This is a genomic window from Gracilibacillus sp. Marseille-QA3620 (assembly GCF_054950035.1).
In genome coordinates, this window is the sequence record NZ_CM143102.1 from 3783499 (window position 1) to 3898841 (window position 115343).

Below are 115343 nucleotides of genomic sequence, written 5' to 3' on the forward strand. Positions count from 1 at the left end.
CACACAATATTTGCTTGACCAAGCCAATTCAAAGGGCACGAATTTGGATGCCTTGAAAATCAATTTGCCGGATAAACTGACAAAGGTAAATACGCCATACAGCGGACAATATGAGTACTATAGCGGCAAAGGCAATAACCTGGATAATTCCATGTCAACAGCCCTTGATTTGACAGGTAAATCATCCGCTCAATTATCCTTTAAAATCTGGTATCAAATTGAACAAGACTGGGATTACGGCTCCATTCAAGTAAAAGAAAGCGGCAGCAGCACTTGGGAGACCATTCCTGGCAACATCACCACTACAGCAAATCCGTATAACCAAAACCCAGGGAACGGAATCACTGGCACATCAAATGGATGGGTTGACGGAATTTTCGACCTCTCTGCCTATGCCGGTAAGAAAATTGACCTTCGTTTCAACTACTGGACAGATGTCGCAGCCATTGACGTCGGCTACTACGTAGACGATATCGTAATCACAGCTGATGGCACACAAATTTTAGCTGATAATGCAGATGGAGCGAATTCTTCCTTTACCTTTGCAGGATTCAAGAAAGATGAAGGTAAATTCGCAAGCGATCACTACTACCTAGTAGAATGGAGAAACCATAAAGGTGTCGACACTGGACTTGCGAACATTAAACGCGGCAAATCCCTTATGAAATATGACGGCGGCATGGTCGTATGGTATGTCGATGACAGCTATTCTGACAACTGGACAGGTAAACATCCAGGAGAAGGCTATCTAGGAGTCGTGGACGCTGACCAAGGAGCCATCAAATGGAGTGATAACTCAATCGCAGCAACACGCTACCAAATTCACGATGCTGCGTTCCGCTTAACCAAACCAGACAAAATGTTCATCGATTACACAAGCCTTACTGGCTTAACCATGACAGACAATGACACAAAAGCCTACCCTATCTTCGACGACAGCAAAAACTACCTTAATCCGCATCTTCCTGATGCTGGACGAAACGTCCCGACATACGGTCTCAAGATCGAGGTCGTCAACCAAAGCAAAGACCACTCCGTTGGTAAGATTGTCGTAAAGAAAAATTAATGAAAAAACACCCGGTGCTGATGATGGCACCGGGTGTTTTTCTGCTAGAATGGCTTTCTATATCATCTCAGCAGGCAATAGGTAAAATCAAAATGGCGTAATTCGAGAGGTTTTTGCAGGCAATCTTCAGGGTCAACTCCTGTTCTTAGGGTGCTGGATATCCCAAGGGCTAAGGCTTTGGCCACTCGAAATCCAACCATTCCCCAAGTGATTGCGCCCATAAAAAAACCGCCCCGCAAATCCTTTCATTAGGATTTACAGAGACGGTCTTAGCCAGCCATTAATCTTTTTTCAAGAACTCCTCAAGCGATTGTAAGGCTTGTTCTTCATCACTGCCATCTGCCGCCAGGGTAATGGTGCTGCCGCTGCTGATGGCCAGGCTCATTAAGCCCATAATACTCTTTACGTTAACTTTCTTATCTCCTTCTATGATGTAAATCTCGGAAGAAAAGCTGCTTGCCTTCTGTACAAACTGTGCTGCAGGTCGGGCTTGAAGGCCCGTTTTTAAATGGACTGTTACTTGTTTTTCAACCATGACATAATCCTCCCTATCGACAGTTATCTGTTTATTAGTGAAGCCTAATTACTTATTTTGAATCACCGGCTCTTAACTTTTCTGCGATTTCATCAATTTTGCGAAGTCGATGATTAATGCCTGATTTACTGATTTTAGCGCCTGAGACCATATCTCCGAGCTCTTTCAGGGTAACATCCTGATATTCGACACGAAGTCTGGCAATCTCACGTAATTTATCCGGAAGGACATCAAGTCCGACCGTGCTCTCTATATATCTTATATTCTCAACTTGGCGCAGCGACGCACCAATTGTTTTATTCAAGTTCGCGGTCTCGCAATTCACTAAGCGATTGACCGAATTTCTCATATCACGCACAATACGGATATCTTCAAATTTCAATAGGGCATTATGCCCGCCGATAATATTGAGGAACTCAGAGATTTTCTCTGCTTCCTTCAAATACGTAATGAACCCCTTTTTCCTCTCCAGCGTCTTGCTTTTCAATCCAAATGAATTCATTAATTCACATAGAGCGTCATTATGCTCTTTATATAAAGATGAGATTTCAAGGTGATAAGAAGATGTTTCCGGATTATTCACCGAACCTCCAGCAAGGAATGCTCCACGCAAGTACGAACGCTTGCAGCATTTCTTCTCAATGAGGCTTTCCGAAATATTGTGCACCATGGAAAATCCATCTTCAATGATATTTAAGTCCGTTAATACTTCCTTTGCTTTCTCGGCGAAACGGACAATATATACGTTATTTTTCTTTAGTTTCATCTTTTTCCGTACGAGCAGTTCAACCTGAAGATCATACATCTTCTTCAGCAATGTATAAATCCTTCTGGCTATCGCTGCATTTTCGGTTTGGACATCTACAACAAGATGGCGGTTTGAAAAGGATAAGGATCCGTTCATGCGAATCAGCGCGGATAGTTCTGCCCGAGCACAACACTCTTTAACCTCTAAGTTCGTCAGCTCTTTCTTCGTTTCCGACGCAAACGACATCCTTTTTCCACCTCTATCTTTTTACGACATGCTTATTAGCTATTGATACTACTGACTTTCAAATCTCTTTCATTTATTAAATCATATATAATCGATGCGACTGCGACTGTATCATGGCGTACTCGATTATGATGAATGGAAACAATATTTTCTTTTATGACACGAACACCCATCTTCTCCAGCCGATTGATGTCAAAAATAACAGGCTGTGCATACTCCTCTTTATACTTCAATTTCAAGTGAGGAGGAATCTCTTCCTTGTTAACAAGGATTGTATCTACGCACTGGGAACCGAGATGCTCATTGATTACCTTCAAATGGTCACTTGCCGTATAGTTCAGCGTCTCTCCGGCCTGAGTCATCAAATTGCAAATGTACACCTTTGCTGCATTTGAGTTTGCAATCTCCTCTGCAATTGAAGGGACGACAAGATTAGGGAGTATGCTTGTATACAAACTGCCTGGCCCCATCAAGATCATATCTGCATTGCGGATGGCCTGCAGCGTTTCCGCCGGCGGCTCAATCTCTTCCGGGCTGAGAAATACTCGCTTGATCCGCTTGCCTGAATACGGAATTTTGGACTCACCGGTCACAACCTCCCCATCATCAAGCTCTGCATGCAAAATGACACTTTGATTCGCAGAAGGCAATACCTGCCCTTTCACATTTAATACCTTGCTCATCTCTTGGATTGCATGAACAAAATCACCCGTAATGGAGGTCATCGCAGCAAGGATGAGATTGCCAAGGGCGTGCCCGCTCAAATGGTCCGCATTATCGAAGCGGTGCTGGAACATTTGCTCAATGAGCGGCTCGACTTCAGACATCGCAGCGAGAACATTCCGAATGTCCCCTGGAGCCGGGATATCAAGTTCATCGCGAAGACGGCCTGAACTGCCTCCATCATCCGCTACCGTAACAATTGCTGTAATATCAACCGGATAGGTCTTCAATCCGCGAAGCAGTACAGGTAATCCTGTACCGCCCCCGATGATTGCTATCCTAGGTTGTCTTAACTTGGACGTCATCTGTGTGTACCTTCCTTTTATTGATATCCCGATGCGTAACTCTCGTATCATATTCATTCTTGTAGCGGTTGCCAAGGAATTCAGCAAGGGTAACAGAGCGATGCTGGCCCCCTGTACATCCAACAGCAATGACGAGCTGCGCCTTGCCCTCGCGCTTATACTGCGGAATCATGAAATCAAGCAAATCTACCCACTTCTCAATAAACTTCTGTGTTTCATTCCATTTCAGGACATAGGAGGATACCTCATTGTCCAATCCTGTCATCGGGCGCATATGCTCAATGTAGAATGGATTTGGCAGGAAGCGAACATCAAACACAAGATCGGCATCAATCGGCAGCCCATGCTTAAACCCGAAGGACATCACATTGATTGTGAAGGATACCTGATGGTTGACCGCGAATTCCTTTGAAATCTTCTCCCGTAATTCGCGCGGCTTCAATTCAGAGGTGTTGTAAATACTTTGAGAACGTCCTTTTAACTCCTCAAGCAAATCCCGCTCAAGACGAATACCCTCAAGCGGCAGTCCTGATGGAGCAAGCGGATGTGTCCTTCTTGTTTCCTTGTATCTTCTGACAAGCACATCATCATCTGCATCGAGGAATAAAATCTCTGGAACAAAAGTCTTGGAGTCATTCAAATCATCAAGAGCCTTAAATAGGTGGTCAAAAAAGTCCCGGCCTCTCAAGTCCATGACGACAGCCACTTTGTTCATCTTCTTCCCTGAGTCCTCCATTAATTCCAGGAATTTCGGAAGCAGTGTCGGCGGCAGATTATCCACACAGAAGAAGCCAAGATCTTCAAAGCTCTGGATGGCAACTGTCTTACCTGCTCCGGACATTCCCGTTATAATGACTAATCGGTGGTCCACTATTTCATTCTCCACTTTCTTATCTTCCATTTCTACTCCCCGTTTCTCTCTAGCTTATAATCGATGAGCTCCGAATCCTCCGTATAACGGAAGGTCCCCATCAACACGCCCGTTCCCTCTATCAGGTGATTCATGATATGACGGTCTCCTTCAGCCATTGGCAAAGACGGAATATCAGAAAGGGCGTGCCACTCGAGCCTGCCTTCCTCTGTCTCCACCAATGCCTGTCCTTCAGCTTCTCTCGCACAGAAAGAGAAAAGCATCCATTCATTCACGATTTCTTCTCCTCGAACGATCACCATTGTAAAAATCCCCTTCAATACGGGATTGCTGATTCGTAAATTCGTTTCTTCATAATACTCCCGAACGACAGAGTCTCGAATGGATTCACCGGTCTCCATCTTACCGCCGGGGGCAACCCACCAATTTCTTCGCGGCTTCTGAAGCATTAAAGCCATGTCATCCTTTATATATAAACAATTGGTTACTCTTTGCATTCCATTCACCTCATGATTACCAACAGAAGCATATAATTATTTGGTCTATCCCCATTATACTATTTTCCCTACGCCTGAACAATGTGAGTAAAACGTACATAAACGCTCACCAAATTGAAATATTTTTCGACAAAAACAAAAAAGGGGCACAGGTCTAAAACCTGTGCCAAAAGTATATAAAAGGGGGTCAATTTCTATTTTAATTCTACCCCAATTTTGTTGCGCTTATATTACAGCAGCGTTAAGTAAAGATGACGATTTGTAAATTATTTCTTATTTTGCTTTTTCCTTCAATTTATCCATCAGCTCTTCCACATAATGCTGTGCAGACTGTGCAGCAATACTGCCATCGCCTGTAGCTGTTACGATTTGGCGCAATTGTTTTTCGCGAACATCGCCCGCTGCGAAAATTCCTGGAATCTTCGTTTCCATGCGGTCATTCGTTTCAATATAGCCATTTGCATTTGTAATGCCAAGGCTTTGGAATGGTTTTGTAAGTGGAAGCATACCAATATAGATAAACACACCATCAGCTGGAAGCTCTGTTTCAGCTCCATCAACTGTGGAAATCAATGTTACACTGCCTACCTTTCCATCCTTTTCATTGATGGATTTAAGGGTAGAATTCCAAATAAAATCTACCTTTTCATTCGCAAATGCACGATCTTGCAAAATCTTCTGGGCACGAAGCTCATCACGACGATGAACAATCGTTACTTTAGAGGCGAAGCGAGTCAGGTAAACACCCTCTTCAACTGCGGAATCCCCGCCTCCGATAACGAACAGCTCTTTGTTCTTAAAGAAAGCACCGTCACAAACTGCGCAATAAGACACACCGCGTCCGCCAAGCTCCTTCTCGCCTGGAACACCGATTTTCTTATACTCAGCACCTGTAGAGATAATGATGGTACGTGTTTTATATTGCTTAGATCCGGCATCAATGGTTTTGTATTCTTCCCCATCAATGATTTCCTTCACTTCACCGTATGCATATTCTGCACCAAATTTCTTCGCATGCTCAAACATTTTATTGGATAAATCCGGCCCAAGAATGGACTCATATCCAGGATAGTTCTCGACATCCTCTGTATTCGCCATCTGCCCGCCCGGAATTCCCCGTTCAAGCATTAACGTTGATAAATTGGCCCGTGAAGCATAGACAGCTGCTGTCATTCCAGCAGGCCCTGCACCAATGATGACCACATCATAAATTTTATCTTCAGCCATTATGACACACTCCTCACATCATTCTGTATCCCGTTTATATACGAAAGCTACGCTGTTTATTTTATCATGTATTAGCTTATATTAATCGTATAAAACTATACCAGTAGAGTCCATCGATATGCTTATTGCAGCAAACTGGCTACCTGATTCACATATTTCGACAAAGTCGAAACAGATATTCCATGAAGATTAGCGATTTCCTTCTGCGGAATCTTCTCCCCGCGAAGCTTATGCCACTCATACTCAATAGCCGCAGCCCAAGCCTTTGCATTCCTGAACTTCATGCCGTTTTCTTTCCCCTCCACAAAGACGGAAAACCACAGCAAATAAAGCCCTGACTCAATCAAACGCACCGGACGATGGCGCTCATATAACAGCTCAGCCACCTCGCCTCCAAAGAAGACCGTCGGATCAGCAAACTCAATGCTCTTCTTATAAAGCAGCTCCTCCTGCTGGAACTTCTCATTCTCCAAATACATCGGGTGGTGCTTAATCATCGGCAGCGCCTTCGAGCGGCTCGATAAAAACAAACCAAATAGACGCTCCTCCGGATAATCACTATCAAGCTTCTTCAAAATCGTCGGCGCATGCTCCTCAAAGCTCGTCTCGAACTCCTCTGCCAGCTCGCCCCACGGCTCAAGCCCCTCCTTATCAGGACTTAAAACCTCAACCTTCTTCCAAGCCTTGCGAGCAGTCTCGACCTTCCCAATCTGATAAGCAGACTTACTCAGCCAATAATAAAAGGTTCCATCACCCTCATAGCCCTTCTTCTGCAGCACACGAAGCCACTGATAAGCCTCCTCATAAAAGCCCGTCAACGCAAACGTCGCCCCAAGCTTCAACAAATGCTCATCCAAAAACGGCCTCACCTTCCGAAGCAGCTCATACACCTCACGCACTTTCTCATCCCGCATCTGATAATGGTAAAAAACCATCCCATTGCAAAGCGCGTGCAAATTCCCCGGATTCTTCTCAAGCACCCGGTCCAGCGTATCAAACGCCTCATCAGCCTTTCCAACATAAAAATACGCCAGAGCCAGATTATTATACGCTGACCAAAACTCCGGATACGTATCAATCATATCCTCAAGCCTCTCGACTGCCTTCACAAAATTACCCGCCTCCAGCAATTTCCGAGCCTCATCCTGGCGCATCATCAAATCATCCTGATACTCAAGCGTCTCCTCAGTTTCATCTGTCTCAAACGTAATCAAATCAAGCAAATCCTCAGCATCCTCGCTGAACTCGCCAAACTCATCCCGCTCCAAATACTCATTCGCATGCTTATAAGCCTCCTTAAACAAGCCCATATGCGCGAAATTATTAGCCAGCAAGTAATGGCACTCTGTCATAAACGGATCAAGATCCTGTAATATATTCAAAAGCAGCTGGTTCGAAAACTGATACTCACCCAGCTCCGTACAAATCACCGCAAGCTGACAAGCAATCATCGGCTCATCCGGCTCCAGCTGAAACGCACGATTCATGTATTTTTTCGCTTTATATAAATCCCTGCGCTGAAAAGCCTTAATTCCTTTCGTAAAATAAAACTCTCCAGTCGGGTTAAATGACACAACTTTAGCATTGTTTACCCAATTAGAATTTTTCCCCATCTAGTCCTCCAAAAGACTTATTGTTTAACCCATAAATTATACCATATTCGGAGAGTTATAGAAAGAGAGGCGGGCTGGGGAAGGGATTGAATAGTGATGGGCGGCGGGGGAGATGGGGCATGTTATTTTGGTGGTTTTTGGCTGTTATTTGTCCACCCTTTGCCCATCCTTCCTATGCCTTGCCTGGGACTAGGGTGGGCGGTGCCTGGCTTCTCCCATGCTTTGTCCACCTTTTGTCCACACTTCCTATACCTTGCATGGGGATAGGGTGGGTTTTCTCTGACGATTCCCACCTTTTGTCCACCTTTTCCCCACCCTTCCTATGCCTTGCATGGGAATAGGGTGGGGATTGCCTGGCTTCTCCCATGCTTTGTCCACCCTTTCCCCACCCTTCCTATGCCTTGCCTGGGACTAGGGTGGGCGGTGCCTGGCTTCTCCCATGCTTTGTCCACCCTTTCCCCACCCTTCCTATGTCTTGCATGGGATTAGGGTGGGGATTGCCTGGCTTCTCCCATGCTTTGTCCACCCTTTCCCCACCCTTCCTATGCCTTGCATGGGATTAGGGTGGGGATTGCCTGGCTTCTCCCATGCTTTGTCCACACTTTCCCCACCCTTTCTATGTCTTGCATGGGATTAGGGTGGGGATTGCCTGGCTTCTCCCATGCTTTGTCCACCCTTTCCCCACCCTTCCTGTGCCTTGCATGGGATTAGGGTGGGCTTTCTCTGACGATTCCCACCTTTTGTCCACCCTTTCCCCACCCTTCCTATGCCTTGCATGGGATTAGGATGGGCTTTCTCTGACGATTCCCACCCTTTGTCCACCCTTTCCCCACCCTTTCTATGCCTTGCATGGGAATAGGGTGGGCGGTGCCTGGCTTCTCCCACACTTTGTCCACACTTTCCCCACCCTTCCTGTGCCTTGCATGGGATTAGGGTGGGGATTGCCTGGCTTCTCCCATGCTTTGTCCACCCTTTCCCCACCCTTCCTGTGCCTTGCCTGGGAATAGAGTGGGCGGTGCCTGGCTTCTCCCATGCTTTGTCCACCCTTTGCCCACCCTTCCTATGTCTTACATGGGATTAGGGTGGGGATTGCCTGGCTTCTCCCACACTTTGTCCACACTTTCCCCACCCTTCCTATGCCTTGCCTGGGACTAGGGTGGGCGGTGCCTGGCTTCTCCCACACTTTGTCCACACTTTCCCCACCCTTCCCTATACCTTGCATGGGACATAGGTGGGAATCACCCGGTTCTCCACACATCTGCTCATAAAAAAGCAGGCAAAGCCTGCCCTCCTCCATCCAAAAAAAAGACTCCAAAGGCAATCAGCCTTTAAAGTCTTTGTTCTGGCTTTTATCTGCATGTCGTTCGCGCAGGTTTTTCTCAATTTCGGAGTATGGCAAACCTTGTTCACGCAGCAGGACGAGGACATGGAAGAAGAGATCAGATACTTCCCATTTCAGTTCATTAAGGTCGCGGTTTTTGGCGGCGATGATGACTTCCGCTGCTTCTTCACCGACTTTTTTCAGGATTTTGTCGACGCCTTCCTCGAATAGATAGGTTGTGTAGGAGCCTTCGGGACGCTCCATTTCTCGTGTGGCGATGATACATTCGAGTTCCTTCAAAAAGCTGGCTTCGGTTTCCGGCTCCGCAGATGCTTCTGTCTCTGTTGCTTCGAGCAGCTTTTCTGTGAAGCAGCTGACTGTACCGGTATGGCAGGCGGGACCATTCGGAATGACTTTGACAACGAGGGCATCCTTGTCACAGTCATAGAGAATCTCCTGTACCTTTTGAGTATTTCCGCTTGTTTCCCCTTTATGCCAGAGCTCTTGGCGGGAGCGGCTGTAGAACCAGGTTTCCTTTGTTTCGAGTGTTTTCGCCAAAGAATCCTCATTCATGTAGGCGAGTGTCAGTACTTCCTTTGTATTTGCATCTTGGACGATGGCTGGTACGAGTCCGTTTTCGTCAAATTTCACTTCGTTCATCTCACATGCACTCCTTGTTCTCGCAGTCTGCGTTTCACTTCTTGAACACTCGTTTCTTTGTAATGAAAAATCGATGCAGCAAGCGCGGCATCGGCTTTGCCTTCTGTGAAGACTGGGGCAAAGTCCTCCTTGCCTCCCGCTCCTCCTGAGGCGATGACAGGTACGGTGACCGCTTCACTGACAGTGCGTGTCAACTCGAGGTGGAACCCGCTTTTTTCTCCATCCTTATCCATGCTTGTGAGAAGGATTTCCCCAGCTCCCAGAGCAACAGCATGCTTGGCCCATTCGACCGCATCTAGTTCTGTCGGCTTACGTCCGCCATGCGTATAGACGCGGAAGCCTCCAAATTCAGGGTCGTATTTAGCATCAATCGCAAGAACGATGCATTGATTGCCAAAGTAAGCAGCCCCTTCTGCGATTAGCTGAGGACGCAGAACAGCTGCCGTGTTAACGGATACTTTATCTGCTCCGGAGCGGAGAATAATCCTCATATCATCAACCGTATTAATCCCGCCGCCAACTGTAAATGGAATGCTTAGGACAGAGGCTGCCTTTTCCACAACCTCCACCATCGTTTTCCGTCCCTCATGAGAGGCGGAGATGTCGAGGAATACGAGCTCGTCCGCTCCCTGGTCATCATACATTTGCGCTAGTTCAACCGGGTCGCCGGCATCCTGCAATCCGAGGAACTGGATTCCTTTGACGACACGGCCTTCTTTTACATCCAGGCAGGGAATGATACGCTTCGTTATCATGCTTTTCCCTCCGCTTCCAATAAGGCTTCCGAGAGTGTGAATCGATTTTCGTACAAGGCTTTGCCGATAATGACCCCTTCAATCCCGTCAGCTTGATGATCCTTCAATGATGCAATATCTTCAAGACGGCTCATTCCGCCTGAGGCAATCACCTTTTTACCGGTAATACGGGCCAATTCAGCCGTCGCACTCACATTTGGTCCACTCAGCATGCCATCATTGGCAATATCGGTAAAGATAAACCATTCTGCCCCCTTATCGGCAAAATACTTGCCTAAATCGAGCACGCTCCAATCACTCGTTTCAAGCCAACCATCTGTTGCGACCTTCCCGCTCTTGCCATCCAAGCCAATCGCGATTTGCCCGGGGTATTTACGAATCATTTCTTCTGCAAAAGCTGGTTCCCGGACAGCCACGCTTCCTAAAATCACGCGGGCGACACCATTCTCCAAATAATGCGCCACTTGCTTCTCACTGCGGATTCCGCCGCCGATTTGGATGGAGACTCCCGCTAATTCCTTCGCCGCCTTCAAAACAGATGCATCATTTACAAGCGAGCCTTCCTTTGCGCCATCAAGGTCGACCATATGAATCCATGAAGCACCCATTTTCGCAAAAGACTTTGCCATTTCAAACGGTGAATCCCCATATACAGTTTCTTGATCATAATCTCCCTGCAGCAGCCGAACACAACGGCCGCCCCTCATATCAATCGCAGGGTAGATGGTAAATGTCTTTATCATTGGACAAGCCTCTCCTTCTCTTCTACCAGCTTGATGTAATTTTGGAGCAGCGCTTTTCCCATCTGACCGCTTTTCTCTGGGTGAAATTGCATGCCCATCACATTCCCGAGACCAACAATGCCCGGCACCTCCACATCATAGGAGGCAGAGGCCAGCAGCTCGGAGGTTTTCTCGATCTCCGCATAATAGGAATGGACAAAATAGACATAGTCCTCTTCCAGCCTAGCAAGCAATGGGTGCTCCTGATGGAAATGGAGCTTATTCCAGCCCATATGAGGGACTTTATAGGAACGTCCTTCCCGGTCGATCCCAGCGAATTTCACAATATGCCCTTTCAAAAATCCGAGTCCTGTTGAATAGCCGTGCTCATCACTGCTCTCGAATAATAACTGCATGCCGAGACAGATTCCTAAAAGCGGCTTCCCGCTTGTCACGTATTCTTTCAAAAAGAGATCAAGCTTCTGCTCCCTCAGAGCAGCCATTGCATCAGGGAAGGCTCCGACTCCAGGCAGGACAAGCCCTTCACAGGAAGCGAGCACTTCCGGGTCTCCGCTGATGACCGTTTCGGCTCCAAGCCGCTTTAATGCGTTGTTCACGCTGAATAAATTCCCCATACCGTAATCAATAATGCCGATCAATGCACGCCTCCTCCTTTCCAGTTACAGCATTCCTTTTGTGGATGGAATTCCTTTCACCCTCGGATCAATCATTGTCGCTTCGTCCAATGCACGGCCGAGCGCCTTGAAAATGGCCTCCACAATATGATGGGAGTTGCGTCCATAATGTACGATAACGTGCAGATTCATTCTTGCCTCAATTGCAAGCTTCCAGAGGAATTCATGGACGAGCTCTGTGTCAAAATCGCCAATCATCGGTGCCGGAATATCTGCCCGGAATTCAAGATGCGGGCGATTACTTAAGTCAACGACGACTTGGGCCAACGCTTCATCCATCGGCACGAAGGCATTGCCGTATCGTTTGATTCCTTTTTTGTCCCCAAGCGCTTTCGTGAGAGCCTGCCCAAGACAAATACCGATATCCTCTGTCGTGTGGTGGCCATCGACCTCCACATCCCCGTCTGCATCAACCATTAAGTCAAAATGGCCGTGCTTGGCGAATAGGTCGAGCATATGGGATAAGAACGGAACTCCTGTTTCAAGCTGTGATTTTCCTTCCCCATCTATGCCAAATGCTAATTTTATATTCGTTTCATTTGTTCTTCTCTCGATAGTTGCTTCTCTTGTCATTGGTTCTTCCCTCCCAGCCTTGCTTCCACAGCTCGTGCATGAGCCTCTAATCCTTCTAATCTGGCAAAAGCCGCAATCTTGGCTGCATTCCGCTCCATATCTTCCTTGCTGTACATAATCAGGCTTGTTTTCTTTTGGAAATCATCCACATTCAGCGGGCTTGAGAACCTTGCTGTCCCATTGGTCGGAAGGACATGGTTCGGACCGGCAAAGTAATCACCGACAGGCTCTGAGCTGTATGAACCGATGAAGATAGCTCCGGCATGCTTAATGGCACTCGTCACATTCATCGCGTCCTCTGTCTGAATTTCCAAGTGCTCAGGCGATAATTCATTGATAGCCGCAACTGCCTCATCCATCGTATCAGCTACATAAATACCGCCGAACTCTTCCCAGGCGGCTGAGGCGATTTCTTTCCTTGGCAGGGTTTCCAGCTGGGCCTCCACCTCTGCCTTCACCTCTTCTGCCAATTCACGGCTCGTTGTTACAAGTACACTGCAGGCGCGCGTATCATGCTCTGCCTGGGATAGGAGATCGGCGGCCACATAACGGGCATCTGCCGTCCCGTCAGCCAGTACCGCAATCTCACTTGGGCCGGCAATCATATCGATATCGACATCGCCATATACCTCACGCTTGGCAAGAGCGACATAAATATTGCCCGGACCGGTAATCTTATCGACCCTTGCAATCGTTTCTGTCCCATAGGCGAGCGCCCCAATTGCTTGTGCTCCGCCAACCTTGAAGATGTCCGTCACACCAGCAATGGAGGCAGCTGCAAGAACGGAAGCAGGCAGCCTGCCGTCCTCACCTGGCGGGGATACCATCACGATTCGCTCCACCCCGGCGACTTGTGCAGGAATTGCATTCATAAGGACAGAGGATGGATAGGCCGCTGTACCGCCTGGGACATAAATCCCGACGGAATCAAGCGGCGTACGCTTTTGTCCAAGCATCGTGCCAGAAGCCGCAAAGTCAATCCAGGAATTTTGCTTTTGCTTTTCATGGTAGGCGCGGATATTAGCAGCCGCTTCCTCCATAATGGATAGCATCCCTTCTGGAAGCGCATCGAGTGCTTCCTCGATTTCTGCCTTTGTCACGGCTAGAGAGGAAACCGCGGCCTTATCAAATTTTTCCGTATAATAATAGAGGGCTTTGTCTCCTTCTGCTGCTACATCGCGGAGAATTTGGCGTACCGCCTCACGTTGTCCATCGGTTCCGCCGTCAACGCTTCTCTTGAGCGATAGTCCCTTTTGCAATGATTTGATTTCCATGTATGAGCCCTCCTTTTATGCTTTTACATTGAGTACGTTTCGAAGCCTTGCCACCATATCGGTAATCTCCCGTTCGCGCAGACGATAGCTGACAGGGTTGGCGATGAGACGTGATGTCACCTTCTTGATGGTCGCATATTCAACAAGCCCATTTTCTCGGAGCGTCTGGCCGGTTGAGACAATATCGACGATTCGGTCGGCAAGCCCAATCATTGGGGCAAGCTCGATGGACCCATTCAATTTAATGATCTCAACCTGCTCTCCCTGCTCGCGGAAATACTGAGAGGCGATATTTGGATACTTGCTTGCAATCTTTGGTGCGACCTTGCTCATCTCTGTATTCGGCAGGCCGGCAACAGCCAAATGGCAGGCGCTGATTTGCAAGTCAAGCAGCTCATACACATCGCGCTCCTCCTCCATCATGACATCCTTCCCGGCGATGCCGATGTCTGCGACGCCATATTCCACATAGGTTGGCACATCCATCGGCTTGGATAATATGAAGCGCAGAGGCTCATGCTCCAGCTCAATGATTAATTTGCGTGTATCCACGAATTCAGGCGGCAATTGATAATCCGCTCTACGCAGCAGTTCAACTGCCTCGTCAAAAATACGCCCTTTCGGCATTGCAACGGTTAATGGTTCTCTCATGACCCTGCCTCCCATCCATCGGAATCGAGCATATACACAATATTCGTGAAATTCTTCGTAAACGTATCGAGTTCAACAATCCCGGCAATGTTTTGCGTCACAACTGCATGGCCCTCTGCACGTAAGGCGGCAGCCTTTTCCATCGCTGCTGACTGCTGGGCTTCATGATAGATAATACATAAGGGCTGTTCCTCCGCATCAATTTCTCCGATCGCTTCAATAATCCGGTCGAGCCGCAGGCCAAATCCAGTGGCAGGTGCATCATGGCCGAAATTTCGGTAAAGCTCATTATATCGTCCGCCATTTCCAAGCGGGAAGCCAATATGGCTGCCGAGCACCTCGAATAGAATACCCGTATAATAATCCATATGACTGACAAGGGATAGATCATAGGAAAGGTGACCGTTTATTCCTGCCTTCTTCAGCATAGAAGCGAGCGTCTTCAACTCATCCAAGGCAGCAGTACCTACACCATGCTCCATCATCTCCAGTGCCTGATCAAGCACTTCTGCATTCCCCTTCAGTTCAGGAAGTTTTTTTAATATTTGGCGGCTGTTTTCCGGCAAATCGAGCTCCATCACATATTCCCGGTACCCGACATAATTCTTTTCAAATAGGAATCGGCGCATCATACTTGCCTGTTCCTCATTTCCCCCATAATGGAGAAGCATCTCCTGAACGAAAGCAATATGGCCGACTGTAATATGATAATGCGGGAGTCCCGCGGCCTGAAGGACCGATGTCAGAAGGGCGAGCACCTCCGCATCCGCTGATAAGGTTTTGTCCCCAATCATTTCAACACCGAATTGCTCAAACTCAGCAAGACGTCCCCCTTCTTTTTCCTGTGCACGGAATACATTCGCGCTATAGGCCATCCTTAATGGATTGCCCTCCTTCAATAAATGAGAGGACGCTACCCTGGCAATTGGGGAGGTCATATCCGGACGAAGCACAAGGCTGTGTCCCTCTTTATCAAGAAGCTTGAACAGCTGCTGGTCCTTGATGGCAGACACCTGTCCGACCGTTTCATAGAATTCAAGAGACGGGGTATCCAAGAAACGATATCCGTATAACTTCGTCTCCTTTGCCATCCGGCTTCGAACTGATTCTTTTAATCTAAATAAATCCGGCAATGTATCACGCATGCCGATTGGTTTCTCAAACATAAAAATATCTGGCATCCAAAACATTCCTTTATGATAATTTTATACTTTAGTTCGCTAATGTGATAACAAGATGAAGTTATCCAAAGTGTACCCTTCTTACCCCTTACCGTCAAGCAAAAGGGAACTCACTCTCTCTTTCATTCTAGTATGATTCGGCGAGCAGTTAAAATAAAAACCCTGCCCCAGAAGGACAAGGCTCCTTATGTATATCGGTTATCCCCACCACATGGCTAGAACCATAATAGACCAGAGATTGACTACGAGACCGATTGCCAGCAAAAGTATAATGATATAAACATGATTAGATGCCCGCAACTGGCCGCGTATTTTTTGAATGATCATAAACCCGGGCACAAATACATAGATGGCGAGGCTGATAACAGTGATAATAGTCAAATACATTGCTGGTCTATCCAACACCCCAAATAAATCCTCAAAAAAATAAGCCAAATCCTGCGCTGCCATTCCGAGCCAAAGATTCACGAGCATGAGAATGAGGAGAGAAATAAATACAGGCCTGCTCATCGCTCATGCCTCGCTGATTCAATCTGTCTAAAGTGATGCTTATCATGCTCGATTTGACCTTGAAAATAAACAGCCAAGGTGATGGGTGTATGCTTCAATAGGAATTCCCGCTCCCACCCTTCGTCATCTAGCAGTTGAATGGCAGCGATTAATTTTTGGCGGCCTTCTATAAATGCTGCAATCGTTTCTTCCTGGCTGCGTTGTCGGCTGATAGCCGCTGATTCCTGGTTCGTCTGATGGACATCCGGGCTCTCCGGGAATGGGCCGCCTTTTTGAAAAAAGGGAATTCGCTTTGTTCGCACGAAATCGTCCCAACGAATAAAATGCCCGGCCACTTCCCCAATCGTCCATTTCCTCTCCGCAATCGGTGTGCGCCATTTCTTGTCCGTTATATACTTCCATTGAGCGGCTTGATTAATGGAATCCCGATAGTGCTGGATGACTGTATCCTTACCTTCAATCAAATGTACTCACTCCTTCTTTTTATGTATTTCGACATTCTATTTGGAAACCCCTTTTCAGCCATTCGCCTGTTCCGCCCATACCCGATTGATTTCGCCCATAAAAAGATGCGTTCGCCCTTAAATGGGGGTGTTTCGCTCTTAAACCTTGGTAATTCGCCCTTAAAACGAAGATATACGGAAAATTCCATTCATAAAGAACCTCCGTCCATGCCCAGAAGACAAAAAACAGACAAGCTGACATGTTTTTTAGCATCGCATCTATTTATCTGAACCCACTTTGCCCAAAAACATACATACCTTAATTACGCCTTTTTGATTTTAGAGCCTATTCAGGAGGAATCCATTTTCCCCACCTAATTTGAATAGCAGCAAAAAAAGCGGAGAAACCCATCCGGGTTCCTCCGCCTGTCTCTGCAAAGCTTAGTCTTCTAAATCTTGTTCTACTTTAAGAATTTTTCCTGTATAGGCATCGACTTCTACATCATATTCGACGTTTCCGTCCTTGAATTCAAGCTCATATACTTGAGTTTGGTCATCATCATCATGGTCCAATTCCACTTTTGTAACTGTACCTTTTGCGACTGTTTTCGCACTCTTGATGGCTTCAGCTTTTGTGATGACCGCTTTCTTGGCTGCAGCTTCATTGGCTTTGTTTGTTTGGGCAGCATTCGCTTTTTCTTCCTTTACCGCTGCAGCTTGGACTGTTTCACGCTCAGTAATGGTTGCTTTTCCTGTCTTGGCATCAACCTCAACGTTTACTTCTTCTTTATTGCTTTGGATTTCAAATTCATAATGCGGGCGGTTGTCGTCATGATCATATTCCGCCTCTATGATTGTTCCGTTTACTTCCTTCAATGCGATGTCCTTTGCTTCCTGTTCGGTCATCAGCTTCGGGCTTGTCTTCTCCTGGTTGGCCGCAGAGCCTGTTGTCATAGATTGTGCAAGGGCAAATCCTCCAAATACCGCTGCTGAAATGGTTAGTCCGATGAATAATTTCTTCATGATTATCTCTCCTTCATTTCTTTAACTTACTTGTATTGTAGAACGTCCACATTAAGCGTAAATTAGAGAAAGATTAGAGTTTCATGAGAAAGGAGAAGAAAGATTAGAATGACATGAGGAGATCAGTCATCATACGTGATGGTGATGATTTCCCCAGTGAGCGCATGGATTTGCAGGGTTGCCTCATCCTCGTCATTTTCCATATCGACATTGTAATAACCGCCGTCATCCGTTGAGACAAATTCAATCTCATCTATCTCACCGTTAAACTTAGATTGCGCGATATCTCTGACTTGATTCTCTGTGAGCCGCTTGATCTCTGCTGGTTCAGCAGGCTTTTCCTCTGTCGGTACCTCCTCGTTTGTTTCCGATTGTTCCTCTTGCTTAGTTCCCTTTTTAACTACCTTCAAATCAGCGAAGGTACCGTTTATCTCATCGACGATGACCTGATAGACATCGTCATTTTTCGTGAAGATGACCTTGTATTGATCATTCTTTTTCGTCATCGATTGGACTTCTCCATTATAAAGAGAGGAGACTCGATTTTTGATTTCTGCTTCTCCAAAGGTCGTCTTCGTGATGATTTGATTATAAGCATACCCTGCAAAGAGGATAATGCAGATAAGGAGAAAAATAGGCAAGATCCAAAGGCGTTTCTTAGTCATGCTTTTCTACCTCCTTTGGCAGGGTAATGATAAAGGACGTTCCTTCCCCAAGCACACTTTCCACCGTTATCGTCCCGCCAAGAAGCCCGGCGAAATCCTTCGCAATAGCCAGTCCAAGCCCCGTTCCGCCTGTTTGGCGATTACGGTCTTTATTCACGCGGTAGAATCGGTCAAAAATATGGGGGATATCCTCTTCCTTAATCCCAGGCCCATAATCCCTGACTTGAATGGTGATGTCATTGCCCTTTTCAACGAAGACATCGATTTTCCCTTCGCTGTATTTACGGGCGTTATCAAGGAGGATGAACATCATCTGCCTTAGCTTGGATACATCTGTCGAGAAGGAGAATTCCTCGCCGTGAAGGGTAACCTCCCGCTTATAAGCCTTTTGAAAGCTGTCGATAATTTCCGTCAGGAGCGCAGTTGTAGTAACAGACTCCCATTTCAGCTGCAGCGTTTCATTGGCCTTTGCGAGTTCTAGCATCTGCTCTATCATCACCTTCATTTGCCCCGTTTGCGAGGTAATCGCCTCCAATGCCTCACGGTTAATATCTTCATTCTTAAATCCTCTGCGCTGCAGTAGCTTTGCGTAGGATTCAATGATTGTGAGCGGTGTTTTCAATTCATGAGAGGCATTTCCGACGAATTGCTGCTGCTTATTATAGCTGTCCTCTAGCTTATCCATAAGCGAATTATACGTATAGGTCATCTCAGCAATTTCTCCCTTCTTATTGTCCGGGAGCTCCAGCTTGTCATATCTGGAATCAGAGATATTCCGCCTCATCGTACTGGTCAGTCTTTGAATCGGGAGGACAATCAGCCGTACGAGCAGCTGACTTGCCAAATAGATGGGAATGATTGCAAGCAGGGTGATGAGGATTAAGATCCATTTCAAAATGGTCATATTCGCAGACACCTCTTGCAGGGGCTGGACGAGATGTACATTCACCACTGACTGATCTGGCCAGATCATCGGATAGCGAATGGCCATTACAAGCTCGCCCTCCCACTCTGAAACGGTATACTTCTCCCCTTCCTTTAGTGCATAATCCATCTTATCTGCAGTGGATGTTGCCTGAAGGCGCAAAAGGGCCTGGTTATCCTCATCCGTAATATAAATCATCCCGTTCTGCGGAATGTAGGAACGGAGGAGGGTATCAATATTCGCCGTACCGTCGAGCTCACTGATGGCTGCTAGTATTTCATCCCCCTCCATCTGCAGCCGGTGGTATTCCGTGTCATAGGCCAGGTATTTGTACAAATAGTAAATACCAGTGAAGCTGATTATGAAAATAAAGAGTGTGAGGACAGTGGATAATAGATTGATTCTTGTTTGTAATTTCATCCCTATTCCTCCTTCATCACATACCCGACGCTTCTGACCGTCCGAATGACCGAATTGCCTAATTTTTGACGAAGATAGCGGACATACACATCCACTACATTCGTATCTCCGTAATAATCAAATCCCCAAACGGCATCGAGAATCTGTTCTCGCGATTGAACGATATTCGTATTCCTCATAAAGTGGACGAGCAAATCAAATTCTCTCGGCGTCAGCTCAACCACCTTGCCATCCTGTGTGACCGTATGGCTGTCAATATTGACATGAATAGAGCCATAGCGGTACTCATTGATCACAGGCGCTACGGCAGCTGCTGCGGAATGATAGCGCAAGTTAACGCGAATCCGGGCGAGCAATTCTTCAAATTCAAATGGTTTTGTGACATAATCATTTGCACCGAGATTGAGTCCTTCCACCTTATCCTTCACATCACTCTTGGCTGTTAATAGAATAACAGGCACCAAGGATTTAGCCCGGATATATTTCAGCACCTCGAGGCCGTTCATTTCCGGCAGCATAATATCCAGCAGGACAAGGTCAAAGCTCCCTCTCTGAAAGGCTTCCAAGCCTTCCCTACCTGTATGAGCGATAGCCGTATCAAACTCCTCAAACTGGAGCTCAAGCTGTAAAAGCCTGGCGAGCTGGGGCTCGTCCTCTATAATCAATATATTGTTTTTCATTTGTCTGTTCACCTCTAGATAAAGGATGGATTCCTCCCTTTTAGTATAAAACAAAAAGAGACAAACCCCTAAAAAGGATCTGCCTCTCCCTGTCGTTTCTTCATTTCTTCAGCTGTATAAATCATCTTCATCGGGTTGCCGCCAACGAAGGCGCCGGCTGGAACATCACGATGGACGAGTGTTCCGGCTGAGACGATGGCGCCGTCACCAATCGTCACGCCGGGAAGAATCGTTGTGTTAGCGCCAATCATGACCTCATCACCAATCACAACCTCTCCAAGCCGGTATTCTTTAATCAAATATTCATGAGCGAGAATCGTTGAATTGTAGCCAATAATCGAGTTGCGTCCAATCTTAATCATTTCCGGATACATAATATCCGGCATCACCATGAAGGCAATGGATGTTTGATCGCCAATCTTCATACCCGTAAAGGAACGGTACAGCCAGTTCTTCAGGCGCATAAATGGCGTGTAGCGTGCAATCATAAGCACAAGGACATTACGGAATACCTTCCAGAAGGAAACCGTCTTATAAATATGCCATAACGAGTTGCCTTCACCCTTCAACGGATAGCGCCTTGTTCTTCTCATGCTTCCACAATCGCCAAGAGATCACGCATATTATCAAGAATATAGTCCGGGCCATATTGCTCGAGATAATCTCTTCCTTTAATCGTCCAAGCCACACCAGCCGTTTTCGTGCCGGCATTTTTGCCTGCAAGGATGTCATGGCTGTTGTCGCCAACCATAATCGTTTCCTCTGCAGATGAACCAATCAATTTCAAAGCGAGTTCAATCGGCTCTGGGTCCGGCTTCGTGTTCTTGACATCATCATAAGTAACAATCACATCAAAGAATTGGTCAAGCCTTCCCTTTACCAAGCCTGGCTCTACGGCTTTACGCATCTTCGTGGTGACGATGCCGACTTTATAATTACGTTCCTTTAGTTCTTGAATGGTATCAAATACACCCTCATACTCTCGGACAAGCGAATCATGATGGAGATGATTGTGCGCGCGGTAATGCTCAATCATTTCCTCAGCACGCTCAAGGTCTAATCTGCTAAATGTTTCGCGAAGAGAAGGACCGATGAATTCATACACGTCCTCACGAGTATATTGATTTGGATAATAATGCTCTAATGTATGAAGAAATGAAGCAATGATCAATTCGTTTGTATCAATTAATGTTCCATCTAAATCAAATAATAGGGTTGTGATTTTCTTGTCCACTAGGGTTTACCTTTCCTTTCTTTGCATCCACTCTTGCCCAAATTCGTGAAATGATCATGGCTAACAGGATCGCCGTTACAAGCCTGATGATGAGGAGCGGAATGACCGGAACTCCGAGCGGGATAAAAATCACCGTATCCTCTACAACGGCATGGCAGGCCACTAGGAAGATAAAGGCGATGGTGATATCTTTCCTGCTGACACCGTCTTCACGGACTGCCTCAAGCATGACACCTGCCCCGTACGCCAGGCCAATGACAAGACCTGCAACAAGTGTCATCGATGTATTTTCCTTCATGCCAAGCATTTTCGTCACCGGCTTCATCCAGGTCGAGAAGAGCTTCAGCCAATTCAAATCCTTCATAATTTGAATCACCAGCATGAGCGGGATAATGATTAACGCAAGCTTCAGCGTGCCTGTTGTTGCCGCTGCCAGCCCGTTCCATAGAATGGCCCCAATACCGGTGATGGTCTCTTCACCGCCGACCGCTCCGCCATATTGGATGACTTCGCTGCCCCCTTGCCAAACAAGGTTGATGACAACTGCAGAGATGAGGGCAAGACCAATCCTAGTCGCCAAGACTACCCACAGTTTAACACCAACCTTTAAGGCAACACTCGTTTCTATAAAGAGGTTATGACAAAAGGACAGCATCACTGCGATGATGAACACTTCCTTCACCGTCAATGAGTCAAGGGCCAGAATGCCGCCGATTCCGGCATACAGGTTCAAAAAGTTCCCAAGAACAAGCGGAATAGCCGCATCACCTGGCAGACCAATCAAGCCCATCGCCGGGCTGATTAAATCAATCAGCCACGGCAAGACAGGCGTATACTGCAAAATAGAGACAAATAACGTAATCGGGAAGATAACCTTCCCAAGCATCCAAGTTGTCTTTAGACCAGACTGCAGCCCTTTAACCCATGTACTTTTCGTCAAAAACACTCCTCCCCCTTTTCCCCTTATCGCTTACATATCGAGATATTTCTTCTGTGAATGGCCAAGCTTTCGTCTAACAATGATTAAAATGATGCCAGTGAAAATAAGCACCAGGGATAACAGCTGTGCCATGCGCAATGTATCAAACAGCATCAAACTATCCGTACGTAAGCCTTCAACGAAGAACCTTCCGATGGAATACCAAATGACATAGGTCAGGAAGAGCTCGCCTTGGCGGAGATTCACCCTGCGCAATCCAATCAGAATGGCAAACCCAACAATATTCCACACAGATTCATACAGGAAGGTTGGATGATGATAGGCTCCATTTATGTACATTTGATTAATGATAAAATCTGGAAGGAATAAATTCTCCAGGAAACTGCGGCTCACTTCATTACCATATGCCTCTTGGTTGATGAAATTACCCCAGCGCCCAATTGCCTGTCCAAGAATAATAGATGGAGCAGCAATATCAGCGAGCTTCCAGAAGGATAAATTCTTCATCTTAGCAAACACAATTGTCGTGATGACAGCTCCAATAAGAGCCCCATGAATGGCAATCCCGCCATTCCATATCTTCACGATATCGCCTAAGTGATCCTTATAATAAGACCATTCAAAAATAACATAATAAATCCTTGCACTGATAATGGATATTGGTACCGCATAAATCAGCAAATCAATAAAAACATCTTTATCAAGTCCTCGGCGTTCGGATTCCCGCATCGCAAGCCACAACCCGAGAAAGACACCAAGACCAATAATGACTCCATACCAGTAAATCGATACAGATCCAATCTGAATCGCTACCCGATCAATTGTCCCAATCGTCCCCATTTTGTTTGTCCACCTCTTTATTCATGTTTATCATGTTCAATGGCTTCGTTCAGCTTTTCTGTGAATTGCTGAGCCGTGTTCACACCCATTCGCTTCAGACGGAAATTCATAGCAGCCACCTCAATAATGACCGCGATATTCCGGCCTGGGCGGACTGGGATATTCATGCGCGTAATATTTGTATCGATTATGCGCACTTTTTCTTCCTCAAGACCTAGCCTATCATAATTCTTTTGCTGGTCCCAAAGCTCAAGATTGATAACAAGTGAAATCTTTTTATGGCTGCGAACGGCCCCTGCACCAAATAAGGTCATCACATTGATGATGCCCACTCCCCTGATTTCAAGCAAATGCTCAATTAATTCAGGTGATGTTCCGACTAAGGTATCATCGTCCTCCTGCCGGATTTCAACACAGTCATCGGCAACGAGACGATGCCCCCTCTTTACAAGCTCAAGGGCTGTTTCACTTTTACCTACACCGCTTTTTCCTGTTATCATAACGCCAACGCCATAAATATCAACAAGCACTCCATGGACAGCAGTTGTCGGTGCTAATTTACTTTCAAGGAAATTCGTTAAGCGGCTTGAGAAGCGTGTTGTTTTCGTCGTACTGCGAAGAACTGGGACGGATACCTTCTCTGATGCGAGAATTAGTTCTTCTGGAATATCAATGCCTCTCGTGACAATAATACATGGTGTAATATCACTGCATAGACTCTCCATCCGGCTTAAACGCTCTTCAGGAGTGAGTCTGGAGAAAAATGTCAATTCAGTCATACCGAGGATTTGAATACGGTCAGCCGGGTAATAATCAAAATATCCGGCGATTTCAAGTCCAGGCCTTGATAAATCACTTACTGTAATTGGTCTATTGATGCCTTCTTCGCCACTGATCAGTTCAAGATTAAACTCATCAATGAGATCTACTGTTTTTACTTTGGGCAAAAAAACTCCCTCCCTGAACATTATTCGGAAATCGTGTTTCCATTTTATCATTATTTCCTATTAAACCATACACTAACAGAGATTTAATTCTGTTTTTCTGGCGTAGGATACGGTAGGATAAGGATAGAAATATTCATAAAAGGAGAGCTGAGAGAATGACCATACTAATCAAGAATGCCACTATCTATCTTGAAGATTCCATCCTGCAAGACGGATATATACTAATTGATGGTGAAATCATAAAAGAGATAGGGCCAGCACACCAAGCTCCCGAACAAGCCGATGAGGTATTAACGATTGCGCAAAACGAAGTCGTGGTTCCCGGGTTTATTGATATGCATATTCATGGTGCTGGTGGAAGCGATGTCATGGATGGTACGACGGATGCCCTCAACTGCATGGCGAATACCCTCCCTAAAGAAGGTACGACATCCTTTTTAGCCACGACTATGACTCAATCTCCTGAAAATATCGAACAGGCTTTGCAAACAGTTCAACAATACAGCAAGTCTGAGAACATTTCTGGAAAAGCCGACGTCATCGGCGTTCATTTAGAAGGTCCCTTCGTCAATCCTTCAAAGGCTGGTGCCCAACCAGTTCAATATATCATTAACCCTGACCCCGAATTGTTCAAGAAATGGTCCGAGATCTCCGGACACACCATTAAACAAGTTACACTCGCCCCAGAGGAGCCAGGCGGCAAAGAATTGGTTGAACTATTGACTGCAGCAGATATCATCCCATCCATCGGCCACACAGGTGCAACCTATGAGCAGGCAATGGAGGCAGCGTCCGAGGGGCTAAGCCAAGCTACTCATCTATTCAATCAGATGACCGGCCTGCATCATCGCGATATCGGTGCAGCAGGAGCTTCTCTCATGAATGAAGATATTTATGCAGAAATAATCGTCGATGGAATCCATGTATCCCCTGAAATGGTGAACCTTGCACTTAAGCTGAAAGGAGTGGACCGAACCATCCTTATTACGGATGCGATGCGTGCCAAAGGACTTTCAGACGGCACTTATGATCTTGGCGGACAAGATGTGTTCGTTAAAGGCAAGGAAGCACGATTGGCTGACGGAGCCCTTGCAGGAAGCATCCTTAAAATGAATGATGCCTTAAAGAACATGATGGAATTCACCGGCTGCTCATTAAGAGATGCCGTTCAAATGGCCGCCGTCAATCCTGCCAAGCAATTGAATATATATGACAAGAAGGGCAGCATTGCTGCTGGGAAAGAAGCAGATATCGTCATTCTCGATGAAGACTGCCAGGTACGCGCAACCATTTGCCGAGGAAAAATTGCCTATAGAGGAGAATCAAAGTAATGTCACAAATCAACATGAAGATTATCGTAGTAGAAAATTATGATGAAATGAGCAAGAAAGCCGCTGAAATTCTCATTAAGAAGGTTCAAGAAAAACCGAATGCCGTTCTCGGGTTAGCTACGGGCAGTACACCGGTTGGGCTATACAAGGAATTAATCGAAGACCATCAGCAAAATGGGACAAGCTACAAGGATATCCATACAGTCAATCTGGATGAATACATCGGGCTTCCACAAGAGGATAAAAACAGTTATTTCACCTTTATGTATGAGCATCTTTTCAAATACCTTGAGATTCCGAAGGAGCATACACACATCCCAAGCGGAGATACGGAGGATCATGCAAAGGAATGTAAACGATACGAGGAAATTATTGAGTCACTTGGACAAGTTGACCTTCAAATACTCGGAATTGGATCTAACGGACATATCGGCTTCAATGAACCAGGGACTCCTTTCACAGGAGACACACATATCATTGATTTAAAGGAAAGCACGCGCCAAGCAAATGCCCGTTTCTTCGAATCCATTGATGAGGTGCCAACGCAAGCCATCACCATGGGAATCGGCACAATCATGAAGAGCAAGGAAATTCTGCTTCTAGCCTCCGGCAAAGCAAAAGCAGAAGCAATCCATGGCATGATTCATGGAGAGATGACAGAAGAGCTGCCTGCGACCATCCTTCAATCCCATCCGCATGTAACCCTTATCGTTGATAAAGACGCTTATTCCTTATGTAAATAAGACAACCCACTAGACAAACCTGCCAAGCTTTTCAGGTTTGTCTTTTTTCTTTTTTATGGTCCCGTTTGTAGGCTTGTCTCATATAGTAAGGATAAAAGAAAGAGGGGGTTATAAGCTTGAAGATTGTTCTTGATGCAGGACATGGTTATTCCACTCTAGGCAAGCGGACGCCGGATGGGATGAAGGAATATGAATTTAATCGGGCAGTTGCTCTCTATGTACGTGATTTTCTTTCAGGTTATACGAATCTAGAGGTGCTGTTCACGCATAATGATGAGCAGGATGTCCCGTTAGAAGTACGGACAGCAAAAGCCAATGAGCTTGGTGCTGATTGCTTCCTATCCATCCATGCTAATGCAGCAGGAAACGGCGGCTGGCACGAGGCTGAGGGAATAGAGACCTTTATACACTCATCCAAGCCAAGGGATGCCCAAATCCTAGCCGCAGAGATCCAAGAGAAGCTCATTACCGCTACCGGACGCAAAAATCGAGGAGTAAAGACAGCCAATTTCCACGTACTTCGGGAAACGCGAATGACAGCTGTTCTGGTCGAATGTGGTTTCATGACACATAAGATTGAAAGCAGGCTGCTCAAGAAGGAGGATTATCGAACGCAATGCGCCCAGTCAATCGCCCAGTCAATTGTGTCCCATTATGGTCTCACGAAGAATAGACAAGCTGCCACTCAGAAGCAGAAGCTGTACAAGGTGCAGGTCGGAGCCTTCTCCAGTAAGCATCGAGCAGAACAGCTTGCCTCAGAGCTCCAAAGGCTCGGATATGACACCTTTATCGTTCAATAAGAAAGGCCTGAAGCAGTTTGCCCGCTTCAGGCCTTTCTTTCTTAATCCGTCACGCTTTCCATGATGGTATTCACGAAGGATAAAATCACCGAAACAAGGAAGGTCAACCAAAATCCATCGATTTGAAAAGCACTGCCCATCATGGCATCGACAATGCTGAGCACAATCGTATTGATAAAGAGCAAGAAAATGCCCAATGTCACAATCGTAATCGGCAGCGTCAAGACGGTAACAATCGGTTTGACAATGACATTACAAATGGACAAGACGATTGCCGCGATAATCGCTGTTCCAAATCCGGAAACATGCACACCTTCAAATACTTGCATCAATAAAACGAAAACCGCTGCATTGACGAGTATTTTCAAAACCCATTTCATTTGCGATCCTCCTCCACGCGCTCCCTCGGCATAATGTAACTAAGTATTGTATAAGGGATGATTAACAGAAAACTGGTCGGAATTAAACCGATAACGAATAGTACACGCAGAATAATCGGCTTAATGCCGAAATACCGGCTAATCCCGCCTAATACTCCCAATAAAACCTTATCGGAGTAATTGGTTCTCATAAGCTTCTTCTTCATATAGTTGTTCTCACAACTCCTTTAAATCATACGCATAACTTTTTAAAGCGTATGCTTTACTTTAATGCTTCCTGCCTTGGATTCGGCAAACACATGCATGGAATGCTGTTCTTCCACCGTTGATTGGAAGCGAAGCATCTTTTGAACAATGTCATTCTTCTCTTCAATAACTTGAATACCCTTCAAGTCAAGATTGAAACTGCCAAGATTCGACTTTAACTCACCGTCACAGCTAATGCCTTGCGGGATTTGCAAATTAATGCTTCCTGCCTGCGCCTTAGCACGAAGGGTTTCTCCGTATTGGCCTGTTTGCTTGCACTGAATACTCCCATTAATGGTTTGAACATCGGCAGTGCGGAATGCGCCATCCACCTGAATAGATCCATTCATCGTATCGATTTCCAGCTCACCTGCATCAAAGGAATTCAGCTTAATAGAACCGTTAACCGTCTCAAATTCAGCCTCACGTGTATGGAAGTCACGGAAGGAGATGGTTCCGTTCGCTGTCTTCGTCTTAATCTCATCAACCTTAAGATTTTCTCCATTGATGCTTCCGTTGAACAAGCGGACCCGAAGCTCCTGATATTGACTGTTCGGCACCTTAATAACCGCTTTTAATTTAATGGCACGGTCTTGAAGCATGAACTTCAGCTTGCCATTCTCAATCTTATTCACGATTTGGTTTTGAAGCTTCTCCCTCGCTTCTGTTGTTGTTTCAGCTCGATATACCTTCGCCTTGCATTCAATATCCACCACATTCTGATCCCACGGAATGATAGACACCTCTCCATTAGCTACATCAATATCAATGATTTGGAAAGGCTTTGCTTCCTGGTGGTATAAGTGGTCAATCTCTATGCTGGATCCGAAATTCCAGTCAAAATCGATATCTTTAATTTTCTTCACGACATCATCTACAACGCCCAAGATACGGTCCATCGTTGAGACAGACTTCTTCGTTTGCTGCTCTTGTCTCTTCTCACCTTCAGGCTGCGCAGTCGTTGCAAGCTCTCTCGATTCTTGCTGGCTTTCTTCTTGGATGAGCTTTTCTTTCTTGTCTAATTGTTCGAGCAGAAGCAATGCCTCATCCGCATTTAAAAGGCCTTCCTTCACCATTTCCAGAATTCGTTTTTTTTCATCATTCATATCAGTCATCTCCCTTATAACATGGTTTAAACCTATGCAAAAATTTATGACGTTATGTGTATGCGTAAACTGTTCCTTCTAACATGTACGATTAACAACAAGAAAGGTTTCCACAAATGCCTATTTTCAAGGAAAAGAGAGGCACGGGCAGCAATCACCTGACGATTCGTCCCATAATTGATACCCGCGCCTTTCCTTTACGCAATCATCCGTATTCTTATCATGGTGCATGGTGACCATTAGCCGGCCAACAAAGTCTGGTTACTGACCTGCCTTCTGCGTCAGCCTTTCCTCCATCCGCTTGCGGTCGCGTTCAAGAATAGGCTTCAAATATTGACCCGTATAGGATTCTGGAGTCTCTGCAATATGCTCAGGCGTGCCGGATGCAAGAATGGTTCCGCCCTTTTCGCCGCCCTCAGGACCAAGGTCAATCAAGTAATCAGCTGCCTTGATGACATCCAAGTTATGCTCAATAACCAGCACAGTATCCCCATTATCAACGAGTCTCTGCAATACTTTCAGCAGATGGGAAATATCCTCCACATGCAGCCCTGTCGTCGGCTCATCCAGAATATAGAGCGAACGTCCGTTTGAGCGCCTATGAAGCTCACTTGCTAATTTCACCCGCTGGGCTTCTCCCCCAGATAAGGTTGTAGCCGGCTGCCCGAGCTTAATATATCCGAGTCCCACATCATGGATGGTTTGAATCTTCCGCTTGATCTTCGGAAGGTTTTCAAAGAATTGAAGGGCCTCATCGACCGTCATATCCAGGATATCAGAAATACTCTTCCCTTTATAGGTGACCTCTAATGTTTCACGGTTGTACCGTTTGCCATGACAAACCTCACAAGGTACATAAACATCCGGCAGGAAATGCATCTCTATTTTGATAATACCGTCCCCACGGCAGGCCTCACAACGTCCGCCCTTTACATTAAAGCTGAAGCGGCCCTTTTGATAGCCTCGCACCTTCGCCTCATTCGTGGAGGCAAATACATCACGAATATCATCAAACACCCCTGTATAGGTAGCCGGGTTAGAGCGCGGTGTCCGGCCGATTGGAGATTGGTCGATATCAATAACCTTCTCAAGCGCCTCAATCCCTCTTATCTCCTTATGAAGGCCTGGCTTCGCCTTGGCTCGGTGCAGCTTATGCGCCAATGCCTTATGAAGAATTCCATTCACAAGCGTACTTTTACCTGAGCCTGATACACCGGTTACCGCGACAAATGTTCCAAGCGGGAAGGAGACATTGATATTGCGAAGATTATTCTCGCGTGCTCCGCGTATCTCAATCTTCTGCCCATTTCCTTGCCTGCGTTCATGCGGAAGCGGAATGAACTTCTCTCCTGATAGATATTGCCCGGTTAAGGAATTCGGATTCTTCATGACCTCCTCCGGGGTACCTGCAGCAACAATTTGCCCACCATGTGAGCCGGCACCAGGACCAACATCAATTAAGTAATCAGCTGCAAGCATCGTATCCTCATCATGCTCGACAACGATAAGCGTGTTCCCGATATCCCGCATGCTGCGCAGCGCCTCAATCAATCGATCATTGTCACGCTGATGAAGCCCGATAGACGGTTCGTCCAGAATATAAAGAACACCCGTCAAGCGGGATCCGATCTGAGTAGCCAGGCGGATTCGCTGGGCTTCTCCGCCGGAAAGCGTGCCGGCTGCCCTGCTCAGTGTTAAATATTCAAGCCCCACATTATTGAGGAACCCAAGCCGCTCTTTGATTTCTCGGAAAATAGATCGGCCGATGCTCATATCCTTATCTGACAGCTTTAAGCCATCGAAGAATTTATAAGCATCCTGAATGGAAAGCTCAGTCACCTGGCCGATATGACGTCCGTCTACCAGAACAGCCATGCTTTCTTTCTTCAAGCGGTATCCTTTACACGTCGGGCATTTCTGCTCGGCCATATATTTCTCCATCTGGTCACGGATATAATCTGAAGTCGTTTCCCTATAGCGGCGCTCCACATTATTCAGCACCCCTTCAAACTCCACATCATTCTCACGAATTTGGCCGAAATCATTCTCATAGCGGAAATGAATTTTCTCTCCGTCTGAACCATACAGAATCTTATCTAATTGATCCTCTCTTAGCTGAGAAACCGGCACATCCATATCAATGCCATAATGGTCAGCAATACACTCAAGCAGCTTCGGATAATATTGTGAGCTCGTTGGCTGCCAAGGAGCAATCGCATGCTGGCGCAGCGTCAATTCCGGATCTGGAATGACCGCATCTCGGTCAACCTTCAGCTTATATCCAAGTCCATCGCAGGTCGGGCAAGCACCGAATGGACTATTAAAGGAGAAAATACGCGGCTCCAGCTCACCAATGGAGAAACCGCAATATGGACAGGAATGATGTTCGCTGAAGAGAAGCTCCTCTTGGCCGATGACATCAATCATGACTTTCCCATGTCCGATGGCAAGCGCTGACTCAAGGGAATCAGATAGTCGTGATGCTATGCCCTCCTTCACGACTATCCGGTCAATGACCACTTCGATAGAGTGGGTTTTATTCTTATTAAGCTCAATATTATCGTCCAAATCATACATTTCATTATCTATGCGGACCCTTACATACCCTTGCTTCTTAATATCCTCAAGAAGCTTGGCATGAGTCCCTTTTCTGCCTGTCACCGCAGGAGCAAGCACCTGAATTTTCGTCCGCTCCGGATACTCTAATATTCGGTCCACCATCTGCTCAATGGTTTGGGAGGTAATTTCAATTCCATGCTTCGGACAGATTGGTTTTCCGACCCGGGCATACAAAAGCCTCATATAATCATAAATTTCCGTTACAGTCGCCACCGTTGAACGAGGGTTGCGGCTCGTCGTTTTCTGGTCAATGGAGATAGAAGGGGACAGCCCTTCAATGCTGTCCACATCCGGTTTATCCATTTGACCAAGGAATTGCCGCGCATAAGCGGACAAAGACTCCACATAGCGCCGCTGACCTTCCGCATAAATCGTATCAAAGGCGAGCGATGATTTACCGGAGCCGGAGAGTCCTGTCAAAACAACCAATTGGTCACGCGGAATCGTCACATCGATATCCTTCAGATTATTCTCCCTTGCTCCTTTAACAATGATTTTATCTAATGCCATCCTTTGTTCATCCTTCCACTTTCAGCTCTAATATCAAGTCCCTAAGCTCAGCCGCACGCTCAAAGTCCAGGGCGCGGGCTGCATCCTTCATCTCTTTCTCCATACGGGCGATAACCTGCTGGCGATCTTTCTTAGACAGGTTCTCATATTGTTTTGCCGTACGCTCCTCTTCCCCTGCTTCTGCTGCCTGCGTGGCACGTATAACATCCCGAATATCCTTCTGGATTGTCTTCGGTGTAATGCCATGCTCAATATTATAGGCTTCCTGAATCGCCCTTCTCCGCTTCGTCTCTGAGATGGCAATCTCCATGGAATTCGTCATCCGGTCCGCATACATGATGACATGACCGTTTGCATTACGCGCCGCCCGCCCAATCGTTTGGATAAGCGAACGCTCAGAACGCAGGAATCCTTCCTTATCCGCATCCAATATCGCAACAAGGGAGACTTCCGGTATATCAAGTCCCTCCCTGAGCAGATTGATGCCGATAAGCACATCATATTTACCGAGGCGGAGATCGCGGATGATCTCAATCCGTTCGAGTGTTTTAATCTCCGAATGAAGGTACTGAACCTTCACGCCTAGCTCCTTCAAATAATCGGTCAAGTCCTCAGACATCTTCTTCGTCAATGTTGTCACAAGTACCCGCTCATTCTTCGCAATGCGGTCATTAATCTCACCAAGCAGATCATCAATCTGTCCTTCAATCGGACGGACATCAACATTCGGGTCCAGAAGACCAGTTGGACGGATTATCTGCTCGATCACACCTGGTGAATGCTCCTCCTCATATGGTCCAGGGGTAGCAGATACATAAACGATCTGATTGATATGCTCTTCAAATTCCTTGAAATGCAGAGGGCGGTTATCCATAGCAGAAGGCAGACGGAACCCATGGTTCACAAGTACTTCTTTTCTAGCCCGGTCCCCATTGAACATTCCTCTGATTTGCGGAATTGTCACATGGGATTCATCAATGACCATCAGGAAATCGTCCGGGAAGTAATCGAGCAAGGTATATGGTGTCGAGCCTGCAGGACGCAGGGTCAAATGACGCGAGTAGTTCTCAATACCGGAGCAAAAGCCCATTTCACGCATCATCTCCAGGTCATACCTTGTTCTCTGTTCCAGCCGCTGAGCCTCAAGAAGCTTCCCTTCCTCACGGAAATGGGCAAGCTGCTCCTCGAGTTCCTTCTCAATATTTTCAATAGCGATGCGCATCTTCTCCTCACGTGTAACGAAGTGGGATGCCGGGAATATAGCGACATGCTCACGTTCGCCAAGAATCTCTCCGGTAAGGGCATCCACCTCGCGAATCCGTTCGATTTCATCACCGAAGAATTCAATGCGTATGCAGTGTTCATCCTTGGAGGCTGGGAAAATTTCTACCACATCTCCCCTTACCCGGAATGTTCCACGGTGGAAGTTCAAATCATTTCGTTCATATTGGATATCAACCAGCCTGCGCAGCAGCTGATTCCGTTCAAGCTCCATGCCGCTTCTTATGGAGACGACCATCTCCCTGTATTCCTCCGGAGAACCGAGTCCATAGATGCAGGAAACACTGGCAATAATGATGACATCATTCCGTTCAAAAAGAGCCGAGGTCGCCGAGTGGCGCAGCTTATCAATCTCATCATTAATGCTCGCATCCTTCTCAATGAAGGTATCTGTCTGCGGGACATAGGCCTCTGGCTGATAATAATCATAGTAGCTGACAAAATATTCGACAGCATTATTCGGGAAAAACTCCTTAAACTCGCTGTATAACTGTCCAGCGAGTGTCTTATTATGGGCAATAATTAAGGTCGGTTTATTAACCTCTTTAATGACATTGGAGACCGTAAATGTCTTCCCGGTTCCCGTTGCACCAAGGAGGGTTTGATGCTTCACTCCGTCATTAATGCCCTTGACAAGTTTCTTGATTGCCTCCGGTTGATCTCCCTCTGGTGAATACTTGGAAACCAGCTCAAATTCTCTCTTCACTCCATATGCCCCCTTCATTGAACTTGGCGAGGCTGCGTCCGCCACAACAATCTATTAGTATGAATAGTTTACCACAATAGCCTAGTTAGAAACCACCGGAAAGCGAACAAGCATTCGTATTTATATAACAGCGTATCCATCATTCTTCATTTATGCCCAATAATGCAAGAAAAGAGTCTTCCAGAAGGAAAGACTCTTACGATTATTCACGCACTTTTAGCGGCACGATTCCGTTCAATCATCCGTTTTGAATACCAGAAACCAGCGGTAAGTGAGAACGCATCTACAATAATCAGAGGCCAGGAAGATGTAAACCCCCGATAAGCTGATGCGGCAATCAAGGCTACCGTCAACAGCAACCCAACAACATAGCTGTATGTAACCCTTGAAAACAGCACAACCAATAGACCGGGTGCCAGCAAGGCTGCTAATATCTTCATCAAAGCACTCCTTTCGTTCGTGCACAATCACTCCTTCTATTATACAATGTTTTCCCACACCTACAAATAAATTACATTTCTACTCAATCAATTTCGCATGCACAACCATTCTTGCATCATCAAACTCATAGCTGCAGGTTGATAGAGTTATTACTTTATCTGTCCGCTCCACCTGGCAGCCTGTATGATAGAGAGATTTCGCGGAAATCCTTTCGAGGAATTGTCCAAATTCACCCTCTGAACGGAAATCCGTTTCTATATAATTATCATCCGCACCTGTCACATAAGCCGAGAATACTTCCCATTTACTGATACCGTCCTTATTGCTGTACGTCACATACGGATTCTCCTTGCAAAAAGCTTCCTTCTTATAGGAAGTCAAATCACGGAACATGGTTCCATTCCTCATATTATGACCATAAAGCACCGTATGGCTCCCTAATGGCGCAGGACAATTCCGATAATCCATAAAGATGGTTCCAGCAGAGGATTCCTCCTTATAAACGGAATGTGTTAAGTAATATTCATTATCATCTGCCTGCGCAACAGGATAATGAATCGAGGTTCCTTCAATGGATATCCAGCCGACAATGTCCTCATTAACTTCTTGAAGGTGTTCGAGTGTAAATTCCTGTTCTCCAGCATCGCTCTCCTTTGCTACCGATTGATCATAAATATCGGCCATTGCGCCTTGTGTGTTTTTCAGCTGATACAGCTCAATCAGATAGTCACAAAGAATATATCCTGAGAATAAAAAAGCAGCTAGTAAAATACTCTTTATAATGAAAATAAGTAGAGTTCTCTTTGGCTTCTTCATGAATTTACACTCCTTTAAGTTATATTAATATAATAAAATTATCATACTTACTTACCACTTTGTCCAAAAGCTTATCAATGAATTTAAACGCAGCTTCTTCTTAAACGGCTCTGTTCATTTAAAAAATGTTGATTTTTGTTGCAGGGAGCATCCTCAAGTGCTCTATGCATCTGCGGGCTCACCCCTGTCGCTAGTCCTGAAGGAGTCAACCGCCTGAAACGTTAACTGGCGGTATTCTACTATTAACATGATCCTTAATAGTTCCTTTCAATATAGAAGCTCTCACCCTCTTTTTCTATCCATTTCTGTCCAGCACGTTTATCTGCCATCCAAACGGGTATTATAATCGGCAGCGCATTCTCGCATTTCACCTATCATCTTTATATGATTTTCATACTTAAAGAGGATTGGTAACTCATTAACTCACTTTTCTAATTAATCTGTTTATTAGTTGACATGGTAATCTTTGTAACGATAAACTGATGTACTGTGTGTTTCAACATAGAGGGGGATAAGTATGGAAAAGAAGCCGTATATTACGGAAGCGATTATCGGAAATTCAAGTATGCTCGTCTCATTAACAAAGGACGGGCAGGCTCAACGTATCACATGGCCGAATATTGACTTTCCTCAGCATTTAAATTTGTTTTACACAGGCATCCGTGGAATAGAAGGATCCATCAAGACGTTTTTCCTGCACGATAATGTATGGAAGCATCAGCAGGCCTACATTAGCGGCACTAATATATTAGAAACGGTTTCAACCCTCGGAGAAGTTGGCTTGAGTATCAGGCAGCTTGACTTTGTTGTCCCCGATCAGGATGTGTACATCCGCCACTTCACATTCCGAAATATCTCTGATTATCCGCAAAATCTTGACTTTGTTGTCTATAGCGATTTCATGATTGATGAGAAACGCCGTTATCAAACGGTTATGTTTGATGAGGCGACCGACAGCTTTGTCCACTACCACCGCGAATATGGATTCGCGATTGGTTCAGACACGCCTGTGAAGAAATATCAGTGCGGAGCTACCTTTAAGGAAACCAATGATGGTTATCTCCCTGGAAAACGCATTGCTAATCGCTCTTCTGCCGGAATTGAATACGGTCCCATTCATATCCCGGCTAACGGGGAGCATTCCATCACGCTTTACATCGCAGCCGGCATGGGAGGCAAAGAAGCCTTAAAGAATTTAAGACAAGCGAAGCACTCTACCTTTGATGAGCTGTACAATCAAACGGTCGAGTATTGGCATCAGTACTTGAAGGAAGCAAATCCAGTTGAGTTTAAAGATGAACGAGGCAAACATTTGTATGAGCGTTCCCTCTTAATGTTCCATCTCATGAATAATAGGAACGGGGGATTCATTGCGGCTCCAGAGGTGGATGAGGAGTATGCCTACTCTGGCGGCTATGCTTATTGCTGGGGAAGAGATGCTGCCTATACGGCAACAGCCTATGCCAGAGCCGGCTACCATGAGCGCGTGCGCCACTTTTTCCGCTTTGCCTGCTCCTTACAGGAGGACAACGGCTCTTGGGAGCACCGCCATTATTTAGATGGCTATTTGGCACCGTCCTGGGGGCTGCAAATTGATGAAACTGGCTCCATCCTTTGGGGGATGCACCAATTCTATTCTCTTACAAAGGATGATTCCTTTATCGAGGAAATGTGGCCGACCGTTGAAAAGGGAGCGGATTTCTTAACTAGATTCATTGATCCTGTCACTCACCTTCCGCTCCCAAGCATGGATATCTGGGAGAAACGGGAGGCTGAGCATTTCTATTCTGCGGCTGCAGTTTATGGCGGGCTGATGGGCGCAGCTGAATTTGCTGCTAAGCAAGGCTTTGCCGATAAAGCACAGCTTTATGTTAAGACAGCCGAGGCCATGAAGAAAACAATCCTGCAAATCGGCTATAATGCGACGAGCGGCTCCTTCTTTCGCGCCTTCCATCTGCGCCTAGATGAGCCAGCTTATCAGAATAAAAAAGCACAGGGCAAGGATGTTGCGATGGAATATGATCGCAAGGGATATCCAGTGTACCGGCAAATCCGTGATGATGTAATCGATATCTGCTTACTCGGCCTTCAGGTTCCCTTCAATATGATTGAGGCTGATGATCCGAAAATGAAGCAGACAGCCGCAACAATTGACAGGCTTTGCCGCTCCAAGATTATCGGAGGAATTGAACGATTCCCTGGAGACATTTATATAAGTGGTGACCCTTGGATTATCGCAACTCTATGGCTGGCCATTTATTATGCACGAATCAATCAGCAGCTTGAGGCGAAGAAGCTTTATAATTGGGTCGTGGACCATGCAACCGAACTTGGCTTGCTAGCTGAACAGATTGATAAGGTAACTGGACGTCCTGCCTGGGTTCTTCCGCTCACCTGGTCCCATGCCATGTTCATTCTTACTGTACTTGAGTTTAAGGAGAGAGGAATTGAAGTATAAAGCCGCATTCTCCGCTTGCCCCTTAAGAGACAGATTTACGCCTGCCTCTTAAGGGGCTTTTTTGTATATGGCTAAATTAATTGATCGCTCATGATAAACGATGTGCAAGGCCCAGCCCGCGACAAGCATGTAAATCCGAATCTCCTCACCTGAATAAAGCAGCTAAATTGATATATTAAAATTAAAAAAATATGACAAGTCACTATATTTGTAATGTTACTTAATTTTTGATAACATCACAATTAAGTAACATTATAGTTAGGAGGTACATCCTTGGAATACGTTGATCCCATAAAGGATATCCGCAAGATTGCTGCCATAAAAAGAATTCTTAAAAAACAGTCCTTGCGTGATTTGCTGTTATTTGTTTTTGGAATAAATACCGGTCTCCGTGTCAGCGAGCTGCTCTCGTTACGGGTGGGTGATATTTGGGAAGATGGGAAATTCAAGGAGTTCCTTTATATTAAGGACGCAAAGACTTCAGAGGAAAGGGCTTTTTACCTTAACCAAAATGTGAGGGATGCCGCAAAGCATTATTTAGATACCTTTGATTTCTCTCCAGATGATTACTTATTTAAATCGAAGAAAAATCAGCAGCCAATTTCCAGACAGCAGGCATACCGGATCATTAACTGTGCGGCGAAGGAAGCGGGTATACCCGGGAAGATTGGAACCCATACGCTGCGGAAGACATTTGGTTATCACGCCTATCGGAAAGGGATTGCCATATCGATTCTCATGAATATTTATCATCACCATAGTCCTGGTGAAACATTACGGTATTTAGGAATCGACAAAAATGAAAAGCTGCCGGTTAAAGTGGATGTAAATCTATAAGGCTAGAACAGACGCTTCATTCTTAAGAAAGAAAAAACCCCCACATAAATTTGTGGAGGTCTCCATCATAAGCGTTCTTTGACATAGTCATCAGTCACAGTCACTTGCAGCGTTTGGTTGTTTTTCATGAATTTAAAGATACCGGTGTTGAAATCAGTGCCGATTTCTTTGAAGAAAATCCCTTCAAATTCACTTTCTTTTGTATGCTCGAAGCTTATCCGATACTGATCGCCTTCTTTTTCGAGGTAGGCGCGCACACCTTTTTCATAAAGGCCGTCTGGGTCATCCTTTAATGCCCGGGCGACGGATACAATATGAAGGTCAACAAATGGAATGTCTCGCAGCAAAGTATTTATAATCGAACCTTTAGCAATCTGTTCCCAGCGGCTTTGCGCTGTTTGACCAAGGATGATCTGTGAAATTTGTTTTTCACGCGCAACATCCGCTATCACCTTTGCGAATGGCCGTTTCTCATTATCTTTCAAAATAAATTCCTCAGCTTCCAATTCCTCGGCGAGCTGACGCCATCTCTCGATACTTTCGGATTTCTCAGCGTCTAGTTCATCAAAAGGACTTGGGTCCACTGTCAAGATGTACAGAGGACAATCCAGCATATTGGCAATTTTACTGCCGCGCTGAATTAAGCGATCACCGTTGGGGCCGTAATAGACACATACAAGGATGCTTTCGTCCATTCGGCTTTTGCATTTTTTCATTAAAAGTTCACCTCTAAATAGATGGTAGGTCATTAGACTATAACGAATATAGCCCATGCAGGTTTTTCAGTCAATTATTATTACATAAAAGAGTTGCAATATTTCAAATATAACAAGGTTTAACGAAATAATTGCAGCTTTTGTATATCTGCACCATTACTCTATGATGAAGGGAGCGGGAGGACATGATTAATTGGATGATTTTATTACCGTTTATCTTTGCGGTTCTAATACCTTTCCTCCATCGTTTATTCAACAAAAAGCTTCATATCGGCTGGTTTGTTCTTTTTCTTCCAGCTATTATCCTCATCTTCTTATTACAGTATATCCCAATTACTACATCTGGCAACACATTAACCAGCGAAATCAAATGGCTGCCAGCGTTTGGGCTTAATTTCACGACCTATGTCGATGGATTATCCCTTCTATTCGGTTTACTGATCACAGGTATCGGCTCGCTCGTTATTCTGTATTCAATTTTCTACCTGTCCAGGCAGCGTGAGGAGCTTCATAACTTTTATGTCTATCTCATGTTGTTTATGGGAGCCATGCTAGGAGTCGTTTTCTCGGACAATGTTATCGTTTTGTACGTGTTCTGGGAGCTGACGAGCATTTCTTCTTTCCTGTTAATTGCCTATTGGTACCAGCGGCGAAAATCGAGAGACGGGGCACAAAAGTCCATGCTGATCACCATTTCCGGCGGTTTATCTATGCTGGCCGGGCTTTTGCTCCTTTCCCTCATCACGGATACATACAGCATCCGTGAAATGATTTCCAAAGCTGGCTCTTTACCTGAGCATACCCTGTTTTTGCCAGCGATGATCTTAATCTTATTGGGAGCTTTCACGAAATCAGCTCAGTTCCCATTTAGTTTCTGGCTGCCTGATGCGATGGAAGCACCGACACCCATCAGTGCTTATCTGCATTCAGCAACAATGGTTAAAGCTGGTATCTATTTAGTTGCGAGGTTGACACCCGTGTTCGGCGGTCAGGCCGTTTGGTTCTGGACCGTATCCTTAATTGGTATCGTGACCTTATTATACGGATCCTGGAATGCGGTGCGGCAGAGGGATTTGAAGGCTCTGCTCGCTTATTCGACCATCAGTCAGCTCGGCTTGATCATGAGTCTTCTCGGACTCGGGTCTGCTGCCATTTATTTTGGCTACGGCGATGAATCGAAGGTATATGCGATAGCCATTATGGCCGCTGTCTTCCATTTAGTTAATCATTCCACCTTCAAAGGAAGTCTGTTCATGGTGGTCGGAATTATTGACCATGAGACAGGTACCCGGAATCTGCAAAGATTGGGCGGGTTAATGAGCCTCATGCCGATTTCCTTTACGATTACGATGATTGGCAGTTTCTCAATGGCAGGTTTACCTCCATTCAATGGATTTTTGAGTAAAGAAATGTTCTTTACCGGTGTGGTGAATGCATCAGGGATGGATATTTTCGGGATGGGAACATTCGGCGTAATCTTCCCGGTTGTCGCTTGGGCAGCAAGTGTCCTGACGTTCGTCTACTGTATGATCATGGTCTTTAAGACGTTCGCGGGAGAACACAAACCGGAAATGCTGTCAAAAGCCACGCATGAACCGCCTATCGGCATGCTGATTCCGCCAGCTTTATTGGCGATGTTCGTCGTGCTAATCTTCTTTTTCCCTAACGTATTGGCCAAATACATTTTGGACCCTGCATTCATAGCCATCCTGCCGGACTATGCGGCAGCAGGTGGATTGGGTAAAGAGATTTCTGCATGGCATGGTTTTAACATTGAGTTATGGATGACGATTGGAGTCGTACTATTCGGCTTCTTGCTATACAAGCTGCTCCCGAAATGGATCAAGATATTCAGCTGGTACCCGCAAGGTCTAACATTTAACAGCCTATACAACGAGTCACTGCAGTTTATGGAATCACTATCCGCCAAGATAACGAAGAAGTATATGACTGGCTATACACGCGATTACCTCGCTTATATTTTTTCATTCTTCATCTTTATCGTTGGCGGTTCCCTATGGCTGTTCAATGGCTTTGCCTTTGATATGTCCAAAGATTCACCGGTGAGTATTTATGAGGCCGTGATGGTCATTGGCATGGTCATAGCCGCTTTGATTGCGCTCTTTTCCCAGCACAGGCTGACATCCATTATCGCTGTTGGAGCCCTGGGGTATCTTGTGTCCATTCTATTCGTTATTTTCCAGGCGCCGGATTTAGCGCTGACACAATTGGTTGTTGAAACGGTAACGGTCGCTTTATTCCTGCTATGCTTCTATCATTTGCCAGAGCTTCGCAAGGAAATCAGCAAAGTCCGCTTCAAAATAACGAATATGCTGATTTCAGTCGGAGTCGGTTTGACCGTCACCCTTCTGGCCCTTTCCGCCAATGGAACTCGTTTGTTCGACACCATCTCTGGATACTTTGAGGATTCCTATGCGCTTGCCGGGGCGAAAAACATTGTGAACGCGACGTTGGTCGACTTCAGGGGGCTTGATACGATGGTCGAAGTGGCCGTCCTCTGTATTGCTGGATTGGCTGTATTTACATTAATTAAGGTCAATGTTACAGGGAGGGATAGAAAATGAAGCCTAATGATATTTTATTATCGGCTGTCACAAAAGTCGCTGTTCTGATCATCCTCACCTTTTCCATTGATTTGTTCTTCTCTGGGCACCACAATCCTGGAGGAGGATTCATTGGGGGCTTAGGAATTTCCAGTGCTCTTGTACTTATGTATTTGACACTTGGAACGGAAACCGTCAATAAACTTATTCCTGTAGACTTTAAAACAGTGGCCGCAATTGGTGTACTGATTGCTGTTCTTACAGGTGCCGGTTCCTTTCTGTTCGACGCTCCCTTTCTTTCTCAAACATTCGGTTATTTTGAGCTTCCTATCCTGGGCAAAACCGAATTAGCCACCGCGCTCATCTTTGATACTGGTGTCGCTTTAGCAGTCATTGGTTCAGCCGTGACAATCATCCTGAGTATAAGCGAGGATCGATAACAATGGAAACAGTCATGTCTATACTTGTAGGAGTCTTCTTCGCAATCGGAACATACATGGTCTTATCTAAAAGCCTGCTAAGAATCATACTCGGCACGTCCGTAATCGGCCATGCCGTCAACCTTCTGATTCTGACAATGGGAGGGTTGAAGACTGGAGGTCCCCCGCTGCTGGGTCTGAATAATACCTCCTTTACGGATGGACTGCCGCAGGCACTTATCCTGACCGCAATTGTCATTAACTTTGCTATTACGGGTCTTTTCCTGGTGGTTGCCTATCGTAGTTACCGGGTCTTGGAAACGGATGATATGGATCAATTAAGGGGAAATGAAGATGAATAATCTAGTCGTTCTGCCAATCATTATTCCGCTTATCGCGGGATTGATCTTGGTCATATTCAGAAAAAAATTATATATGCAAAGATTCATTGCCCTATTCGCCATTCTAGCTACCTTCACCGTTGCTGTGATGATGGCTTTAAAAATAAAGGAAGACGGGATACAGGTTCTGCAGGCAGGGGGATGGACTGCTCCCTATGGAATCAGCCTTGTCGCCGATATGTTTGCGGTCATCCTGTTAATCATAACGGCATTCGTGTCCTTCTGTTGTCTATTTTATGCCTTCTACACAATCGGGAGATTACGAGAGGAAAACTTCTTCTATCCATTGTTCCTGTTCATGATCAGCGGAGTAAACGGATCCTTTTTGACCGGTGACATCTTCAATCTGTTCGTTTTCTTTGAATTGATGCTAATCTCCTCCTATGCGCTGATTACACTCGGCGGAGAGAAAAAGCAGCTCAGGGAATCGATTAAATATATTTTGATTAATGTCATGTCATCCTTCTTCTTCCTTGTGGCTGTTGCCTACCTATACGCTGTAACAGGCACGCTGAATATGGCACATCTATCTGTCCGTGTAGCAGAAGCAGGCCAAAGCGGACTGATGACGACCGTTGCCATTCTACTGCTCATGGTCTTCAGCTTGAAGGCCGGGCTCCTGTTGTTTTACTGGCTGCCTGGTTCCTATAGCGTTCCTCCTACAGCAGTGGCAGCAATCTTTGCAGCTTTACTCACCAAGGTCGGAATTTATGCCATTTTCCGTATATTTACATTGATCTTTTATCATCAACCGGAAATTACCCACCTGCTGATTGGCATTCTTGGGGCGGCGACGATGCTGCTCGGAGTCATCGGCGCGGTCTCCAGATGGGATATAGAAGGGATTCTGACTTACAATGTAATCATCTCGGTTGGCTTAATCATGGCCGGGCTGGCTGCTTTTACAACAGGCAGTATCACGGGATCGGTTTTTTATCTGGTGCATGACATTAATGTAAAAGCGTTGATTTTCCTAATTGGGGGGACCATTATTTATCTCACCGGCACCGCTAATTTAAAGGAAATCAGCGGTTTGATCCGGACACACCCCTTTCTTGGCTGGATGTTCTTTATCGCATCCTTGGCACTCGCCGGCATTCCGCCGTTCAGCGGTTTCCTCGGAAAGCTGCTGATCACAAAGGGCACCTTTGAGGCCGGAGAATATTGGCTTGGGGCAATTGGATTAATATCAAGCTTGTTGGTACTTTATTCTGTCATGAAAATCTTCATGAACGCCTTCTGGGGTGAAACAAACCTAAGTGAAGACATGGAGAAAGGGACAACAAGGGGAATTATTGTACCGATTACACTTTTAACGGCTGTAACGATCTTTCTCGGATTGGGAGGAGAATCAATCTCAGCCTATATCCAATTGGCCGCTGAAGGCTTAATGAACCCTGACTTATATATCGATGCCGTTTTAGGAGAATAATAGCCAACCGATAAAATAAAACTTTTAAAGTTAAATGTTGATAGTAAAGAATCGTTGATCAACGTTACAGGCGCTTGACTTCGGCAGGAGCAGCAGAAAGTAATCGACTGTAACGAAAATCAATATGTAAGATTAACCTAGCCATAAAAAAGGGGTGGTCCGTTGTGCCCGTTCAAGTTTTACTGAATATATTCATTGGTTTCTTATGGATGCTTTTGCAGGATAAATGGAGTTTCCCTTCGTTCTTTGCCGGGTATCTAGTGGGAATTGTCATTTTGTTTTTCATGCGTCGTTTCTTCAGTACATCCTTCTATTTAGGTACATTTTTCTCCATATTGAAGCTGCTGTATGTATTCCTAAGAGAGCTCGTATCTTCTACCGTGCTTGTCCTTAGACAGGTTACACGCAGAAAAATAGACGTTCAGCCAGGAGTGTTTGCCGTCAAAACAGATTTGAGCGGGGAATGGGAGATACCGCTATTGGCTCTATTATTATCGCTGACGCCAGGCTCGGTCGTGCTTGAGATTTCCCCAGACAATAAGACATTCTTCATTCACGCCATGGATATGGAGGAATCAAAAAAATCAATCATCCAGGCAAAAACGAGCTTTGAAAAGGCGATTAAGGAGGTTACACGATAATGTTTGAAATCGTTTTGACTTTAGCACTGTTCATTCTGACATTATCCATTCTGATTTCCATCTATCGCCTATTTAAAGGCCCATCCATGCCAGACCGGGTTATGGCACTGGATTCAATCGGGATTCACTTAATTTCAGGTGTGGCTATTTTGTCCGTACTATTCAGATCGCACGCTTTCTTGGACATCATATTACTGCTTGGTATCCTTTCTTTCATTGGGACCATTGCATTTGCTAGATTCATAGAAAGGGGTGTTGTCATTGAACGCGGAAATGATCAGTGAGTGGATTGCAGGCGGCTTTATCCTTTTAGGGACAGTCTTAACTCTTCTAAGCGGTGTCGGACTGATTAGGCTTCCAGATGTCTATACACGCTCCCATGCCGCTTCGAAAAGCACAACACTCGGAGTGCTGTTCATTCTTCTAGGAGCATTCATGTTTTTTTGGATCGACGAAGGTTACTTTAGTATCCGGCTGCTTCTTGGAATATTCTTTGTATTTTTGACCGCTCCAGTTGCAGGCCATATCATCTGCCGGGCAGCCTATCGCTCAAACGTAAAGCTTGCCGACCGGACTGTACGCGATGACTTAAAAAAATATATGAAGACTGAATAAGGACATAAAAATAGCCCCATAAAAGGCAAACACAATCTGCCTTTCATGGGGCGTTTTTTATCCGGCTGAATAAGAGCCGTCCGACTTATAAAGTGTACCCCTTGTAAAGGACATTTTGAAAAAGCCTAGGCAACTTGTTGAAGCTGCTGTCTGTATTTTGCAGGCGGCAGCTTTTTTAAATTCCATTGCCCTCGATAATGATTGTAGTAAATCATATAACGCTTAATTTCTTGTTTTACTTGTTCCAATGTTTCGCATTCCTTGATGTTTGATTCATCTTTCAAATGACCAAAAAAGGATTCCTGTGGGGCATTGTCCCAACAGTTTCCTCGCCGTGACATCGATTGGCCTAGTCCCATTTTCTTCACTAATGCCTGGAATGTTGGATTCGTATAATGAAACCCTTGATCTGAATGGATAAAGGCATCTTCTGCTAAATGATGATGGATTCGTTTCAACTTTCGTATGGTATTTAAGGCAATATCAAGGTGAAGGGAATCAGATACTTCATAGGCGAGAATTTCATTGGTCTCCGCGTCCTTGACCGTTGATAAATAGGCACGTTTTCCTTTCTTGTAAGATAGGTACGTGATATCGGTTAACAGGACCTTTCCTGCCACTCCTTGTTTAAAGTTGCGTTGTAAGGTATTCGGACATGTGCGATGTTCCTTTGTTGCCTTGACCATCCGTCGATAGGGATTCGCTTTTCGAATGGGACAAATGATCCCGAATTTCTTCATGATGCGGCGAATGCGTTTCAGGTTGTAAGTGATTTGATACTGGTTTTGAAGCGTCATTTTAATTTGACGTGCTCCCTTTTTACGTCTGCGGTAATGATAAGCCTTAAGAATCCATTCTTTTACTCTTTCATCCGCCTCATCTTTAGCCGTGCGCTTTTGGGCTGATTTTTCTAGAAAGTAGTTATAGTAACCTGAACGAGATACCCCCATGATGTCGCATAAATAGCTCACCATGCGCTTCAAGTTGTATTTCTCCATCGTATGCTTGATTAGTTCGAACTTCCATTTTGAGGTGATTTTTATTTCTTCTTCAACATCTGCCTTTCGAGTAGATCGAGCTTTTTTAATAGTTCATTCTCTGCCTCAAGTAAACGATTTTTCGCTTCTAACCGTCTAATCTTCTCCTCTAGCGTTAATTCTCGATTTGAAGGTCTTCCAGAATTGGTTATACGTGTATCCTGTAAACCGCCTACACCTGCTTTGCGATAGGCTGCCCGCCAACGTTTTCCGGCAGTTCTGACACGGTCAATACCGATTAAATCAACATTCAAACCAGCCTCTTCGAATATTTCTCGCGGGAATTTACCTTTCTCATTTTCCGCAATAAAATGACGTTTGAATTCATCTGTATAAGTAATGGCTTTATCACTCACTGCTTTCACATAGGTATTTTTCTTTAATAGTTCTTGTTCTTTTTGGGTCAATAATCTTTTAGTCATTTCAATCCGCTCCGACATCTTTTTTCTCATTATAAACAAAGTACCCCATCAGATGGACTTTTTTCAAAGTGTCTATCTGATAGGGTACATTTTATTATTTAAGCGGTTATCCTTTTTTTTGAATCGGTCTACTTCCCCTTATGGATGCTAACTGTCCTCTTTCCCCAGCTTACTGCAAAAATAAATATTATATACTTCCATAATGGTATGTTCATAGAAACGGAGAAAAGACCCAAATTAGCTGTCTTTTTCTCTCTCTTCTCTCACCATATTGATGCCCACGGGATATATGCCCTTTTTTCACGCCTATTCTAGTTCTAATGACTTGTTCCTTCTAACATATTTCACCTTTCTGGCACATTATGTAGTTCATTAGAATTGTTTCGGCCAATAACCTGTAATCAATGAAACGCAATTAACATGTAATATAGGATAAAAGGCTATAGGTATTTGAATATAAAGGATGTTATTATTATAATATGAATTAGAACTAATTACTTTCTAAATATACTGTTCAGGAAGGAATTTGCAAGATGATTGGTGATCGTGTCAAAAGATTAAGAACGGAAAAGAAATTATCCATGACTGAGCTTGCAGAGAAAGCAGGCGTCGCAAAATCTTATTTGAGTTCATTGGAAAGAAACATACAGACGAATCCTTCCATTCAATTCCTTGAAAAGATTGCATCCGTCCTTAATGTTCCATTGGATGTTCTCTTACACGATACTCCAAAAGACTATCCGCTGGACCAGGATTGGGCGAATCTCGTCAAAGAAGCAATGGAATCAGGTGTTTCTAAGGATCAATTCCGGGAATTCATTGAATTCAATAAATGGAAGCTAAGTAATACCGATAAATAAGACAATAATCGTCAGAAAAAAAACAGTCACTCGCCAATTCAATGGTGAGTGTTTTTTTATGTCGAAGCTTTGATAGTCTCAGGCATTTGATTCGTTTTTAGAAACTCTCTTATTTCCTCCTTACTTAATCCGAGTTCGCGGGCAGCTAACATCAAGTCTACCCATTCCCCATCTAACTCCAATTTATACATTAGTAACATCGCCTATCCCTTCCCTCCTAAAATACATTTGGTATCTCAGGCAGTTCAGCCATCGTGGCAGTTTACACTACTTTAGACCTGAAACTTTGCGTTCTCATTTTTCCATGAGTTTGCCCTTTCAATAATTAGGTACTAATCCAAGTATAAACGGGATGTACCATTTTATTTGCCGTTATTTGTAACTCTCAAACTTGTATCATCAGTCTTTTTTCCTTCAAATTTCTACAAAACATAAGCATTTCCCGTATAAATCTCCCTTAAGTTAAGTTTAAAATGTCAAACTTTCATTCTTATTAGCTAAACTTTTTGATTTATTTTTCGCAGTGGCACGAAAAATACTAAACAATTGTTTTCCCGCATCGAATTATTCACCTCCCTCTCTGTATATCTTTTTCAAATCTGTATGATCATCTCCTTTCATTTTTAATAATCAAAAAATACTTAAAATTATGTTAAGATAATTGTTAGACAGGAAGGAGGCAGCAAGATGGAATATGACCATATAGGACCTAAGGAAAGCTCTTTGCTAGAAATAACTCAGAAAGATCCAACCAAATGGGCTGAAAAAGGAGCTGACTATGTACTCATTTCCTTAAAAACAAGCTCTGCAGGTTTATCAAATTCAGAAGCTCAAGCAAGATTAAAAATATTTGGGGATAACAAAATGAAAACAAAAAGAACCTTCAATCCCCTTAAATGCTTTCTAGAGAAGCTTGTCGGATTATTAGCCATTATGCTTTGGGTGGCTAGTATTCTTGCGTTTATTTCCGGCACACCCTTGCTCAGCTATGTAATATGGGCCATCATTTTGATTAACGCCATCTTTTCATTCGTTCAAGAAAACCGGGCAGACAAAGCCTTACAGGCATTATCAGAAATGATGCCGAATCGGGTGAAGGTCTATCGGGATGGTGAAGTACGAACGATGGACGCCGACCAATTAGTGCCTGGTGATATCCTGAATCTCTCCGCTGGGGATAAAGTGCCAGCTGACTGCCGAATTATTTCATCTAATCGTTTGATGGTAAATAACTCCATGCTGACAGGTGAATCATTGCCGGTAAACCGGAGCGAGAACATAGAAACCCGTCATATTGACACCGTCAGCGAATGCAGAAATTTAGTATTCGCCGGAACTTCCATTACAGGCGGAGAAGCGAAGGCTGTCGTTTATGGGACAGGCAAACAAACCCAAATCGGGATGATTACCGAAACGACTACCCAAATCAAGCGTGAGAAAAGCACATTGGAGATTCAGATCCAGCGCATCACGAAAATCCTAGCGATATTTGCTGTTACCATCGGAATCTTAGCCTTTTGTGTATCCGTCTTCCTGACAGATATTGAAGTCAATGAGGCTTTAATCTTTGCGATTGGGATGATTGTGGCAAATGTGCCGGAAGGCTTGATGCCAACCGTCAGCCTCTCCTTGGCGTTGAGCGTCCAGCGGATGGCTAAGAAAAATGCATTGGTCAGAAAGCAATCGGCTGTTGAAACCCTTAGTACAACAACGGTCATTTGCACAGATAAGACCGGGACTCTTACACAGAATGCCATTGTCGCGAAGAAGATATGGACACCAGACGGATTAATTGAAATCAGTGGCAACGGGTATGAGAAGGCCGGCAAGCTAAGCGGAGTAAGCGATCGAAATCAGCCAGGACTTAAGCGCTTTTTCACCTCTGCAATTATTTGTTCAGAGACCGTCCTAAAAACAGCCGAGAAAGATTCGAATGAATGGGAATACATAGGCAATCCAACGGAGGCGGCCATTTTAATTGCGGCAGAGAAATATGGCGTAAACGTGGAAGATACGAAAAAACACTTCACCAGGGAAAGCCTTCAGCCCTTCAGCTCCGAAAATAAATATATGACCGTCTTAGCAAAAAATGACTCAGCTGAGACATTCCCTGCCGGTAAATTGATCAACTTTACAAAAGGCGACCCATTAAAGATTACAGGCAAATGCGCCTATATTTATCGAAATGGACAAGCTGTGAGGATGACAGATGCAGACCGCAAAGAGGTTCATGCTGTAAATGATAAAATGGCAAGCGAGGGTTACCGTATCTTGGCCGTTTCTTGTTCAGGACCTGAAGAAGATACACTTATGCTTCTTGGTCTAGCCATTATGTACGACCCGCCGAAAGAAGGCGTGCTTGAAGCGGTGCGTGATTGCTACCGTGCAGGTGTCAAAATCACAGTCGTTACCGGCGATTACAGCAAGACCGCTCTTTCCATTGCGAAGCAGACAGGCATTGTGAAGGATAAGCATGTCATCATTATGGGAGAGGAATTGCGGAGATTAAGCGAGGCAGAGCTGGCTAAGAAAATCGATACGGATGATCCCGTCATTTTTGCACGGACAACACCTCAGGATAAATTGAAAATTGTCACGGCTTATCAAAGTCTCGGACATGTTGTAGCAGCGACTGGCGATGGTATAAATGATGTATTAGCCTTAAAAAAAGCGGATATCGGTATTTCCATGGGCAAAAACGGCTCCGATGCAGCGATTGAATCTTCTGATGTCGTTTTATTAGATGACCACTTTGCAACAATTGTGGAGGCCATTAAAGAAGGCCGGGCTATATATGAGAATATCCGGAAATTCATTGGCTATATATTAGCCTCAAACGTACCGGAGATTATTCCATTCCTTGTAATGGGATTATTCAATGTCCCTCTTGCCCTGCCGGTTCTATTAGTTCTGGCCATTGACCTTGGAACAGATATCCTGCCAGCCATTTCACTTGGTAAAGAATTACCGGATGATGATATTCTCGACCAGCCGCCAAGGAAGAAAAACAGCAATATTCTCGACCGCCCATCATTACTCAGGGCTTATGGCTTCCTTGGAATGATTGAGGCAGCCTGCCTATTCATCGCCTTTTTCTTTGCTTGGGGGTATTTCGGCTATACATTCGAGGAGATTCGTTCCTTTACCAATATCATCACAACGAATACGGCACCGGCTGATGTTATGCATGCCTATAGCTATGCCATCACGCTCGGGTTCGGGGCAGTAATCGCCTGCCAGATTGGGAACCTCCTAGAATCAAGATCAATGAGGAAGCCATTCTATGAATCCTTCCATAAGCCGAATTCCTTGATGATTTGGGGAGTCGTCCTTGAGGTTATTTTATTTTTATTAATTTCATATACGCCATTCTTCCAATACGTCTTTGAAACAGCTGCATTGGAATGGCAACACATCATTCTTCTTCCCATCTTTACCGTTCTCTTCATTCTATGTGAGGAAATTCGTAAATGGCTGGTTAGAAGGACAGCCATTAGCTGATATAGACAGATTGCCTTATGATAAGGCAATCTGTTTTTTTATGCTTCTTTTCCAGAGCGAAGGGCAAATAACTCTTGCTCAGCCTGTATGCTTGAAAGCGGCAAGGTATGAGACTGCCTTATCTTCCTCGCCTCATGCGCTTGTTCACTCGCTTTCTTTAGTCCATTCAGCATTAGCTGAGCCGCAAGAATGGTCAGTGTGAAAAAGGCAATTGGGACGAGGGCAATCCAAGGATCGAAGGCAAGTGAGCGGAAATACGTCCCCACCAAACCTGACCATTCGTAATACATCGACTTTGGTGGACCACCTCCGCTAAAATCGATAAAGGTACCTCCAAAAAAGAGGTCAAGAACCCCTAAATGAGCAAGAACAATTAATACTTGAATGAATTGCTGAATCGATAGCTGCAGTAAATTTTCCTTTAAATGCGGCAGGATATGAACCCTCATCTTATGCCAACCGCCTCCGCCAAGCACTTGGGCGGCTTCCATAAAGTCCTCTCCATATAATCGCTTAATCTCATTCGCCTGAAAGATGGCCAATGTTGGGACAGCATATATCGTTAGAATGAACACCTCAAAAAGGGCCCGCTTCCAAAACGGATTAGCAAATCCATCCATCTGCATGACCAATACATTATGCAGCAAAAAGGCGGCCACAAGCGTGAGTGGAATTAAAGTGAAACTAGAGAATACCTTTTCAAAGAGGCCAATCCACCTTCTCGCATATACACCAAGAAGAGAGCCAATCAAAAGACCAACCACAATACGCAAAACAGCAATGAAAAGAGCAATTCCAATCGTTATCTTTGCCCCTTCAATCATCATATGGAGCAAATCATAGCCTTCTAGGTCTGACCCAAGCGGAAAAACCGTCAGCGGCGGATATGGCGGTGCATCTAGGATATTTCCATTCTCATCTGATATAAATGTTTCCTGGCGGATTTCTCCATCATTCAATAGGGTATTGCCAATGCTCAAAAGTATTAACACACTTAAGAATAAGAAGCCTGTCATAAAGGATTTATTTCTAACGACATATTTAAACACCCTCATCCCTCCTCTTCTCAGGGACAAGCAGCTGAGCCATATCATACACAATCAAAACCGGCACAGCGAGCAGAATCGTACCGATAGCAAAGAACTCCGGTGTAAGATAGCGATAGATAAACCCAATAATTCCATTGATGCTAAATAAATATTCAATGATAATCAAGTTCGAAATCATAAACCATAAAACGGTTTTAGAATAATTGATTAAGCTGAATAGGACATTGCGCAAGATGTGATGGTTGAATATATACAGCTCAGTGAATCCCTTTGACGAGGCATATTCAGCATACATCTTCTTCTTTTCCACCAAAAATTGCTGAAGCAGAAATCTCGTCAGCAGCAAGGTTAGCGGAAGCGATAAACATACAAGCGGCAGCATCATACTCTGCCAGGTTCCATAACTCGCTACATCCATAATGAGAATACCGGTACCTTTATATATGAGGACAATCATCCATTGAGAGAACGCAATATAGAATAAATCTGGAAGTGCTTGAAGAAGGGACAAAACCCATTCAATTTTAGACAGATGCCTTCTTCCGAGGAAGAGCGTTATATAGGTGAGCAGAAAAGAAATGAATAGAGAGCCCAAAAGACTGACAGCCATTAGGCTTAACGTAGTCCTATAGGGACCTAGTATTTCTGGAAAGACCATTCTGCCGGTGCCCCCATAGTCCATATCCTGCGGAGAAAGCAGGGCCATAAATACTAACTTGATGCTTTCGACATAATCTGTGAAATGAAAACCAATATCCCTAAATAAGGCAGGCAGGCCGCTTATCAAAATGACCCCCATGACCATTAACCCTATACCTGCAAATGAATGAAGCAGCTGTTTAGCCATTCTTACCCCAAATGAACCACCCCTTTATACACTAATCATAATTTTCAAATTATTTTTTGTCCATAAAGAAAATAGTCATAGAAAAAAAAACCTTAACATGCATATCATGCGATTGGGCAAAAAAAAGCAGGCAAATCCGAAAACGGATGTTGTCTGCAGTCTGAGAGCACACTAAGTACATTGCCTTAAAAGGATTGATTTTCTCTAATCTATTTTATTAATAATTCATGAACTTCGCTTGCTATTTCTTTAAAATCCTTAAAATCTCTAGGTGCGTCAGTCACTCCAGCACATTGTTTAGCGAATTCATCCCATTCCGCCTCATCAAGTCGATAATATTTCTCCATAATATCAATATAAACAAATAAAGCTTGTTCAACCATGGTTTCAGGTTTCTCATATTCACTTAGCGGTTCTGTTCCCAATCTTTCACAAATCAACCTTTGTAATCTTTCTACATATTTTAAATGTTCGGGATTTACATCAACTTTCTTATAGTTATCCATAATTCACTTCCATCCATTATTCCATATTGCTATTCAATAACAATTATATCTTGATAATATCCATAAGCAATATCCTAAATAAATTATGATTTTTTCAGATTATCCACCTATATTCTTCTTTTCTAAACAAAGAGGCATCTCCTCGTCGAGATGCCTCTTTGTTTAGATTATACTGGCTGTTTGATTCGATTCATTAGAATATCAGCGAACTTCTCACACTTTTCCCAATCGCCCTCCTGCGGGGAAAGTTCCACCTTGAGTGTTGCGGCAAGATTGGTGTGGACATAAAGCATGTCCCTGAATTCATCGACCGCTCCGCAGAAGTTCGGATAGAAGCTGTCGCCTGTTCCGAACACACCTGTCGTCAGATGGCTGGCCTCCTCCCGCTCTATCCATTGATATAACGACATCATCTCAAGGGGAATCTCTCCGTCTCCCCACGTATAGGTGCCAATGATAATCGCCTCATATTCATGCAGCTGGCTTAGTGGAAAACGATTAATCGTAAACAAATCTGTATGAATGCGCCGAGAAAAGTGAGTCCGCAATTCAAGTGCAAGCTCCTCTGTGTTCCCTGTTTTCGACGTATAGATAATAGCAGCCTTCATTAGAGCTCATCAAATCCATTTGACTGAGTAACCTTCGTATAGGTACGTGATTTCTGCTCAAAGAAATCAGACTTCGTTTCATTAATCATCTCATCGCTGAATACATGAATCCATGGCATTGGGTTATTGCGTTCCGGATAAAGATTTTTAAGTCCCAGCTGGCGGAAGCGCTTGTTAGCCAAGTACTCCACATAGTTCTCGAACTCATCCAGGTCAATGCCCTCAATATCCTTCAGAATGAAACGGGACCACTCCTTCTCAAGCTCAACCGCCTCTCCAATCGTGCGGTAAATATATTCAATATTCTCATCTGTATTCAACTCCGGATTTTCCGTCAGCAAAATACGGATGAATTGGGAGATGAAATAAGCATGCTGCATTTCATCACGCTGGATATAGCTGATCATCGTACTCGTCTTCAGCATTCTTTGGTGGCGTGCTAGATGATAGAAGAAAGCAAAACCAGCGTAGAAATAAACTCCCTCCAGATTAATTGAGTTGACCGCAAGCTTAAACAGATGCAGCGGTGTCGGCTCATTGCGGAACTGCTCATACGCATCCAAAATCAGCTTATTACGCTTTTGTACAATTGGGTCATCTTTCGCTTCATTGAAGCGTTTGTTTTGCTCCTGCAGCGGCACAAGCGAGCTGAGGATATAGGAGTACGATTCATTATGAACCGCCTCCTGCTGGGAAATGACCGCGAAGATAGCCTTGAAGCTCGAGTCTGTGACATAGTCCATGACCTGACTCATCGTCGGTGTCTGCAAGCTGTCAAGGGAAGCCAACTGGGTATTAATACGGAGAAACACATCCTTCTCCGTCTCACTCAAGGAATCCCATTGCTTAATATCATCCTGCATATTAATCTCCTGTGCCTTCCAGAAGTTAGAGAGCAGGGTTTGATACAGGTCATACATTTGCGGATAGGCAATATCATTCCAGTTCAATAGACCGGATGTTTTTCCATTAATGATGCCAGTTGATTTATTCGGATATTCCGGGTTTAATAGTTTAATTTTATTCAGCGTTTCGTTCACCATCAGTCTCTCTCCTTTTAGCTATGGCAGGATTCACATTCTTCTATTTCTGCCTGTGACGTGCTTCTTACATAATAAGTGGTTTTCAAGCCGTTCTTCCAAGCCTCCAGATGGAGGTTCAATAGCTCCTTCGCCTTAATATCATGCTTCACATACAGGTTAAAGCTGATGCCCTGGTCGATATGACGCCCGCGAGCGGCATTCTGCCTGATGCTCCACACCTGGCTTAATTGATGTCTGCTCTTCTTGTAATACTCATAGGTTCGGTGATTAATATCAGGAGCTGTCACCTTGAATTTAAAGTTCTTCTTCTCCTCTGCATACTCAACCGCATAGATTGGGTCGATTCCATCTGTTGACCCGCCGATTTTGGCTGTTGAGGAGTTTGGAGCTACCGCCATGAGCCAGCCATTGCGCATTCCTTTATCTCGGATGTCTGCCTGAAGCTCACTCCAGCGCTGTGTCGCATATCCTTTTCGTTCGAAATAACGGCCGGTCTCCCATTCCGAACCGCTGAACCTACTGTATGCTCCCTTCTCCTCCGCTAGTTCCATAGAGGATTGAATGGTGTAATACGCAATATCCTCATACAGACGGTCAGCAAAGTCGACAGCCTCCTCTGATTCCCAATAAATGCCCTCTAAGGCTAATAGATGATGCCACCCGAATGTACCAAGCCCTATCGCCCGGTACTTCTTATTCGTTTTCTCTGCCTGTCCGACACTGATAGTATTCAAGTCAATGACATTATCCAGCATCCGGACCTGAATACGAATCAAGCGCTCCAGTACATTGGCTGGAACCGCCTTTGCCAGGTTGATAGAGGATAGATTACAAACAACGAAATCACCAGGCTTACGGACGATGACCAAATTCCCTTCCTCATCCTCATATTCCTTCACAATCATTGTTGCCGACATATTTTGCGCAATTTCTGTACATAGATTGCTGCAATAAATAGATGTACGGCCTTTCCCGTTCACATGCTTGTTCGGATTCTGGCGATTAACTTCATCACGGTAGAAAATATACGGTGTGCCTGTCTCCAGCTGGGAGATCATCACGCGTGCCATAATATCCATTGCACGATACGTTCTGCGCGGAAGGAGCGGATGATTAACGGCTTCCATATACTTCTCCGTAAAGTATTTCTCATCGTTCTCATCATAGAAGTCCTCAAGGCCAAGCAGATTGCCGTTCTCGTCCTTCCAGCCCATGATGCTCTTTACCTCATGCGGGCAGAATGTGTGCCATTCCCCGATGCTGCGCCCGTTCTCGTCCACCTTTTCAAGCTGCTCCATGAATAAATCGGGAATACATACCCCTGTGAATATGTCATGAGCTTTGCGGCGCTCATCCCCATTATTCGTTTTCAAATCAAGGAACCCATTCATGATGTCTTTATGGAATACATCCAAGTAAACAGCAATTGCGCCCTGCCTTTGCCCGAGCTGGTCGACACTGACCGCCGTATCATTGATTAGGCGAATCCATGGCACGACCCCGGAGGAGTTGCCCTTGAATTTCTTAATATCAGAGCCTAGCGCCCGAAGCTTGCCGTAATAGATGCCGACACCGCCGCCATCCTTTGACAGACGGGCTGTATCCCAGTTGTTCAAATAAATGCCGTCTAAAGAATCCTCAACTGTGTCAATGAAGCAGGAGGACAGCTGGCCAAAGCTCTTGCCGGCATTCGCAAGCGTTGGTGTCGCAACGGTCATGTACAAATGACTGAGTGCCCAATAAGCTTCTTTGACAAGGCTCATTCGAACGTCAGGCTTTTCATTTTTCATCAATTGCAGGGCAATCACCAAGAAACGCTCCTGCGGCAATTCATAGAGACGGCGCTCATGATCTCTTGCTAAATAACGGTCCGCAAGCAAGAACAAGCCTATGTAGTTGAAGATATAATCCCTTTCAGGCATGATTTCCGCTGCTGCCTCGTCCAATTCACTTCTCGAATAGGCCTGAGTAAGCTCCGCTGAATAAATGCCCTTCTCGACAAGCGTCTGAACCAACTCAGAGAAGGAGCCGTATTTAAGGTCCTCCTTATACCCGCGGTTCTCCGCTGCCTCCGCATACAGCTTTTGCAAATAAAGCCGGGCTGCGAGGAACGTCCAGTCAGGTGCATCCATCGCAATCTTATTGAGCGCATAATGAAGAGCTGTCTCAATTGCCTCAGACTCCTTGCCGCGGGCCATCATCTCCATCAGCTCATCGATATTCAGCTTATACTCCTGGGCGGTCTCTTCAATCAATCTTTCCGTCTTCCTTAACCGTTCCATAATCAATGCATCCATCTCCCTTTATCTATGAAATTATCTCCGAAGGCAAAAAAATAACCCGCTCTATGAGTAGAGCGGGTGAAAAGATAACAAGGAACAGCACATATATCGAATATGAGCCCTCAAATGCCATCATTTCCTTCCTCACTCCCCGGAGAAAATTGAAATTCAAAAAATAAGACAGGTCTCCTGACTTGTGCGTCACCCTCACCAAACCCTTCCCGTATCATCACCTCCAAAAGGAGACAACCCGATACAGTGGACTATGTTTAGTTCGTCAGCACTTACAGTTGCGGGGGCAGTATCGAACTCTCATCGATTTCCCTATTAAGCGTCTATACGCATCTTATTCCCTAGCTAATACTATATATTGATTTCATCGTTAAATAATCGACCATATATGGTGTTTCTATCATATCGAATATCGGTCCCTATTACAAGGAATTAATTTTTCCTACCCAAGAAAAAAGACACCCACTGTACACGAAAAAGTACAGGGAGCGTCCTTATTATCGGTTAATATTGTCTCATCTTAATAAAGCTTCTCAATTGCTTGGCAGCACTGACCATATGGCGGAGCGAGGCAACCGTTTCCTCCTCCCTCCTTGTCTTCAGCCCGCAATCAGGATTAACCCAGAATTGACTTAGTTCAAGCACCTCGAGGCTATCCTGCATAATTTCAAGCATTTCCTCTGTAGATGGAATACGCGGGCTATGAATATCATACACCCCTAATCCGATTCCCTTTTCATAGGGCGTATGCTGTAAAGATTGAATGAATTCGCCATGGCTTCTTGATGTCTCAATGGAGATTACATCAACATCGAGCGCTTCAATCGGCTTCACAAAATCATGGAAATCACAGTAGCACATATGTGTATGGATTTGCGTTTCATCTTGGACACCTGATGTTGCAAGGCGGAAGGATGGGATTGCCCATGTCAGGTATTCCTGCCAATCCGCCCTTCGAAGGGGCAGTCCTTCTCTTAAAGCCGGTTCGTCCACCTGAATAATAGTAATTCCGGCTTGCTCAAGGCAGTCGATTTCCTTACGAAGGGCAAGGGCAAGCTGATTAGCAACATCCTTGCGCGGGATATCATCTCGGACAAAGGACCAGTTTAAGATAGTCACAGGACCAGTCAGCATTCCCTTCACCGGCTTCTCGGTCATCGCTTGCGCAGCAGCCGTCTCCTTCAAGGTCATCGGCTCAAGCCACTTCACGTCTCCATAAATGATAGGCGGCTTCACGCAGCGAGACCCATAAGAGACCACCCATGCCTTTTCACTCAAGGCAAAGCCATCAAGCTTCTCTCCGAAATATTCAATCATATCTGTCCGTTCAAACTCTCCGTGCACAAGCACATCAAGTTCTAAATCCTCTTGTATGCGAATCCACCGCTCGGTCTCACGTGCAATAAACGCTTCATAGGATTCATCGGAAATAATCTTATCTCGCCAAGCCTTACGCGTTTCCTTCACTTCCTTTGACTGCGGGAAGCTGCCAATGGTTGTCGTCGGGAAAATCGGCAGGTTAAGCTTCTGCGCTTGAATATCTCGGCGAACAGGATAGGGTGAAGATCGTTTAAAGTCCTCTGATTCAAGAGTCACCCCTGTGACAGCCGGCTGCACCGCTCTCCTATTTCCGCCAAGAACTATCCCTGGCTTCTCAAAGTACGTAACAAGCTGATCAATTTCCTTGATTTTCTCATCAGCAAATGCGAGCAGCCCTTTAATATTCCCGTCCATTTTCTGCTCCGTCGAAGCGGATACCGGTACATGCTGCAAACTGCAGGAAGGCTGGACCCATACTTCCGCAGCTTTGAATACTCCAAGGATGGACTGGATCAATTCGGCCTTCTCCACCAAATCAGCCTTCCATATATTGCGCCCATCCACAATACCGATGGCAAGCACCTTTTCAGCGGGGAACCCAAATTGCTTCATGGAGGTCATATTTTGCAGATAGCCGGAAACAAAATCAAGACCAATTCCATCTACAGGGAGATGAATCAACTCCTCATAGACTGATAAACCTTCAAAGTATGTTTGCAGCATAATGTTTCCCGCTGTTTTTTCAGCAGCCAGCTTCTCATAAATCGATTTCACGAAGGCTACTTCCTCTTCATCCAATGTCAGCACCAAGGCTGGCTCCTCAAGCTGCACCCATTCAGCACCCTCCTTAATCAGCTCTGCAATCACCTGGCTGTACAGCGGAATAAGCTGTTCTGCCAATGCCTCCCAATCATCATAGCCCTTTGCAAGTTTGATGAAGGTATACGGCCCAATCATCGTCGGTTTCGTCACAACGCCAAGCTCATCTCTCGCCTCCTTGAACCAATCAAGTAGACGATTGTTCGTTATGTAAAGTTCCTGGCCATCATATTCAGGAACAATATAGTGATAATTTGTGTTGAACCATTTCGTCATTTCACAAGCAACGGCCCCTTTTTCTCCCCTTGCCATGGCATAATAAAGGGAGAGATTCGATAATCTGCTTACATCAGAATAACGGGCTGGAATCATCCCAAACATAAACGCCGTATCGAGCATCCGGTCATACAGCGTGAAATCTCCAACAGTCATGACATCGATTCCAAGCTCCATCTGCCTCTTCAGCCTGGATAAGCGTATTTGCTTCAGCTGATCAAGAAACGTTTCCTCTGATACCTCTCCCCTCCAAAAAGCCTCTAAGCATCTCTTCCATTCCCGATCCTCACCAATATACGGATAACCGATGACTGTGCGTGTCCATTTCATCCTACGAGCTCCTCCCCTTGTATCGTTTTTCAGAAAACATCAAAAGCCCTCTCCCTCCTGGAAGATGGCTGTTAATTGTTCGCAGCATAAAGAAAGGCAAGCATGCCCTAATCCCTATGATTCGTACAGTGTCCGAAACAATCCGGCACGCTTCACCTCCTATTTCCACGTAGGTATTGGTGTGTACTGGAATTGGCAGGTCTCCTGGCTCATCATCAACGCACTTTAATCGCACCTTCCCGCTCAAGTGGCAGTGGTTTTTTGCGATATACTCCGATTTACAGTTGCGGGACAGCGACGGACTTTCACCGTACTTCCCTTTTAAGCCAAACTATTCGTTTGGCACCAATTCTTACACGCTATTCGATTGTGAAATAACAATATAAAGAGACTATACCATAAAAAGGAATTGATTGTTATCTATTTTTTGAATAATCAAAAATAAAGCGTGATACCAAACAGAAGGATTATTGCTCCTATGAAAGGATTCATTTATTATGACACCATATTTATTTTCAGAAAAAGTGCTTATACTAATGTACAAAGCACCTTCACCTGAGCTTAGAGGAGCGTAATCGATTGAATCAAACAATACCGAATCAACATATAAAGCCAGCCCTCATTATGGCCGCTCTGCTTTTATCGGCCTTTACAGGGTTATTGAACGAAACAGCCTTAAATATGGCTTACACAGAAATCATGGCTGATTTCCAAATCTCAACAGCCACCGCACAGTGGCTCACAACAGGATTCTTGCTCGTTATGGGGATTCTTGTCCCTCTATCAGCCTATTTAAATCAAACATATACGACAAGGCAGCTATACATAACCGCCCTCTCCTTGCTTTCACTCGGGACGTTTGTTGCCGCTCTGGCACCAGCCTTCAGTCTGCTTTTGCTTGCTCGTATCATTCAAGCAAGCGGACTCGGAATCTTAATGCCGCTCATGATTAATATTCTCCTATTGATTTTCCCCCCTAAAAGACGTGGGACTGTCATGGGCATTATGAGCCTGGTCATCCTTTGTGGTCCAGCATTCGGGCCGAGCTTTTCCGGGTTTATTACTGAATATTTCACCTGGCATTATATTTTCTGGACAACCTTGCCGATCTTTCTCCTCCTGCTCGCATTCGGCTGGAAGGTCGTGCAAAACGTCACAGTACCAAGGAAACTGAAATTTGATATCCCGTCCTTCCTGCTTTCAAGCCTAGGATTCGGCGGGATCGTCTTCGGCTTCAGCATAGCCGGCGAGGGCAGCGGAGAATTTGTCAGTACAGAGGTCATCCTGCCTATCTTGATTGGTTTCACTGCCCTTATCATCTTCTCCAAACGTCAATTCAAGATTGAGCAGCCTCTCTTGAACCTGCGCGTATTGAAATATCCTATGTATGTATTCGGCCTTTTCGCAGTCTTCGTCGGCCATATGATTATCATGTCTCAGGCCATCCTGCTGCCGATGTTTCTCAAAACAGGACTAGCAATAACGGGATTGATTGCCGGGCTCATCTTACTTCCAGCTGAAGCTTGTAATGGTATCATGTCTGTCGTCATCGGCCGTCTCATGGATAAATATGGACCAAAATGGCTCGTTATTCCGGGATTTGCGCTGCTCATTGTGACAACATTTTTATTTTCAGGTATTTCCCGTGATATCTCGATTGCCGCTTTCATCCTGCTCCATATTGGCTTAATCATCGGTGTCACCATGATCAGCAGTCCATCGCAGACGAACGGCCTAAATCAGCTGCCGCGCAAATATTATCCCGATGGAACCGCCATCGTAAATACCCTCATGCAAATAGCCGGCGCACTCGGCACCGCCGTTTCTGTCAGCCTGCTCACAAAAGGCCAGCACAACTACATGATAAGCGGTGAAGCCGCGGGTGAGAACATCGTCGCCGAAGCCTTGATTGCCGGTGTGCAATATGCCTTCAGTTTCCTTGTCGTCATCACCATTATAGGCTTCGTTGCCTCCCTCTTCATTAAAAGAGTGAACGTTTAGGCCAGGCGGATTGCCTGGCTTTTTGTTTGCTTTCTGACAGATTTCCAGCTGAAAGGAGATGATTTCCTGCAAAAACACCCCGAACTTGTCCATTTTGACTCTTTCTGCTGTAATTGGCCTTCTTTTTCTTTCGCGCGTTTTAAGGGCGAAATCATTTCATTTATGGGCGAAATCTAAGCTTTATGAGCGATAATCCGATAGTATGGGCGAAAATTATTCGGTATGGGCGATAATCATGCGGGATGAGCGATAAACCGAGTGCATAGGCGAAACCATACGCCCTTCGAACTACCCACGAACCAAAACAGCGTCATCAGGGCTGCCTCCTGACAAATCCCCCCTAGCAAAAAGCTCCCTGCTTAAGCAAGCAGAGAGCCTTCCTCATTCTTCAATGAAATCAAACCCGGCGATGACTGATGGTTTCAACCCCAAGTCTGTGCAGCCATTCTTCGATTTTGTACGCACTTGACCCCGCATGTTGTCCATCAATTGCGATACCCTTTAGCACGGTCGCCTCTGGACAGAGCTTCACAATATCCTGTTCACTATGGCCTAAGCCGCTGCCGCCATGAGTACAAAATGGAATGATCCGCTTACCGGAAAAGTCTGTTTCTTCAAGGAATGTGAACATGGCCATCGGCATGGTTCCCATCCAGATAGGGTACCCGATGAACACCACATTATATTGATCCATATTCTCAGGAACAGATGCTAAAAGCGGACGCGCATGGCGGTCATATTCTCTAGTCGCTTCCTCCACACACTCCTCGTAATCATAAGAATAAGAAAAGGCCGGCCGCAGATGAAAGGTATCCGCCCCTGTCTCCTTCGCAATAGTATGAGCAACGGTTTCCGTATTCCCGCTTCGAGTGAAATAAACAATCAATGCTTTCATCATATGTCCATCTCCATTCTCAAATATGTGGTTACGAATTACTGTTCATCAGGCAAAGCCTCATTCAAGCAGCGAATCGCATTCAATGTCCGCGGATAACCGAGATAAGGAAGCAGCTGCACAATGACATCAAATAGCATTTCTTTATCATTGCCGACATTGGCATTTCCTTGAATATGTCCCTTCACCTGCGGCTCACATCCGCCGAGTGAAAGGATCATCGAGAAAGTAAGCAATTCCCTCATTGGCAAATCCAAGCCTTGGCGGGTGTAATAATCTCCAAAGCAATTATCCGATAAAAAGCGCTGAATAGGCAGCTGATTATCCGGGCAATTCCGGTACATCGTTTCAATCGCTTCATCCCCGAAGATTTCCTTCTGCAAGGCAAACCCTTTCTCATAGCGCGTCTCCCTCGTGACCTTTGCCTGCCGCTTCAATGGCAGTTCAATGCCGCGCTTGATTAAGATTTCATTCGTAGAGTCGATGAAATCCACTACTTTAGCAAATCCGCAATAAGGTACCGACTGATAGACAAGCTCCTTTACCTCAATCGGCTTTACGCCGACATTCAAGGCTGCCTCCAGCATGGTCTTGTATTCACTTAAGGTTTGCTGAGCAATCAAGGAAGCAAGGATAACCAGCATTCTTGTCTTTTCATCCAGCTTCCCATGCTCCATCACCTCATCAAAGGCAAAGTTCTCAAAGATCTCTAGCAGCTCAGGGTCGGTGACCTTCCAGGTTGATTGACGTTCCGGAAAGAGCTTTTCATGATTCTTATGCGCAGTTTCACTTATACTCATTGCTTCAGCCTCCAATGACAATCCATGTTTTCATTTCTTCCTGTATAGCAGCATCGATGTCCCAGCTTGTTCAGGACTCCAATACATGCTCAAAATTGAACAAAACTTTATGTCCATAAGTTCATAACTTAACATTTAATCCAACTCAACGAGATTATACTATTATGTAAATAATAAATTTTCCCGAATGTTTCCCTTCAAATTCTTATACTTACCCTTTATCTATGCTTCAAAAACTGCCTCTCTCCACTTTTTTCTTTCCTATAAAAGCATCTATCATTTTACTGTACGGCGAATTCACCCATATGCTATACTTTTGCCAAAATAATAATTAAAGGGAGGTGGCCGCGTTGGGAACGTGTTTGTAATACCTCATGATTCATTCGGCCTTACCGGCCATCAAACCTTAGTTACAGCAAGGTTTTACGTACTTTGGCACCATACTGCCAAATATTTTCAAACTATTAAATAGATTCAGAATATAAACCTGGAGGTGAATCCCTCATTTGAGGGAAGTAATTGGATATAATTACGTTCACAAATTTGATACTTTTGATCATCTTACTCATTATGACCGCTTTTTTTGTCGGGGCTGAATTTGCCGTCGTCAAACTCCGCATGTCTAGGATCGACCAATTAATCGCTGAAGGAAATAAAAAAGCCCTTACAGCCAAGAAAGTGGCCAGCGACCTCGATTATTACCTGTCTGCCTGTCAGCTCGGCATCACCGTTACCGCCCTTGGGCTTGGTGCGCTTGGGAAGCCGGCTGTTGAAAGAATATTGTACCCATTATTTGATGTCTTAAATGTTTCAGAGGCTCTATCCTCTGCCCTCTCCTATGCAATTGCCTTTATACTCGTCACCTTCCTCCATGTTGTCATTGGGGAAATGGCGCCGAAGACATTGGCCATTCAATATGCTGAACGAATGAGCCTTCTTCTTTCCCCGCCTCTTTACTGGTTTGGGAAAATCATGAGCCCCTTCATATGGGCATTGAACGGAACATCTCGTCTTTTCCTGCGATTATTTGGGGTAAAGCCTGCCGGACATGATGAAGCCTATTCAGAGGAAGAGCTGAAGATAATCATGGCCCAGAGCTTCCAGGGCGGGGAAATTGATAAGACAGAACTCTCCTATATGGAGAATATCTTCTCCTTTGATGAACGTGTCGCAAAGGATATTATGGTTCCGCGTACAGAGATGGTTACACTTGATAAAGGCATGGACTATCCCACAATCATTTCTATTTTGGATGAGAATAATTACACCCGCTATCCTGTTGTTGAGGACGGGGATAAAGATAAAGTTGTTGGAATCCTGAACGTCAAGAAGATGCTCACTCAGATTGTTGCGAAACGGGATTCTAAGCCGGAGGATTTCGTCCGGGAATTACCATTCGTACTTGAGACAACACGGATTCAGGATGCTCTTTTGACGATGCAAAGGGAACAGGTTCATATGGTCCTTGTCATTGATGAATATGGCGGTACTTCAGGAATCCTTTCATTGGAGGATGTGCTCGAGGAAATCGTTGGAGAGATTCGGGATGAATTTGACGAAGAAGAGACAGCAGATATACAGGCCATTGGAGAGCATCGCTATCTCATGAACGGCCGCGTCCTATTAGACGAGATTGAAGATCGATTTGGACTGACATTTGAAGAAAGTGATGATGTGGATACAATCGCTGGCTGGATTCATCTTCAAAGCATCGAAGAAGTCCATGAAGGTGATGAAGTGAAACATGGGGAATACGTGTGGTCGGTTGAAAAAATGGACAACCACTCTATCAAACAAGTAACCCTGCGGAAGCTTTAATAGAATACGATCTTAATTCATTTGGAGGTGAATCCTTCTTAAACAGAAGGAACTAATTGGACGGATTAATTGCTTTAAACTTATTTTTGGTCGTTGTATTTATTGGATTGACGGCTTTCTTCGTCGGAGCAGAATTTGCTATTTTGAAGGTGCGGATGTCGAGAATTGACCAGCTGATTGCCGAGGGAAATAAAAAGGCGGTCTTGGCAAAGAAGGTGACCGGAAACCTAGATTACTATTTATCTGCCTGCCAGCTTGGGATTACGATTACAGCATTGGTACTCGGAGCATTAGGAGAACCGACCGTTGAGAAATTGCTCCACCCGGTCTTCGAGAGATTTGAGGTTGCAGATGCATTAGCAACTGTGCTTTCCTATGCGATTGCCCTGGCGATTGTCACATTCTTGCATGTTGTCTTTGGCGAATTGGCACCGAAGACACTCGCCATTCAATATTCTGAACGAGTCACCTTAATGCTCGTTGCTCCGCTTTATTGGTTTGGAAAAATCACCAATCCGATTATTCGGTTCTTAAACGGCTCATCACGTGTATTCCTCAGATGGTTTGGCGTGAAGCCTGCTGGTCATGAGACGGTCTATTCAGAGGAAGAGCTTCAGCTGATTGTCACCCAAAGCTATAAGGGCGGTGAGATCAACGAAACCGAGCTCTCGTACCTTCAAAATATCTTCTCATTCGAGGACCGTGTATTAAAGGATATCATGATACCAAAATCGGAAATGGTCTACCTGACGAAACAGATGACTGTGGATGATATCATCACTGTCCTTAATCAACAGGAATATACCCGGTACCCAGTGATGGAGGCTGCAGGTTCAGACCATATCATTGGCTTCATTAATACGAAGGAAATGCTCACCAATATCGCAGCCGGACGCAATCAAGCTGTCACACATTTCATTCATGAGATTCCGTCATTTCCAGAAACTGCATCAATCAAGAGCGTGCTATTGGAGATGCAAAAGAACCGGATGCATATGATTATCGTGACTAACGAGACAGGACAGATTACCGGTCTCGTGACAATGGAGGATATATTAGAAAACATCGTTGGCGAGATTCGCGAAGAGTCTTCCAGCAGTGATTAATGAACAAACGGAAGGTTCGAAGTCTTTGTGGACTTCGAACCTTTTTATTATATATCCTTCTTAACCGGTATCCAAATTTCACTATAATAATCATCCGAGGAAGGATCTCCATCGCACATATACACTTCCATCTCCGGCCCTCCTGCATGCTCATAGCCAGTAGACGGGAACCATTCAGAGAAAATGCGCTCCCATCCCTTTGGCATAGCACCCTTCACCGGAAAGATAGCCCAGACTGCCGCTGGAATCACCCGCTCCTCCCATCCCGCAGGAATAGGTGTATCCCGCTTCTCAGCAGCAATCATATAAGATAAATTCTCTTGCAGCTGATCGAAATCAAGGCAGATACCTAAAAGACCAAGCGGACCCGAATGCATCGCAAGCTCTGCGGCCAATCCATTCCTATTCGCCTCAATCCAAAAGGCTGCAATATCCTGATGGTTCTGACCTCCCTCTGCCGATGTCCGAATGCTCTTTCCTACGACCGTAAAGGCCGCTCTTTCCTCCATCCTGTACTCCATTTCCACATCACCCTTTATCTGAATTTGAAAGGAGAGTCTTGGATAAGCCTTTAAGAATCGGCTGTCTTTCCTGACTGCTGACGGCGTGATACCATGGATGCGCTGAAAGGCTTTTGTGAATGACTCTGGACTGTCATAGCCATACTTCATTGCCACATCAATGACCTTTGCCTTTGTATGAATAAGCTCCTGTGCAGCAACGGTGAGCCGCCGATTGCGGATATACTCACTGACTGTATAGCCTGTCAGCATGCTGAACAGCCGCTGGAAGTGGAATTTCGACATACAAGCAGCAGCCGCAATCTCCTCTATCCGCAGCTCATCTGTCAGATGATTCTCGATATAATGAATGCCATCAATCATTCGTTGCAGGCCCTCCATATGAGCTCCTCCTCTCATTGCTCAGTCTACCAACCTGGCAGCGGGTAATCCTGTTCATCTGTGCTCACTTCAGATAGATTCTATTTGTAAATATTCTTCACAGATGCTGACAATCCTTTTTGCCTATTGAAACATCCGCTTACAATCATCCTCTCAATCGTCGAAACTGCCGCATCAAAGCCTTTATTCCTGGATTTCATTTCAAGTCGAAAATGGCCGATATACCTAAATCCACAAATCTGATATGACCCAAAAATATATAAGAATAGTTTTATCAGGCTCCTTTCGGGGAATTGAGTATAAATCATAGTCTCTCTTATATAGAAAAACTTCTAAACTATTATCAGCAAGAATCCATACAAAGGGCTGAAGGATATGAGGAAAAAGGTCAAGTTTTTATTATATATCGATATAGTAATATTAGTACTTGTCCCTGGATACAAAGGGTATTTATATGCCTTTGAACCTGAGGCAAATACAGCTAATGTTACTAGCATTAAAGAGATAAGGAGAATGGAGGACACTGATTCATATACATTCGCTGTCCTCGGTAACATCAAGAATTCTATTGATATTTTTGATAAACGAATGGTCAATACCATCAACGAGGATTCGGATATTAACTTTGTTATCTCAACCGGTAATGCGGTTTTGGACGGTTCAGAGGATAAATACCGGATCTTGAATAAAAGCTTTGAGAAGATTCAAGTACCGACCATTACCGGATTCGGACAGACCGAAATGACAGACCGCGGGGCCCTCCGCTTTTACCGGCAATTCGGTCCCTTTTATTTCTCCTACCAGCTCGGTGAATCGTATTTTATTTTCCTGGATACAACCGGGCAAACATCAGAGGAACTGCAAAAGGAATGGCTTAAGACGGAACTGGAACAAGCCTCTGGCTGCCGCCATATATTCGTGTTTCTCAACAAAGCTCCGTATGTCATTCATGATTCATCAGATGATACGGACCAATACATACAAAGCGACAGCTTCCGGCATTTCTTAACGAGTATATTTGCCGAGTATAAGGTGGATGCCGTATTTGCCTCAGGGCCTTCCATCTATGACGAACGGGAAATAGACGGGGTGGGCTATTATGTCAGCGGCGGGGCTGGCGGGCCGCTCCTCTCCAAGGAGAAGAATAGCTTCTATCATTATATGAAAATCACCGTCAGCGGCGAGGAAGTTCAATACGGCATTGTTAAGCAAGGGGGCCAGAGCTCCCCAATCCTGAACACCATGGAGAATGTTTGGATCTTCATCCATTCACTTTTCTACACAAATCGGACAAACTTCACCATCATGGTCAGTATACTCGTACTTTTAGCCATCGTCCTTTACATCCAAGCAACGAAAGAGGTGAATTATTACCGGGATTTCACGCATCCCAATCAGCAGGGACCAAGGAACAAAAAGCTCACGATTGCCATGTTTACCAATACCTATTTGCCTTTCATCGGCGGCGTACCGAATTCCATCCACCGTCTGGCGAAGGGATTGAGAGAGCAAGGCCATGAGGTGTATATTTTTGCGCCAAAATACCCTGGACTAAATCAGCAGGAGGATGACCCATATACGATTCGCTGCGAGCTCATGTGGTACCGTAAAACAAAGGTGTTCAACTTCCCGATTGTCAATATCTATTCGACCAAGATCGAGGAAGCATTCGCGGCGCATCCATTTGATATCGTTCATGTGCATCACCCGTTCTGGATGGGGAAAAAGGGCATGCAATTGGCGAGGAAATATCAAATACCAGTTGTTTTCACTTATCATACACGGTTTGATAGCTACTACCGCTTCCTGCCGGTCCTAAAACTATATTTCAAAAATGTACTTTCGCATAAAATGGTGAAGCATTTCGCGCAAAACTGCAATGCCATCGTGGCGCCGACCACGACAGCAAAAGAATATTTGTCCAATATTGGTGTAAGCCGCCATATCGCCGTCTTGCCAACAGCCATTGATTTTGATGACTATCAGCACAGCACTGTTGACAGCGTGATGAGCCTGCGACAATCCTTCGTACAGGAAGGAGAGCTATTGCTCTGCTCCGTATCGAGGCTTGCCCAGGAGAAGAACATCTTCTTCCTAATTGATGCCATTCACTATATTAAACACCATACCGATGTACCTTTCAGCTGTATCATCGTTGGAGACGGCCCTGAAAAGGAGCATCTAAAGCAGCGAATTCAAGAGGATGGCCTAGAGGAAAACGTGGTGCTCATCGGCTCAGTGGCCCCTGAGGAAGTCAATCAGTACTATCAAGCCTCTGACCTCTTCCTCTTCAGCTCAAAATCAGAAACACAGGGGATGGTCATTCTGGAGGCTATGGCCGGTCATTGTCCAGTTGTCGCAGTCGCCTCAAGCGGCATTGATGATGTCGTGGTCAATGGGGAGAATGGCTACAAAACCATCGAGAGAATAGAGGAATGGGCAAAGAAAGTGATCTATCTAATGGAGCATCCAAAAGAGCGAGAGGAAATGTCCTCACGAGCCTATCATTTTGCCAAACGATATTCCATTCCCAATATGGCGAAGGAGGCCGTCTCTGCCTATCATGAGGCACAAAAGGATTATGAGATGAGGCATACTGCTGTCGTACAAGAAGAATCATCAAGGGACGTGATTTCAAATGATTGAGTTTAAGTGTTATGGAGATAAATTATTTCACTGGCTGGCCACCAACTATATTGACCTTGTATACCGAACAAGCCAGGTCCGCTATACAGGGAAGTCCATGATTACCTGCGAAGAAGAAAGGTTTGTTCTAGGATTTTGGCATGGGGACAGCTATTGCATCATTCCTGCGCTGAAAGGAACAAATATCTTTGTGATTACAACAAGCAATAGAAGAGGCGACTATATCGCCAATCTCTGTGAATATTTCGGATATACCCCGCTCCGAGTTCCCGATGAATCTGTTGGGGGAGGCTTTCTTTTTAAAATACGCAAAAAAATCAATGGAGCTGATGGAGGTCATCTCGCTTTGGCATTTGACGGCCCGCTTGGTCCCTATCATGTGCCAAAGGATTTTTCCTATATCCTTGCCCGTGTTTCCAAACGACGCATCGTCCCCGTCTCCATTGAGGTAAAGAGAAAAATCCGACTGACAAGGCGCTGGGATAAGTACATGGTTCCACTCCCATTCAATCAAATCAGCGTGCACTTTCACGAGCCGATTCCTGTATTGAGCAAGGAGCTTGATCCCATTAAGCAAAGGACAGTTGAAGTCATGGAGAGCCGTTCATAAAATTTCTTCATAAGAGGGCAGAACAATGGATAAGAATAAATGGGTTATGTACCTTGTTAATTCCGTCACTTTCATAGGCTTCCTGGCTATTGGCATCTTTATCGCTGTTTTATATCATCGGGGAATTTTTTCTTCTACAGTGAGCTTTCAGCACTACATTGATGGCTATGGTCCGTTTGCTCCGCTAGTTTTCATGCTCATTCAAATTGTTCAAGTTGTCTTTCCATTTTTGCCAGGCGGAATCAGCACGGTTGCCGGAGTCGTTATCTTCGGAGCTTGGAGGGGATTTCTGTACAATTATTTCAGTATCTGCCTTGGCTCCATTCTCGTCTTCATCCTTTCAAGGAAGTACGGCAGTGATTTTGTGAAAAATATCATTAAAGAGAAGAACTATAATAAGTACAGCCAATGGATCAATAAAGGCAGGCGTTTCGAGCGTTTCTTCGCAAGCGCCATCTTCTTTCCCGGCTTCCCGGATGATGTGCTCTGTTATATGGCTGGTTTGACGAAGATGAGGCTAGGGAGGTTCATCGCAATCATCCTTCTCGGGAAACCTCTTTCCATTGCGGTCTATAGCATGGGAATTGCTGCTATTATACAATTTCTACAAAGATTATTTTAAAAAAGGATGCAGCCATCATCTTGGCTGCATCCTTTTTATCATTATTGTACACCTTCCATTGGAAGGAGCTTTCGACTCTCCACGGCCAGAATTCCCAGCTCATGGTGATCACCCTCATACAGAGCATTTTGTACAAGTCGTATTTGGTCATTAATATCATAAATCTCAAGCTTGCAATGTGCACGATTCGATTGCAGGGCTTCATAAAGCTCTGTCCTCGAATAAACCATCCGTCCATTCACCTTCGTCAGAAGCTCCCCCGGACGAAGCCCCATCCGCTCAGCCGGTGATTCAGGCAATATTCCAAGAATCATCAGCCCATTTTTGGAAGAGGTAAAGAAGGAGGAACGATTCTCCTCCCTGCTCTTATAAACAGAGAAGATAATCGTATGTCCAATGATTGCAGCCGCCACCGCAGCGAGACTTACATAAGGAATCCAATAGCCAGCCGCACTTATGGCCAGAACAATCAGCCCAAGAACTGTCATGCTTCTTCCTAATGGCTGCACAATATTGGCGAGCAGCGTACTCTTTGCTTTAAAGGAAAAACCGATAAAGAACGGAACAACAAGCGGCGCCCACTCAGTCTCACCAAAGGAGAATACAGGCCAGAAATCACCTGGTACATCAAGTAAACCGTTCGGGATAAAAAGAAGCACTGGCACAAGCCAAATCCGTTTGGACTTCTGTGCCCCAACAAGCATCCCCCTTTTTCCCTTCTCATACAGAGGCGACGCATGCAGAGCCCCTCTCTTGCGAATCAGCCAGCCTTCTGCCAGCAGCAATAGGCCGACCAGAACAGCAATGGATGGGTAAATGGCTTGATCAAAGGCAAAATAGCCCTCATCCCAAATTCCATTAAACCCATATATGCCAAGCCCGAAAATAATCAAAAAGGACAAACCAACCGTATAAACCGGCGATAACAGACGGACAAATAAGAATATACTAAATATTACACTCAAAGAACCTGCCAGCAGCACAAACTCAAATGGTACATTCAATCCAAGCAATCCCGTCATGACAGACAACACAAATCCCGTTAACAGGCTTGGGACGATGTACTCCTTCATCTCAATCATGGGATCCTCTACCCGGATATGAAACAGCTTGCGCTCCTGCTTAACTCGCTTGGAGCCAAGCATATATGTAACTATCAACCCAATATACAGAACCGGATTCAGAAACAACAACCCAATTCCCTTAAGTAATTCAATCACCCAAGTTTCCCACAATTTGTATCACCAACCCTTACATACCTTATCTTCTATTCTATCAAATCACCCCCTCCTTTCCTATTCTTTCTTTTAGAACAGGCTCTCCTTTTGCTTCGACAGAAAGACAGCCGTGAGCAAGCTCGCAAAATCAAAACAGCGTAATTAGAGCTTGTTTTCGAAGAGAATCTATCTAAAAACGAAAGATTTCATTCCAAAAAGACCGTCAGCTTGTCTATTTTCAGCTTTCTAGGATAGATTGGCCTTCTGTTTTCCTGAGGTTTTTCATATTTTTGCCGTTTATGGGCGATTTCTTAAGCTTTATGGGCGAAACTAAACCGTTTAAGGGCGATATCCCATCGTTTATGGGCGAACGCAGATAGTTAAGGGCGAAATCTCGTGGGTATGGGCGAAACCTCGTGGGTATGGGCGCCCCCCTGCGTTAGGGCAATAATATGAGCGTATGGGCGCTAATCCCTGAGTTGAGCTCCTCCTCCCTACCTCCTTCCCAGCCCACACGAAAAGACAGCGCCCCCTATGCGCTGTCCTCCTCCTATTGCTGTTCAAGCCATCTCAACCCAGCCTGCAGCTGTAAATCATTTTTGTCTTCATTCATCAGCTGGATGATTTCCTCTTGCAGGCTGCTGACGGTTCCCTTATCGGCTATCCCGGTTGCACGCATTTGATGCATTCGCTGGAAGGCTTCAACTGCCTTCACGGTTTTCGCACTGTAATAGCCGTCCGTCCGCCCCGGTTCATATCCGGCGCCTTCAAGCATTTTTTGCAGGATTGTAACTTGTTTATTGTTCATGTCCTTCTCAAGAGGCTTTTCAATGGCCAATGGCTCTAAGCTGAAGTAATCCTTCTGACTGACCTCGATTGTAGGCTGGATGCCTTTTTTGTGAATCCATGTTCCGCTTGGCGTAAGCCATTTATAGAAGGTGAGCTTGATTGTACTTCCATCCCCTAAGTCAACAGGCTTTTGCACCGTGCCCTTTCCAAAGGTTTTCTCGCCAATCAGCGGGTATCCCTCTGATTCATTCATCGCTGCCGCAAAAATTTCTGCAGCAGAGGCGCTGCCCTCATCGATCAATACAGCAATCGGGTAAGACTTTCGCTTGTCTGTATAGGAGAAATATTGATTTTTCTTGCCATTTCGTTCTTCAATCTGGATATATGGCTTCTTTTCGGTAATGAACGGCTTCAGGATTTCCTCGACACTTGTCAGTAGACCTCCCGGATTTCCCCGTACATCAATGAGCAATCCATCCATCTGACTGTCTTCAAGTGAAGAGAGCTCTTTAATGAAGTCTGCAGCTGTATGCTCACTGAAGGAGGTAATCTGAAGATAGCCTATCGATTTACCATTTAGCTTCTTCATAGAGCGATGAACGGTCTCGAGCGGAATTTCTGCACGCTTGACCGAGAAGCGGATGGGATGACTATTGCCCTCACGCATGATTTCTACCTCTACTTCTGTCCCGACCTTGCCCCTGATTAAGGAAACAACATCATAAAGCTCAAGCCCCTCTGTTTTCTGCTCGTCCACACGAATGATCACATCTCCCGGCTTAATACCGGCCTTTTCTGCTGGAGAGTGCTTAAATGGCGAGACAATCACGAATTTGCCATCCAGAAAATGAATCTCAGCCCCGATTCCTTGAAAACTGGAATCCAATGTTTTCTGGAACTGAGAGGTTGTTTCTGCATCCATATAGACAGAATACGGGTCCTTCAACTCACCCAGCATGCCTTTGATTGCCCCTTCCGTCAGCTCCTTCTCGTCCACCTGCTCCACATAATTCTCGGCAATAATATCAAATGCTTGATGAACCTTTTCAAATTGACTCCAATCCTTCATTTCTTGTTCCTTTGCACGGCTTCCTTCGCTCTCCTGCCTATATTCATATCTCCACCAAGAGCCGGCAGTGGTGCAAATCAACAGAACCACTGCAGTCACAAAGGGCCAGAACCATTTATTCTCCAATCGCTGCCGCCTGCCTTTCAGCCAAAAACAAAATAAGCATGACACATGTAAATGTGCCATGCTTATTCCTATGCGGTGCCTGTCCTGCTTATGCTGAATAAATCAGCGGTCAATAGCTGAGCTGCCGCCTGGGGCGATTGGACCTGGGTCAAAGGCTAATAGGGTTCCGCCTGCCGTTGCTGTCACCAATGTTAGAACAACAATAAAAATGCCTGCTAATTTTTTCAATGCTTCATCCTCCTAATTTGTTTTTTATATTTGTGTAAATTCTCTGTGCTCAATAATTGAAGATAAAAGTAATTGGAATTAGAGGTGAATACATCCCGGGCTACATTCAGCATGCTGTCATCATTCATTGCCAGTCCGTAATAGAATAATTGATAGGATGTTAAGTATCCCCTCTTTTTCTTTAAGCCTTCAAGAATGTCAACGGCTTCATCGACTCGGCCTTGGACAATCAGCCGGTGGGCCCTTTCTGCCTCATCTGTTGGTTCCGTATGTATATCAATACCCCAAAAGGAATGCAGAAAATCAAGTGTGTTAACCGTATACTGGGTTCTATCCATAGCCCGATTGCCAGATAACTGCAATAAGGCGTTACGGGATTGCTCGACCCAATATTTCGCTACCTCGAAATTCTCAAACATATAGGTTTGACCGAGTATATGAAAGAAATTAGCATACACAATCGGGAAATAGAACTGCAGCTCGCTGCGCTTAATGACCTCTAAGCATTTTGAGCGGCATTGTTCAATTTCATTCATGTATAAGTAGGTGGTTGCTTCCATTTCCATGAGTCGAATTTTGTAAGCTTCCCGCAAATATTCATTATCCATCAGCTCCACCATCGGGGCTACGACTGTAAGAACCTTGTGAAACGGCTCGAATAGACCTATTTCCTGGATTCCGTATAAATGGACAATAAGCGAGAATATGAGCGACTCGCTATTTGTATTCTTGACCTTGAAGATTTCGTCAATCAAGTCCGTGCCAGACAATTCCCCCTTTTGGTTCTTGAGGAGGATTTGATAAATAGTAATCCATGTCTGCATGTCCTTGCTTCCCCGTTCCCTCTCAATTTCCATGAGAGTCTCGAGCTCTTCTATATCACCTTGCATTAAATAATATTCCATGAGAATGTTTGATTTTATGGAGTCTAAGTAATTGAAGTAGTAATCCTGCAGGAAATATTTTTGTTTCTCGTAATCATTGCGGTAGAGCTCATTCAATGAGGATAAAATTGAGTTAGAATTGATTCGGGACGCATCAAAGAGGTTCATTTTTCCTAAAAGAAATTGGTTGAATTGACGATCGTCCTTGATCATATAATCTTTAAAAACCACACTCTCCAAACGACATCCCACCCAGTAATAATAGACTATTTGATACAAATTTTAACAGTTTATTGAACGCTTGTGTACACAATTCGACCATCAAATTTACCCATCGTTCGACAACATTCGTAGTTTATCTGAAAATTTATACCATAACTCATAAAAGAAAAGGCACAGTCCTCTGTCGAACTGCGCCTTGTGTGTATTACATTCCGCTTAAATAACTTAGTGGGTTCACGGCGTTCGAATGGGATGCGGTCCAGCCGCCTACATACAATTCAAAGTGTAAATGCTGGCCAAAGGAATTACCTGTATTCCCCATTAATCCAATCTGCTGTCCCTTTTGGACAGATTGTCCGGCGGAAACATTCATCGAACGCAAGTGAGCGTATACAGTGGTATAGACTTGTCCATCTATATAGTGGGAGATATAGATGACATTACCGTAAGAGCTTGAGAAGTTTGCACGAGAGACAACTCCAGCTGCTGATGCGACAACCGGTACTGTACCCGACTTCGCAATATCAATCCCATTGTGGTTTCGTCCCCACCGAGCGCCATAATGGGAAGATACATACCCGGCTGCTGGACGCATGAACTTGCCTGATGTCACAGCAGGTGCAGCAGATACCGCACCGCCAGAAGAACTTGATGAACTGTTGCTTGCTTTAGAGGCTGCAGCAGCCGCTGCCTGGCGTTTTTCCTCAGCTGCGATGGCTTTCTTCACAGCTGACTCTTGATTAGCCAAGAGCTCCTTCTCTTCCTCAAGAGAAAGCTTCTCTTCTTCAAGCTGAGCCTGCTCTGATTTCAGCGCAGCCATCAGCTGATTCTTTTCAACCTTCTTCCCGTCAAGCTTTTCCTTCATCTTAACGAGCTCTTTCTTCATGTCATTTAAGCTGGCAAGCTTCTTTTCTACCTCTGCCTTCTGCTCCTCTAGACGAGCTTTATCAGCTTCCTGCTCAGCAATGATTTCTTTATCTGCATTCATGATTGTCGTTACTGCACCAATTCTCTCTACAAACTCCCCAAAACTGTTTGCACCTAGGAGAACCTCTAGATAGCTTGAGCTCAAACCATTTTGCTGATAAGAACGCGCACGCTCCTTCAAAATCTCATTCCGATTTGCGATTCTTTCCTCTGTTTCTTTAATGTCTCCTTTCAGACTATCAATCTTATTTTCAGTGGATTTGATTTCTTGATCCTTTTGAGCAATCTTTTCTTCTGTCTCAGCGATTGATTTTTCTACCTTTTTCAACTCTGCTTCTAATGAGGCACGTTGACCTTCGATATCAGAGATTTGCTTATCTGTTTCGGAAATATTCGATTCAACCGAGGACTTCTTCTTCTCAATTGTATTCTTTTTCTCCTGCAGTGAACCAATGGATTCAGCTTGTACACTACCCCCGGCAGTCGTTCCTGCCATACACAGCGCAAACGCGGTGATTGCGACTATGGTTTTCTTCACGTGACTTTCCCCTTTCCCTTCCAACAATAGCGATTTCTTTTTTATGTATGTATGGCCCCTTTTTAGAAAAGGGGCCCCTTGTTTGTTAAGCTTTCAAGAATTTACGGATGGACATTAAGCTTCCCCATATACCGATCAAGGCTCCAAACAGGACGAGCAGACCTGATACTTGAAGAATGAATGGGTTATAGGACAGCATCTGCATGAAATCAATCGTCATGGACGGACTGAGGTGATCATACAAATACTTGTATCCAAATGCGATGAGGGCAATCGGGATAATCGATCCGAGTACGCCCAGCCATAACCCTTCAAGGAAGAACGGCCAGCGGATAAACCCGTTAGTCGCACCGACGAGACGCATAATCTCAATTTCGCGGCGTCTAGCGAAAATAGTTACTTTAATCGTATTCGAGATAAGGAACATCGCTGTGAATAACAAAGCAACAATCAGGACAATTCCTACGTTTCTTGAAACGCTGACGATATTAAACAGCTTCTCTACATAATTCTGTCCATATACTACTTTTTCGACGACATTCATTTTTTCAGCCTCTTGTGCAACGACCACGACATCCTGAGGTGTTTTTGTCTTGACGACATAAACATCATTTAATGGATTATCTTGTTCAAACAGCTCGAAGGCTTTCCCATCATCACCCATGCTGTTAATGATACTTGTCAATTCTTCTTCTTTAGGAGATAAAGTGACACTATCAACCTGGTTCAGGCTTTCTAAGCTGGATTTCAGTGCAGTTGACTGTTCTTCTGTTGCTGTACGGTCAATATGCACGCGAACTTCTACATCACTCTCTACATTGGTAGCAAAGTTATTCAAGTTCATCATCAGAACGACAAACACTCCGACCAATGATAGGGTTACAGTAACGGCACTGACGGATGCGAATGTCATCCAGCCGTTACGGCCTAGACTTTTAAAGCTTTCCTTCACATGGCGGAAGAAGGTTCTATAATTCATAACCGTATTCTCCCTTCTGTTCATCCCGCACGATCAAGCCGCCTTCAATGGCAATGACTCGATGCTGAAGCGTATTAACAATCTCTTTGTTGTGAGTCGCCATGATAACCGTTGTACCGAGGCTGTTGATTTCTTCGAATATCTTCATGATTTCCCAAGAAGTTTCCGGGTCCAGGTTCCCTGTCGGTTCATCTGCGATCACAAGCTTCGGTGAACGCACGATGGAACGGGCAATGGCAACCCTTTGCTGCTCTCCGCCGGATAGCTCGGTCGGTAGCATTCTTACTTTATGTTTAAGGCCGACGAGCTCAAGCACGTCCATGACCTTCGTCTTGATGACTTGTGGTCTTTCCTCTGTTACTTCAAGCGCAAAGGCAATATTCTCAAAAACGGTCAAATTATTCAAGAGCTTGAAGTCTTGGAAGATTACGCCGATATCCCTGCGCAAAAGCGGTACTTTTCGATCCTTGATATTGGCAATATTCCGTCCGTTAATCGTGATGGTCCCGCTTGTCGGCTTTTCTTCTCTATACATCATCTTAATAAATGTCGATTTACCTGCGCCGCTTGGTCCTACTACATAGACAAACTCTCCCGATTGTATCTTTACATTCAGGCCTTTTACTGCTGAAACGCCATTCGGGTATGTCTTTTGAACATTAATCATTTCTATCATGTCGTTTTCACCTTTTTTCCACCTTCATGTTGTACTTAAATCTATATGTGTTTATCGACGTTTGTCGTTTTTTGATAAATTTATCCGTCTTTTGTCATGTTATATTATAACATCACAAAATGTCAGAAATACCACTGTTATATTACATTTATATTTCATCTACATTAACCTTTTTTGTCAAAAGAAGGTTAATTCCACTTCTACATCTCCTATGCCTTTTTGACCGCTCCGATAATAGTCCATAAGCTCCTTTTATTCCGGTTAAAACAGTAACAAAAAACCGGTTAGACTACTATCATCTCCCCGGTTTCTTCTTGTCACTCTCTATCTATACAAGCATATTGCCTGTCATTCTACTTGAATCCTTTGACCAGACCCTATCTTAACAACTATTCTCTCAAATAGCAAAGAAAAGATTCACTCAGTCTTTCTTGAAGCCTTCACCAAGCACCTCAGCCGCTTCCATAACGACGACAAACGCATGCCTGTCAATCGACTGCACCACCTGACGCAGCTTCGTGAATTCTGATTGATCAATCACGCACATGAGGACAGGACGATCACTTTCTGTATAGCCGCCTTGAGCTGTCAGCCTTGTAACACCACGATCCACTTCCTCCAAGATGGCCTTTCTAACCTCTGCCTCACAGCTCGTAATGATCATAACAGTTTTTGATCGCTGTATGCCGACTTGAACAAGATCGATTGTTTTGCTTGTGACGAACAAGCCAATCAAGGCATATAAGCCCTGCTCGATATCAAATACAAGCGCAGCCGCAAGTACAATTAAGCCGTCAATCATGGCTACACACATCCCAAGTGAGATCCCCGTGTATTTATGAATAATTTGCGCCGCCAAATCCGTACCGCCAGTTGAAGCCTTTCCTAGGAAGACAATTCCAAGACCAAGCCCGACGCCAATCCCTCCGAAAAGAGCGCCAAGCAGCGGATCTGTTGTTGCCGGCGACCACCCGTTTGTTAAGAAAACGACAAACGGGAAGAAGATGGTTCCAACAGCCGTTTTAATGCCGAAGTGCGTTCCAAGAAGCAGCACACCCGCGATAAAGAGCGGAATATTGAAGGCCCATTGCACAAAGGCTGGTTCCCATCCGAACAAATTATACGTAATCGTACTAATCCCGCTCACGCCGCCGGATGCCACTTTCGTCGGCAAGAGGAAGATATTAAAGGAAATAGCGACAATCGCAGACCCGATAAGTACATATACATAATCCATTATGGCATTTAAAAGAGGATGCTTGATCCTGCTGTTTCTTTTCTTTTTCACAATTCTTCTTGCCCTCCATACGTCCAATTCTTCAAAGCATATCCATTTTATATGAAAACAGGAATGGAAACAATGAAAGCCTAGAAAGATACAAAAGTCAGACAATAAAAAAAGCCCAGGGAGTTACCCTAGACCTCTTAAACATCAAATAGCGACATCTCTCTTCCGGAAGACAAAAAACGTGATTGCAATAAAAATGACATAATAGACGGCAAGCAAGCCGAGCGAAAAGCCAAGCGCTGCTCCTTCATAGCCGTAACCAAGCAAGAAGAGATTGCGCAGGTCTATATGCGGGAACAGAATAAACTTCATCCAGCTATAACGGTCAACTAGATTCAAGATAAGGAAGTTTAATGTAGATGAAGCAAACAGGATAAATACGGATACACCTACTGCGATGGATGTCGTCTTGAAAAGCGTGCTCAGCATAAACGCAATAGTGGTGATCATCAAGAAACCTGGCAGCCAGTAAAGGAGCATATCCACTAAATAGCTGCCTACCTCAATCATATCTCCAGAAAAGGATGGGTCTGGAATCTTCGCCGTGAAGGACCCATTCCCAAAGAATAACAAACCGACCAAATATCCTGATATAAGCAAGGTAACCAATAATACACCTGCAAAGATAAGTGAAGTGATATATTTTGACAGAAGAATCTTCCAGCGCTTATACGGCCGTATCAGCAGCTGCTTGATGGTTCCATCCGAGAATTCCGATGCTACCATCCCGCTGCAGACAATGACCGAACACAGCGTGATGAAGGAGACAAGCCCCAATGCCCAATCAGCCATGAAATCCCAGACGGCATTCGTCATATTCGAATCACTGTCAGCAAGTACAGTTGCCGCGTAGGCCCTATCATCCTCAGATGCATTTGGATCGGCGATCGTTTGTTTCGCTTCCTTCACATCCGCTTCGATCATTGAATTAAAGAAATTCGCGGCAAAGCCAGCACCGATAATCCCTACAACCATGATTCCGATGAAAATATAAGTCGATACTTTAGAGAATAGTTTCATCCATTCATTGCGTATAAGCTTGATCATACGCCCACCTCCTGCTTCGTAATCTCAAAGAAGCGGTCCTCCAAGGATTTTTTGACGACACTCATCTCATAAACATCGACATTCGCCTGTACGAAGGCACGGACAATTTCAGCTGACTGTTCCTTCGTTGTCCTAATCGTGATCATTTGTACGTCCTGCTTTAGGATGGCCGCCTCTGGATATGCCTCACGAACAACCTTGGCTGCAGCAAGAACATCCTTCACGGCAAAGACAATCTCCCTGAACTCCTCTTCCTCGCCCTGCATCTGATTATTCTCGATATGTATAAGCTTACCCTTCTCAATGACAGCGAACCGGTCACACATAAGCTGCATTTCAGCAAGTAAATGGGAGGAAACAAGAACCCCAATCCCTTCATCAGCCAGCTCGCGCAAATACATGCGGAACTCTTTAATCCCTTGTGGGTCAAGACCATTGGTCGGCTCATCAAGAATCAAGAGCGCCGGCTTATGCAGAATAGCCTGTGCCACCCCAAGACGCTGGCGCATCCCGAGTGAGTATGTCTTAACCTTCTTCTCAATCGCATGGTCCAGCTTCACGAGCTCCGCTACCTCATCCAGTCTCTCGGGAGGAATCGGATTTGCCGCCATACGCGCATAATGAATCAAATTCTTCCGCCCGCTCATGTACTTATAAAACTCTGGATTCTCCACAATCGCTCCAAGATTGCTCATGGCTCCCTCAAAGTCCTGATCGAGATCATGACCGTTAATGAGAACCCTGCCATCCGTACGGTTGATCAAGCTTGCAATCATTCGGATGATTGTTGTTTTCCCCGCCCCATTCGGGCCTAATAATCCGAAAATCTCCCCGCGTTTCACTTCAAAGCTCACATCATCTACAATCGCCGTCTGCCTGATCCTTTTTGTTAGTGATTTCACTTCCAATACGTTTTCTGCCACTTGCTCACTTCCTTTTCATAATCCTATATATCTACTATAGCGTAAAAATATGGTAATTTGTATGATTTTTGTTTATATTATTTTGATATATAAATATGGAAAGATATTCATCAATTCTTAAAGATTCGTTACAAATCTAGACAAATCCGTCAATTCCGGCATAAAACTGTTAGAATACATATGTTTAATTTTAGAAAAGGAGGCCTTAATAATTTCAAAAAATGATATTTTAAAAAATTAATAGAGGAGAAATCATGTTGACAGCAAAGAAATTCACAACCTTTATGATCATTGCCATGCTCCTCCTTTCAACCTTACCGGCAGTTTCATTCGCTTCGGACTCAGAGGTTATAGAGGAAGCAACTACAGCAGTACTGATTTCCAAAGACGGGGAAGCCATTGATTTATATGAGAGCACAGAAAGTGACAGCCCTGTGTTGACTCAGCTGGAGAATGAAGCAGATGTCACCCTTCTCGAGAAATTTGATGAGTATCTTCATGTCCAGACGATTTCAGCTGACGGAAGCGAAATCTGGGAAGGTTATGTGAAAGTAGAAGATCTATCAAGCGAGGAGGATACGGCGAATACTGAAGCAGCAAGTGATACGGAAACACCAGTAGAGGACGAGCAAGCTGAAGTAATCGTGGATGAAACGGAGGCAGCCGAGCAGGAACAAGCTACTCTGCCAAATGAAACGGAGGCAGCTGAACAGGAGCAAGCCGTTCTAACGGACGAACCAACAGCCCCCATAAGCGAGCCAGCCCCAAAGCTGACAGGAGAAGCATTAAGCGGTATTGCCATTCAATCCCCGACCAAAACCTATGCTTCGCCATCAACAAGCTCACAGGTCGTTAAAAGCTACTCTGCTGGCACCACGCTGAAATTCTATGACTATTCTACCTCCTGGTACGAGGCAAAGGTAAAAGTCAATGACATATGGCAAATCGTCTATATTCAAAAGAGTGCTGTCGAAACCATTACGACAAATCCTGTACAAGTCGAGGCTGTCGCCAAACTAAACCCGACAGTTATGTATGAAAAGCCTTCAACTAATGCAAAGACAGTCAAATCATACAAGGAAGGCTATATTTTAAAGCTTTATACGTACACAAGCAGCTGGTACAAAGCAACAGTAAAGATCGATGGAGACTATCAAACAGCCTATCTTCCAAAGACATCGGTTGAGCTGCCAAACCCAGCAAGCAAAGCTGAGCAAGGCATCGCCCTCAAAAGCCCGACAAATGTCTATGCTTATGCGGGTACTAGCGCTAAAGCCTTGAAGACTTATTCAGCCGGCTCCATCTTAAAGGTATACAGCTATACAAACTCTTGGTACCGTGTCACCATATATATTGACGGTGAAAAACAAACCGGCTACATACTGAAAAGCCACATTGAACAAGTATCGGAAGAAAACACTGAGCAAACAGGCCTTGCCCAAACAAGTCCTACTAAAGTGTATAAAGCACCGACAACAACAGCCAGCTCTTGGAGAACCTATGCGAAAAATACCATCCTTAAATATCGCGTATTCAGTGAGAACTGGTATATTGTCAAAGTGAAAGCTGATGGCAGTTATCAAACAGGCTATATTAAACGAAGTGATATAAGCAAGAAGATAACAACCAGCTATGGATTGACCTTAGACCAAGCGGTGAACTATCAGATGAAGATGCGGCCAATGACGGATTCACCCTTGTATTCTTCCTTCCTGCAAGGCGGCAACCCAAAGGCCTGGGTAAGCGCCACTGCTGAACAGGTAAAGAAATATTTAGATCCATCCAGCTTTTCTCCCGGCAGCACCGAATACTATCAGTTTTTGATCTTATCCGCACCAGCCGGAACAAATGCCACTGAATTAAATGCCAATATTCTTAGTGGGAAAGGCGCTCTAACTGGAAAGGCCTCAAGCTTCATTCAAGCAGCATCTACCTACAATATTAATGAAGTATACCTAATCAGCCACGCTCTCCTGGAAACTGGAAATGGGACAAGTACCCTTGCCAAAGGAATCAGCTATAATGGGACTACTGTCTATAATATGTATGGAATAGGAGCCTATGATTCTGATCCAATCAATGGCGGAGCTAAGTATGCCTATGAACAAGGATGGACAACAGTTGAGAAAGCCATAATTGGGGGAGCCGCTTTTGTCGCTAAGTCTTATATCAATGCTGGACAGGATACTCTGTATAAAATGCGTTGGAATCCTAATCATATGGCCTTATACGGATATGCCTCTCATCAATATGCTACTGATATTGGATGGGCTGTAAAGCAGACGGCTCGAATGTCACAAATCTATAGCCGATTGACTCAATATACATTATTATATGATGTCCCTGCCTACAAAGAGTCATGATTCTAAAAGCCCTAGCAAAACAGCTAGGGTTTTTAGTCTCTTTCTGACAGATCGCTACCATATAAATCCATTTATCTGTATCCATCATTAATCCATGCATAAACTTTTATGAATATTTAATAAGACACTGTTAACAATCTCCAGAAACCCTCTATTCTAAAGGTTTATTTAATCATTGGCTAGATTTTTTTCTTGCATATTCTATACTGCGTGATTCATACTAGTCGTATCATCATATCAGTCAGGTGGGTGAACATGATTAACGTTCGGAAATTATTTAAACGAAAGAAAAAGCGTCGAAACCAATACCTTAATATTAAACAATCAGGGGATACCCTATACATATCAGGACACTTAAATACCCAAACGGATACGGTTTCCGAGCTTTGGTTGAAATGCCGGGAAACAGAAGAATGGTTTTCCGCGGGGGAGATTAAACCTTCTGCTAAATTCCAATTTAAGATTTCTCTAGGAGAGTTGATTGCTAAACTTCCTAATGTCGAATCTTTTTATGATTGGTATTTAACCATTCTAGTACCGGCCAAATCCATTAGTGAGAAACGATTTGAAAAATTAAGCCAATCAGAATCAACTGAAATGGTTCAATGTAATGGAGAAGAAGCCTTTCAATACAAGATTAGGCTTGGCCGTTTTGAAACAACCGATATCCCAAGCCCCTTCTTGCCCTACCATTTTCAAGATCGGAAGGTCATTCCGTTTGTTACAGAGAAAGGTAATCTCTCTCTCAGTGTAGATAAAGAATTGAATCCGTCCGTTCGCCTACAGATTGACGGAGTTAGACGTACCGGCAAAGAATTGGAAGTGTACGGAAAAATCTTTACAAGACATTCAGTCATTCAGCACGGGGATTTGCTATTAAGCAACCGCGCGACTGATGAGGAATGTCAGACAGCCGCTACATTCGAATTAAATCAAGAGGAAACGCGACAAAAATACGGATTGAATCGCTATAGCTATCATGCTATTGTCCCGCTCGGAAAAGAAGGTCATCTCTTAGAGGAAGGCATTTATGATGTCTTTTTGAAGCTCCAACTGAATGATACACCAGAGCCCTACATGGTGAAATTGCATCGGCCGACCTTCCGAGCACGCTACTTTGCACAGGATATTTCCAAATATATTGGGGATAAGGGGATATCCGTCAATCCTTATTACACATTTAAAGCATCGAATCTTGCCCTAGAGATTCTCAGCTACTCTGCGGAAAACTTGAAATATCTTGAGCGTATGATGAAATGGGCATGGCTCCACCGTCTTGTAAACCGTTCAAAAAATGTATGGTTGGTCGGAGAGCGGCCATATAAAGCACAGGATACTGGATATCACTTTTTTAAATATGTACGTGAACAGCACCCTGAACTTCCTGTTTACTACGTAATTGACCAGGAATCACCCGAATTAAAGAACGTAGAGCCACTCGGGAATGTGGTCTATTTCAAGTCGAAAGAACATATCAAATTAAGCTTGATTGCTAAACGGATTATCTCCTCTCATCATGCTGACTATCTATATCCAATTCGGACACAGCGCTTTAAACGGAAGGTACATGCACTAAAAATCTTCCTGCAGCACGGTGTTATGGGAACCAAAAATATGATTGCTAACTATGGGAAGGATGCACCCGGCTTCTACACCGACATTTTTCTTGTAAGCTCAGATTTCGAGAAGGCAATGATTGTGAATGACTTCGGTTATAATCCTGACCAAGTCTATATCACCGGTTTATCCCGATTTGATGAATTATTAGCTGATAATGTCGAGAAGAAACGCCAATTGCTGATCATTCCGACATGGCGTGATTGGATTCTTACGGAGGAGCATTTCCTTGAAAGTGAATACTATCACCGATACAAGGATCTAATCCAAAGTGAAACATTGCGCAAGCTTAGTGAGACCTATAATTTTGAGGTTATTTTCTGTCTGCACCCTAATATGCAGCTTTATACAGACCATTTCCGCGATTCTCCTTATCAAGTCATTTCACAGGGAGAGGTTGATGTTCAGACATTAATCAAGGAAAGCGCCATGATGCTGACGGATTACTCTAGTGTGGGATTCGACTTCAGCTTCTTGCAAAAACCGATTGTTTACTATCAATTTGATCGCAGTCGTTTTATAGGAAAACGTCCATCTCATTTGGAATTAGATGAGGATTTGCCAGGCGACATTACCAATGATCTTGATGAACTTTTGGCATTGATTGAAGAGTATGCATCACATGACTTCGAAATGAAGGATGCTTACAAACAACGAGCCCGCAAGTTCTTAAAGTATTCGGACCGGTCATCCTCTGAGAGAATCTTTAAACTTGCGAGTGACAAATCACTTAAACCAAAGTTATCGTATCGATTACAGAAACAGCCGATAGCGAAAGGTATTGGGAAGAAATTCAGAAAGAGCAAATACTATTTCCCGACTATGAAAGCTGCTTACAAATTGATGCGAACCTTCCTGCCTGTCGATAAGAATTTAATTGTTTTCGAGAGCGGTGTAGGCAAGCAATATGCGGATAGTCCACGGAAAATATACGAAAAGATTCTAGAGGAAAAGCTTCCATACAAGAAAGTATGGATCGTAAACAAAGGCGTCCATTTTAGAGATCCGGATACACTTAAGGTGAAACGTTTAAGCCCTTCTTACTACTATTACTTAGCTAAAGCAGGGTATTGGGTAAACAACCAAAACTTCCCGTCCTATATTAATAAGAGAAAAGAAACAACGTATTTACAAACCTGGCATGGAACACCGCTCAAGAAAATGCTCTTTGATATTGAGCAGGTTCAGGGCCGCCAAGAAGGATATGTTGAACGTGTCAGCGGTGCAATTAAGAACTGGGACTATCTTATCTCCCCAAGTGCCTATGCAACCAAGGCCTTTAGAAGCGCCTTCCATTACGAGGGGGATGTCCTTGAAGTAGGCTACCCGCGCAACGACTTATTCTATCAAGATGGGTTAACCGAGATAGCAGGAAGAGTGAGAGAAAAACTGCAACTACCGACAGACAAAAAGGTCATTCTTTATGCTCCTACCTTCAGGGACAACCAAACAAACGGCGCCAATAAGTTTACATTTGAGATTCCGTTTGATTTGGAAGCGATGAAGGAAAAGCTAGGAGATGAATACATCTTATTGCTTAGACTTCATGTCGTAATTAGCAATAAATTTAAGGTACCTGAAGAGTTAAGCGATTTTGTTTATAATGTTTCCAGCTACTCTGATATCCAAGAGTTATTGACCATTTCAGATGTCCTTGTCACGGACTATTCCTCTGTTATGTTTGATTATGCAAACCTTAAACGGCCAATTCTTTTCTATGTATATGACTTTGAAGAATACCGCGATAATACCCGCGGCTTCTACATGGACTTCGAACAAGAAGCTCCAGGGCCATTGCTTCAGACAAGTGATGAGCTGATAAATGCATTGCATGACATTGATCAAGTTCAGCATGACTATGAAGGAAAATACCAACAGTTCTATGATCGCTATTGCTATCTAGAGGATGGACATGCTACAGATCGTGTTGTGGAAAAGGTTTTCCCTAAAAAACAATCATAAAGAAAAAGGGGCTGTCCCATAAGTCCCTAATAAACGAAACAGGTGGAGAAAACTGAATGGTTTTCTCCACCTGTTTTTGGTTGTGTGTAAGATTTTCCTGAAAGTAGCCCGGCTACTTTCAGAAAGTTATGGGCCATCGCCACGATTCCGAATTCCGTTTGGACCTTCGGGAGACTCCGGAGCGAAAAGCGCCGGAACGACCGATTGCCCTTGATATGACCGAACACACTTTCGACCTCTACTTTACGACGGCCATAAATTTGTGCGTTCGGTTCAGACCAAAGGCTTGTCTTTGCTTTTGCTTTCAGTTCTTCATAGACGGGATTGTAGTGAACTTGGCGGTTGCCTTCCGCCTTCGTGCATTGTGCCTTTAGCGGGCAACCCGTACAATCCTCGCATTCATAGATTTTCAGGTCACGCGTGAATCCATTCTTATCCGTCCGGGTGGAATAACGTTTGAAGAGCACCCTTCGATTGTTCGGGCAGATGTATTCGTCCTTGTGTTCATCATACTCCCAGTTTCGCACATTCCGGATGTCGTTTTTGTACGATCGTGTTTGCTCGGTCAGGTAGGTATTGTACGGAATTAACGCCTCGAATGGCTCTTCAAGGGTATACAGGTAGTTTTCCTCGCTTCCATATCCGGCATCCGCGATGACCTTCTTTGGCAACGGAATCGAGGAGTTCTTCAACGCTTCAAGGTGAGGCTTGAAACACCGGGTATCGGTTGGTCTTTGATGGATAGTGTAGAACAGGATGAATTGGTTTTCCGTCGCCATCTGGACATTGTAGCCAGGCTTGAGCTGGCCGTTCTTCATGTGATCCTCTTTCATGCGCATAAAGGTCGCATCCGTGTCTGTCTTGGAGTAACTGTTCCGGTCCCCAAACAAGGCATTTTGGTCTCGATACTTCTTCAAGCGAGGACGCAAGTCTTCCCGAACATCCTTCAAGAGCTTCTTGATGGGACGGAGGGCTCTTCTTTTCTCTTTTCGTGCTTGGCTGTTGTCTTCCCGTTCCAATTCCTCCATTTCACACGCGACCTTCTCCGCCAGTGTTTCTTCCAGAAGGTCAAGCTTTTCCTCAGGGGTTGGCTCCTCGGATCTTTCTTCATGGGTCAATTCTCTATTTTCCTCCAGGGTGATGGCTTGGATGTGCTGATAGGTTTCATCGATTTTTTCCTGGAGCTTGGCCTCGAACTTCGTTGTCGCCTTCTTCCAGACAAATGAATACTTGTTCGCGTTGGCTTCAATCTTGGTCCCATCAAGGAAGTAGGTATCCATTGAAATGAGCTTACGCTCCATCAACTGGTGAATCATGCTTTCAAACAGGGATGGAAGCAGTTTCCCCATCTGTTGGGTACGGAAGCGATTGACGGTTCGATAATCCGGTTTCTGTAGGGCAGCGAGCCACATGGCAGGGAGGTTTTCTTCCACCATACGCGCAATGTTTCGGCAGGAATAGACTTTCTGGGAGTACGCGTACAAGACCACTTTGGTCATCATTTTCGGGTGATAGGAGCTGCGGCCGCCTCCTTGATAGTGTTGGAGAAAGAGGGAATCATCCAATTCTTCGATCATCTCGTCAATGACGCGGGAGACGTGGTTTTCTGGAATCAAGTCTTGGATATCAAAAATCATGGTGGCTTGACGATTGTCATAAGGGATGAAACTTGGTTTGAGATTCTTATTCGATGAATGGGGAGTTTCTTCTTGAAGAGAGAGTGGAAGTTCAACTTGTTCAGTGGTATAATCAGTGTACATAAAAACCGCCCTTTCGATATGGTGTTTGTTGGTAACTTCATTTTATCGAAAAAGGCGGTTTTTTTGTATTCTTTTGCCATTTATTTTCAGAAAATGTCTAGTTAAGCGGAAGCTAGAATTGTTCGGACCGTTGATTGGAGTGGAAGGTGGCTGACTCCTGCGGGATTAGCGGACAGGGGAGACCCCGCAGACGCTGAAAGCGTTGAGGAGGCTCCCCGACCGCCCCGCGGAAAGTAGCCACCTGGAACGGAAATCAACCTCTACGTTTAACGGGGCCTGAAAAATGCGAAAGAAGGGGCTGCCCCTGAAAGTCAATCCTCATTGACTTATGGGACAGCCCCTTTTTCGTTTCATTCAGATTACGAAAGTTTAGAACGCAAGTATGCGTCGATAAACATATCAATGTCGCCATCCATAACCGCACCGATATTGCCTGTTTCAGCATTTGTACGGTGGTCTTTGACCATGGAGTATGGGTGGAAGACGTAGGAGCGGATTTGGCTGCCCCAGCCGATTTCTTTTTGCTCTCCGCGAATCTCAGCGAGCTCTGCTTCCTGCTGCTCGATTTCACGTTGATAGAGCTTAGATTTCAGCATTTTCATGGCTGCTTCACGGTTTTTGATTTGAGAACGCTCAGATTGGCAAGTGACCACAACATTCGTCGGGATATGCGTGATACGGACGGCAGAGTCAGTTGTGTTGATATGCTGACCGCCGGCGCCGCTTGCTCGGTATGTGTCAATCTTCAAATCTTCTGTGCGGATTTCGATGTTGATTTCATCATTGAATTCTGGCATAACCTCACATGATACGAAGGAGGTATGACGGCGGCCAGATGAATCGAATGGGGAGATACGAACCAAACGGTGTACCCCTTTCTCCGCCTTCAAATAACCGTAGGCATTATGACCGCGAATGCCGAGTGTTACACTCTTCACGCCAGCCTCATCGCCTGGAAGGTAATCAAGTGTTTCTACCTTGAAGCCTTTTTTCTCTGCCCATCTTGTGTACATACGAAGGAGCATGGATGCCCAGTCCTGAGACTCGGTTCCGCCGGCACCTGGATGCAATTCAAGGATGGCATTATTCTTATCATATTCTTCACTGAGCAGCAATTGAAGCTCGAAGGCATTCAAACGCTCAGATAGCTCGGTAAGTTCAGATTCAAGCTCACCCTGAAGATCTTCATCCGGCTCTTCTTTGATCAATTCAAAGGTTAGCTCGAGATTTTCGTAGGATTCATTTAAGGAGTTGAATTCACCAACCTGCTCTTTCAAGCCATTGGCTTCACTGATGATGCCTTGGGCCTTCTGCTGGTCGTTCCAGAATTCAGGCTCAGACATGATTTCATCAAGCTCCATAATGCGCGCTTCTTTCTCTTCTAAGTCAAAGAGACCCCCTAAAGTCCGCCAAGCGCTTGGCTGTTTTTTCTAACTCATTGCGAATTTCTGCGATTTCCATTCACATTCACCTCTATCATTATTTAACGCTAATCAGGAAAAAGAGAGGCGGCGTACACACCGTCCCTCTCATTCAAATGGTTATCCTTTATTATACGCTCTTGCGTCTTTTAAAGATACCTGAAAGCTTGATTTATTTGCCATGACAATTTTTATATTTTTTACCAGAACCGCATGGGCAAGGCGCATTACGTCCCACTGCTTTATCCTCATTGCGCTTCGGCTGTTTTTTCACTTCACCATCAGCCTTTGGATTAACGGCCTGTCCTTTGACAACTTCCTCACGCTCAAGATTATTGCGAATCTCGGCCTTCATGATGTATTTTGCTACATCATCCTCGATGGAAGCAATCATAGCCTCGAACATTCTGAAGCCTTCCTGCTGATATTCATTCAACGGATTGATTTGAGCATAGGCACGTAAATGGATTCCTTGACGCAATTGGTCCATCGTATCAATATGATCCATCCATTTGCTATCAACCGCACGAAGAACGATAACTTTCTCGAATTCACGCATTTGCTCGGTTGAAAGCTGTTCTTCCTTCTCATTGTATTTCTCGATAATCTTATCAAAGAGAAGGTTGACGATTTCTTCCCCGTCAAGCTCCTTCAATGCTGCCTCATCCAAGGAGTTCTCAGGCAATAGATTTGCATACACATAATCGAGAAGACCCTGGATATTCCACTCCTCACTCTCTCCATCCGGACCGAATGCATACACATTGCGTTCAAGGGAGGAGCGAATCATAGACTCAACAATGCCGCGTAAATTATCGTTATCAAGTACATCAAAGCGCTGCTTGTAGATGATTTCACGCTGCTGACGAAGAACATCATCATATTCAAGCAATTGTTTACGGGCATCATAGTTATTGCCCTCAACGCGTTTTTGCGCAGATTCCACAGCTCTTGATACCATCTTGCTTTGGATTGGCTGATCATCGCCCATGCCAAGGCGGGACATCATGCTCTTAATGTTCTCGGAGCCGAAACGGCGCATCAATTCATCCTCCAAAGAGAGGTAGAACTGAGTCACACCAGGGTCCCCTTGACGTCCAGAACGACCACGGAGCTGGTTATCGATACGGCGTGATTCATGGCGCTCCGTACCGATGACAGCTAAACCGCCAAGCTCTGCCACACCTTCACCAAGCTTGATATCTGTACCACGGCCGGCCATGTTGGTCGCGATGGTCACAGCGCCGGGCTGTCCGGCATCAAGAATGATATTTCCTTCCCGCTCATGCTGCTTCGCATTCAAGACACTATGCGGGACACCCTTTTTCTTTAAGAGCTCGGAGACATATTCACTTGTCTCAATCGCTACCGTACCAACGAGCACTGGCTGCCCTTTCGCATGGCGTTCTGCGATATCTTCAACAACCGCCTTGAACTTGCCTTCCATTGTGGCGAAAATCAAGTCAGAACGGTCATCACGAATGATGTCACGGTTCGTTGGAATCGCGATAACGTTCATATTATAAATATTGCGGAATTCCTCTTCTTCCGTTTTCGCTGTACCTGTCATACCGGCAAGCTTTTGATACATACGGAAGTAGTTTTGGAATGTAATTGTCGCAAGGGTCATGCTCTCGTTTTGGATTTCAAGCCCTTCTTTTGCCTCAATTGCCTGGTGAAGACCGTCGCTGTAACGGCGTCCTTTCATCAAACGGCCGGTGAATTGGTCAACAATGACAATCTCACCGTCTTGAACGACATAATCGACATCCAAATGCATGGACGCATGTGCCTTCAAGGCTTGTCCGATATGATGGTTTAAGGCAACATGGCTGATATCAAATAAGTTATCAATGCCAAAGGCACGCTCTGCCTTGCTCATCCCATCTTCCGTTAACTGAACACTCTTCGTCTTCTCATCGTACGTATAATCCTGCTCTTTCGTCAGCGTACGAACAAAGGCATTCGCCTGCATATATAATTGTGTGGATTTCTTCGCTGAACCAGAAATAATGAGCGGTGTCCGCGCTTCATCGATCAAGATGGAGTCAACCTCATCAATGACGGCAAAGTGAAGCGGACGCTGCACCATTTGCTCTTTGTAGAGCACCATATTATCACGCAAGTAATCGAACCCAAACTCATTATTCGTTCCATAAGTAATGTCCGCATTATAGGCTTCTTGCTTTTCCTCACGGGACATGCCAGCTAAATTCAAGCCGACAGACAGTCCTAAGAAATTATAAAGCTGTCCCATTTCATTAGCGTCACGACTAGCAAGGTATTCGTTGACCGTGATGACATGAACGCCTTTTCCTGTGATGGCATTCAAATAGACAGGCATGGTAGACGTTAACGTTTTACCTTCCCCGGTTTTCATCTCGGAAATATTCCCTTCGTGCAAGGCGATACCACCCATCAACTGCACATTAAATGGATACATGCCTAGCACACGGCGTGAAGCCTCACGAACGACCGCAAAAGCCTCAGGAAGCATATCGTCAAGCGATTCTCCATTCGCATAGCGTTCGCGGAATTCATCCGTTTTAGCTGTCAGTTGTTCATCTGAAAGACCCTCTGCCATGGAAGCCAATGCCTCCACCTTTGCAGCTGTTTTCGTCAGCCTTTTCAGTTCAGATTTATTAGGGTCAAACAATTTATTCAAGATCCCCATTAAGCAGTCTCTCCTCTTATTTAGAAGGGTTTCAATGCCCTAGATTGTTAGTCAATCATGAATCGTACTTTTTTTAAATTTCTTATTAATAGTAACACTTACAACAGGACAAAACAACAAATGCAAAGGTTTCGCCATGTATAATTCTGGGCATAATTTATCCTTTATTTACGAATTTAGCCACAGAAAAGTTTCATCCTTCTAATAGAAGCAGTTTTGCCAGAGAGGGAGCCTTTTAATCAAGGGGGGCAGAGCAGTGGAGGTTTAGCTTATTTCTTCTATTATTGTCTCATTTTGACATAGCTGTTTGTCTAGATACATGGATTTGCGCCCATACCACTGAACTATCGCCCTTACAGCATTCCATGCACCCATAAGAGCTGGATTTCGCCCTTACACCAAGTAATGCGCCCATACGAGCTGAGTTTCGCCCTTAACCAGCAGGAATTCGCCCATAAATCATATGAAACCAGGCTTATTCCAAGTAGAAGAAGAGGCCCATCATCCCGCCAAAGGTCAAAATAGACAAGCTGCGGGGTGTTTTTGAAGAAAATCCTGCTCTTTTCAGCGGATTCCGTTCAAATACAAGATAAAATTACCCTGTTTTGATTCTGAGGCTTTCCAGGATTGCTCCCATACAAACCAAAATTAAAAAGGCGGAAAACCCATCGGGTCCTCCGCCTTTCCTGTATCAACTTAGTTAACGGCTTCAATCAAACCGTATTTACCGTCTTTACGTTTGTAGACGATGTGTGTGCCGTCTGTTTCTGCATCTGTGTAGATGAAGAAGTTGTGGCCGAGCATGTCCATTTGAAGGATGGCTTCTTCGCTATCCATTGGTTTAAGATCGAAGCGTTTTACACGGACAACTTCAAGCTTGTCTTCATCTTCTTGCACTTCTGGTTCAAGGTCGCCTTCTGGAGTGACGAATACTTCTTTGCCTGTGTCACGGGAGCGACGATTGATTTTTGTTTTATATTTGCGAATTTGTCTTTCTAATTTATCGTTAATAATGTCAATGCACGCATACATATCTGTGTTGGTTTCTTCTGCTCGCAATACAAGGTTTGGAAGCGGAATGGTAATTTCAACTTTTGCGTTTTTATCAGCGTAAACTTTCAGATTAACATGTACATTGGCATTTGGCGTATCAGAAAAGAATCTTTCCAATTTTCCAACTTTTTTCTCTACGTAATCTCTGATTGCTGGAGTTACCTCAATGTTTTCACCACGAATGTTGTAATTCATAAGTGAGTCCTCCTTTTCTCTACCTTCTATAACTATTATATTCTATTAATCCCAAAGAACATCCTGCTAATATCGACAAATGTTTGTCTATTTTTGAACAATTCAGGATTTTGAGATTACACTATTAGTATACCCTATCTGACTAAGAAAAAGCACTAGATGTCACAATAAATTCGAAGTTGTAATCATTTCCTCTTATCATAATAAAATCCATCTGTCATAACCGATTCATAGGGATTGGCATATTTTTGATTATGCCGCTTTTGAACCTTGACCCGTTTGATTTCTGCCGCGATCTCTTGCTTTTTCATTCCCATTAGTTCAGACAGTCTCAAGTTCAAAGCGACACAGCGCTCACCCAATGCTCGTTCTGCATCCGAAAAAGGGGGCTTGATCTCCAGCTGGAGCTTCTCCCGCTTGAGGATGGAGCTGTCAAGCTGCACAATAGCCTTCTCCCGATTCTTCTCCCATTCCTCTCCCTCTAGCATCTCTATCATTTCCTTCGTGACTTGATAATAGTCTTCCAACGCTTTCACGAAGCCTCACCCCTTCTTTGTAAAAAGAGGCCGTGACAATTCGTCAGGGCCCTTGTTCGATCATGTATAAATATTGATAAGCATCCCTTGTATTTCCCCAATCATCCCGAGCAGGCTGAGACCCTTTTCCTCTTTATCCAAGACCGCATTCGTCAATTCGAGCAGCTTCTGATCGACCTCTTTCACCAGCTTGTAGACTTTCGCCGAACCACGCTGACTGAAGCCGCGCCGCTCCTCAAGCTGCAGGCCGCTCTTGACGGCATCATCCATGAAATCCTTGACGAGCTTTTTATATTTGCGCAGGTGGTCAATGGATTGCGTATCGGCAAGCACCTTGCCTTGCGCCTCAATCTCCTGCATTTTTCTGCTGAGTCTTTCATACGTTATATCCGCACGGCGCGTGCCAATGACCTCCTTAAAGGAAATGGTACCCTTGGCCGCTTCTCCCTTCCAATCTGCCTTATGTAAGGCAGTCTTTCCTATTCGCTGTACGTCCACAAACCCACCTCAAAATAAAGCTTATTGTAATAATTGCAGTACACCTTGTGGCATCTGGTTTGCTTGAGCAAGCATCGCTTGAGCAGATTGATTCAAGATATTGTTCTTTGTATACTCTGTCATCTCAAGTGCCATATCTACATCACGGATGCGTGATTCAGCAGCCGTAATGTTTTCATTCATGCTTGAAAGGTTTTCGACCGTGTATTCCAGACGGTTTTGCATGGCACCAAGGCTGGAGCGCTGGGCCGTGACCGTTTTCAAAGCAGCATCTAGAGTCGTAATGGCCGTGTTCGCACCCTGAGCTGTTGTTAAGTTTACATTCGTTAATCCGAGGGCCGCAGAATCCATTTTACTGATGGCCACATCAATGGTTTGCGCTGCATTTGCACCGACCATGAGGGAGAAAGTTGTATTTGCTCCCATTAGATTTTGTTTGTTAAATTCCGTCGTATCGCTTATCCGGTCAATCTCTAGCTTCAATTGGGTAATTTCCGTTTGAATGGCATCTCGGTCCTCGGTTGTATTCGTACCTGTTGAGCTTTGTACAGCGAGCTCTCTCATCCGCTGCAGGATTTCCGTCACAGACGATAGGGCGCCTTCCGCTGTTTGAATCAATGAAATACCGTCAAGCGCATTGCGCTCCGCTACATCAAGACCGCGGATTTGCGAGCGCATTTTCTCCGAAATAGATAAACCAGCCGCATCATCCGCTGCCTTATTGATGCGCATTCCGGAGGATAGTTTCTCCAGGTTTTTCGCAGAGTTCGCTTGGTTTGCGGCAAGCTGGCGATATGTATTCAGGGCAGCAATATTATGATTGATTTTCATCCGTATTAGCTCCTTCGTTCTCTATTATCGTTTTGTTCTCATGACGTGGTTTTCATAAGCAGATACCTTTTGCATGACCGATGATGACTGCTCTTTCCTGTGCATGGCTTCATTCCAGGCAGCGGCAAGTGTTTCAGCGAGTTCTTTTACATGCTTGATTTGATCCGTATCTTTACGGTAATTGGCCTCGATGGTCCGATCAGCCATATAGTTGTAAAGGCTGTCCAAGTTCTCCGCCAGCGGTCCTGCCTCATAGCGCAGACCGACGCCTAGCCGCTGAATGATGTCACTCGCCTTTTGCAGGCTCTGATTCGCCGCTATCATATTCTTTTGCTCGATGCAGCCAAGCGCCTCCTCCAAATGACCAATTAATCCTTCATACAGAAGGGCTGTTAACTCTTGGGACGATTTCTGGACAATCAACTCTTCTGTTAAATATTCCATCGTCAACCTCCACCTATTTTCTAGTTTTTATATCGGTTCACCCGTCGTATTCTTTATCCAGTTCCTCCAGTAATAGAAGAATCTCCGCGATGACCGCATAGAGCTGCGGAGGGATGGAATCACCTAAGTCCAAATCAAGAAGATGACTGACCAAGGTCTCATCCTCCTGCAGATGGATATCATTCTGACGGGCCATTTCAATGATTTTCTGGGCCACGCTGCCGGTTCCGTGCGCAACGAGCTGCGGTGCGCTTTCCTGACCTTCCTTATAACGCAGGACAGCGGCACTCAGCCCATTCACTTTCCTTCGATTCATCTGATTGACATACCTCATATCGTCCGGTCGTATCCTTTCCCCGCAAAGGGATTGATGATTGGCGTACGTGCTTGCTGCTCCATTTCTTCTGTTTCCCGCTTGAACGGTTTGACTTGAACCGTTCCAATCGAATAGCCAATCTCGCCAAGCCGCTCGAATGTCGTTTCTGCCAGAGGCTCTAATCTTTGTGATAAGTCCTTCTTATCACTCGTAAAAGTGATGAACAGATTGCGGTTATTGGCAGTAAGTGATATGCCGATCTCCCCAAGTCTTTTCGTTTCCAGCACAAAGTACAGACTGCAGTTCTCCCAGTCTAACGTTTCATTTTCGCTGTTTGCTTGGACAAATACCTTCACATCCTCCACCTGCTTTTGCAGCATGAGCGGCAGATGAAGGGCAAGCTGCTGCAGACCGGATGAATCAGGTTTTGCAAGCAATTGCTGGCCTGTGATTGTCTGTACGGCCTGCTCAGCCTGAGCTGCAAGCTTCGGATTAAGCCCCCCGTCATTCAGGGCATGCAGCAAGGCAGACTTTACGTTCGCCCGCGCCTCAGGCTGCTTTCCATCCAAGAGCGCCTTCACTGTATCTGCTTCATTCATCATTCCAAGCTTGCGGATAAGCTCAAGCATTTGACGGCCTGATGGCTGTTCAGGCTTATAAACCTGGACTTGCTGCTCCTCCATTCCGGCGACGAAATGCTTCACCTTCACGTCAGATGGCTTAAAGACAAGTCCTTCGACTGAAGCCTTTACTTCGCGGACAATCTGGCTTGCCTCGCCAAAATTCCCGTTCATTAATAAAGACCGTGCCTCCTGAAGCCGGCTGCTTGCCAGGAGGAGCTTTTTCTCTGTGCCCATATCAACGTAAAGCATGTAATCCCCTTTTAAGATCGCCGTATCGAGCTGTTTAATCGTTGACTCGAGAACCTGCTTCACTTGGGGCTGACTATTGGACAGCAGCTGCAGGGATTGATCAAGATTCTTCCCGATATCCCGTTTCGTCTGTTTGAAATCAATCGTGAGCTGAGCGAGTCGCTGACTAATTTCTGTGACGAGAATATTCTTTGAATCAAGCTTCAATGATTGAACAGCCTGGCTAATTGAGTTCAGTTCCTCTGCCGTCAATAGAGCCTCCTTAACCGGCTGCCTCAGCTCTGGATTTCTTTCCTCCAATTGCCCGAGTGCTTCCGTCAATACCTTTCGCGCTGAAAGCTCTCGTCCACTGGCTGATAAGCCCTCCGCCTTTGCGACAGCGGTGCTAAAATCCGTATAGTTCTCCATTCGCTGAACACGGTCATCTTGTGAGAAAGTCCTCACATGGTTGAGCACCTGCTCCATATCCGGCTGTCTTTGAATGGTTTTCAGCAGGCTCTTCAACATCTCTGCTTCTGCCGTTAACACGGCCTCTCCGCTCCCTTTTTGCCCAAGTGAATGAAGGGTGTGTAAAATGGCGGTTTTACCCTCTGGCAGGCTCTTTAAAAGAGCACTCTTCTCACCTGCATCCAGCTTTGCACCCTTGATGAATGCCAGTACCTGCTTGCGGATGAATGCATCGTCTTCACTCGATTCGATGGCAGCGATTAACCGTAGGATAGAGGACGTTTCTCTCCTGCTCTCAAGCAACGGCAGTTCCTTCCCCACTTCCTCCATCACCTTGCTGATGGATTCGCCATGCAGGGCGGAATGTATGGCCTTTAAATGGGAATCTGTCATCTCCAATCCACGGCCGGCCGCTGCCTTAATGGTCTCCAACTTCTGCGTAACCGATCCTGCTTCTGTTTTCATCCATTGCTGAAGCATTTTCGCAAGCTCGCTTGTCATCGAATAGCCTTTATCAAGCAGTATTCTTGCCGCCTGCTGAACCTCCTTCAAAGAAGCGCCCTCTAGGCCCGCCGTCCTTAATAATCCGTCCAAATCAAGCGATGTCCCGCTCTGCGCTGAATCAACATTTTTGGCAACTTGCTTCGCGATTACAGCATCGTTCTGTCTGCTCGTAATCTCTATTTGTATCCGCTGTTCACTCGGAACCCCGCCTTCAAAGGCCATCTTCATCTCTCTTCCGTTTAAGGATACGACAGCAGCCGATGAGGATAATCGTTCTTTGATCGAGATCGTATACACCTGCCCAATAGCTAATGGCCTCGTTCCAGCCGCAGCAGCTTGATTGGTATCCGTTAGTTGAATCTGCATATTTCTTCCCACCTCGATTATTCCCTTACATTCTTTATCGGTAGATAGAAAAAAAACGTAAGGATGGAGAGAGAAATAGAGAAATAGACCCAAACGGATTTACCAGCTGATAAAATGCATGTCTTTTTACCTATTCAACGATTAATTCACGTATAATAATTTCATTCTGTACTAAAAAACAGTTGATTCTACCATCCAAAATACTATACTATAATCAATTGGATTATTTTTACTTATTCAGCAAAAGGGGATACGCACCATGATTTTGATAAAATATATCAAATTGTTTAATAGCCTTCTTGCTTTTTTTATCCTACTCAATATCATTTCCTATGCTACGGGACGCGTGGAGCTCTTCCCAGTTCTGGCGGTTGGAACACTCCAGATTCTACTGGGAGCCCTAGTTAATGCAGCCGGGTACAAGCTGAAAGATTTAGACGGAAATGAATAACTATATAAAAAAAGAACTGGCCGATTGCCAGTTCTTTTTATCATTATGCCCGGTCTCCTCCGGCAAATTGTTTCTGCCGGTTTAATTGAATCGCCTGCTTCCAGGTGTCACGCAAGCCTACGACGAGCTCCTCCACCTCATCCAGGATGGCCGGATCATTCTTCATATTCGCTTCAATCAGCCGGCGCAAAATGTAATCATACATCGCCATCATATTCTTCGAGACCTCGATCTCCATATTCAAGGTCACTCGCAGCTCGTTAATGATATTTTGCGCCTTCAGGAGATTCTCATTCCGCTTCTCGATCTCCTTGTTGTCCATCGCCATTCTGCCTGCCTTGATAAACTTGAGGCAGCCATTATAAAGCATCAGCGTCAATTCACCAGGAGAAGCCGTTGTGACGGCATTGGATTGGTAAGCCTGATAGGGATTATGTAAAGCCATTTATTCGTGCACTTCCTCTCTTTAACTGGAGAAATAGGATGATAGATAGCTTGATTGGCTATTCGCATTCTGAATCGCCTTCTCCATCGCTGTAAATTGTGCATAATAGCGATCTTCAATATTCAAGAGCTTATCCTCAAACCGTGTAATGCGGGATTCTACATCACTCAAATCCCGGCCGATCGTAAAAGTCGCATTCGTACTGAACGCATTTCCTGCCTTTGCCTTCAGCTTATCAGTTGCTTCCGTAATATTCGCCTGAAGCTTGGAGGCAATTCCTTCTGCTGAGGCAAATAAGGCCTGTACGCTTTCCGGGTCATCCTCAAGCGCCTGCTTTAATTTCGTTTCATTGATTTCCAGCTTCCCGCCGTCTAAATAGTTCGCAGTTGTTGTAATGCCGATGCTGCTAAGCGTCTTAAACGTGCCCGTTGCCGTACTTACCGTATTTGACATGCTTTGGCGCATGGAGGTCAATACACTTCGAAGGGTTGCATCATTGCGAAGCCATCCTGCCTTTGCGATATTGTCCCACTTCTCAGCCTGAGCTTCTGTCAAACCCTCGCGCTCTTCATCAGATAGCGGCTGATAGTCACGTTTCCGTTCCTCGCCTGTTTTCTTCGTAATCTCGCTGATCAGTGTATTATAGGAATCTACAAAGCTCTTAATATTGTCATAAACAATGGTCGTGTCACTTGTAATGCCAATATTGACCGCACCTGAGAAGGTTTGCTTCAGGTTAAACGTTACCCCGTCTATCATGAAGTTATTGCTTGAGCGGGTAGTCGTAATCCCATTAAGGGTGAATTCCGCATCTGAGCCTGCCTGGTAACGTGCCGTATCGAGCTGCAAGGCTATGGACAAATCGGATTGGCCGAACTGGATATCATTTGCCCCAAAGCTGCCTGTCTCTGTTCTTGTTACGGATAGACTGTCAGAGTTGGCATCATAGAACATCGTAACCCCAAGCTTGGAGGAGTTGATTTTGCTGATGACATTACTCATCGACTGGTCAGCCGAAAAGAGGAAGGTCTCCTGCATCGCTCCTTTAGAGGTGGTGGTCTTCACATCCATTGCGGTGTACTTTTGCTTGTAGGCGACCGTAATCTCGGCAGCCGCATCCACCGCACTATTTAACGTTACCTGCCCAGTGGCAAAATCAATCTTTCCTGATAGAGAACCAGCGGTGAAGGCATTATTTGCATCAACGGTGACGACTTGGCCATTAATGGTGAGAGAATTCTCAGCAATCGCCTTTTTCGATAAGGTAAAACTTGTTGCTCCTTCTACAAGGGAGATCTTTTCTACCTTTTTATCTGTGACGTAATTCACTTCAATGGCGGCGTTGGCTTCTGGTGTGTTTGTGAATGTGATGATGCCATTGTTAATCGTGTATTCATCCGCTTTAAGGGCCTTTCCAGCCACCTTTACGCTGATTGGACGATCAAGCAAGATGGTTCCTTCCGCGAGAGGAAGTTCGACCGTCGAACCAGTGGCTGTGAATTTCGCCGTCTCGACGCTGCCTTCTGCCCAAGTGATGGCGTTCGCAAATTGACTATTCATAGAAAGCAGGGAGCTGCTTGTGCTGATTTTGCTGTCTGCACTGGCAGATAGTTTATTTACGGTTGTCAGGCTTGCTGATGTCGCCAGCTTCGTCACATTGGAGAGCTGATAGCTTGCCGTACTGGCAGATGAGGACGCTGTTGCGGTTACATAGGACTCGTTTGAGCTGCTCGTTTGCTTCGCCCCGTAGCTTGAGCTGAGTTTCATGTTCAGCACCTTTGAGCGAAAATCGGTCAGGAGCGTATTCATCGAGCGGTAATCATCCCGCTTCCACTCAAGAATCTGTTTCTTTTGCTTCAATTTATTGAGCGGAAGTCTTTCTGCATCCATCAATTGCTTGACGATGGAGTCAATGTCCATCCCGCTTGCTAACCCAGATACCCGGATTGCCATTTGCATTCACATCCTTATATTCTTCTGTCGACGAATAACGCCATATTCTCGGCCATTGAGGCATACATATCGAGCAGCTTTTTCGAAGGAATTTCCTTCAGCACATCGCCTGTTGCTGCATCAACGATGGAGACATACATTTTCTCGAGTCCCTCATGCATTTCAAATTTCAGGGAGGTTTTCATCGGTCCAAGAAAGTGATTCATCGCTTGCGTTGTTTCCATTAGTTTCTGCTGGATTTGTTCGTCGGTCATCGGAGTCCGTTCTTGAGATGGGAGCTTTTCCTGGACGGAAGCCTGCGTGGCATTGCTTCGTACGACAGCTGGAAGCCTCGCTGGCTGCTCGATTGCTTTGCTGACAGTATAGCCGGAAATGCCGTTTACCATATCCATGCACCTCGCTCTGCATTCATTGTTATTTCATATATCGGATGGGGAGGGGAGAATTTTAGGAAGGTGAGGGCGCTGCCATGAAAGATAGGTTATTTGTCCTAAGTATTTTTCGCAGAAGGGAGTCGCTTTCCGTGGGCAAGCATCGAGCCTCCTCGTGCTGCGCACTGCGGGGTCTCGATTAGCTTGTTCTTCCCACAGGAGTCTCCCCCCTTCTGCGAAAAATAGGAGAGCGCATATAATTGGTGATACTGTTTCTAACCACTCCTTCAAATCAGTAATACAATATAGAAAAAAAGACCTGCATGAGCAGGTCTCCGGTAAAAGATAGATTAACGCAATAATTGAAGTACATTTTGCGGTTGTTGGTTTGCTTGGGCGAGCATGGCTTGGGATGCTTGGGCAAGGATGGATTGTTTGGTTTGCTCGCTGATTTCTTTTGCCATGTCGACGTCACGGATGCGGGATTCGGCGGCTGTAAGGTTTTCGGAAATGGTCCCCAGGTTGTTAATTGTGTGCTCTAAACGATTTTGAACAGCACCAAGTCCAGAACGCAGTTTCGAAACAGTCGCGATTGCAACATCTACTGGCTCAATAGCTGCTTGAGAATTGGCTTTATCCTTTAAATCTCCAACTACAGTTCCAGATAAAGCAGCAAAATCTGCATTACTAAATGTGTAAGAGATTTTTTGGTTTTTGTTTGCACCAATTTGGAAATCGACAGCTTTAGAAGAGGCGTCCCAGAGTTTTTGTTGGTTAAACTCAGTTTCATCAGAGATACGATCCACTTCTATCGCAAGCGCTTGATATTCAGCATCTAATGCTTCACGATCTGCTGCGACGTTTGTGTCATTGGATGATTGTACAGCCAACTCACGCATACGCTGTAGAATAGAATGAGTTTCATTCAAAGCACCTTCAGCTGTCTGAATCAAAGAAATACCATCCTGTGCATTTCGGCTTGCTTGATTGAGCCCGCGAATTTGGCCACTCATTTTCTCTGAAATGGATAAACCCGCTGCATCGTCACCTGCCTTATTAATACGTAAACCGGAAGATAATTTTTCCATACTCTTTCCTTGAGCACTGTTTGCCTTTGTCAAAGCATTTAATGTGTTCAATGAGGCAATATTGTGGTTAATAATCATTCTTTTTTCCTCCTTGGAATCTTACGGTGGACTTCCTTTTCCACCAGTTGTTTTTTTATATTAATGAAAGCAAGCCCTGACCTAGGATGGGTGCTTTCAGAAATAACGCATAAGAAAAGACGAGCGGGCTTTGCAGGTGAGGCTTCATTGCCCCGGCTGCTTTAGCCCGCTCGTCCATGAGACTATTTATTTCGACCCTTTGTTTGCTTCGACTAATTCCCCGCGCGTGATTTTGATATGCTTCGGGGCATCGATGGCTAAACGAAGGTGTCCATCATCACTTTTGACAACTTTGACGGTGATATCATCACCAATTTGAATGTATTCCCCTGGTCTTCTGCCAAGTACTAGCATGTTGTGTGGTCCCTCCTCCTTGAGAAAAGTGGTCAATTTGTAAGAACCCCCTTGAAGAACATTACCCGCTCTGACTGGCTTCACACATAAAAAAAGAGCAAATAATGCATCCGGCCCGCTTCCTGCGGCACTTCAATAAGCATTATTTACTCGTCCTGAGTACACATTATGAGGTTTTATGTCTTACATAGATATTATCGGACTACGTTCATATATCTTTATACTCACTTTTACATTTTTTACAAAATTCATTGTATAGTATTTATTGGCTGATGGCTACTATCTTTTATGCATTCTATTGTTTCATAGACCAAACTACCGTGCCAGGCTGGCACGGTAGTTTCTAACCATATGATTAACGTAACAAAGAAAGGACGTTTTGTGGTTGTTGGTTCGCTTGAGCAAGCATCGCTTGAGAAGCTTGAGCAAGGATGGATTGTTTTGTTTGCTCGCTGATTTCTTTTGCCATGTCTACGTCACGGATACGGGATTCAGCGGCTGTTAGGTTTTCTGAAGATGTATTTAGGTTGTTGATTGTGTATTCTAAGCGGTTTTGGTTAGCGCCTAAATTTGCGCGTGCAGATGATACTGTTGCAATTGCTTCATCAATTGTTTCAATTGCAACGGTGGCATTTTGTGCAGCTGTGACTGTAGCTGTTCCCGTAGAAATATTAATCCCCTTAGTAACTATTGCTGCAGCTGCTGGAGTATCAGCAATATCTGTACCATTTTCTTCAACTGCAGCAGTTGCTTCTTTACCATTACCATCATCAACGCCTAATGTATGGGCATCAAACGCTCCAATTGCCAGCGACATAGTTTGACCATTATTCGCACCGATTTGGAATGTTAAAGACTTTGCACCCTGACCATCCAACAGTGTTGTTGTGTTGAATTCTGTCGTATTAGAAATACGGGTGATTTCTTTCGCTAACTCATCTACTTCTTTTTGAAGTTCTGCACGATCTGCGTCTGTGTTCGTATCATTGGAAGACTGAACAGCCAACTCACGCATACGTTGAAGAATAGAATGAGTTTCATTCAAAGCACCCTCAGCAGTCTGAATCAAAGAAATTCCATCTTGAGCGTTTCGGCTAGCTTGATCTAACCCACGAACCTGCGCACGCATTTTTTCGGAGATGGCTAGACCTGCCGCGTCATCCCCAGCACGGTTGATACGTAGACCAGAAGATAGTTTCTCCATGGATTTGCCTTGTGCTACGTTTGCCGCAGACATTTGGCGGTGTGTGTTAAGTGAAGCGATATTGTGGTTGATAATCATAAGTAAAAATCCTCCCTGATTTTAACGGTTCACGTCCTTGTGAACCTGATTGGTATGAGGAAAGAAAATCGGCCGACTCTTCTTTCCTGATACATCTTTTTTATCGGGGAGGATTGACGGTATTTGATAGGACTTTACACCTATAATTTTGTATTCTTCAGTAATTCGCTCATATTGATGGTGATTTCGGCGGCTTCGACGTTTTCGTTTTGGATTTCTTCGAATAGTTCTTTCCGGTACACATCCACTTTCTTTGGTGCTTTGATGCCGAGTTTGACTTGGTCTCCTTGAACGGCGATGACGGTGACTTCGATGTCAGAGCCGATGAGGATGGATTCATCTTTTTTGCGTGATAGGATCAGCATGCGTCATTCCCCCTGCTTTCGACTTTGGCGAATAGAGGAGTGCGGATTTCATAATTTGTATCATTCAGGATGACCTGCTTCCCGCGGCGGCTTTTCAGGTCAATGACGATGGGTGCCTGCAGATTGAGTGTGGATTCCTTGAACGGCTCTTTCACGGAGACGATGGAGAATACGGTGATATTCTCCTGTGTTGCCCCGATTGCCTGTACACTCTCCTCCTCAAGCTTGAATTCATAGTCTGGGTGAGTCAGGAATGGGCTTGTGAGGATGAAAGCTAGATTCGCTGTTTCAGCAGACTGAAGTACATAGAAGGTGTTCTCCTCTGTCAGCGGCAGGATGACCCATTTCTTCTCCCCGCCAAAGCCTGGCAGTCCCTCTTCAAATAAAAGAACTTCAGCTTCCGCCAGCTCCTGCATGCCATGATATTTGGTTGCTATTTTCATATGCCTTCCCCTCTCTATCTATCATTAGGTAAATTTTACACGAATAGCTAAAATAAAGCTTGGCCCAAAAGGGGACCAAGCTTTTTATCATCTTAAGAAATCGACGAGTGAGCGCTGAATCAGATTCGCCCCGACCGTTAAGGCTGCTTCATGAACGGCCTTTTGGTTGGTGTAGTCAGTGATGATTTTCTCCAAATCAATATCCTCGTTATCACTCATCGCCTTTGTGGCCAGCTCCTCTTGATAATTGATTCTTGATTGCAGAAGCTCAAGTCGGTTGTATCGTGCACCTAGGTCTGAGCGCTCCGCCGAAAAGCTGGAGATATGTCCGTCTAAATCCGCCAGCAAGGAATCAAGATCCGGGTCATCGGCTGTCATTTCAGCAGAGATCTGACTGATTGTATCGAACATGCTCTGGCCAAGAAGCGCATTCAAATTGGCATTTGCCTTCAGCTGCGAGCCTCGGGATACTTCCACCAAATACGCAGAATCAGCTGCGTTCACCGTTACATCGCCCGCATCATCCATTGCGACAGGTGCTTCTGTTACATTTGTTCCGTTAAAAATATATCGTCCTGCTACTTGAGTATTCGCGACTGAGACTAAATCAGCCTTCAACTGGTTGATTTCCTTTGCAATCGCCTCACGGTCCACATCAGTGTTCGTATCATTTGCTGCCTGTACGACAAGCTCGCGGATACGCTGGAGATTGCTGTTTGCCTGCTCCATCCCCGCCTCTGCATTATCCATCCATAAGTACACTTCAGAAAGGTTTCGTTTATACTGTGTCACTTCATTCAGGTTGGAGCGATAGTACATACCTTTTTGGGCGATGACTGGGTCATCGGATGGCTTGGCGATTTTTTTGCCGCTCGACATTTGTTCGAGCATGGTCGCCATTTTCCCGTAACTAGTATGAATGTTGCGTAATGAATTGGACGCAATCATGCTTTGTGTGACTCTCATCTTCTATCCACCTACCTGCCGCCTATTCCTAGGCCATTAATGATTCGATCTAAACATTCGTCAAGGAGCGTGATCATCCGTGCAGAGGCGTTATACGCCTGCTGGAATTGGATGAGATTCGTCATCTCCTCATCAAGCGATACCCCGCTCACGGATGAGCGCTTGTCGCTGACCGATTGCAGCAAGATTTCGCTATTGCCGGAGAGACGATCCGATGCTTGAGCCTTAACCCCCATCTCACCGATGACCTTTTGCAAATAACCGGTCAGGCTGGACTTCTCCGCTGCCTGTGCGTTATTCTCGCCCGCATCCTTATAATTGAATTCGGCATATATGACATTAGCAAGACGGAGGACATTCGCTGCGTCCCCATTGATTGGGTTCTCTGTTGTCGCCGTCGCAATATTATCTATGCTCTCCATAATCGGGTCAGCAAGCTGGATACGTCCTGCGAAGCCTTTGATGGCTCCAGGCTCTGAGCTTCCATCCTCATCGGCGAAGAAAATGGTTTCCGTATCCCCGTGGGCGAGTTCATTCACACTTAAGCCCGCTTTATGTACTTTATTGAATTCGGTCGCAAAGATAAAGGCCATATGGTCGAGCTCCTGGAGCATATCCGTCACTTCGCCCTTCACATTGCCAGCCGTATCGACAAAGCCATAGCCCTCCATCATGGCGAGGAGCTTGCCCTTTGAGGCAAAATCACTTGCCGCAAGCTTTGTATCGCCGATTGTTACCGTATCAACAGCTGAGTCCTCTCCGTTTTGCGTGAGGGAGATGGTATTGAAACCATCCTTGTCAACAAGTGTGACTGTCTGGTCCGTTCCGTTCAGGAAATGGATAACAGCTGTCCCTGCAGCCTGGGCACTGGATAGACCGCCATTGCTGACATATTCCACCTTGATCGAGAAAATCTCTGACAGTTCATCAATGAGGTTATCGCGGGCATCATATAGATCATTCGGTAAATAGCCATTCGGCTCAACGACGGCGATTTGCTGATTGAGATTGTCAATCCCTTCAAGAAGGCTATTCACATCTCTCACTGTCACCTGCAGCTCATTCTCCAAATCGCTCCGCACCCTCTGCAAAGATTCGCTCAAGTATTGGAAGGTTCCTGCCAAGGCTACCCCACGCTCGCGCACGACCGTCTTCGCGCCTGAGTCAACAGAATTCACGGCAAGGTCCTGCAACGATTGCCAGAAGGTATCAATGGAATTGGCGAGGCCTGTATCATCCAGCTCATTCATGACATCCTCAAGCTTTCCCATCACATCAGACGCTGTGCCATAATAGCCAAGCTTGGAGCTTTCATTGCGGTACTGCACATCTAAGTAGTTCTCGCGAATACGCTGAATGGACTCTGCCTTTACGCCGCTCCCGAGTTGACCGGGCATTTGCCCGTGGTTCAATCCGGGGCTTGGATAGGCGGTATCTGCAGCCTGATTCACACGCTGACGGCTGTAGCCGAGCGTATTCGCATTCGCAATATTATGTCCGACAACAGACAAAGCCGTTTGCTGGGCGACAAGACCGCGCTTGGCCGTTTCCAGCCCATGGAATGTAGATGTCATAATGGCTCCCTCATTTCTTTACTCATGCTCTTGAATCAAATAGTGACCGGCCCGCTCTCGACTCCCGAGTCTGCTCCGGCCGTTCATATGTATAGGTATCCTCTTCCGGCAAGAAGAGATCCATGTTCATGTTCACGAATTGTAGCGATTGCTGGACCAGCTGGCGATTCAGCTCATTTTGTGCCTTCAGCTCTGCGACAATCTCCATCAAATGGCTTCCTCCTTCAGCTAGAAGCTCAGCTTCCTGTATGGTTGCCTTCTTCAGACAATCGGCCAGCGTCCCTTCCTTTCCGCCAAGGTACGCTCGAACCAGTTCAGCCCGCTTCGCCTCAATTCTCTCTACCAGCTGAATGAGCTTTCTTTCCTTTGCAATGATGGCAGCGAAAGATTTTATGTCCGATTGCTTAACCACCTCTGTTTGCTCCTTTGACAGCTTGAGCAAATCCATATGCACCCTTGTCAATTCATCCAATTTGTCGATAATCTGCTGCACCGTCATCTCTTTCTTCTCCTCATTTCCAGTCTTCAGCAGGGATGAGGGGTAAAAAGAAAAGCCAGTATCAGCCTCATACTGGCGATCCCCTCTTGCTTATTTTCCTGTATAAAAGTTCAGCAGGCCTTCTGCTGTTGCCTTCGTATTCACACGGTAGGTTCCATTGTCAATCTGATTCTTAATCTCATCTATTTTCGCTTGGCGGTCACTCGCGACAGTGGGGCTGTTTTGCAGCTCCATCGCCTGCTTGGAGATTTCCACCTTATCCGTTTGTGCCGTTTTCATATCTGTTCCTGCTCTGTTGACGCTTTTTTGGTACGCCTGAATTCCATAGTGGCTAATTTGATTAATCTTCATCATTGTTTCCCTCACTTCCCTATCATTTTGGGGTCTAATGATAGATTCGTTTGCCAACTCCTGTTTATTATCGGCAAAGCAAAACTTTTTTTCACCTTCTGCCTGATAAATTATCGCATAGGGAAAAACCATTGCCAACCAAGGAAAATCAGCGCTCTTTCAAGAGCCTTTGGTCCCATTCATGCAGCTTCAAATCTGCCTCAAGCTCAACTATGCAGCCCGTGCATAAGCGGTCTTTCCGGATAAGCTCCTCACATCGTTCACATGGATAGCCGAGGTTCGGGTAAGCCATAATCCGCAGACGTCCATTTTTCATGAATTGATGGAGCTCTTTCAGCTCCACACCGGTTTCCGCCGCAACATCCTCATTCGTCGCCAGCTCGTTCTCCCGTTTCTTCAAGAATTGCTGTACCTGCTGAAAGCGCTGTTCTTCCTTCTTGTAACAGCTTTCGCAACTATTACTCAAATGATTTTTCAAAAATAAGTTCTGGCATACCGGACAATTCGCAAGCTCTGCCATCTTCCTCTCTCCCCTCCGCTCGTTTCTATTCCCTAATATCGGATTTGGGGAGAAAAATTGAAGCTAACGTGCGATGGTTATTGATTTCACATTGACGGCTCCAGCTTCTTTTAAGATAAGCGCAGCCTGCCGCACGGTCGTGCCGGTCGTATAAATATCATCAAGCAGGAGAACCGTCTTCCCCTCATAATCAGGAGCATCTGGATGGAGGGCAAAGACCTGCTGTCTCTCCATCCGCTCCCTCCGCGTTTTCTTTGCCTGCTTTTCACTGTGTAATCTGACCAGCCCCTCCACCAGCATAAAGCCGGCACATTCTCCAAGAGCCTTTGCCTGATTGAATCCGCGCTCGGCCAACCTTTCTGTGCTTAACGGGACAGGAATCATCAAATCAGCTTTCGGAATGGTCTTCTTCAGCTGACGCGCAAATAGACAGGCCAGCTCATAATCCCCCCGATATTTGAACCGTGCGATATACTCCTTCATGAAGGCATTGTATTGATAGAGTGAAACATTCGCCTCAAGAGCTACTCCGATTCCCGGAATCGCCTCCCACCGAATACAATCGTCACACTTTCCTTTCTCTGCCATAGGCCGGCTGCATACGGTACAGCGTGGTCCTTTCAGCGGCTCCAGCTGGACTTTACAGCTCTCACAAAGCAAATCGACCTCAGTCAGAAACAACAGTCCTGACCAGCCTGTTTGTTCCTCAAATGGGGTGTGGCAGTATAAACAAAGCTCTTTTTGAAAGAACATCAATCAAGCAGCCCCCTTCTTCCCGCTTCCTCATTCATGCGAATGATCTGCTGAATGGAAGCAAGCATCTCCTCTGTTTTCCCATAATGAAAGAAGACGACCTCCCCACTTGGATGCTCCCAAGAACGTCCGACCCTGCCGGCTATTTGAACAAGAGCCGCCTCTGTGAAGATCTCATTCTCCGCACCTATTACAGCGACATTCAGTCGCGGAATGGTGACGCCTCGCTCTAGAATCGTTGTCGTCAATAAACCCTGAAGCTCTCCGTTGCGGAGCTTTAACACCTTCTCGCGGCGTTCCGGGTCTTCGGCATGGACAGAATCAATCGAGGGAATCATCCGTTTGATTAAGGGAAGGGCTTGTTCCATGAGGGCAATATGAGGAAAGAAAATCAGAAATGGTTCATCCTTTTGGATAATGGCAGTCAGCCAGCTGGATAAGGGGGCTGGAATCCGTCCTTTGCGGAGGCTTCTTTGCCAATTACCACCCCAGCGAAGCTCTGGCACGGGGATCGGTTTCCGGTGGAAACGCGCAGGCAGGACGACTCCTGGCAGCATCCCCTTCTTATATGATTGCTGGAAGACCAAGGATGGGGTGGCGGTTAAATAGATGCGGGTACTATTTCTTTTCCCCGCCTTTTCAGCGGCAAATTGCAGACTGCGGTCAAAGGAGAACGGGAAGGCATCGACCTCATCAATAATCATGACATCAAAGGCATCCTGATAGCGGAGGAGCTGGTGGACAGTGGAGAGAACCAATGGGGCAAAGGCATGCTTTTCCGTGCTTTGACCATGGAGGGCGATGACAGGCATATTGGGGAATACCGCCTTCAGCCGCGGTTCAAGCTCAAGGATGACATCAGTGCGGGGTGCTGCAATACATACCCGCTTCCCGTCTTTAAGCGCTTCTTCTATCCCGGCGAAGACCATCTCCGTCTTGCCGGCACCGCAGACTGCCCAGACAAGCAGCTCAGAACTATTTTGAACAGCCTGAACGATTGCCTTTGATGCCTCAGCTTGCGAGGAAGACAGTGCGCCATTCCATTTCAGCCTTGCCGATGCAGCATTCCATTCAATCGGCTTGCCGCCCCATCCATAGAGCAGGCTGCAGGCAGAGACTCGTCCCATCATGATACATTTCCGGCAATACAGACACTCGGTTCCACACACCTGATGGGGAAAACGCGCAAGCAGCCGCTCATCATCATTGCCGCAGCGCCGGCATTGACCGTTCTCAATACCTTTTGTCGTATAAATAGCTGCTTCATAGAGTGAATCGTGATACTCAGAGGGGATTTCTTGAAGGAGAAGCTCTCTTCCGGAGAGGAGGGATTGTAAGGGGGATTGGACCAATTGATTTGGCCTCCTTTTTCGTTAGAATAAAAAGACCGGCTGAATAATCGGATCAGCCGGTCCCTTGGTGTTATCTGTTTGATTAGCGAATTGTCCAGCCGAGTCCCATGGCCCCTTCACCTAAATGGGTGCCAATCACCGCACCGAAATAACTGATGACAAATTCAGCATTAGGATATAATTGCTCTAGCTCTTGCTTCAATTCAATCGCTTCCTGCTCCGAATTGCCATGAATGATAGCTGCTTGGAGAGGTATGCCTTTTTGATAATCTTGGTCAAAAATTTCAATAACGCGCTTCAAGGCTTTCTTCTTCGTGCGAATCTTCTCATATGGCACGATTACCTTCTCCTCAAAGTGAAGAATCGGTTTCACCTGCAAGAGGCTGCCAATCAAAGCAGATGCCCCGTTCAGACGGCCGCCGCGCTGCAAATTCTGCAAATCATCGACGATGAAGTAGGCATCCGATTCCGAACGAAGCTCTTCAAGACGTGCCATGATCTCCTTAGGGTCTTTCCCTTCCTGCGCCATCTTGGCTGCCTCAATAACATAGAAGCCTTGTACCATACAGCTGATTTCAGAATCAAAGGCATGTACCTCAATTCCATCCACCATATTACCGGCCGTGATAGCCCCTTGGTAAGTGCCGCTGATTCCGCTTGATAAATGGATGCTGATTACGGCATCGTAATCTTTGGAAAGTTGCTCAAACAACTCAACGAATTGACCGATTGGGGGTTGGGAGGTAGTGGGAAGTTGGCCGTAGCGGCGAACCATTTCATAAAAGTCAGAAGCCGTCAGCTCGATCTCTTCTCGATAGGCTTCTTCACCGAACACAACATTTAGAGGTACGATATGTATATCAAAGCGATCACGTAAGTCTTCTGGAATATACGCTGTACTATCCGTTACTACTGCAGTCCTCATATTATAGTAAACCTTCCTTATTTTTGGTATTTACCTTATTTATATTCTCCATTTTATATGATAATCACTCCATTTGCATTAGATTGTTCAAAATGACAAAAATTTAACTCTTAGGTATCTCTCCCAAGCGTTTCCCTAATATAACCAAATCACGCTCCACCCCGTCAAGTTCAGCCACACGCGGCATATGGGCCCATGTATCAAATCCGTACCGTTTGAAAAGGCGAATACTTGGCTCATTATGGCCAAAAATAAACCCAAGCAGTGTGCGGATTCCATAATCCGGCGCCCGGCGGATTGCCTCCTCAAGAAACGCCGCTCCGATTCCGCGCTTGCGGTAGGCGGGGTCCATATAAATACTCACCTCTGCCGTTGCCTGATAGGCAGCCCGTCCATAGAAATCCTGAAAGCTAAGCCAGCCAATGATGACTTCATCCTCGGTCATCACCCAGAGTGGACGCTGACTTGGCTGATGATCATGAAACCAGCTTGTGCGGCTCTCTACTGAAACCGGTTCAAGGTCAGCTGTTACCATCCGGCCTGCAATTGTCGAATTATAGATTTCGACAATCCTTGGCAAGTCCTCGATATGAGCATCCCTGATGTTTCTTTTTGGTTCCATCTTCATCCCCGCCTTTTCGATTCTTTATTAGGGAATGTACCAAAAAACGACTTATTTGTATAGGAAAAAACGCCTGCCCAAAGGACAGACGTTCATATTATCGGACTTCAACCCAGCCATTTTTGATTGCATAGACGACGGCTTGAGTACGGTCATTCACATTCATTTTTTGTAGAATATTGCTGACATGGTTCTTGACTGTCTTCTCGCTAATGAAGAGCGTCTCCCCAATCCCCCGGTTGCTCTTTCCATCTGCAAGTAATTGCAGGACTTCGCATTCACGGCGCGTCAGCAAGTGCAATGGACGACGAATCTCCAGGTTTAAGATATTCTCTCCGCCAGCTGCCTCATCTGTCGCCAATCTCCGGTAATCTCTTACAAGATTATGCGTAACCTTCGGATGCAAGTAAGAGCCGCCCGATGCGACCACCTTAACCGCTTCAATCAATGCATCTGCATCCATCTCTTTAAGTAAATATCCAAGGGCACCCGTTTTGAGCGCATGGGTCACATAG

At 45.1% G+C, this 115343-nt stretch carries 108 protein-coding genes and 3 riboswitches (2 of these 111 only partly in view); of the genes, 24 read left to right on the forward strand and 84 right to left on the reverse strand.

Annotated elements, in window-relative coordinates:
• Positions 1 to 1066, forward strand: partial view of an immune inhibitor A domain-containing protein gene (locus ACY8DX_RS19060; protein WP_462405838.1) — the end only. Its footprint begins 1307 nt before the window's first position; only the last 1066 of its 2373 coding nucleotides appear in the window; the start codon falls outside the window, past its left edge; it ends in the stop codon at positions 1064 to 1066.
• A gap of 280 nt (positions 1067 to 1346) precedes the next feature.
• Here ACY8DX_RS19060 and ACY8DX_RS19065 read toward each other — a convergent pair whose 3' ends face one another.
• The 26 genes from ACY8DX_RS19065 to hprK form a co-directional block, all read right to left on the reverse strand.
• Entirely contained in the window at positions 1347 to 1601 is a 255-nt protein-coding gene (locus ACY8DX_RS19065; RefSeq protein WP_049669507.1) for an HPr family phosphocarrier protein, read from the reverse strand.
• 52 nt (positions 1602 to 1653) lie between these two features.
• Positions 1654 to 2595, reverse strand: coding sequence for a DNA-binding protein WhiA (gene whiA, locus ACY8DX_RS19070; RefSeq protein WP_049669506.1), 942 nt, complete (start codon positions 2593 to 2595; stop codon positions 1654 to 1656).
• A gap of 35 nt (positions 2596 to 2630) precedes the next feature.
• Positions 2631 to 3623 (reverse strand): gluconeogenesis factor YvcK family protein, encoded by a 993-nt coding sequence (locus tag ACY8DX_RS19075; protein WP_049669505.1) that lies wholly within the window; start codon positions 3621 to 3623, stop codon positions 2631 to 2633.
• Entirely contained in the window at positions 3598 to 4524 is a 927-nt protein-coding gene (gene rapZ, locus ACY8DX_RS19080) for an RNase adapter RapZ (RefSeq protein ID WP_049669504.1), read from the reverse strand. The genes ACY8DX_RS19075 and rapZ overlap by 26 nt, the downstream gene beginning before the upstream one ends.
• Before the next feature lie 2 nt (positions 4525 to 4526).
• Entirely contained in the window at positions 4527 to 4991 is a 465-nt protein-coding gene (locus ACY8DX_RS19085) for an NUDIX hydrolase (RefSeq protein WP_049669503.1), read from the reverse strand.
• Positions 4992 to 5264: 273 nt separating this feature from the next.
• The gene (gene trxB / locus ACY8DX_RS19090; RefSeq protein ID WP_462405839.1) at positions 5265 to 6218 is read right to left on the reverse strand and encodes a thioredoxin-disulfide reductase; all 954 of its coding nucleotides are present in this window, start codon (positions 6216 to 6218) and stop codon (positions 5265 to 5267) included.
• Positions 6219 to 6340: 122 nt separating this feature from the next.
• Positions 6341 to 7831 carry a tetratricopeptide repeat protein gene (locus tag ACY8DX_RS19095; protein WP_049669501.1) on the reverse strand — a complete coding sequence of 497 codons (1491 nt, stop codon included), beginning with the start codon at positions 7829 to 7831 and terminating at the stop codon, positions 6341 to 6343.
• Positions 7832 to 9152: 1321 nt separating this feature from the next.
• A complete protein-coding gene (gene hisIE, locus ACY8DX_RS19100) occupies positions 9153 to 9812 on the reverse strand; it encodes a bifunctional phosphoribosyl-AMP cyclohydrolase/phosphoribosyl-ATP diphosphatase HisIE (protein WP_049669496.1) in 660 nt (219 codons plus the stop codon).
• Complete coding sequence (gene hisF, locus ACY8DX_RS19105; RefSeq protein ID WP_462405840.1) at positions 9809 to 10567, reverse strand: imidazole glycerol phosphate synthase subunit HisF; 759 nt, start codon at positions 10565 to 10567, stop codon at positions 9809 to 9811. The genes hisIE and hisF overlap by 4 nt, the downstream gene beginning before the upstream one ends.
• The gene (gene hisA, locus ACY8DX_RS19110; protein WP_439802492.1) at positions 10564 to 11310 is read right to left on the reverse strand and encodes a 1-(5-phosphoribosyl)-5-[(5-phosphoribosylamino)methylideneamino]imidazole-4-carboxamide isomerase; all 747 of its coding nucleotides are present in this window, start codon (positions 11308 to 11310) and stop codon (positions 10564 to 10566) included. The genes hisF and hisA overlap by 4 nt, the downstream gene beginning before the upstream one ends.
• The gene (gene hisH, locus ACY8DX_RS19115; RefSeq protein ID WP_049669493.1) at positions 11307 to 11948 is read right to left on the reverse strand and encodes an imidazole glycerol phosphate synthase subunit HisH; all 642 of its coding nucleotides are present in this window, start codon (positions 11946 to 11948) and stop codon (positions 11307 to 11309) included. The genes hisA and hisH overlap by 4 nt, the downstream gene beginning before the upstream one ends.
• A 21-nt stretch (positions 11949 to 11969) precedes the next feature.
• Positions 11970 to 12557 (reverse strand): imidazoleglycerol-phosphate dehydratase HisB, encoded by a 588-nt coding sequence (gene hisB, locus ACY8DX_RS19120; protein WP_049669492.1) that lies wholly within the window; start codon positions 12555 to 12557, stop codon positions 11970 to 11972.
• Positions 12554 to 13831 (reverse strand): histidinol dehydrogenase, encoded by a 1278-nt coding sequence (gene hisD / locus ACY8DX_RS19125; protein ID WP_462405841.1) that lies wholly within the window; start codon positions 13829 to 13831, stop codon positions 12554 to 12556. The genes hisB and hisD overlap by 4 nt, the downstream gene beginning before the upstream one ends.
• Before the next feature lie 15 nt (positions 13832 to 13846).
• A complete protein-coding gene (gene hisG, locus ACY8DX_RS19130; RefSeq protein ID WP_462405842.1) occupies positions 13847 to 14482 on the reverse strand; it encodes an ATP phosphoribosyltransferase in 636 nt (211 codons plus the stop codon).
• Positions 14479 to 15663, reverse strand: coding sequence for an ATP phosphoribosyltransferase regulatory subunit (locus tag ACY8DX_RS19135; RefSeq protein ID WP_462405843.1), 1185 nt, complete (start codon positions 15661 to 15663; stop codon positions 14479 to 14481). The genes hisG and ACY8DX_RS19135 overlap by 4 nt, the downstream gene beginning before the upstream one ends.
• A 198-nt stretch (positions 15664 to 15861) precedes the next feature.
• Positions 15862 to 16173, reverse strand: coding sequence for a hypothetical protein (locus tag ACY8DX_RS19140; RefSeq protein WP_462405844.1), 312 nt, complete (start codon positions 16171 to 16173; stop codon positions 15862 to 15864).
• The gene (locus ACY8DX_RS19145) at positions 16170 to 16637 is read right to left on the reverse strand and encodes a DinB family protein (protein ID WP_462405845.1); all 468 of its coding nucleotides are present in this window, start codon (positions 16635 to 16637) and stop codon (positions 16170 to 16172) included. Before ACY8DX_RS19145 ends, ACY8DX_RS19140 begins: the two co-directional genes overlap by 4 nt.
• 420 nt (positions 16638 to 17057) lie before the next feature.
• A complete protein-coding gene (locus ACY8DX_RS19150) occupies positions 17058 to 17639 on the reverse strand; it encodes a PepSY domain-containing protein (RefSeq protein WP_053103701.1) in 582 nt (193 codons plus the stop codon).
• Positions 17640 to 17761: 122 nt separating this feature from the next.
• Positions 17762 to 18304, reverse strand: coding sequence for a PepSY domain-containing protein (locus ACY8DX_RS19155; RefSeq protein WP_049669486.1), 543 nt, complete (start codon positions 18302 to 18304; stop codon positions 17762 to 17764).
• Complete coding sequence (locus tag ACY8DX_RS19160; RefSeq protein ID WP_049669485.1) at positions 18297 to 19649, reverse strand: sensor histidine kinase; 1353 nt, start codon at positions 19647 to 19649, stop codon at positions 18297 to 18299. Before ACY8DX_RS19160 ends, ACY8DX_RS19155 begins: the two co-directional genes overlap by 8 nt.
• Before the next feature lie 2 nt (positions 19650 to 19651).
• Positions 19652 to 20329 carry a response regulator transcription factor gene (locus ACY8DX_RS19165; RefSeq protein WP_462405846.1) on the reverse strand — a complete coding sequence of 226 codons (678 nt, stop codon included), beginning with the start codon at positions 20327 to 20329 and terminating at the stop codon, positions 19652 to 19654.
• A gap of 68 nt (positions 20330 to 20397) precedes the next feature.
• On the reverse strand, positions 20398 to 20922 hold the full coding sequence (locus tag ACY8DX_RS19170) for an acyltransferase (protein ID WP_049669484.1): 525 nt from the start codon (positions 20920 to 20922) through the stop codon (positions 20398 to 20400).
• Positions 20919 to 21563 carry a pyrophosphatase PpaX gene (gene ppaX, locus ACY8DX_RS19175; RefSeq protein ID WP_049669483.1) on the reverse strand — a complete coding sequence of 215 codons (645 nt, stop codon included), beginning with the start codon at positions 21561 to 21563 and terminating at the stop codon, positions 20919 to 20921. Before ppaX ends, ACY8DX_RS19170 begins: the two co-directional genes overlap by 4 nt.
• Positions 21532 to 22449, reverse strand: coding sequence for a nucleoside recognition domain-containing protein (locus ACY8DX_RS19180; protein WP_439802510.1), 918 nt, complete (start codon positions 22447 to 22449; stop codon positions 21532 to 21534). Before ACY8DX_RS19180 ends, ppaX begins: the two co-directional genes overlap by 32 nt.
• An 84-nt stretch (positions 22450 to 22533) precedes the next feature.
• Positions 22534 to 23343, reverse strand: coding sequence for a prolipoprotein diacylglyceryl transferase (gene lgt / locus ACY8DX_RS19185; RefSeq protein WP_049669482.1), 810 nt, complete (start codon positions 23341 to 23343; stop codon positions 22534 to 22536).
• Positions 23344 to 23360: 17 nt separating this feature from the next.
• The gene (hprK, locus tag ACY8DX_RS19190) at positions 23361 to 24290 is read right to left on the reverse strand and encodes an HPr(Ser) kinase/phosphatase (RefSeq protein ID WP_049669481.1); all 930 of its coding nucleotides are present in this window, start codon (positions 24288 to 24290) and stop codon (positions 23361 to 23363) included.
• A gap of 155 nt (positions 24291 to 24445) precedes the next feature.
• Between hprK and nagA the strand changes: the two genes are divergently transcribed.
• The 3 genes from nagA (at position 24446) to ACY8DX_RS19205 (ending at position 27164) form a co-directional block, all read left to right on the forward strand.
• Positions 24446 to 25621 carry an N-acetylglucosamine-6-phosphate deacetylase gene (gene nagA / locus ACY8DX_RS19195; protein ID WP_049669480.1) on the forward strand — a complete coding sequence of 392 codons (1176 nt, stop codon included), beginning with the start codon at positions 24446 to 24448 and terminating at the stop codon, positions 25619 to 25621.
• Between the two features lie 14 nt (positions 25622 to 25635).
• Positions 25636 to 26364 (forward strand): glucosamine-6-phosphate deaminase, encoded by a 729-nt coding sequence (gene nagB / locus ACY8DX_RS19200; protein WP_462406984.1) that lies wholly within the window; start codon positions 25636 to 25638, stop codon positions 26362 to 26364.
• A 116-nt stretch (positions 26365 to 26480) separates the two neighbouring features.
• Positions 26481 to 27164 (forward strand): N-acetylmuramoyl-L-alanine amidase, encoded by a 684-nt coding sequence (locus ACY8DX_RS19205; RefSeq protein WP_049669479.1) that lies wholly within the window; start codon positions 26481 to 26483, stop codon positions 27162 to 27164.
• A gap of 41 nt (positions 27165 to 27205) precedes the next feature.
• On the opposite strand, the gene ACY8DX_RS19210 is transcribed toward ACY8DX_RS19205, so the two are convergent.
• The 7 genes from ACY8DX_RS19210 to srtB form a co-directional block, all read right to left on the reverse strand.
• The gene (locus tag ACY8DX_RS19210; protein ID WP_049669478.1) at positions 27206 to 27544 is read right to left on the reverse strand and encodes a phage holin family protein; all 339 of its coding nucleotides are present in this window, start codon (positions 27542 to 27544) and stop codon (positions 27206 to 27208) included.
• Positions 27541 to 27750, reverse strand: a complete 210-nt coding sequence (locus tag ACY8DX_RS19215) for a PspC domain-containing protein (RefSeq protein ID WP_462405847.1) — start codon at positions 27748 to 27750, stop codon at positions 27541 to 27543. The genes ACY8DX_RS19210 and ACY8DX_RS19215 overlap by 4 nt, the downstream gene beginning before the upstream one ends.
• A 42-nt stretch (positions 27751 to 27792) precedes the next feature.
• Entirely contained in the window at positions 27793 to 28896 is a 1104-nt protein-coding gene (locus ACY8DX_RS19220; RefSeq protein ID WP_049669476.1) for a DUF4097 family beta strand repeat-containing protein, read from the reverse strand.
• Positions 28897 to 29157: 261 nt separating this feature from the next.
• Positions 29158 to 32025: an excinuclease ABC subunit UvrA gene (uvrA, locus tag ACY8DX_RS19225; protein ID WP_439802499.1), complete on the reverse strand. Its 2868-nt coding sequence runs from the start codon at positions 32023 to 32025 to the stop codon at positions 29158 to 29160.
• A gap of 7 nt (positions 32026 to 32032) precedes the next feature.
• Positions 32033 to 34012, reverse strand: coding sequence for an excinuclease ABC subunit UvrB (gene uvrB / locus ACY8DX_RS19230; protein ID WP_439802500.1), 1980 nt, complete (start codon positions 34010 to 34012; stop codon positions 32033 to 32035).
• A gap of 206 nt (positions 34013 to 34218) precedes the next feature.
• On the reverse strand, positions 34219 to 34452 hold the full coding sequence (locus ACY8DX_RS19235) for a CsbA family protein (RefSeq protein ID WP_049669473.1): 234 nt from the start codon (positions 34450 to 34452) through the stop codon (positions 34219 to 34221).
• A 79-nt stretch (positions 34453 to 34531) separates the two neighbouring features.
• Positions 34532 to 35269, reverse strand: a complete 738-nt coding sequence (gene srtB, locus ACY8DX_RS19240; RefSeq protein ID WP_462405848.1) for a class B sortase — start codon at positions 35267 to 35269, stop codon at positions 34532 to 34534.
• A 517-nt stretch (positions 35270 to 35786) separates the two neighbouring features.
• Here srtB and ACY8DX_RS19245 point away from each other — a divergent pair.
• A complete protein-coding gene (locus ACY8DX_RS19245; protein WP_439802502.1) occupies positions 35787 to 37727 on the forward strand; it encodes a glycoside hydrolase family 15 protein in 1941 nt (646 codons plus the stop codon).
• A 273-nt stretch (positions 37728 to 38000) separates the two neighbouring features.
• Positions 38001 to 38564: a site-specific integrase gene (locus ACY8DX_RS19250; RefSeq protein WP_049669470.1), complete on the forward strand. Its 564-nt coding sequence runs from the start codon at positions 38001 to 38003 to the stop codon at positions 38562 to 38564.
• Positions 38565 to 38629: 65 nt separating this feature from the next.
• On the opposite strand, the gene ACY8DX_RS19255 is transcribed toward ACY8DX_RS19250, so the two are convergent.
• A complete protein-coding gene (locus ACY8DX_RS19255; protein ID WP_462405849.1) occupies positions 38630 to 39280 on the reverse strand; it encodes a universal stress protein in 651 nt (216 codons plus the stop codon).
• Between the two features lie 185 nt (positions 39281 to 39465).
• Between ACY8DX_RS19255 and ACY8DX_RS19260 the strand changes: the two genes are divergently transcribed.
• The 7 genes from ACY8DX_RS19260 to mnhG all read left to right on the forward strand — a co-directional run bounded on the left by ACY8DX_RS19260 (position 39466) and on the right by mnhG (position 45352).
• Complete coding sequence (locus tag ACY8DX_RS19260) at positions 39466 to 41865, forward strand: Na+/H+ antiporter subunit A (RefSeq protein WP_462405850.1); 2400 nt, start codon at positions 39466 to 39468, stop codon at positions 41863 to 41865.
• The gene (locus ACY8DX_RS19265) at positions 41862 to 42284 is read left to right on the forward strand and encodes a Na(+)/H(+) antiporter subunit B (RefSeq protein ID WP_049669468.1); all 423 of its coding nucleotides are present in this window, start codon (positions 41862 to 41864) and stop codon (positions 42282 to 42284) included. Before ACY8DX_RS19260 ends, ACY8DX_RS19265 begins: the two co-directional genes overlap by 4 nt.
• A 2-nt stretch (positions 42285 to 42286) precedes the next feature.
• Positions 42287 to 42625, forward strand: a complete 339-nt coding sequence (locus ACY8DX_RS19270) for a Na(+)/H(+) antiporter subunit C (RefSeq protein ID WP_462405851.1) — start codon at positions 42287 to 42289, stop codon at positions 42623 to 42625.
• Positions 42618 to 44096 carry a Na+/H+ antiporter subunit D gene (locus ACY8DX_RS19275; RefSeq protein WP_462405852.1) on the forward strand — a complete coding sequence of 493 codons (1479 nt, stop codon included), beginning with the start codon at positions 42618 to 42620 and terminating at the stop codon, positions 44094 to 44096. Before ACY8DX_RS19270 ends, ACY8DX_RS19275 begins: the two co-directional genes overlap by 8 nt.
• Before the next feature lie 164 nt (positions 44097 to 44260).
• Entirely contained in the window at positions 44261 to 44737 is a 477-nt protein-coding gene (locus ACY8DX_RS19280) for a Na+/H+ antiporter subunit E (protein WP_049669465.1), read from the forward strand.
• Positions 44737 to 45021, forward strand: a complete 285-nt coding sequence (locus ACY8DX_RS19285) for a Na(+)/H(+) antiporter subunit F1 (RefSeq protein WP_049669464.1) — start codon at positions 44737 to 44739, stop codon at positions 45019 to 45021. Before ACY8DX_RS19280 ends, ACY8DX_RS19285 begins: the two co-directional genes overlap by 1 nt.
• The gene (gene mnhG / locus ACY8DX_RS19290) at positions 44999 to 45352 is read left to right on the forward strand and encodes a monovalent cation/H(+) antiporter subunit G (RefSeq protein WP_439802504.1); all 354 of its coding nucleotides are present in this window, start codon (positions 44999 to 45001) and stop codon (positions 45350 to 45352) included. The genes ACY8DX_RS19285 and mnhG overlap by 23 nt, the downstream gene beginning before the upstream one ends.
• Before the next feature lie 125 nt (positions 45353 to 45477).
• On the opposite strand, the gene ACY8DX_RS19295 is transcribed toward mnhG, so the two are convergent.
• Positions 45478 to 46811 (reverse strand): IS3 family transposase gene (locus tag ACY8DX_RS19295; RefSeq protein WP_462405853.1). Its coding sequence is split into 2 segments (ribosomal slippage): positions 45478 to 46430 and positions 46430 to 46811, totalling 1335 coding nucleotides; the frame shifts between segments, so codons are not numbered across the junction.
• A gap of 533 nt (positions 46812 to 47344) precedes the next feature.
• Here ACY8DX_RS19295 and ACY8DX_RS19300 point away from each other — a divergent pair.
• On the forward strand, positions 47345 to 47671 hold the full coding sequence (locus tag ACY8DX_RS19300; RefSeq protein ID WP_049669462.1) for a helix-turn-helix domain-containing protein: 327 nt from the start codon (positions 47345 to 47347) through the stop codon (positions 47669 to 47671).
• A 56-nt stretch (positions 47672 to 47727) separates the two neighbouring features.
• Here ACY8DX_RS19300 and ACY8DX_RS19305 read toward each other — a convergent pair whose 3' ends face one another.
• Positions 47728 to 47862: an anti-repressor SinI family protein gene (locus ACY8DX_RS19305; RefSeq protein ID WP_156185532.1), complete on the reverse strand. Its 135-nt coding sequence runs from the start codon at positions 47860 to 47862 to the stop codon at positions 47728 to 47730.
• A 45-nt stretch (positions 47863 to 47907) separates the two neighbouring features.
• A riboswitch (cyclic di-GMP riboswitch) is annotated at positions 47908 to 47996 on the reverse strand.
• Positions 47997 to 48358: 362 nt separating this feature from the next.
• Between ACY8DX_RS19305 and ACY8DX_RS19310 the strand changes: the two genes are divergently transcribed.
• Positions 48359 to 51172, forward strand: coding sequence for a cation-translocating P-type ATPase (locus tag ACY8DX_RS19310; protein ID WP_462405854.1), 2814 nt, complete (start codon positions 48359 to 48361; stop codon positions 51170 to 51172).
• Between the two features lie 38 nt (positions 51173 to 51210).
• Here ACY8DX_RS19310 and ACY8DX_RS19315 read toward each other — a convergent pair whose 3' ends face one another.
• The 7 genes from ACY8DX_RS19315 to metE all read right to left on the reverse strand — a co-directional run bounded on the left by ACY8DX_RS19315 (position 51211) and on the right by metE (position 60264).
• Positions 51211 to 52221, reverse strand: a complete 1011-nt coding sequence (locus ACY8DX_RS19315; protein ID WP_049669459.1) for an ABC transporter permease — start codon at positions 52219 to 52221, stop codon at positions 51211 to 51213.
• Entirely contained in the window at positions 52214 to 53068 is an 855-nt protein-coding gene (locus tag ACY8DX_RS19320; protein WP_439802505.1) for an ABC transporter permease subunit, read from the reverse strand. Before ACY8DX_RS19320 ends, ACY8DX_RS19315 begins: the two co-directional genes overlap by 8 nt.
• Positions 53069 to 53277: 209 nt before the next feature.
• Positions 53278 to 53574 carry a hypothetical protein gene (locus ACY8DX_RS19325; protein WP_049669457.1) on the reverse strand — a complete coding sequence of 99 codons (297 nt, stop codon included), beginning with the start codon at positions 53572 to 53574 and terminating at the stop codon, positions 53278 to 53280.
• 167 nt (positions 53575 to 53741) lie between these two features.
• A complete protein-coding gene (locus ACY8DX_RS19330) occupies positions 53742 to 54182 on the reverse strand; it encodes a flavodoxin domain-containing protein (RefSeq protein ID WP_049669456.1) in 441 nt (146 codons plus the stop codon).
• Complete coding sequence (locus tag ACY8DX_RS19335) at positions 54182 to 55225, reverse strand: ribonucleotide-diphosphate reductase subunit beta (protein WP_197089891.1); 1044 nt, start codon at positions 55223 to 55225, stop codon at positions 54182 to 54184. Before ACY8DX_RS19335 ends, ACY8DX_RS19330 begins: the two co-directional genes overlap by 1 nt.
• 14 nt (positions 55226 to 55239) lie before the next feature.
• The gene (locus tag ACY8DX_RS19340; protein WP_462406985.1) at positions 55240 to 57432 is read right to left on the reverse strand and encodes a ribonucleoside-diphosphate reductase subunit alpha; all 2193 of its coding nucleotides are present in this window, start codon (positions 57430 to 57432) and stop codon (positions 55240 to 55242) included.
• A 237-nt stretch (positions 57433 to 57669) separates the two neighbouring features.
• A riboswitch (cobalamin riboswitch) is annotated at positions 57670 to 57871 on the reverse strand.
• 152 nt (positions 57872 to 58023) lie between these two features.
• Positions 58024 to 60264: a 5-methyltetrahydropteroyltriglutamate--homocysteine S-methyltransferase gene (gene metE / locus ACY8DX_RS19345; protein WP_462405855.1), complete on the reverse strand. Its 2241-nt coding sequence runs from the start codon at positions 60262 to 60264 to the stop codon at positions 58024 to 58026.
• 177 nt (positions 60265 to 60441) lie between these two features.
• Positions 60442 to 60629, reverse strand: a riboswitch (cobalamin riboswitch).
• A 259-nt stretch (positions 60630 to 60888) separates the two neighbouring features.
• On the opposite strand from metE, the gene ACY8DX_RS19350 reads away from it, so the two are divergent.
• Complete coding sequence (locus ACY8DX_RS19350; RefSeq protein WP_049672727.1) at positions 60889 to 62265, forward strand: DHA2 family efflux MFS transporter permease subunit; 1377 nt, start codon at positions 60889 to 60891, stop codon at positions 62263 to 62265.
• 397 nt (positions 62266 to 62662) lie between these two features.
• Here the strand turns inward: ACY8DX_RS19350 and ACY8DX_RS19355 are convergent, their stop codons facing one another.
• Both ACY8DX_RS19355 and ACY8DX_RS19360 read right to left on the reverse strand, forming a co-directional pair.
• Positions 62663 to 63163, reverse strand: a complete 501-nt coding sequence (locus ACY8DX_RS19355) for a flavodoxin (RefSeq protein WP_197089890.1) — start codon at positions 63161 to 63163, stop codon at positions 62663 to 62665.
• Positions 63164 to 63198: 35 nt separating this feature from the next.
• A complete protein-coding gene (locus ACY8DX_RS19360) occupies positions 63199 to 63960 on the reverse strand; it encodes a carboxymuconolactone decarboxylase family protein (protein ID WP_049669452.1) in 762 nt (253 codons plus the stop codon).
• A 519-nt stretch (positions 63961 to 64479) separates the two neighbouring features.
• Here ACY8DX_RS19360 and ACY8DX_RS19365 point away from each other — a divergent pair.
• Positions 64480 to 65778, forward strand: coding sequence for a hemolysin family protein (locus ACY8DX_RS19365; RefSeq protein WP_049669451.1), 1299 nt, complete (start codon positions 64480 to 64482; stop codon positions 65776 to 65778).
• Between the two features lie 56 nt (positions 65779 to 65834).
• Positions 65835 to 66884 (forward strand): hemolysin family protein, encoded by a 1050-nt coding sequence (locus ACY8DX_RS19370; protein ID WP_049669450.1) that lies wholly within the window; start codon positions 65835 to 65837, stop codon positions 66882 to 66884.
• Positions 66885 to 66931: 47 nt separating this feature from the next.
• Here the strand turns inward: ACY8DX_RS19370 and ACY8DX_RS19375 are convergent, their stop codons facing one another.
• A complete protein-coding gene (locus ACY8DX_RS19375; protein WP_462405856.1) occupies positions 66932 to 67786 on the reverse strand; it encodes an AraC family transcriptional regulator in 855 nt (284 codons plus the stop codon).
• A gap of 375 nt (positions 67787 to 68161) precedes the next feature.
• On the opposite strand from ACY8DX_RS19375, the gene ACY8DX_RS19380 reads away from it, so the two are divergent.
• From ACY8DX_RS19380 to ACY8DX_RS19390, 3 genes are read left to right on the forward strand one after another with little or no spacing between them, the layout of a single operon-like run.
• On the forward strand, positions 68162 to 70432 hold the full coding sequence (locus tag ACY8DX_RS19380; RefSeq protein WP_462405857.1) for a glycosyltransferase: 2271 nt from the start codon (positions 68162 to 68164) through the stop codon (positions 70430 to 70432).
• Positions 70425 to 71042 (forward strand): lysophospholipid acyltransferase family protein, encoded by a 618-nt coding sequence (locus ACY8DX_RS19385; protein ID WP_049669446.1) that lies wholly within the window; start codon positions 70425 to 70427, stop codon positions 71040 to 71042. Before ACY8DX_RS19380 ends, ACY8DX_RS19385 begins: the two co-directional genes overlap by 8 nt.
• Before the next feature lie 25 nt (positions 71043 to 71067).
• Positions 71068 to 71664, forward strand: a complete 597-nt coding sequence (locus ACY8DX_RS19390) for a TVP38/TMEM64 family protein (RefSeq protein WP_049669445.1) — start codon at positions 71068 to 71070, stop codon at positions 71662 to 71664.
• A gap of 41 nt (positions 71665 to 71705) precedes the next feature.
• Here the strand turns inward: ACY8DX_RS19390 and ACY8DX_RS19395 are convergent, their stop codons facing one another.
• The 10 genes from ACY8DX_RS19395 to ACY8DX_RS19440 form a co-directional block, all read right to left on the reverse strand.
• Positions 71706 to 72884 (reverse strand): PDZ domain-containing protein, encoded by a 1179-nt coding sequence (locus ACY8DX_RS19395; protein ID WP_156185531.1) that lies wholly within the window; start codon positions 72882 to 72884, stop codon positions 71706 to 71708.
• A gap of 547 nt (positions 72885 to 73431) precedes the next feature.
• Positions 73432 to 74865, reverse strand: coding sequence for a S41 family peptidase (locus tag ACY8DX_RS19400; protein WP_462405858.1), 1434 nt, complete (start codon positions 74863 to 74865; stop codon positions 73432 to 73434).
• A 102-nt stretch (positions 74866 to 74967) separates the two neighbouring features.
• Positions 74968 to 75093 (reverse strand): hypothetical protein, encoded by a 126-nt coding sequence (locus tag ACY8DX_RS19405; RefSeq protein ID WP_269431768.1) that lies wholly within the window; start codon positions 75091 to 75093, stop codon positions 74968 to 74970.
• Positions 75090 to 76208 carry an AimR family lysis-lysogeny pheromone receptor gene (locus tag ACY8DX_RS19410; protein ID WP_462406986.1) on the reverse strand — a complete coding sequence of 373 codons (1119 nt, stop codon included), beginning with the start codon at positions 76206 to 76208 and terminating at the stop codon, positions 75090 to 75092. The genes ACY8DX_RS19405 and ACY8DX_RS19410 overlap by 4 nt, the downstream gene beginning before the upstream one ends.
• Positions 76209 to 76404: 196 nt before the next feature.
• Positions 76405 to 77664, reverse strand: coding sequence for a murein hydrolase activator EnvC family protein (locus tag ACY8DX_RS19415; RefSeq protein ID WP_462405859.1), 1260 nt, complete (start codon positions 77662 to 77664; stop codon positions 76405 to 76407).
• Between the two features lie 85 nt (positions 77665 to 77749).
• Positions 77750 to 78643: a permease-like cell division protein FtsX gene (ftsX, locus tag ACY8DX_RS19420; protein WP_462405860.1), complete on the reverse strand. Its 894-nt coding sequence runs from the start codon at positions 78641 to 78643 to the stop codon at positions 77750 to 77752.
• Positions 78633 to 79319: a cell division ATP-binding protein FtsE gene (gene ftsE, locus ACY8DX_RS19425; protein WP_049669441.1), complete on the reverse strand. Its 687-nt coding sequence runs from the start codon at positions 79317 to 79319 to the stop codon at positions 78633 to 78635. The genes ftsX and ftsE overlap by 11 nt, the downstream gene beginning before the upstream one ends.
• Positions 79320 to 79740: 421 nt before the next feature.
• The gene (locus tag ACY8DX_RS19430) at positions 79741 to 80556 is read right to left on the reverse strand and encodes a YitT family protein (RefSeq protein WP_462406987.1); all 816 of its coding nucleotides are present in this window, start codon (positions 80554 to 80556) and stop codon (positions 79741 to 79743) included.
• A 195-nt stretch (positions 80557 to 80751) separates the two neighbouring features.
• Entirely contained in the window at positions 80752 to 81654 is a 903-nt protein-coding gene (locus ACY8DX_RS19435; RefSeq protein ID WP_439802377.1) for an ABC transporter permease, read from the reverse strand.
• Positions 81651 to 82577, reverse strand: a complete 927-nt coding sequence (locus ACY8DX_RS19440; RefSeq protein WP_439802376.1) for an ABC transporter ATP-binding protein — start codon at positions 82575 to 82577, stop codon at positions 81651 to 81653. Before ACY8DX_RS19440 ends, ACY8DX_RS19435 begins: the two co-directional genes overlap by 4 nt.
• 254 nt (positions 82578 to 82831) lie before the next feature.
• On the opposite strand from ACY8DX_RS19440, the gene ACY8DX_RS19445 reads away from it, so the two are divergent.
• Positions 82832 to 84940 carry a glucosaminidase domain-containing protein gene (locus ACY8DX_RS19445; protein ID WP_462405861.1) on the forward strand — a complete coding sequence of 703 codons (2109 nt, stop codon included), beginning with the start codon at positions 82832 to 82834 and terminating at the stop codon, positions 84938 to 84940.
• 255 nt (positions 84941 to 85195) lie between these two features.
• Positions 85196 to 88519, forward strand: coding sequence for a CDP-glycerol glycerophosphotransferase family protein (locus ACY8DX_RS19450; protein WP_439802248.1), 3324 nt, complete (start codon positions 85196 to 85198; stop codon positions 88517 to 88519).
• Between the two features lie 26 nt (positions 88520 to 88545).
• On the opposite strand, the gene ACY8DX_RS19455 is transcribed toward ACY8DX_RS19450, so the two are convergent.
• From ACY8DX_RS19455 to ACY8DX_RS19500, 10 genes are all read right to left on the reverse strand, one after another.
• On the reverse strand, positions 88546 to 90279 hold the full coding sequence (locus ACY8DX_RS19455; protein ID WP_053103698.1) for an IS1182 family transposase: 1734 nt from the start codon (positions 90277 to 90279) through the stop codon (positions 88546 to 88548).
• 359 nt (positions 90280 to 90638) lie between these two features.
• A protein-coding gene (gene prfB, locus ACY8DX_RS19460; RefSeq protein ID WP_156185530.1) for a peptide chain release factor 2 occupies positions 90639 to 91740 on the reverse strand; the annotation gives its coding sequence in 2 pieces (ribosomal slippage) (positions 90639 to 91667 and positions 91669 to 91740; 1101 coding nt in all).
• Positions 91741 to 91872: 132 nt separating this feature from the next.
• Positions 91873 to 94374, reverse strand: a complete 2502-nt coding sequence (gene secA, locus ACY8DX_RS19465) for a preprotein translocase subunit SecA (RefSeq protein ID WP_049669435.1) — start codon at positions 94372 to 94374, stop codon at positions 91873 to 91875.
• A gap of 696 nt (positions 94375 to 95070) precedes the next feature.
• Positions 95071 to 95622 carry a ribosome hibernation-promoting factor, HPF/YfiA family gene (gene hpf / locus ACY8DX_RS19470; protein ID WP_049669434.1) on the reverse strand — a complete coding sequence of 184 codons (552 nt, stop codon included), beginning with the start codon at positions 95620 to 95622 and terminating at the stop codon, positions 95071 to 95073.
• Between the two features lie 185 nt (positions 95623 to 95807).
• Positions 95808 to 96158 (reverse strand): flagellar protein FliT, encoded by a 351-nt coding sequence (locus ACY8DX_RS19475; protein ID WP_462405862.1) that lies wholly within the window; start codon positions 96156 to 96158, stop codon positions 95808 to 95810.
• A gap of 60 nt (positions 96159 to 96218) precedes the next feature.
• The gene (locus ACY8DX_RS19480) at positions 96219 to 96656 is read right to left on the reverse strand and encodes a YaaR family protein (protein WP_462405863.1); all 438 of its coding nucleotides are present in this window, start codon (positions 96654 to 96656) and stop codon (positions 96219 to 96221) included.
• A 21-nt stretch (positions 96657 to 96677) separates the two neighbouring features.
• Entirely contained in the window at positions 96678 to 97487 is an 810-nt protein-coding gene (locus tag ACY8DX_RS19485; protein ID WP_049669431.1) for a flagellin N-terminal helical domain-containing protein, read from the reverse strand.
• A gap of 24 nt (positions 97488 to 97511) precedes the next feature.
• Positions 97512 to 97931: a flagellar export chaperone FliS gene (fliS, locus tag ACY8DX_RS19490; protein WP_049669430.1), complete on the reverse strand. Its 420-nt coding sequence runs from the start codon at positions 97929 to 97931 to the stop codon at positions 97512 to 97514.
• Positions 97932 to 97968: 37 nt separating this feature from the next.
• Complete coding sequence (locus ACY8DX_RS19495) at positions 97969 to 98265, reverse strand: EscU/YscU/HrcU family type III secretion system export apparatus switch protein (RefSeq protein WP_462405864.1); 297 nt, start codon at positions 98263 to 98265, stop codon at positions 97969 to 97971.
• Positions 98262 to 100436 carry a hypothetical protein gene (locus ACY8DX_RS19500; RefSeq protein ID WP_462405865.1) on the reverse strand — a complete coding sequence of 725 codons (2175 nt, stop codon included), beginning with the start codon at positions 100434 to 100436 and terminating at the stop codon, positions 98262 to 98264. Before ACY8DX_RS19500 ends, ACY8DX_RS19495 begins: the two co-directional genes overlap by 4 nt.
• Positions 100437 to 100695: 259 nt before the next feature.
• Between ACY8DX_RS19500 and ACY8DX_RS19505 the strand changes: the two genes are divergently transcribed.
• Positions 100696 to 100887, forward strand: a complete 192-nt coding sequence (locus ACY8DX_RS19505; RefSeq protein ID WP_049669427.1) for a hypothetical protein — start codon at positions 100696 to 100698, stop codon at positions 100885 to 100887.
• Positions 100888 to 100930: 43 nt separating this feature from the next.
• Here the strand turns inward: ACY8DX_RS19505 and fliS (ACY8DX_RS19510) are convergent, their stop codons facing one another.
• The 18 genes from fliS (ACY8DX_RS19510) to ACY8DX_RS19595 all read right to left on the reverse strand — a co-directional run.
• Positions 100931 to 101332 (reverse strand): flagellar export chaperone FliS, encoded by a 402-nt coding sequence (gene fliS / locus ACY8DX_RS19510; RefSeq protein ID WP_049669426.1) that lies wholly within the window; start codon positions 101330 to 101332, stop codon positions 100931 to 100933.
• A 21-nt stretch (positions 101333 to 101353) separates the two neighbouring features.
• Complete coding sequence (gene fliD / locus ACY8DX_RS19515) at positions 101354 to 103285, reverse strand: flagellar filament capping protein FliD (protein ID WP_462405866.1); 1932 nt, start codon at positions 103283 to 103285, stop codon at positions 101354 to 101356.
• A gap of 14 nt (positions 103286 to 103299) precedes the next feature.
• A complete protein-coding gene (locus ACY8DX_RS19520; RefSeq protein WP_462405867.1) occupies positions 103300 to 103671 on the reverse strand; it encodes a flagellar protein FlaG in 372 nt (123 codons plus the stop codon).
• Between the two features lie 335 nt (positions 103672 to 104006).
• The gene (locus tag ACY8DX_RS19525) at positions 104007 to 104822 is read right to left on the reverse strand and encodes a flagellin N-terminal helical domain-containing protein (RefSeq protein ID WP_462405868.1); all 816 of its coding nucleotides are present in this window, start codon (positions 104820 to 104822) and stop codon (positions 104007 to 104009) included.
• 186 nt (positions 104823 to 105008) lie between these two features.
• The gene (locus ACY8DX_RS19530; protein ID WP_049669423.1) at positions 105009 to 105176 is read right to left on the reverse strand and encodes a carbon storage regulator; all 168 of its coding nucleotides are present in this window, start codon (positions 105174 to 105176) and stop codon (positions 105009 to 105011) included.
• Between the two features lie 355 nt (positions 105177 to 105531).
• Entirely contained in the window at positions 105532 to 106458 is a 927-nt protein-coding gene (gene hag / locus ACY8DX_RS19535; RefSeq protein WP_462405869.1) for a flagellin Hag, read from the reverse strand.
• Positions 106459 to 106598: 140 nt separating this feature from the next.
• Complete coding sequence (gene csrA, locus ACY8DX_RS19540) at positions 106599 to 106823, reverse strand: carbon storage regulator CsrA (RefSeq protein WP_049669421.1); 225 nt, start codon at positions 106821 to 106823, stop codon at positions 106599 to 106601.
• A complete protein-coding gene (gene fliW, locus ACY8DX_RS19545) occupies positions 106817 to 107266 on the reverse strand; it encodes a flagellar assembly protein FliW (RefSeq protein WP_462405870.1) in 450 nt (149 codons plus the stop codon). Before fliW ends, csrA begins: the two co-directional genes overlap by 7 nt.
• 87 nt (positions 107267 to 107353) lie before the next feature.
• A complete protein-coding gene (flgL, locus tag ACY8DX_RS19550; RefSeq protein ID WP_462405871.1) occupies positions 107354 to 108232 on the reverse strand; it encodes a flagellar hook-associated protein FlgL in 879 nt (292 codons plus the stop codon).
• Positions 108233 to 108243: 11 nt separating this feature from the next.
• Positions 108244 to 109806, reverse strand: coding sequence for a flagellar hook-associated protein FlgK (gene flgK, locus ACY8DX_RS19555; RefSeq protein ID WP_049669418.1), 1563 nt, complete (start codon positions 109804 to 109806; stop codon positions 108244 to 108246).
• A gap of 22 nt (positions 109807 to 109828) precedes the next feature.
• Complete coding sequence (locus ACY8DX_RS19560; protein ID WP_049669417.1) at positions 109829 to 110305, reverse strand: flagellar protein FlgN; 477 nt, start codon at positions 110303 to 110305, stop codon at positions 109829 to 109831.
• A gap of 90 nt (positions 110306 to 110395) precedes the next feature.
• Positions 110396 to 110659 carry a flagellar biosynthesis anti-sigma factor FlgM gene (gene flgM / locus ACY8DX_RS19565; protein WP_197089889.1) on the reverse strand — a complete coding sequence of 88 codons (264 nt, stop codon included), beginning with the start codon at positions 110657 to 110659 and terminating at the stop codon, positions 110396 to 110398.
• Positions 110660 to 110804: 145 nt separating this feature from the next.
• Positions 110805 to 111176 carry a TIGR03826 family flagellar region protein gene (locus ACY8DX_RS19570; protein WP_439802686.1) on the reverse strand — a complete coding sequence of 124 codons (372 nt, stop codon included), beginning with the start codon at positions 111174 to 111176 and terminating at the stop codon, positions 110805 to 110807.
• Positions 111177 to 111239: 63 nt separating this feature from the next.
• Positions 111240 to 111929 carry a ComFC family protein gene (locus tag ACY8DX_RS19575; protein WP_462406988.1) on the reverse strand — a complete coding sequence of 230 codons (690 nt, stop codon included), beginning with the start codon at positions 111927 to 111929 and terminating at the stop codon, positions 111240 to 111242.
• Positions 111929 to 113281 carry an ATP-dependent helicase ComFA gene (locus tag ACY8DX_RS19580; protein ID WP_462405872.1) on the reverse strand — a complete coding sequence of 451 codons (1353 nt, stop codon included), beginning with the start codon at positions 113279 to 113281 and terminating at the stop codon, positions 111929 to 111931. The genes ACY8DX_RS19575 and ACY8DX_RS19580 overlap by 1 nt, the downstream gene beginning before the upstream one ends.
• 82 nt (positions 113282 to 113363) lie before the next feature.
• Positions 113364 to 114206 carry a DegV family protein gene (locus ACY8DX_RS19585; protein WP_049669412.1) on the reverse strand — a complete coding sequence of 281 codons (843 nt, stop codon included), beginning with the start codon at positions 114204 to 114206 and terminating at the stop codon, positions 113364 to 113366.
• A 103-nt stretch (positions 114207 to 114309) separates the two neighbouring features.
• Entirely contained in the window at positions 114310 to 114828 is a 519-nt protein-coding gene (locus tag ACY8DX_RS19590; protein ID WP_462405873.1) for a GNAT family N-acetyltransferase, read from the reverse strand.
• Between the two features lie 97 nt (positions 114829 to 114925).
• Positions 114926 to 115343: the 3' portion of a response regulator gene (locus tag ACY8DX_RS19595; protein ID WP_049669410.1), read on the reverse strand. The gene runs 266 nt beyond the window's last position; 418 of the gene's 684 nt are visible here — the last part of the coding sequence; its start codon lies beyond the right edge, outside the window; the stop codon is at positions 114926 to 114928.

Bases quoted from the DNA above. Each gene is read 5' to 3' on its own strand.
- ACY8DX_RS19065 (WP_049669507.1), bottom strand. From the start codon at position 1,601: ATGGTTGAAAAACAAGTAACAGTCCATTTAAAAACGGGCCTTCAAGCC.
- whiA (WP_049669506.1), bottom strand. From the start codon at position 2,595: ATGTCGTTTGCGTCGGAAACGAAGAAAGAGCTGACGAACTTAGAGGTT.
- ACY8DX_RS19075 (WP_049669505.1), bottom strand. From the start codon at position 3,623: ATGACGTCCAAGTTAAGACAACCTAGGATAGCAATCATCGGGGGCGGT.
- rapZ (WP_049669504.1), bottom strand. From the start codon at position 4,524: ATGGAAGATAAGAAAGTGGAGAATGAAATAGTGGACCACCGATTAGTC.
- ACY8DX_RS19085 (WP_049669503.1), bottom strand. From the start codon at position 4,991: ATGCAAAGAGTAACCAATTGTTTATATATAAAGGATGACATGGCTTTA.
- trxB (WP_462405839.1), bottom strand. From the start codon at position 6,218: ATGGCTGAAGATAAAATTTATGATGTGGTCATCATTGGTGCAGGGCCT.
- ACY8DX_RS19095 (WP_049669501.1), bottom strand. From the start codon at position 7,831: ATGGGGAAAAATTCTAATTGGGTAAACAATGCTAAAGTTGTGTCATTT.
- hisIE (WP_049669496.1), bottom strand. From the start codon at position 9,812: ATGAACGAAGTGAAATTTGACGAAAACGGACTCGTACCAGCCATCGTC.
- hisF (WP_462405840.1), bottom strand. From the start codon at position 10,567: ATGATAACGAAGCGTATCATTCCCTGCCTGGATGTAAAAGAAGGCCGT.
- hisA (WP_439802492.1), bottom strand. From the start codon at position 11,310: ATGATAAAGACATTTACCATCTACCCTGCGATTGATATGAGGGGCGGC.
- hisB (WP_049669492.1), bottom strand. From the start codon at position 12,557: ATGACAAGAGAAGCAACTATCGAGAGAAGAACAAATGAAACGAATATA.
- hisD (WP_462405841.1), bottom strand. From the start codon at position 13,831: ATGGAAATCAAATCATTGCAAAAGGGACTATCGCTCAAGAGAAGCGTT.
- hisG (WP_462405842.1), bottom strand. From the start codon at position 14,482: ATGAGAGAACCATTAACCGTTGCAATGCCGAAAGGGCGTATTTTTGAC.
- ACY8DX_RS19135 (WP_462405843.1), bottom strand. From the start codon at position 15,663: ATGCCAGATATTTTTATGTTTGAGAAACCAATCGGCATGCGTGATACA.
- ACY8DX_RS19140 (WP_462405844.1), bottom strand. From the start codon at position 16,173: ATGAGCAGGCCTGTATTTATTTCTCTCCTCATTCTCATGCTCGTGAAT.
- ACY8DX_RS19150 (WP_053103701.1), bottom strand. From the start codon at position 17,639: ATGAAGAAATTATTCATCGGACTAACCATTTCAGCAGCGGTATTTGGA.
- ACY8DX_RS19155 (WP_049669486.1), bottom strand. From the start codon at position 18,304: ATGACTAAGAAACGCCTTTGGATCTTGCCTATTTTTCTCCTTATCTGC.
- ACY8DX_RS19160 (WP_049669485.1), bottom strand. From the start codon at position 19,649: ATGAAATTACAAACAAGAATCAATCTATTATCCACTGTCCTCACACTC.
- ACY8DX_RS19165 (WP_462405846.1), bottom strand. From the start codon at position 20,329: ATGAAAAACAATATATTGATTATAGAGGACGAGCCCCAGCTCGCCAGG.
- ACY8DX_RS19170 (WP_049669484.1), bottom strand. From the start codon at position 20,922: ATGAGAAGAACAAGGCGCTATCCGTTGAAGGGTGAAGGCAACTCGTTA.
- ACY8DX_RS19180 (WP_439802510.1), bottom strand. From the start codon at position 22,449: ATGCTTGGGAAGGTTATCTTCCCGATTACGTTATTTGTCTCTATTTTG.
- lgt (WP_049669482.1), bottom strand. From the start codon at position 23,343: ATGGGGACGATTGGGACAATTGATCGGGTAGCGATTCAGATTGGATCT.
- nagA (WP_049669480.1), top strand. From the start codon at position 24,446: ATGACCATACTAATCAAGAATGCCACTATCTATCTTGAAGATTCCATC.
- nagB (WP_462406984.1), top strand. From the start codon at position 25,636: ATGAAGATTATCGTAGTAGAAAATTATGATGAAATGAGCAAGAAAGCC.
- ACY8DX_RS19210 (WP_049669478.1), bottom strand. From the start codon at position 27,544: ATGAAATGGGTTTTGAAAATACTCGTCAATGCAGCGGTTTTCGTTTTA.
- ACY8DX_RS19215 (WP_462405847.1), bottom strand. From the start codon at position 27,750: ATGAAGAAGAAGCTTATGAGAACCAATTACTCCGATAAGGTTTTATTG.
- ACY8DX_RS19220 (WP_049669476.1), bottom strand. From the start codon at position 28,896: ATGAATGATGAAAAAAAACGAATTCTGGAAATGGTGAAGGAAGGCCTT.
- uvrA (WP_439802499.1), bottom strand. From the start codon at position 32,025: ATGGCATTAGATAAAATCATTGTTAAAGGAGCAAGGGAGAATAATCTG.
- ACY8DX_RS19235 (WP_049669473.1), bottom strand. From the start codon at position 34,452: ATGAAGATATTAGCAGCCTTGCTGGCACCCGGTCTATTGGTTGTGCTG.
- srtB (WP_462405848.1), bottom strand. From the start codon at position 35,269: ATGAAGAAGCCAAAGAGAACTCTACTTATTTTCATTATAAAGAGTATT.
- ACY8DX_RS19245 (WP_439802502.1), top strand. From the start codon at position 35,787: ATGGAAAAGAAGCCGTATATTACGGAAGCGATTATCGGAAATTCAAGT.
- ACY8DX_RS19255 (WP_462405849.1), bottom strand. From the start codon at position 39,280: ATGAAAAAATGCAAAAGCCGAATGGACGAAAGCATCCTTGTATGTGTC.
- ACY8DX_RS19260 (WP_462405850.1), top strand. From the start codon at position 39,466: ATGATTAATTGGATGATTTTATTACCGTTTATCTTTGCGGTTCTAATA.
- ACY8DX_RS19265 (WP_049669468.1), top strand. From the start codon at position 41,862: ATGAAGCCTAATGATATTTTATTATCGGCTGTCACAAAAGTCGCTGTT.
- ACY8DX_RS19270 (WP_462405851.1), top strand. From the start codon at position 42,287: ATGGAAACAGTCATGTCTATACTTGTAGGAGTCTTCTTCGCAATCGGA.
- ACY8DX_RS19275 (WP_462405852.1), top strand. From the start codon at position 42,618: ATGAATAATCTAGTCGTTCTGCCAATCATTATTCCGCTTATCGCGGGA.
- ACY8DX_RS19285 (WP_049669464.1), top strand. From the start codon at position 44,737: ATGTTTGAAATCGTTTTGACTTTAGCACTGTTCATTCTGACATTATCC.
- ACY8DX_RS19300 (WP_049669462.1), top strand. From the start codon at position 47,345: ATGATTGGTGATCGTGTCAAAAGATTAAGAACGGAAAAGAAATTATCC.
- ACY8DX_RS19305 (WP_156185532.1), bottom strand. From the start codon at position 47,862: ATGTATAAATTGGAGTTAGATGGGGAATGGGTAGACTTGATGTTAGCT.
- ACY8DX_RS19310 (WP_462405854.1), top strand. From the start codon at position 48,359: ATGGAATATGACCATATAGGACCTAAGGAAAGCTCTTTGCTAGAAATA.
- ACY8DX_RS19320 (WP_439802505.1), bottom strand. From the start codon at position 53,068: ATGGCTAAACAGCTGCTTCATTCATTTGCAGGTATAGGGTTAATGGTC.
- ACY8DX_RS19325 (WP_049669457.1), bottom strand. From the start codon at position 53,574: ATGGATAACTATAAGAAAGTTGATGTAAATCCCGAACATTTAAAATAT.
- ACY8DX_RS19330 (WP_049669456.1), bottom strand. From the start codon at position 54,182: ATGAAGGCTGCTATTATCTATACGTCGAAAACAGGGAACACAGAGGAG.
- ACY8DX_RS19335 (WP_197089891.1), bottom strand. From the start codon at position 55,225: ATGGTGAACGAAACGCTGAATAAAATTAAACTATTAAACCCGGAATAT.
- ACY8DX_RS19340 (WP_462406985.1), bottom strand. From the start codon at position 57,432: ATGGAGATGATGGCCCGCGGCAAGGAGTCTGAGGCAATTGAGACAGCT.
- metE (WP_462405855.1), bottom strand. From the start codon at position 60,264: ATGAAATGGACACGCACAGTCATCGGTTATCCGTATATTGGTGAGGAT.
- ACY8DX_RS19350 (WP_049672727.1), top strand. From the start codon at position 60,889: ATGGCCGCTCTGCTTTTATCGGCCTTTACAGGGTTATTGAACGAAACA.
- ACY8DX_RS19355 (WP_197089890.1), bottom strand. From the start codon at position 63,163: ATGATGAAAGCATTGATTGTTTATTTCACTCGAAGCGGGAATACGGAA.
- ACY8DX_RS19360 (WP_049669452.1), bottom strand. From the start codon at position 63,960: ATGAGTATAAGTGAAACTGCGCATAAGAATCATGAAAAGCTCTTTCCG.
- ACY8DX_RS19375 (WP_462405856.1), bottom strand. From the start codon at position 67,786: ATGGAGGGCCTGCAACGAATGATTGATGGCATTCATTATATCGAGAAT.
- ACY8DX_RS19380 (WP_462405857.1), top strand. From the start codon at position 68,162: ATGAGGAAAAAGGTCAAGTTTTTATTATATATCGATATAGTAATATTA.
- ACY8DX_RS19385 (WP_049669446.1), top strand. From the start codon at position 70,425: ATGATTGAGTTTAAGTGTTATGGAGATAAATTATTTCACTGGCTGGCC.
- ACY8DX_RS19390 (WP_049669445.1), top strand. From the start codon at position 71,068: ATGGATAAGAATAAATGGGTTATGTACCTTGTTAATTCCGTCACTTTC.
- ftsX (WP_462405860.1), bottom strand. From the start codon at position 78,643: ATGAATTATAGAACCTTCTTCCGCCATGTGAAGGAAAGCTTTAAAAGT.
- ftsE (WP_049669441.1), bottom strand. From the start codon at position 79,319: ATGATAGAAATGATTAATGTTCAAAAGACATACCCGAATGGCGTTTCA.
- ACY8DX_RS19430 (WP_462406987.1), bottom strand. From the start codon at position 80,556: ATGGATTATGTATATGTACTTATCGGGTCTGCGATTGTCGCTATTTCC.
- ACY8DX_RS19435 (WP_439802377.1), bottom strand. From the start codon at position 81,654: ATGATCAAGCTTATACGCAATGAATGGATGAAACTATTCTCTAAAGTA.
- ACY8DX_RS19445 (WP_462405861.1), top strand. From the start codon at position 82,832: ATGTTGACAGCAAAGAAATTCACAACCTTTATGATCATTGCCATGCTC.
- ACY8DX_RS19450 (WP_439802248.1), top strand. From the start codon at position 85,196: ATGATTAACGTTCGGAAATTATTTAAACGAAAGAAAAAGCGTCGAAAC.
- ACY8DX_RS19455 (WP_053103698.1), bottom strand. From the start codon at position 90,279: ATGTACACTGATTATACCACTGAACAAGTTGAACTTCCACTCTCTCTT.
- secA (WP_049669435.1), bottom strand. From the start codon at position 94,374: ATGGGGATCTTGAATAAATTGTTTGACCCTAATAAATCTGAACTGAAA.
- hpf (WP_049669434.1), bottom strand. From the start codon at position 95,622: ATGAATTACAACATTCGTGGTGAAAACATTGAGGTAACTCCAGCAATC.
- ACY8DX_RS19485 (WP_049669431.1), bottom strand. From the start codon at position 97,487: ATGAAAATCAATCATAATATTGCTGCCCTGAATACATATCGCCAGCTT.
- fliS (WP_049669430.1), bottom strand. From the start codon at position 97,931: ATGGAATATTTAACAGAAGAGTTGATTGTCCAGAAATCGTCCCAAGAG.
- ACY8DX_RS19495 (WP_462405864.1), bottom strand. From the start codon at position 98,265: ATGAGGTATGTCAATCAGATGAATCGAAGGAAAGTGAATGGGCTGAGT.
- ACY8DX_RS19500 (WP_462405865.1), bottom strand. From the start codon at position 100,436: ATGCAGATTCAACTAACGGATACCAATCAAGCTGCTGCGGCTGGAACG.
- ACY8DX_RS19505 (WP_049669427.1), top strand. From the start codon at position 100,696: ATGATTTTGATAAAATATATCAAATTGTTTAATAGCCTTCTTGCTTTT.
- fliS (WP_049669426.1), bottom strand. From the start codon at position 101,332: ATGGCTTTACATAATCCCTATCAGGCTTACCAATCCAATGCCGTCACA.
- fliD (WP_462405866.1), bottom strand. From the start codon at position 103,285: ATGGCAATCCGGGTATCTGGGTTAGCAAGCGGGATGGACATTGACTCC.
- ACY8DX_RS19520 (WP_462405867.1), bottom strand. From the start codon at position 103,671: ATGGTAAACGGCATTTCCGGCTATACTGTCAGCAAAGCAATCGAGCAG.
- ACY8DX_RS19525 (WP_462405868.1), bottom strand. From the start codon at position 104,822: ATGATTATTAACCACAATATTGCCTCATTGAACACATTAAATGCTTTG.
- ACY8DX_RS19530 (WP_049669423.1), bottom strand. From the start codon at position 105,176: ATGCTAGTACTTGGCAGAAGACCAGGGGAATACATTCAAATTGGTGAT.
- hag (WP_462405869.1), bottom strand. From the start codon at position 106,458: ATGATTATCAACCACAATATCGCTTCACTTAACACACACCGCCAAATG.
- csrA (WP_049669421.1), bottom strand. From the start codon at position 106,823: ATGCTGATCCTATCACGCAAAAAAGATGAATCCATCCTCATCGGCTCT.
- fliW (WP_462405870.1), bottom strand. From the start codon at position 107,266: ATGAAAATAGCAACCAAATATCATGGCATGCAGGAGCTGGCGGAAGCT.
- flgL (WP_462405871.1), bottom strand. From the start codon at position 108,232: ATGAGAGTCACACAAAGCATGATTGCGTCCAATTCATTACGCAACATT.
- flgK (WP_049669418.1), bottom strand. From the start codon at position 109,806: ATGACATCTACATTCCATGGGCTGGAAACGGCCAAGCGCGGTCTTGTC.
- ACY8DX_RS19560 (WP_049669417.1), bottom strand. From the start codon at position 110,305: ATGACGGTGCAGCAGATTATCGACAAATTGGATGAATTGACAAGGGTG.
- flgM (WP_197089889.1), bottom strand. From the start codon at position 110,659: ATGATGAAGATTAATCAAATTAGCCACTATGGAATTCAGGCGTACCAA.
- ACY8DX_RS19570 (WP_439802686.1), bottom strand. From the start codon at position 111,176: ATGGCAGAGCTTGCGAATTGTCCGGTATGCCAGAACTTATTTTTGAAA.
- ACY8DX_RS19575 (WP_462406988.1), bottom strand. From the start codon at position 111,929: ATGTTCTTTCAAAAAGAGCTTTGTTTATACTGCCACACCCCATTTGAG.
- ACY8DX_RS19585 (WP_049669412.1), bottom strand. From the start codon at position 114,206: ATGAGGACTGCAGTAGTAACGGATAGTACAGCGTATATTCCAGAAGAC.
- ACY8DX_RS19590 (WP_462405873.1), bottom strand. From the start codon at position 114,828: ATGGAACCAAAAAGAAACATCAGGGATGCTCATATCGAGGACTTGCCA.